The 114,498-nt window shown below is 65.5% G+C and carries 102 protein-coding genes and 2 tRNA genes (1 of these 104 only partly in view); 48 read left to right on the forward strand and 56 right to left on the reverse strand.

Annotated features, from left to right (window positions below; genetic code table 11):
- The 5 genes from fliN to fliR all read left to right on the forward strand — a co-directional run.
- Positions 1-369 (forward strand): flagellar motor switch protein FliN (gene fliN / locus H0A72_RS02745; RefSeq protein WP_180153544.1); only part of this gene is annotated, 369 nt, incomplete at its 5' end.
- Positions 370-376: 7 nt separating this feature from the next.
- Entirely contained in the window at positions 377-703 is a 327-nt protein-coding gene (gene fliO, locus H0A72_RS02750) for a flagellar biosynthetic protein FliO (protein WP_180153545.1), read from the forward strand.
- Position 704: 1 nt separating this feature from the next.
- On the forward strand, positions 705-1,496 hold the full coding sequence (gene fliP / locus H0A72_RS02755; protein ID WP_180153546.1) for a flagellar type III secretion system pore protein FliP: 792 nt from the start codon (positions 705-707) through the stop codon (positions 1,494-1,496).
- Between the two features lie 10 nt (positions 1,497-1,506).
- A complete protein-coding gene (gene fliQ, locus H0A72_RS02760) occupies positions 1,507-1,776 on the forward strand; it encodes a flagellar biosynthesis protein FliQ (RefSeq protein ID WP_180067352.1) in 270 nt (89 codons plus the stop codon).
- Between the two features lie 24 nt (positions 1,777-1,800).
- Entirely contained in the window at positions 1,801-2,589 is a 789-nt protein-coding gene (fliR, locus tag H0A72_RS02765) for a flagellar biosynthetic protein FliR (protein WP_180153547.1), read from the forward strand.
- A gap of 137 nt (positions 2,590-2,726) precedes the next feature.
- Here fliR and H0A72_RS02770 read toward each other — a convergent pair whose 3' ends face one another.
- The 14 genes from H0A72_RS02770 to flgB all read right to left on the reverse strand — a co-directional run bounded on the left by H0A72_RS02770 (position 2,727) and on the right by flgB (position 16,966).
- Entirely contained in the window at positions 2,727-4,448 is a 1,722-nt protein-coding gene (locus H0A72_RS02770; RefSeq protein WP_180153548.1) for a methyl-accepting chemotaxis protein, read from the reverse strand.
- Positions 4,449-4,466: 18 nt separating this feature from the next.
- The gene (locus H0A72_RS02775; protein WP_180153549.1) at positions 4,467-4,829 is read right to left on the reverse strand and encodes a hypothetical protein; all 363 of its coding nucleotides are present in this window, start codon (positions 4,827-4,829) and stop codon (positions 4,467-4,469) included.
- The gene (locus tag H0A72_RS02780) at positions 4,829-6,292 is read right to left on the reverse strand and encodes a methyl-accepting chemotaxis protein (RefSeq protein ID WP_180153550.1); all 1,464 of its coding nucleotides are present in this window, start codon (positions 6,290-6,292) and stop codon (positions 4,829-4,831) included. Before H0A72_RS02780 ends, H0A72_RS02775 begins: the two co-directional genes overlap by 1 nt.
- A 79-nt stretch (positions 6,293-6,371) precedes the next feature.
- Positions 6,372-7,907 carry a flagellar hook-associated protein FlgL gene (gene flgL, locus H0A72_RS02785; protein ID WP_180153551.1) on the reverse strand — a complete coding sequence of 512 codons (1,536 nt, stop codon included), beginning with the start codon at positions 7,905-7,907 and terminating at the stop codon, positions 6,372-6,374.
- A gap of 18 nt (positions 7,908-7,925) precedes the next feature.
- Positions 7,926-9,632: a flagellar hook-associated protein FlgK gene (gene flgK, locus H0A72_RS02790; RefSeq protein ID WP_180153552.1), complete on the reverse strand. Its 1,707-nt coding sequence runs from the start codon at positions 9,630-9,632 to the stop codon at positions 7,926-7,928.
- A gap of 103 nt (positions 9,633-9,735) precedes the next feature.
- Complete coding sequence (gene flgJ / locus H0A72_RS02795) at positions 9,736-10,722, reverse strand: flagellar assembly peptidoglycan hydrolase FlgJ (protein ID WP_180153553.1); 987 nt, start codon at positions 10,720-10,722, stop codon at positions 9,736-9,738.
- Positions 10,723-10,733: 11 nt separating this feature from the next.
- Positions 10,734-11,876, reverse strand: a complete 1,143-nt coding sequence (locus H0A72_RS02800) for a flagellar basal body P-ring protein FlgI (protein WP_180154013.1) — start codon at positions 11,874-11,876, stop codon at positions 10,734-10,736.
- Between the two features lie 4 nt (positions 11,877-11,880).
- Entirely contained in the window at positions 11,881-12,570 is a 690-nt protein-coding gene (locus H0A72_RS02805) for a flagellar basal body L-ring protein FlgH (protein ID WP_180153554.1), read from the reverse strand.
- 3 nt (positions 12,571-12,573) lie between these two features.
- On the reverse strand, positions 12,574-13,359 hold the full coding sequence (gene flgG / locus H0A72_RS02810; protein ID WP_180153555.1) for a flagellar basal-body rod protein FlgG: 786 nt from the start codon (positions 13,357-13,359) through the stop codon (positions 12,574-12,576).
- 1 nt (position 13,360) lies between these two features.
- Positions 13,361-14,104 carry a flagellar basal-body rod protein FlgF gene (gene flgF, locus H0A72_RS02815; protein WP_180153556.1) on the reverse strand — a complete coding sequence of 248 codons (744 nt, stop codon included), beginning with the start codon at positions 14,102-14,104 and terminating at the stop codon, positions 13,361-13,363.
- 9 nt (positions 14,105-14,113) lie between these two features.
- Positions 14,114-15,352, reverse strand: coding sequence for a flagellar hook protein FlgE (gene flgE, locus H0A72_RS02820; RefSeq protein ID WP_180153557.1), 1,239 nt, complete (start codon positions 15,350-15,352; stop codon positions 14,114-14,116).
- Positions 15,353-15,390: 38 nt separating this feature from the next.
- Positions 15,391-16,086 carry a flagellar hook capping FlgD N-terminal domain-containing protein gene (locus H0A72_RS02825; RefSeq protein ID WP_180153558.1) on the reverse strand — a complete coding sequence of 232 codons (696 nt, stop codon included), beginning with the start codon at positions 16,084-16,086 and terminating at the stop codon, positions 15,391-15,393.
- Positions 16,087-16,112: 26 nt separating this feature from the next.
- On the reverse strand, positions 16,113-16,529 hold the full coding sequence (flgC, locus tag H0A72_RS02830; RefSeq protein WP_180153559.1) for a flagellar basal body rod protein FlgC: 417 nt from the start codon (positions 16,527-16,529) through the stop codon (positions 16,113-16,115).
- A 23-nt stretch (positions 16,530-16,552) separates the two neighbouring features.
- A complete protein-coding gene (flgB, locus tag H0A72_RS02835; RefSeq protein ID WP_180153560.1) occupies positions 16,553-16,966 on the reverse strand; it encodes a flagellar basal body rod protein FlgB in 414 nt (137 codons plus the stop codon).
- Between the two features lie 201 nt (positions 16,967-17,167).
- Here flgB and flgA point away from each other — a divergent pair, with 201 nt between their 5' ends.
- From flgA to H0A72_RS02850, 3 genes are all read left to right on the forward strand, one after another.
- Positions 17,168-17,878: a flagellar basal body P-ring formation chaperone FlgA gene (gene flgA, locus H0A72_RS02840; RefSeq protein ID WP_180153561.1), complete on the forward strand. Its 711-nt coding sequence runs from the start codon at positions 17,168-17,170 to the stop codon at positions 17,876-17,878.
- Between the two features lie 106 nt (positions 17,879-17,984).
- Positions 17,985-18,278 carry a flagellar biosynthesis anti-sigma factor FlgM gene (flgM, locus tag H0A72_RS02845; protein ID WP_180153562.1) on the forward strand — a complete coding sequence of 98 codons (294 nt, stop codon included), beginning with the start codon at positions 17,985-17,987 and terminating at the stop codon, positions 18,276-18,278.
- 27 nt (positions 18,279-18,305) lie between these two features.
- Positions 18,306-18,773, forward strand: coding sequence for a flagella synthesis protein FlgN (locus H0A72_RS02850; protein WP_180153563.1), 468 nt, complete (start codon positions 18,306-18,308; stop codon positions 18,771-18,773).
- Positions 18,774-18,825: 52 nt separating this feature from the next.
- Here the strand turns inward: H0A72_RS02850 and flhF are convergent, their stop codons facing one another.
- The 14 genes from flhF to flhD form a co-directional block, all read right to left on the reverse strand.
- A complete protein-coding gene (gene flhF / locus H0A72_RS02855) occupies positions 18,826-21,186 on the reverse strand; it encodes a flagellar biosynthesis GTPase FlhF (RefSeq protein ID WP_180153564.1) in 2,361 nt (786 codons plus the stop codon).
- Complete coding sequence (gene flhA, locus H0A72_RS02860; RefSeq protein WP_180153565.1) at positions 21,183-23,297, reverse strand: flagellar biosynthesis protein FlhA; 2,115 nt, start codon at positions 23,295-23,297, stop codon at positions 21,183-21,185. The genes flhF and flhA overlap by 4 nt, the downstream gene beginning before the upstream one ends.
- On the reverse strand, positions 23,294-24,454 hold the full coding sequence (gene flhB, locus H0A72_RS02865) for a flagellar biosynthesis protein FlhB (protein ID WP_180153566.1): 1,161 nt from the start codon (positions 24,452-24,454) through the stop codon (positions 23,294-23,296). The genes flhA and flhB overlap by 4 nt, the downstream gene beginning before the upstream one ends.
- A gap of 107 nt (positions 24,455-24,561) precedes the next feature.
- Positions 24,562-25,209 (reverse strand): protein phosphatase CheZ, encoded by a 648-nt coding sequence (gene cheZ / locus H0A72_RS02870; protein ID WP_180153567.1) that lies wholly within the window; start codon positions 25,207-25,209, stop codon positions 24,562-24,564.
- Positions 25,210-25,219: 10 nt separating this feature from the next.
- Positions 25,220-25,609: a chemotaxis response regulator CheY gene (cheY, locus tag H0A72_RS02875; protein WP_180153568.1), complete on the reverse strand. Its 390-nt coding sequence runs from the start codon at positions 25,607-25,609 to the stop codon at positions 25,220-25,222.
- Between the two features lie 46 nt (positions 25,610-25,655).
- On the reverse strand, positions 25,656-26,708 hold the full coding sequence (locus H0A72_RS02880) for a protein-glutamate methylesterase/protein-glutamine glutaminase (protein WP_180153569.1): 1,053 nt from the start codon (positions 26,706-26,708) through the stop codon (positions 25,656-25,658).
- Positions 26,709-26,753: 45 nt separating this feature from the next.
- Positions 26,754-27,563: a CheR family methyltransferase gene (locus H0A72_RS02885; protein WP_246436759.1), complete on the reverse strand. Its 810-nt coding sequence runs from the start codon at positions 27,561-27,563 to the stop codon at positions 26,754-26,756.
- A gap of 33 nt (positions 27,564-27,596) precedes the next feature.
- Entirely contained in the window at positions 27,597-29,342 is a 1,746-nt protein-coding gene (locus H0A72_RS02890) for a methyl-accepting chemotaxis protein (protein WP_180153571.1), read from the reverse strand.
- A 59-nt stretch (positions 29,343-29,401) separates the two neighbouring features.
- Positions 29,402-29,902 carry a chemotaxis protein CheW gene (locus tag H0A72_RS02895; protein WP_180153572.1) on the reverse strand — a complete coding sequence of 167 codons (501 nt, stop codon included), beginning with the start codon at positions 29,900-29,902 and terminating at the stop codon, positions 29,402-29,404.
- 27 nt (positions 29,903-29,929) lie between these two features.
- Positions 29,930-32,086: a chemotaxis protein CheA gene (cheA, locus tag H0A72_RS02900; RefSeq protein WP_180153573.1), complete on the reverse strand. Its 2,157-nt coding sequence runs from the start codon at positions 32,084-32,086 to the stop codon at positions 29,930-29,932.
- A 121-nt stretch (positions 32,087-32,207) separates the two neighbouring features.
- Positions 32,208-33,146 (reverse strand): flagellar motor protein MotB, encoded by a 939-nt coding sequence (motB, locus tag H0A72_RS02905; RefSeq protein WP_180153574.1) that lies wholly within the window; start codon positions 33,144-33,146, stop codon positions 32,208-32,210.
- A gap of 9 nt (positions 33,147-33,155) precedes the next feature.
- Positions 33,156-34,028, reverse strand: coding sequence for a flagellar motor stator protein MotA (gene motA, locus H0A72_RS02910; protein WP_180153575.1), 873 nt, complete (start codon positions 34,026-34,028; stop codon positions 33,156-33,158).
- A gap of 168 nt (positions 34,029-34,196) precedes the next feature.
- On the reverse strand, positions 34,197-34,841 hold the full coding sequence (gene flhC, locus H0A72_RS02915; RefSeq protein ID WP_180153576.1) for a flagellar transcriptional regulator FlhC: 645 nt from the start codon (positions 34,839-34,841) through the stop codon (positions 34,197-34,199).
- 21 nt (positions 34,842-34,862) lie between these two features.
- Positions 34,863-35,186, reverse strand: a complete 324-nt coding sequence (flhD, locus tag H0A72_RS02920; protein WP_180153577.1) for a flagellar transcriptional regulator FlhD — start codon at positions 35,184-35,186, stop codon at positions 34,863-34,865.
- Positions 35,187-35,537: 351 nt separating this feature from the next.
- On the opposite strand from flhD, the gene H0A72_RS02925 reads away from it, so the two are divergent.
- Positions 35,538-36,071 carry a C40 family peptidase gene (locus tag H0A72_RS02925; RefSeq protein ID WP_246436760.1) on the forward strand — a complete coding sequence of 178 codons (534 nt, stop codon included), beginning with the start codon at positions 35,538-35,540 and terminating at the stop codon, positions 36,069-36,071.
- A 9-nt stretch (positions 36,072-36,080) separates the two neighbouring features.
- Here H0A72_RS02925 and H0A72_RS02930 read toward each other — a convergent pair whose 3' ends face one another.
- Positions 36,081-37,673: a glycerol-3-phosphate dehydrogenase/oxidase gene (locus tag H0A72_RS02930; protein ID WP_180153578.1), complete on the reverse strand. Its 1,593-nt coding sequence runs from the start codon at positions 37,671-37,673 to the stop codon at positions 36,081-36,083.
- Between the two features lie 149 nt (positions 37,674-37,822).
- On the opposite strand from H0A72_RS02930, the gene glpK reads away from it, so the two are divergent.
- Positions 37,823-39,316, forward strand: a complete 1,494-nt coding sequence (gene glpK / locus H0A72_RS02935; protein WP_180153579.1) for a glycerol kinase GlpK — start codon at positions 37,823-37,825, stop codon at positions 39,314-39,316.
- Positions 39,317-39,337: 21 nt separating this feature from the next.
- Here the strand turns inward: glpK and H0A72_RS02940 are convergent, their stop codons facing one another.
- Together H0A72_RS02940 and H0A72_RS02945 are read right to left on the reverse strand one after the other, a co-directional pair.
- Complete coding sequence (locus H0A72_RS02940) at positions 39,338-40,642, reverse strand: type II toxin-antitoxin system HipA family toxin (RefSeq protein WP_180153580.1); 1,305 nt, start codon at positions 40,640-40,642, stop codon at positions 39,338-39,340.
- The gene (locus tag H0A72_RS02945; protein WP_180153581.1) at positions 40,639-40,968 is read right to left on the reverse strand and encodes a helix-turn-helix transcriptional regulator; all 330 of its coding nucleotides are present in this window, start codon (positions 40,966-40,968) and stop codon (positions 40,639-40,641) included. The genes H0A72_RS02940 and H0A72_RS02945 overlap by 4 nt, the downstream gene beginning before the upstream one ends.
- A gap of 176 nt (positions 40,969-41,144) precedes the next feature.
- On the opposite strand from H0A72_RS02945, the gene H0A72_RS02950 reads away from it, so the two are divergent.
- From H0A72_RS02950 to H0A72_RS02965, 4 genes are read left to right on the forward strand one after another with little or no spacing between them, the layout of a single operon-like run.
- Entirely contained in the window at positions 41,145-42,308 is a 1,164-nt protein-coding gene (locus H0A72_RS02950; protein WP_180153582.1) for a methyltransferase, read from the forward strand.
- A gap of 59 nt (positions 42,309-42,367) precedes the next feature.
- On the forward strand, positions 42,368-42,835 hold the full coding sequence (locus H0A72_RS02955) for a TM2 domain-containing protein (protein WP_180153583.1): 468 nt from the start codon (positions 42,368-42,370) through the stop codon (positions 42,833-42,835).
- Between the two features lie 5 nt (positions 42,836-42,840).
- Entirely contained in the window at positions 42,841-43,563 is a 723-nt protein-coding gene (locus H0A72_RS02960; protein WP_180153584.1) for a lipoyl protein ligase domain-containing protein, read from the forward strand.
- A 59-nt stretch (positions 43,564-43,622) separates the two neighbouring features.
- Positions 43,623-43,817 (forward strand): ribbon-helix-helix protein, CopG family, encoded by a 195-nt coding sequence (locus tag H0A72_RS02965; protein WP_180153585.1) that lies wholly within the window; start codon positions 43,623-43,625, stop codon positions 43,815-43,817.
- Between the two features lie 35 nt (positions 43,818-43,852).
- On the opposite strand, the gene H0A72_RS02970 is transcribed toward H0A72_RS02965, so the two are convergent.
- Positions 43,853-45,508, reverse strand: coding sequence for a SulP family inorganic anion transporter (locus H0A72_RS02970; RefSeq protein ID WP_180153586.1), 1,656 nt, complete (start codon positions 45,506-45,508; stop codon positions 43,853-43,855).
- Positions 45,509-45,583: 75 nt separating this feature from the next.
- Positions 45,584-47,536 (reverse strand): heavy metal translocating P-type ATPase, encoded by a 1,953-nt coding sequence (locus H0A72_RS02975; protein ID WP_180153587.1) that lies wholly within the window; start codon positions 47,534-47,536, stop codon positions 45,584-45,586.
- Positions 47,537-47,620: 84 nt separating this feature from the next.
- On the opposite strand from H0A72_RS02975, the gene cadR reads away from it, so the two are divergent.
- Both cadR and H0A72_RS02985 read left to right on the forward strand, forming a co-directional pair.
- Entirely contained in the window at positions 47,621-48,052 is a 432-nt protein-coding gene (cadR, locus tag H0A72_RS02980; RefSeq protein WP_180153588.1) for a Cd(II)/Pb(II)-responsive transcriptional regulator, read from the forward strand.
- 30 nt (positions 48,053-48,082) lie between these two features.
- Complete coding sequence (locus H0A72_RS02985) at positions 48,083-49,345, forward strand: alpha/beta hydrolase family protein (RefSeq protein WP_180153589.1); 1,263 nt, start codon at positions 48,083-48,085, stop codon at positions 49,343-49,345.
- A 72-nt stretch (positions 49,346-49,417) separates the two neighbouring features.
- Here H0A72_RS02985 and H0A72_RS02990 read toward each other — a convergent pair whose 3' ends face one another.
- Positions 49,418-51,697: a nitric-oxide reductase large subunit gene (locus H0A72_RS02990; protein WP_180153590.1), complete on the reverse strand. Its 2,280-nt coding sequence runs from the start codon at positions 51,695-51,697 to the stop codon at positions 49,418-49,420.
- Entirely contained in the window at positions 51,690-52,211 is a 522-nt protein-coding gene (locus H0A72_RS02995) for a hemerythrin domain-containing protein (RefSeq protein WP_180153591.1), read from the reverse strand. Before H0A72_RS02995 ends, H0A72_RS02990 begins: the two co-directional genes overlap by 8 nt.
- Before the next feature lie 156 nt (positions 52,212-52,367).
- Here H0A72_RS02995 and norR point away from each other — a divergent pair, with 156 nt between their 5' ends.
- The gene (gene norR / locus H0A72_RS03000; protein WP_180153592.1) at positions 52,368-53,930 is read left to right on the forward strand and encodes a nitric oxide reductase transcriptional regulator NorR; all 1,563 of its coding nucleotides are present in this window, start codon (positions 52,368-52,370) and stop codon (positions 53,928-53,930) included.
- A gap of 31 nt (positions 53,931-53,961) precedes the next feature.
- On the opposite strand, the gene H0A72_RS03005 is transcribed toward norR, so the two are convergent.
- Complete coding sequence (locus H0A72_RS03005) at positions 53,962-54,336, reverse strand: tautomerase family protein (RefSeq protein ID WP_180153593.1); 375 nt, start codon at positions 54,334-54,336, stop codon at positions 53,962-53,964.
- Between the two features lie 698 nt (positions 54,337-55,034).
- Between H0A72_RS03005 and H0A72_RS03010 the strand changes: the two genes are divergently transcribed.
- The 10 genes from H0A72_RS03010 (at position 55,035) to H0A72_RS03055 (ending at position 65,017) form a co-directional block, all read left to right on the forward strand.
- Positions 55,035-55,325, forward strand: a complete 291-nt coding sequence (locus H0A72_RS03010; protein WP_180153594.1) for a hypothetical protein — start codon at positions 55,035-55,037, stop codon at positions 55,323-55,325.
- Positions 55,326-55,594: 269 nt separating this feature from the next.
- On the forward strand, positions 55,595-55,960 hold the full coding sequence (locus tag H0A72_RS03015) for a response regulator (RefSeq protein ID WP_180153595.1): 366 nt from the start codon (positions 55,595-55,597) through the stop codon (positions 55,958-55,960).
- 32 nt (positions 55,961-55,992) lie between these two features.
- Complete coding sequence (locus H0A72_RS03020; RefSeq protein ID WP_180153596.1) at positions 55,993-57,300, forward strand: methyl-accepting chemotaxis protein; 1,308 nt, start codon at positions 55,993-55,995, stop codon at positions 57,298-57,300.
- Positions 57,301-57,326: 26 nt separating this feature from the next.
- Positions 57,327-57,659, forward strand: coding sequence for an STAS domain-containing protein (locus tag H0A72_RS03025; RefSeq protein ID WP_180153597.1), 333 nt, complete (start codon positions 57,327-57,329; stop codon positions 57,657-57,659).
- A gap of 75 nt (positions 57,660-57,734) precedes the next feature.
- Entirely contained in the window at positions 57,735-59,957 is a 2,223-nt protein-coding gene (locus H0A72_RS03030; RefSeq protein WP_180153598.1) for a chemotaxis protein CheA, read from the forward strand.
- 9 nt (positions 59,958-59,966) lie between these two features.
- Positions 59,967-61,874, forward strand: a complete 1,908-nt coding sequence (locus tag H0A72_RS03035; protein WP_180153599.1) for a methyl-accepting chemotaxis protein — start codon at positions 59,967-59,969, stop codon at positions 61,872-61,874.
- A 30-nt stretch (positions 61,875-61,904) separates the two neighbouring features.
- Positions 61,905-62,459 carry a chemotaxis protein CheW gene (locus H0A72_RS03040; protein ID WP_180153600.1) on the forward strand — a complete coding sequence of 185 codons (555 nt, stop codon included), beginning with the start codon at positions 61,905-61,907 and terminating at the stop codon, positions 62,457-62,459.
- Positions 62,456-63,289, forward strand: a complete 834-nt coding sequence (locus H0A72_RS03045) for a CheR family methyltransferase (protein ID WP_180153601.1) — start codon at positions 62,456-62,458, stop codon at positions 63,287-63,289. The genes H0A72_RS03040 and H0A72_RS03045 overlap by 4 nt, the downstream gene beginning before the upstream one ends.
- A 5-nt stretch (positions 63,290-63,294) precedes the next feature.
- Positions 63,295-64,377, forward strand: coding sequence for a protein-glutamate methylesterase/protein-glutamine glutaminase (locus tag H0A72_RS03050; RefSeq protein ID WP_180154015.1), 1,083 nt, complete (start codon positions 63,295-63,297; stop codon positions 64,375-64,377).
- Positions 64,367-65,017 carry a chemotaxis protein CheD gene (locus H0A72_RS03055; RefSeq protein WP_180153602.1) on the forward strand — a complete coding sequence of 217 codons (651 nt, stop codon included), beginning with the start codon at positions 64,367-64,369 and terminating at the stop codon, positions 65,015-65,017. The genes H0A72_RS03050 and H0A72_RS03055 overlap by 11 nt, the downstream gene beginning before the upstream one ends.
- A gap of 65 nt (positions 65,018-65,082) precedes the next feature.
- Here H0A72_RS03055 and H0A72_RS03060 read toward each other — a convergent pair whose 3' ends face one another.
- Complete coding sequence (locus H0A72_RS03060; RefSeq protein ID WP_180153603.1) at positions 65,083-68,724, reverse strand: AAA family ATPase; 3,642 nt, start codon at positions 68,722-68,724, stop codon at positions 65,083-65,085.
- Between the two features lie 241 nt (positions 68,725-68,965).
- Here H0A72_RS03060 and H0A72_RS22405 point away from each other — a divergent pair, with 241 nt between their 5' ends.
- From H0A72_RS22405 to H0A72_RS03075, 3 genes are all read left to right on the forward strand, one after another.
- Positions 68,966-72,244 carry a hypothetical protein gene (locus tag H0A72_RS22405; protein ID WP_180153604.1) on the forward strand — a complete coding sequence of 1,093 codons (3,279 nt, stop codon included), beginning with the start codon at positions 68,966-68,968 and terminating at the stop codon, positions 72,242-72,244.
- 255 nt (positions 72,245-72,499) lie between these two features.
- On the forward strand, positions 72,500-73,213 hold the full coding sequence (locus H0A72_RS03070; protein ID WP_180153605.1) for a cupin domain-containing protein: 714 nt from the start codon (positions 72,500-72,502) through the stop codon (positions 73,211-73,213).
- Entirely contained in the window at positions 73,210-74,370 is a 1,161-nt protein-coding gene (locus tag H0A72_RS03075; RefSeq protein WP_425502462.1) for a flavin monoamine oxidase family protein, read from the forward strand. Before H0A72_RS03070 ends, H0A72_RS03075 begins: the two co-directional genes overlap by 4 nt.
- Before the next feature lie 148 nt (positions 74,371-74,518).
- Here H0A72_RS03075 and H0A72_RS03080 read toward each other — a convergent pair whose 3' ends face one another.
- Positions 74,519-75,748: an MFS transporter gene (locus H0A72_RS03080; protein ID WP_180153606.1), complete on the reverse strand. Its 1,230-nt coding sequence runs from the start codon at positions 75,746-75,748 to the stop codon at positions 74,519-74,521.
- Positions 75,749-75,906: 158 nt separating this feature from the next.
- Here H0A72_RS03080 and H0A72_RS03085 point away from each other — a divergent pair, with 158 nt between their 5' ends.
- On the forward strand, positions 75,907-76,698 hold the full coding sequence (locus H0A72_RS03085) for an AraC family transcriptional regulator (protein WP_180153607.1): 792 nt from the start codon (positions 75,907-75,909) through the stop codon (positions 76,696-76,698).
- A 147-nt stretch (positions 76,699-76,845) separates the two neighbouring features.
- On the opposite strand, the gene H0A72_RS03090 is transcribed toward H0A72_RS03085, so the two are convergent.
- From H0A72_RS03090 to H0A72_RS03105, 4 genes are all read right to left on the reverse strand, one after another.
- Positions 76,846-77,823, reverse strand: a complete 978-nt coding sequence (locus H0A72_RS03090; RefSeq protein ID WP_180153608.1) for a Bug family tripartite tricarboxylate transporter substrate binding protein — start codon at positions 77,821-77,823, stop codon at positions 76,846-76,848.
- A gap of 38 nt (positions 77,824-77,861) precedes the next feature.
- Positions 77,862-78,809: a hydroxyacid dehydrogenase gene (locus H0A72_RS03095; RefSeq protein ID WP_180153609.1), complete on the reverse strand. Its 948-nt coding sequence runs from the start codon at positions 78,807-78,809 to the stop codon at positions 77,862-77,864.
- A gap of 369 nt (positions 78,810-79,178) precedes the next feature.
- On the reverse strand, positions 79,179-80,060 hold the full coding sequence (locus H0A72_RS03100) for a LysR family transcriptional regulator (protein ID WP_281389229.1): 882 nt from the start codon (positions 80,058-80,060) through the stop codon (positions 79,179-79,181).
- A 438-nt stretch (positions 80,061-80,498) separates the two neighbouring features.
- Positions 80,499-80,574 (reverse strand) — tRNA-Asn (locus H0A72_RS03105).
- Positions 80,575-80,821: 247 nt separating this feature from the next.
- Here H0A72_RS03105 and H0A72_RS03110 point away from each other — a divergent pair.
- Positions 80,822-81,757 (forward strand): DMT family transporter, encoded by a 936-nt coding sequence (locus H0A72_RS03110; protein WP_180153611.1) that lies wholly within the window; start codon positions 80,822-80,824, stop codon positions 81,755-81,757.
- A 42-nt stretch (positions 81,758-81,799) separates the two neighbouring features.
- On the opposite strand, the gene H0A72_RS03115 is transcribed toward H0A72_RS03110, so the two are convergent.
- Together H0A72_RS03115 and H0A72_RS03120 are read right to left on the reverse strand one after the other, a co-directional pair.
- Complete coding sequence (locus H0A72_RS03115) at positions 81,800-82,996, reverse strand: DUF3734 domain-containing protein (protein ID WP_180153612.1); 1,197 nt, start codon at positions 82,994-82,996, stop codon at positions 81,800-81,802.
- A gap of 37 nt (positions 82,997-83,033) precedes the next feature.
- Positions 83,034-83,936 (reverse strand): LysR substrate-binding domain-containing protein, encoded by a 903-nt coding sequence (locus H0A72_RS03120; protein WP_180153613.1) that lies wholly within the window; start codon positions 83,934-83,936, stop codon positions 83,034-83,036.
- Between the two features lie 97 nt (positions 83,937-84,033).
- On the opposite strand from H0A72_RS03120, the gene H0A72_RS03125 reads away from it, so the two are divergent.
- Positions 84,034-85,101, forward strand: coding sequence for a YeiH family protein (locus tag H0A72_RS03125; RefSeq protein ID WP_180153614.1), 1,068 nt, complete (start codon positions 84,034-84,036; stop codon positions 85,099-85,101).
- Between the two features lie 26 nt (positions 85,102-85,127).
- On the opposite strand, the gene H0A72_RS03130 is transcribed toward H0A72_RS03125, so the two are convergent.
- From H0A72_RS03130 to H0A72_RS03140, 4 genes are all read right to left on the reverse strand, one after another.
- Entirely contained in the window at positions 85,128-85,502 is a 375-nt protein-coding gene (locus tag H0A72_RS03130) for a SirB2 family protein (protein WP_180153615.1), read from the reverse strand.
- A gap of 54 nt (positions 85,503-85,556) precedes the next feature.
- Entirely contained in the window at positions 85,557-87,365 is a 1,809-nt protein-coding gene (locus H0A72_RS03135) for an ABC transporter ATP-binding protein/permease (RefSeq protein ID WP_180153616.1), read from the reverse strand.
- Positions 87,366-87,661: 296 nt separating this feature from the next.
- Positions 87,662-87,895 carry a hypothetical protein gene (locus tag H0A72_RS21990; protein WP_184157578.1) on the reverse strand — a complete coding sequence of 78 codons (234 nt, stop codon included), beginning with the start codon at positions 87,893-87,895 and terminating at the stop codon, positions 87,662-87,664.
- A 105-nt stretch (positions 87,896-88,000) separates the two neighbouring features.
- Positions 88,001-88,417 carry a VOC family protein gene (locus tag H0A72_RS03140; protein ID WP_180153617.1) on the reverse strand — a complete coding sequence of 139 codons (417 nt, stop codon included), beginning with the start codon at positions 88,415-88,417 and terminating at the stop codon, positions 88,001-88,003.
- Positions 88,418-88,553: 136 nt separating this feature from the next.
- On the opposite strand from H0A72_RS03140, the gene H0A72_RS03145 reads away from it, so the two are divergent.
- Positions 88,554-89,198 (forward strand): carbonic anhydrase, encoded by a 645-nt coding sequence (locus H0A72_RS03145; RefSeq protein ID WP_180153618.1) that lies wholly within the window; start codon positions 88,554-88,556, stop codon positions 89,196-89,198.
- A gap of 25 nt (positions 89,199-89,223) precedes the next feature.
- Here the strand turns inward: H0A72_RS03145 and H0A72_RS03150 are convergent, their stop codons facing one another.
- On the reverse strand, positions 89,224-89,964 hold the full coding sequence (locus H0A72_RS03150; RefSeq protein ID WP_180153619.1) for a TerC family protein: 741 nt from the start codon (positions 89,962-89,964) through the stop codon (positions 89,224-89,226).
- A gap of 246 nt (positions 89,965-90,210) precedes the next feature.
- On the opposite strand from H0A72_RS03150, the gene H0A72_RS03155 reads away from it, so the two are divergent.
- From H0A72_RS03155 to H0A72_RS03165, 3 genes are all read left to right on the forward strand, one after another.
- Complete coding sequence (locus H0A72_RS03155) at positions 90,211-90,732, forward strand: DUF2569 family protein (RefSeq protein WP_180153620.1); 522 nt, start codon at positions 90,211-90,213, stop codon at positions 90,730-90,732.
- Positions 90,733-90,752: 20 nt separating this feature from the next.
- Complete coding sequence (locus tag H0A72_RS03160) at positions 90,753-91,928, forward strand: AI-2E family transporter (RefSeq protein ID WP_180153621.1); 1,176 nt, start codon at positions 90,753-90,755, stop codon at positions 91,926-91,928.
- Between the two features lie 63 nt (positions 91,929-91,991).
- Entirely contained in the window at positions 91,992-93,086 is a 1,095-nt protein-coding gene (locus tag H0A72_RS03165) for an AI-2E family transporter (RefSeq protein ID WP_180153622.1), read from the forward strand.
- A 25-nt stretch (positions 93,087-93,111) separates the two neighbouring features.
- Here H0A72_RS03165 and H0A72_RS03170 read toward each other — a convergent pair whose 3' ends face one another.
- Entirely contained in the window at positions 93,112-93,480 is a 369-nt protein-coding gene (locus H0A72_RS03170; protein ID WP_180153623.1) for an MAPEG family protein, read from the reverse strand.
- A gap of 101 nt (positions 93,481-93,581) precedes the next feature.
- Here H0A72_RS03170 and H0A72_RS03175 point away from each other — a divergent pair.
- From H0A72_RS03175 to H0A72_RS03190, 4 genes are all read left to right on the forward strand, one after another.
- A tRNA-Thr gene (locus H0A72_RS03175) sits at positions 93,582-93,657 on the forward strand.
- Positions 93,658-93,804: 147 nt separating this feature from the next.
- The gene (gene nhaA / locus H0A72_RS03180) at positions 93,805-95,178 is read left to right on the forward strand and encodes a Na+/H+ antiporter NhaA (RefSeq protein WP_180153624.1); all 1,374 of its coding nucleotides are present in this window, start codon (positions 93,805-93,807) and stop codon (positions 95,176-95,178) included.
- A 126-nt stretch (positions 95,179-95,304) separates the two neighbouring features.
- A complete protein-coding gene (locus tag H0A72_RS03185) occupies positions 95,305-96,834 on the forward strand; it encodes a sensor domain-containing diguanylate cyclase (protein ID WP_180153625.1) in 1,530 nt (509 codons plus the stop codon).
- Between the two features lie 100 nt (positions 96,835-96,934).
- Positions 96,935-98,014, forward strand: coding sequence for a diguanylate cyclase domain-containing protein (locus H0A72_RS03190; protein ID WP_180153626.1), 1,080 nt, complete (start codon positions 96,935-96,937; stop codon positions 98,012-98,014).
- Between the two features lie 36 nt (positions 98,015-98,050).
- Here the strand turns inward: H0A72_RS03190 and H0A72_RS03195 are convergent, their stop codons facing one another.
- Positions 98,051-98,890: a methyltransferase domain-containing protein gene (locus tag H0A72_RS03195; protein ID WP_180153627.1), complete on the reverse strand. Its 840-nt coding sequence runs from the start codon at positions 98,888-98,890 to the stop codon at positions 98,051-98,053.
- Between the two features lie 191 nt (positions 98,891-99,081).
- Here H0A72_RS03195 and H0A72_RS03200 point away from each other — a divergent pair, with 191 nt between their 5' ends.
- From H0A72_RS03200 to H0A72_RS03215, 4 genes are all read left to right on the forward strand, one after another.
- Positions 99,082-100,467, forward strand: a complete 1,386-nt coding sequence (locus H0A72_RS03200; protein WP_180153628.1) for an APC family permease — start codon at positions 99,082-99,084, stop codon at positions 100,465-100,467.
- Positions 100,468-100,497: 30 nt separating this feature from the next.
- On the forward strand, positions 100,498-101,064 hold the full coding sequence (locus H0A72_RS03205) for an SAM-dependent methyltransferase (protein WP_180153629.1): 567 nt from the start codon (positions 100,498-100,500) through the stop codon (positions 101,062-101,064).
- 99 nt (positions 101,065-101,163) lie between these two features.
- Positions 101,164-102,435: a carboxylesterase/lipase family protein gene (locus H0A72_RS03210; RefSeq protein ID WP_180153630.1), complete on the forward strand. Its 1,272-nt coding sequence runs from the start codon at positions 101,164-101,166 to the stop codon at positions 102,433-102,435.
- A 50-nt stretch (positions 102,436-102,485) separates the two neighbouring features.
- Positions 102,486-103,448: a Bug family tripartite tricarboxylate transporter substrate binding protein gene (locus H0A72_RS03215; protein ID WP_246436761.1), complete on the forward strand. Its 963-nt coding sequence runs from the start codon at positions 102,486-102,488 to the stop codon at positions 103,446-103,448.
- Between the two features lie 36 nt (positions 103,449-103,484).
- On the opposite strand, the gene H0A72_RS03220 is transcribed toward H0A72_RS03215, so the two are convergent.
- Positions 103,485-103,982, reverse strand: coding sequence for a DUF2165 family protein (locus tag H0A72_RS03220; protein WP_180153631.1), 498 nt, complete (start codon positions 103,980-103,982; stop codon positions 103,485-103,487).
- Positions 103,983-104,084: 102 nt separating this feature from the next.
- On the opposite strand from H0A72_RS03220, the gene H0A72_RS03225 reads away from it, so the two are divergent.
- Positions 104,085-106,004, forward strand: a complete 1,920-nt coding sequence (locus H0A72_RS03225; protein WP_180153632.1) for a sensor domain-containing diguanylate cyclase — start codon at positions 104,085-104,087, stop codon at positions 106,002-106,004.
- Here the strand turns inward: H0A72_RS03225 and H0A72_RS03230 are convergent.
- The 4 genes from H0A72_RS03230 to H0A72_RS03245 form a co-directional block, all read right to left on the reverse strand.
- Positions 105,941-108,538, reverse strand: a complete 2,598-nt coding sequence (locus H0A72_RS03230) for an EAL domain-containing protein (RefSeq protein ID WP_246436788.1) — start codon at positions 108,536-108,538, stop codon at positions 105,941-105,943. The two genes, H0A72_RS03225 and H0A72_RS03230, sit on opposite strands and share 64 nt — an antisense overlap.
- 157 nt (positions 108,539-108,695) lie before the next feature.
- Positions 108,696-109,679 carry an NADPH:quinone reductase gene (locus tag H0A72_RS03235; protein ID WP_180153634.1) on the reverse strand — a complete coding sequence of 328 codons (984 nt, stop codon included), beginning with the start codon at positions 109,677-109,679 and terminating at the stop codon, positions 108,696-108,698.
- 55 nt (positions 109,680-109,734) lie between these two features.
- A complete protein-coding gene (locus tag H0A72_RS03240) occupies positions 109,735-110,514 on the reverse strand; it encodes an enoyl-CoA hydratase/isomerase family protein (protein ID WP_180153635.1) in 780 nt (259 codons plus the stop codon).
- 37 nt (positions 110,515-110,551) lie between these two features.
- Positions 110,552-111,772, reverse strand: coding sequence for a CoA transferase (locus tag H0A72_RS03245; protein ID WP_180153636.1), 1,221 nt, complete (start codon positions 111,770-111,772; stop codon positions 110,552-110,554).
- Positions 111,773-112,009: 237 nt separating this feature from the next.
- On the opposite strand from H0A72_RS03245, the gene H0A72_RS03250 reads away from it, so the two are divergent.
- Both H0A72_RS03250 and H0A72_RS03255 read left to right on the forward strand, forming a co-directional pair.
- Positions 112,010-114,334 (forward strand): acyl-CoA dehydrogenase family protein, encoded by a 2,325-nt coding sequence (locus tag H0A72_RS03250; RefSeq protein ID WP_180153637.1) that lies wholly within the window; start codon positions 112,010-112,012, stop codon positions 114,332-114,334.
- Between the two features lie 17 nt (positions 114,335-114,351).
- Positions 114,352-114,498: the 5' end (the start) of a Bug family tripartite tricarboxylate transporter substrate binding protein gene (locus tag H0A72_RS03255; protein WP_180153638.1), read on the forward strand. It continues 831 nt past the right edge of the window; the window shows 147 of its 978 coding nt (coding positions 1-147); it begins with the start codon at positions 114,352-114,354; its stop codon lies off the right edge, out of view.

Below are 114,498 nucleotides of genomic sequence, written 5' to 3' on the forward strand. Positions count from 1 at the left end.
GCGCCGGCGCCCGCGCCCGCGCCGCAAGAGCCGCCCGCCGCGGCGGCCACCCCGGCGCCGCAGCTGTTCCGCCCGCTGGTGGACAGCGCGGTCGAGGGCAACAGCGACATCGACATGATCATGGACATCCCCGTCCAGCTGTCGGTGGAGCTGGGCCGCACCCGGCTGACCATCAAGAACATCCTGCAGCTCGGGCAGGGCTCGGTGGTGGAGCTCGACGGCCTGGCCGGCGAGCCCATGGACATCTACGTGAACGGCTACCTGATCGCCCAGGGCGAGGTCGTCGCCGTGGAAGACAAGTACGGCATCCGCGTCACCGACATCATCACCCCCTCCGACCGCATCAAACGGTTGAACGGCCGGCGCTGAGTCCGCCATGACCGAAGCCGACACCCTACGCCTGATCGTCAGCCTGGTATTCGTCATCGTGCTGATTCTCGCCGGCATGTGGGCGGTGCGGCGCGCCGGCTGGCTGCGCGGCGCCCAGCCCGGCGCGTTCAAAGTCGTCAGCACGCAAAGCCTGGGCGCCCGCGCCTATCTTGCCATGGTCGAAGTCGAAGACGCCCGGCTGGTGCTGGGCGTGACCGCCAACCACATCAGCCTATTGCACACATTGCCCCCCGCCGACCCCGCGGCCAAGCCCGCCGAGCCGGCCGCCCAGGGCTTCGCCGCCGCGCTGGGCAGGGCCGTCAAGCGCCACTGAAATGAATCGCCCTCTTGCAGCCGCAGGGCTGCCCCGCAACCTTGCCCGGACCTTGTTCTGGCCGCTCGCGACGCTGGCGCTGGCCCTGCTCCTGCCGCTGGACGCCTACGCGCAGGCGGCCCTGCCGGCCATCACGTCCACCCCCAACGCCAACGGCAGCCAGACCTGGTCCCTGAGCATACAGACGCTGGTCCTGCTGACCATGATGTCTTTCCTGCCCGCCATGCTGATGATGATGACGGGCTTCACCCGCATCATCATCGTGCTGGGGCTGTTGCGCAACGCCATGGGCACCGGCGCCTCGCCGCCCAATTCGGTGCTGATCGGCATTGCGCTGTTCCTGACCTTCTACGCCATGTCGCCGGTCTTCGACCAGATCTACCAGGACGCCTACCAGCCGCTCAGCAGCGGCGCCATCGCCATGGAGGAAGCGCTGGACCGGGGCGTCAAGCCGCTGCACGCCTTCATGCTGAACCAGACGCGCGAAGCGGACCTGGCGCTGTTCGCCAACATGGCCAACGCCGGGGAGTTCGAGACCCCCGCGCAAGTGCCCCTGAGGGTGCTCGTGCCGGCTTTCGTCACCAGCGAACTGAAGACGGCGTTCCAGATCGGATTCACCATCTTCATTCCTTTTCTCATCATCGACCTCGTCGTGGCCAGCGTGCTGATGTCGCTGGGCATGATGATGGTGCCGCCGGTCACCATCTCGCTGCCCTTCAAGCTGATGCTGTTCGTGCTCGCCGACGGCTGGCACCTGCTGCTGGGCTCGCTGGCCCGCAGCTTCTATCAATAGGGGCAGGCGCATGACTTCCGAAACCGTGATGTCCATGACTTATCTCGCCATGAAGGTCGCGCTCTTCATGGCGGGGCCGCTGCTGCTGGTGACGCTGGCCGTGGGCCTGCTGATCAGCATTTTCCAGGCGGCGACGCAGATCAACGAAATGACGCTGTCCTTCATTCCCAAGCTGCTCGCGGTGGGCGCCGCGCTGGTGCTGCTGGGGCCGTGGCTGATCACCACGATGGTGGACTACATGCAGAATCTGTTCTCGCAGATCCCGGGCCTGGTCTCGTAAGCGGCAAGGCTTGTCGCCGGCGCCATGATTTCCTTCGACATCGACCAGCTCTACACCTGGATGAACGCCTTCCTGTGGCCGTTCTTCCGCCTGCTGGGGCTGCTGGGCACCGCCCCTTTGCTGGGCGATTCGGCCATTCCGGGCAAGGTCAAAGTGGGCCTGGCGGCGCTGGTCTCGATGGCGCTCGCGCCGGCCCTGCCGCCCATGCCGGACATCCCCACCGGCTCCTTCGCCGGGCTCTGGATCTCCGCGCAGCAGGTGCTCATCGGCATCGCCCTGGGCCTGGTCATGCGCATCGTCTTCGCCGCCGTGCAGACGGCCGGGGAGTTCATCGGGCTGCAGATGGGCCTGTCCTTCGCGTCGTTCTTCGATCCGGCCACGGGCGCGAACACCGCGGTGCTGGCGCGCTTCATGAACACGATGGCGATGCTGCTGTTCCTCGCGCTGAACGGCCATCTGATGATGCTGGGCGGCCTGCTGCGCACGTTCGACGTGCTGCCGGTGCGGCAGGGGCCGCTGGACATCAATGGCTGGGGGGTGCTGCTGGACTGGAGCTCGGAAGTGATGGTGTCGGGGATGCTGCTGGCCCTGCCGCTGATCATCGTGCTGTTGTCGATCAATCTGGCGCTCGGCATCCTGAACCGCACGGCGCAGCAGCTGTCGGTCTTTGCGGTGGGCTTCCCCATCAGCCTGATGACGGGGCTGGTCCTGCTGACCGTGGTCCTGCCGCAGTCCTCGCCTTTTCTTTCGCGCCTGTTCGAGGAAGGCTACGCCACCATGGGGCGGCTGATCCACGCGCTGGCCGGGCCTTAGCGCCGCGGGCGGGATCGCGGCGGCGCGCCTCTGTCGAGGCCGGCGCCGCGCCGATCCTTCGCGCCGTGAGGCCGGCGCCGCCTCGATCCTTCCCGCCGTGACGCCCGCCGGACGCCCGGCGGGAAACCCGGCAACGGTCAGGAATAAGACCCTTCCAGCGCCCCGACGCCGCCACGCGGCCCGGCCACTTCCATGGACTTGGCGGGCATGTCGATGACCTCGTTCGCATTGATCTTGAACACCGACACCGCATCGGCCAGCCGCTTCGCCTGCTCCTGCAGCGAACCGGCGGCCGCGGCGGCCTCCTCCACCAGGGCGGCGTTCTGCTGCACCACGCCGTCCATCTCCGTCACGGCGCGGTTGACCTGATCGATGCCCTCGGACTGCTCATGCGAGGCCGAGGAAATCTCGCCCATGATGGTGGTGACGCCTTGCACGGAGCCCACGACCTCGCGCATGATTTCGCCCGCCTCGCCGGCCTGCTTCGCGCCCGCCTGGACCTTGCGCTGCGATTCCTCGATCAGCACCTTGATTTCCTTGGCGGCCTGGGCGCTGCGCTGGGCCAGCGAGCGGACCTCGCCGGCCACGACCGCGAAGCCCTTGCCCTGCTCGCCCGCCCGCGCGGCCTCGACCGCCGCGTTCAGCGCCAGGATGTTGGTCTGGAAGGCGATGCCGTCGATCACCCCGACGATTTCCGCCATCTTGCCGGAACTGGTGGAGATTTCCTGCATGGTCGACACCACTTCCGAGACCGCCTTGCCGCCCCGCAGCGCGACTTCGGATGCGCTCTTGGCCAGGCTGTCGGCCTCCGTCGCGTTGTCGGTGTTCTGGCGCACCGTGCTGGCCAGTTCTTCCATGCTGGCGGCGGTTTGCTGCAGGGCCGCGGCCTGCTGTTCCGTGCGGCTGCTCAGGTCCGTATTGCCCAGGAAGATTTCGCGCGAGCCGAGGTTGATTTCCTCGACGCCGTCGCGCACGACGCTGACGGTGCGCGTCAGGCTTTCCTGCATGCGGCGCAGTGCGTCGTAGAGCACGCCGATCTCGTTGCGGGACTGCATGTCCACGCGCTGAGTCAGGTCGCCGTTGGCGATGCGGTCGAAATGCGTGCCGGCTTCGACCAGGCGCCGCACCACGACGCGGCCGAAGACGATGCGCATCAGGATCATCAGCAGGAAGCCGGCGATGACCGCCACCCCGATGGCGATGGCGGCGGTATGGAAGCTTTTCTCTGCTTCGTCATAGAAGCCGGCCTGCACGCGATCGATATAGGCGGCGAAGGCTTCGATGCCTTCCTGGAAGGCCGCCGCCCGGGCGATGCCGAACTCGTTGTTGACGAAATAGAAGGTCGTGTAGTCGTTGGTTTCCAGCGCCTGCACCATGGGTTCGATGCCGTCGTCGATATAGGGCCGGTACGAGCTGATGATGCGGGTGGCCAGGCGGCGGGCCTCCGGCGATTGGGGCGGTTCCTTGCGGAATTCATCGTACTCGTTCTTGACCTGCTCCAGCTTGTCCTTGGCGGACGCCAGCATGGTGCGCGCGGCCTCGCTGGTGCCGCTGCCGGCCGCCGCGGCCTCCTGCTGGTAGCGCGCGGCCACGAGCAGCGAAACGCGCGCGTCCATCATGTGCATGCCCAGCTGGTAGACCTGCTGGGCGCGCTTGTTCTGGCGCGCCATGGCGTTGACCTGGTCCAGATTGCTGGACAGGAACCAGGCGCCCATGGCGCCCACCGCGACGATCAGGACCATGAACATGGCCAGCACCAGCATGAGCGTGGTGCTGACTTTGGCGTCGGCCATGCGAAAACCGCGCCTGATGCGGGTTTTCTTTTTATCGTGAGACGAGGATTTTTTAGAAGTAGACATAACAGGACCTGAAAAGCTTTAGAAACTGCGAACCGGCGCCGCATGGTCGCCGTCATACCCATACTGATTCATGCGCGGGATGTTGATTGCATTGACAACGCGTTCGTAACGGCCGTCGGGGCCGAAAGAAAGCCATAGCTCACGGTTGAAATACACGGCGTCGGTCGCCAGCGTGGACTTGTAGGCCCATCTGGCGATGACCGAGCCGTCCGACTGCCGATAGACATCCACCGGGTCAGCGTGCATCAATGCACTGGCCTGCTGCAGCGTCGTCTGGCCGGGGGTGACCAGGTACAGCGACGACGTGTCGAAATTGCGCCCCGCGGTGCTGCACGCCGCCAAGGCCGCCGCAACGCTCAGAACCGACAGAACGCGGTACATCAGAACTCAACCCATTCGTCATCGGCCGGGTTGCTTTGCTTCGAAGCCCCGGGCGTTTTCATGACGTAGGACGCTTTGCCGGCGGAAGGCTCCGGCGCGGCCGCGGACGGCCTCTGGGCGGGCGGCGGCGCCCTGCGGCTGCGTTCGGCGGCGGCCGGAGCCGCCCCGTTGTGCCCCAGCGCCGCGGCTGCGGACGGGGCGGCGGCGGGCTTGGGAGCCTCCGCCTTGTGGCCCGCGTCCAGTGCCGGCGCGCGCCTGGGGGACGATGCCACCTGTTTGGCCGGCACGTCGATGATCTGGTTGGCCAGGAGCTTGTAGCCGGCCACCACGGAACTGATGCTGTTGACTTGTTCGCTGAGCGACACCGCGGATGCGGCGGCGTCCTGGACCAGCACGGCATTCTGCTGGGTCACGTGGTCCATTTGCGTGACCGCGCGGTTGATCTGGTCTATGCCCGAGGACTGTTCGGTGGTCGCCGCGGAGATCTCGCCCATGATGTCGGTGACGCGCGCGACCGAATCCACGATTTCCTGCATGGTGGCGCCGGCGCGCTCGACCTGGACGGACCCTTCCGACACCTGGCGGACGGAGTCTTCGATGAGCTGCTTGATTTCCTTCGCGGCCTGCGCGCTGCGCTGCGCCAGCGCCCGGACTTCGGACGCCACCACGGCGAAGCCCTTGCCCTGCTCGCCGGCGCGCGCGGCTTCGACCGCGGCGTTCAAGGCCAGGATGTTGGTCTGGAAGGCGATGCTGTCGATGACGCCCACGATGTCGGAAATCTTGCGCGAGGCGGAGGAAATGCCTTCCATCGTCGTCACGACTTCGCCCACCGCCTGGCCGCCGCGCTGGGCCACCTCGGAAGCCGTGGCCGCCAGCTGGTTGGCCTGGCGCGCGTTGTCGGCGTTCTGCTTGACGGTGCTGGCAAGCTGTTCCATGCTGGCCGCCGTTTGCTGCAAGGCGGCCGCCTGCTGTTCCGTGCGGGTGCTCAGGTCGGAGTTGCCGGCCACGATGTGCTGCGAGCCGCTCTGGATTTCATTCATCCCCATGCGCACCGTGCCCACCACGCGGACCAGGCTGTCCTGCACGCGCTTGAGCGCCAGGTACAGCGCGCCGATTTCGTTGTCGGAAACGACTTCGATGCGCTGCGTGAGGTCGCCGGCCGCGATTTGCTCGAACTGCGCGCTGACGTGGTCCAGCGGGCGCAGCACCGCGCGCGACAGCGTGTAGTACAGCAGAATGACGGCCAGCACGGCCAGGGCGAGCAAGCCCGCATACACGTAGGTGACGGTGGAGAAATGCTGTTCGACCGCCTGCGCCGCCGAAGACGCCCCCGCCCCGCTCAGCAGCGTGCTGACGTGGCTTTGGCTATACCAGCCGGTGAGGACCGCGCCCACGGTCAGAAGGCACAATAAGAAAACCACTATGGATAGGCTGGTTCTAAGCCGTAATTCTGTGAAACTCATTAATTATTCTCACTTTGCTAACAAACCGTAACGGTAACGTTCAAGCGTTGTCTCCACCTGAACCAATCTGGCATGTGCTTTATTGTGTCATATTGAATAGACTCGTAGCCTGGATTTTCTTGAACGCCATCGCGGCGGCTTCCAGCGCGGAAGCGCGCAGTTGAAGCTGGGCGGTGGCGCTGTAGTAATCGACGTCTTCCAGCTTGGACAGCTGGTTCGTATAGCCCAGGTTGCGCTGCGCGCCGTTGGCGTTCAATGCATCCACTTCGTTCATGCGCGCGCCCACCGACGAGCGCACGGTCAGGACGTTGTTGTAGTTGACGTCGATACGCTGCAGGGCGGTGGCCAGCATGTTCTGGAAGCGGGCGGACTGCGCCTCGCCGCTGCCCGTGCCGTCCTCGAGCGCCTTGATGATGCCGTCGAGCGTGTCGAAGATGTTGAGGTCGGTGTTGACTCCGTCGGCGGTGGGCTCGATGGTGAACGCAAACCCGCTGTCGGGGGTTGCGCCCAGATACAGCTCCAACCCTTCATTGGGCAGAGAAAGCATATTGGTTGCCGGATCGAAAGTCGCCGTGTTCGTGACCGGATTTCCGTCGAGATCCGAGTAGCTGACGGTATAGTCCGTGCCATTGAAGCTGACCTGGTAGCTCGTATTGTGCAGAACCTTGGACGCATCGATCACCTTCGGCGTACCCATGACGGGCGCCGCCGATGGGCCGGGAACATTCGTCGGGTACGCCATATACGCCGGCGCGCTCATGGGTTCGATCGTGAACTTGTCGCCGATTGCCGGACTGCCGCCCATTTCGACCTGGACGCCGCCCGGCAATGAAACCGTGTTGGCCTGCCCGGGTGTGAACGCCGCGCCGGACGTCTGGTAAACGTCATGGCCCGCGGCATCCTTGACGCTCACGGTATAGTCGGTGGCCGAGGTGAACTCCACGACGAAGGTATTGCCGACGCCGTGGCCGTTCGGGTCGACCAGAGAGGGTTTCCCTATCGTGCCGGAGCCGCTGTTGTTCGCATCGGCCAGCGTCAGATAGCCTCGCGTGCCCGGCGCCGCGCGCCCGAAGATGTCGCTGCCCACGTCGCTGGCGGCAATCTGGCGGGTCTGGTCGGCCTGGATGTTGCGCTGGTGGGCGTCCCCCACGTAGCTGACCTTGCCGCCGACTTCCTGAAACGGCGAGACATTGCCCTGGGCGCCCGAAAACAGGTATTGCCCGTTGCCGTCGGTGGCGTTGGCCAGGCCCAGCAGGTTGCTGCGCGCTTCTTTCAGGACATTGCCCAGCGTTGCGCGGTCGACGTCGGACATCGTGCCGTTGCCGGCCTCCACCAGGCGGGTCTTCACGTCCTGCAGCAGCAGGGTGACCGAATTCAGCGTGGTTTCTTCCAGCGCCAGATTGCGGTTCAGCACGCTGCGGTTGGCTTCGAACCGCGCGTTGAGGCTTTGCGACTGGCTGATGTTGACGGCCTGCGCGGCCGCCAGGGGGTCGTCCGCCGGCGTGATCATGCGCTGGCCGCTGGCGACCTGCTGATAGATGTGCATCAGGTCGGACTGCTGGGTATGGATGGAGTTCAGACCGGTCTGGAAAAACAGGGTGGAGCTGATACGCATGGTCGGAATCCTGAAAAATTAAGTGCGCAGACTGAGCAGGGTGTCGAACAGCGAGGAACTGACGTCGATCAGCTTGGACGCGGCGCGGAACTGCTCCTGGAACTGCATCAGCTGTACGTATTCTTCGTTGAGGTTCACGCCCGACACCGCCTGCTGGGCGGCGTAGTTCTGTTGAATCAAGGAGGCCGTGGCCTTGGCTTCGGTGCCGTTCTGCTGGGTCAGCACGCCCACCTTGTTGACGATTTGCGAGAAGGCTTCGTTGAAGCTCATGGAACCGTTGCCCAAGGTTTTCTGGGTCTGCAGTTTTGCCATGGCCAGCGCGTTGTCGCCGTTGGCGTTGCCGGTGTTCGGCGCGGCGGCCGCTATGTTGGCGGGGTCGTTGATTTCCAGGCTCAAGTCGGCGCCGGCCGCGCGGGTCGGGCGGATCAGCCAGCTGTCGCCTACATTGGCAGGCGCGGGAGCTGCGGAAAACGTGATTTCCATCCCGCCGAGCGATACCGTTGCCGGATAGGTGTCCGCAAGTGCTGGGCCGGGAGTCACCGCCCCGCTGGGGATACTGGTAATTTCGTATCCTAGCGGTGCGCCAGTGGTCTCATCGCGCTTCACCGAAATACGGTAGTCTTCGGCGGTCAGTGCATCCACATCCGTCAGGTCCACCGTTATCGACGGCGCGCCGGCGCTGTTGTGGCTGCCGGGCACGGCCTTGATCGAGCCGGCCGCCGTGAAGTCCGTGAAGAAATGGCCGCCCGCGATATTGCCCAGATCCACGCCCTGCGCATGCGCCTCGTTCACGGCCACCGCCAGGCCCATCGCCAGGCGGCCCAGGTTGTTCTGCACCGCATCCAGCGCTTCCTGCCGGTAGCTGATCAGCCCGGCGAGCGTGCCGCCCTTGATGCGGCTTTCGTCGAGCTCGACGCCGATCACGTTGCCGGTGTTGTCCTTGATGGTGTAGGCCAGCACGGTGCGCTGCGGGTCGTCGGCCGACGGCTGGGCCCGCAGCGGGTAGACGGTGTCGCCGCCGAGCAGGATCTGGCCGTTGCCGATGGACAGGTTGACCTTGCCGTCCTGCTCGAAGGACTTGACGCCGACCAGCTGGTTCAGTTCGGACAGGAGCTGGTCGCGCTGGTCGAGCAGGTCGTTGGGTTCGTGCGCGCCGGTCGCGGAGGCGCGCGCGGTGGTGATGCGGGTGTTCAGGTCGCGGATCCGCTCCACGTAGCTGTTGATCTGTTCGACCACGGTCGTGATCTGGGTGTTGATGTTGCCGCGCTGGTCGTTCAGGAACTGGTTGGCGTCGTTGATCTGGCCCACCAGACTGGCGGCGCGGCCCAGCAGCTCCTGCCTTGCGGCGCTGTCGGCCGGCTCGGACGCCACGGCCTGTATGCCGTCGAAGAATTTTTGCAAGGCGGGCGTGATGCCCACGCTGCGATCGGCGAACAGATTGTTGATCTGGACGATTTCGTTGCCGTAGGAGGTGATGGACGCCCCTTTGCTCTGGGCGTCGACCAGCTGCTTGTACAGAAAGCCGTCGTAAGAGCGCTGAACCGTCACCGCCTGGACGCCCCGGCCGATATAGCCCGCGCCGGTGGCCTTGGCGCCCGCCGTCTGCACCAATACCGACTGGCGGTTGTAACCATCGGTCGTGGCATTGTTGAGGTTATGGCCGGCCGTTTGGAGGCGGTTCTGCGCCGCGTTCAATGCCGTGAGACCCAGGTTGGCTAAGTTCATGTTTGAATCCGCTTACAGTCGGGCGGTCGTGCATGCCGCCCGCGTGTTAATACCATCTGTTGAGTTAACGACCGGCGAGCCGGAAGCTTTAGCCCGCATGGGCTCAGTCCCGCGACGCCAGGCGCTTGCCCGAATCGAAATACGACATGACGGAAATCAGCTTGTCGGAATACGCCGGGTCGGTGGCGTAGCCGGCCTCTTGTATCCGCCGGGCGGCGTCTTCCGCCGTGCGCGCTTCCACCACCGCCTCGTAGCGCTTGCTGTGGCTGATCAGCCGCGCATAATCGGCAAAAGACTCCTCGTACGAATCGTAGGCGCGGAACGGCTGCTTCACTTTCTGCGCCACGCCGTTTTCATATTCCGTGGTCAGCACGTGCACGACCTTGCCCTTCCAGTTCGGGCCGGCCTTGATGCCGAACAGGTTGTGGGTCGTGCTGCCGTCCTCGCGGCGGATCTCGCGCCGGCCCCAGCCCGACTCCAGGGCGGCCTGCCCCAGTATCAGCTTCTCCGGCACGCCGCTTTCGCGGGCGGCGGCCCGGGCGGCATGCGACATGCGGCTGACGAAATTCTGGACATGCTCGGGCGCGCCCTTGATGGCGGCATAGATTCTTTCCGTGGCGGGGTTGCGCGTCAGCACGCCGATCAAGGCGTCGATGGAGTCGGCGTCTTCGCGCCGCGGCTCGCCGACGGTGGACCGCAGGCCGGGCAAGCGGGATTTGGCGAGCTCGGGCGGCGCGGCCTGGACTTCGGACTCGGCGGCGCCCTTGACGCGCCGTATCTGGTCCAGCAGCGCCTGCGCCAGCCCGATGCCCGGCTTGGCGAGGTTCAGGGCCAGCTGCTCGTCCGCCATGCCCTGGGCCAGGCGGGTCTGGTCGCTGTCCAGCAGGGTGGGCGTGGCCGCCTGGCGCGCCTGCTTGAGCATCTGCTGCAGGAACAAGGCCTCGAACTGCTGGGCGACCTGTTTTTCTTCGTCCGCGCTGGCGCCCTTGGGGCCGCTCACGCCTTTTTTCAGCGTGTCCAGGCTGCGGAAATCCAGCGCCGACGGGGTGTGCGCGCTGCCGGGCCGGGGGATGTGCTGGACGAAAGTCATGGCGGGCCGTCCTAGATGATTTCCAGATCGGCGCGCAGCGCGCCGGCGCTCTTCAGGTTCTGCAGTATGGACAGCAGGTCCTGCGGCGTCGCGCCCAGCGCGTTCAGGGCCCTGACCACGTCGGCCAGGTTGGCGCTGGTGCGCACGTGCTGCACGCTGCCGGTGTCCGACCGCATCTCGATATTGGTGTTCTCGGTGACCACCGTCCGCCCGCCGGCGAACGGCGTATCGGGCTGGCTGACCTGCTGCTCCTTGCTGATGACGACGGAAAGATTGCCGTAGGCGATGGCCGCCTCTTCTATCATCACCGTGCGGTTCATCACCACCGAACCGGTGCGCGCGTTGATCACGACTTTCGCGCGGGCCGGCGGCAGCTGGACCTGGATGTTCTCGACGCGCGACAGGAAAGCCGTCTGGGCCGCCGGATCGACGGGCCCGCGCAGCTGGATGACCCGGCCGTCCAGCGCCGTGGCGACGCCGGCGCCGAACTGCTTGTTCAGCGCCGCCACCACGTTCTGCGCGGTTCCGAAGTCGGTGTCGTTCAGTTCGAGCCGGATGACGCCGTCGCGGGAATACGCCGTGGGGACGCCGCGTTCGACGATGGCGCCGTTGGCGATGATGCCGCCGTTGAGCTGGTTGACCTGGACGCTGGACCCGCCGGACTGCGCGCCGGCGCCGCCCACCAGCAGGTTGCCCTGGGCCAGCGCATAGACCTGGCCGTTGGCGCCTTTGAGCGGCGTCATCAGCAGGGTGCCGCCGCGCAGGCTCTTGGCGTTGCCCATGGAGGACACTACGACGTCCAGCGTCTGGCCGGGCTGGGCGAACGCCGGCAGCCGGGCGGTGACCATGACGGCCGCCACGTTCTTGACCTGCATGTTGGTGCCCTGCGGCACAGTGACGCCCAGCTGCGACAGCATGTTCGTCAGGCTCTGCTGCGTGAACGGCGTTTGCCGGACCTGGTCGCCGCTGCCGTCCAGGCCCACGACCAGGCCATAGCCGATGAGCGGGTTCTCGCGCACGCCCTGGATGGACGCCAGGTCCTTGATGCGGTCGGCCTGGGCGGCCGACATGGCCAGGCCGCAAAGCGCCGCCAGGGCGGCGCGCAACAACCGGCGCCGCCACGCGGAAAAACTGAAGTATGGGGACGCGGCCATCATGTCAGAACGGGGAAATATTCAGGAAGAAGCGCTGCAGCCAGCCCATGGTCTGGACTTCGTCCATGACGCCCTTGCTGCGGAATTCGATCCGGGCGTCCGCCACCTGAGTGGAGGAGACGGTGTTCGAGCCGGTGATCGAGCGCGGGTCCACCACCCCGGAAAAACGCAGGTGCTCGCTGCCCCGGTTGATGGCGATCTGCTTGTCGCCCGCGATCTGGAGGTTGCCGTTGGGCAGCACCCCCACGACCGTGGTCGTGAGCGTGCCCGAGAAAGTGTTGTCGGCGCGCGTCGAGCCTTTGCCGTCCATGGCGTTTCCGCCTTCCACGTCGAAGTTCTGCTTGTCGCCCAGGCTGCTGGGCAGGAAGGCCGGCACGCCGTCCCAGCCCAGCGAGGAGCTGCCCGTGCGGTTGGTGGTGGTCTGCACGTTCTTGGCGGCGTTGGTCTTTTCCTGGATCACCACGGTCACGATGTCGCCCACGTTGCGCGGCCGCCTGTCTTCGAACAAAGGGTAGTTGCCGTAGGCGGTGGGCTGGTAGATGGAACCGTTGGGCTCGGCCGCCGGCATGGCCGCATGCACCGGCGGCTGCGCGGTCAGCGGGCCGGTGACGACCGGCTCGGGCGGCACCAGGGCGCAGCCCGATGCCAGGGCCGCGGCCAGGCAGGAAAGAAGACGGAAAACTCGTTTAAGCATCGATTACAGTTGGGTCAGGCGCGCCAGCATCTGGTCGGAGGTCTGCACCGCCTTGCTGTTCATTTCATAGGCGCGCTGGGTGGAGATCATGTTGACCAGCTCTTCCGCCACGTTCACGTTGGACGTTTCGGTGTACTGCTGCAGCACCAGCCCGGCGCCGTCCAGGCCGGGCTGCCCGAAGTTGGCTGGGCCGGACGCATCGGTCTCGACATACAGGTTCTCGCCCATGCTCTGCAGGCCGGTGGGGTTGATGAAGGTGCTGAGCTGCAGCTGGCCGATCTCGACATTGGTGCCGACCGCCCCGGGCTGGGTGACCGACACCGTGCCGTCGCGCGCGATCGTGATCGTCAGGGCGTTGTCGGGTATGTTGATGGGCGGCTGTATGGGATAGCCGCCCGCCGTCACCAGTTGGCCGTTCTGGTCCACCTGCAGGCTGCCGTCGCGGGTGTAGGCGAAGGTGCCGTCGGGCATTTCCACCTGCAGGAAGCCCTTGCCCTGGATGGCGATGTCCAGGGTGTTGCCGGTGTTCTTCAGGTCGCCCTGGGTGTGGATGCGTTCCGTGGCCACGGTGCGGGCGCCCGTGCCGATCTGCAGGCCGGAAGGCAGCTGGTTGGCCGCGCCCACCTGGGCGCCCGGCTGGCGTATCGTCTGGTACATCAGTTCCTCGAACACGGCGCGCGTGCGCTTGAAGCCCGTGGTGTTGACGTTGGCCAGGTTGTTGGAAATCACATCCATGTTGGTCTGCTGTGTTTCCAGGCCGGTCTTGGCGATCCAAAGTGAACGTATCATTTTAGTTGCTCGATAATATGGAATTGGCGCGCTCGGCATTGGTGCCGGCGTCCTGGATGATCTTCATCTGCATTTCGAAGCGGCGGGCGTTGGCGATCATGCCCACCATGGCTTCGGCGGGATTCACATTGCTTTTTTCCAGGAAGCCCGAAACCATGCGCACCCGCGGATCCTGTGGCGCGGCCTGGCCCTCGGCCAGGCGGAACAGGCCGTCGTCGCCGCGCTGCATGTCGGCGGCCGGCGGATTCACCAGCTTGAGCTGGCCCAGCATCTGCAGGTCGTTGGGGTTGTCGCCCGCACCCAGGGCGGAAATCTGGCCATCGACCGAAAACGTGATGATGCCGCGCTCGGGCACTTCGACCGGCGCGTTGTCGGCCGACAGCACCGGGTGGCCCTGCTGGGTGACCAGCAGGTTGTCCTGGTTCACGGCCAGCTCGCCGGCGCGGGTATAGGCTTCGCCTTGCGGCGTCATGACGCTGAACCAGCCCTCGCCGGAAATCGCGAGGTCCAGCGCATGGCCGGTTTCCGCCATCACGCCTTGCTGGAAGCTGCTGCCCGGGGTGGCCGTCACCGTGCCGATGCGCGTGGGCAGGCCCTGGTCGCCGACCACCGGCACGGAACGATAGTGCGCCATCTGCTCGCGAAAGCCGGTGGTGTTGACGTTCGCGAGGTTGTTGCTGATGACCGACTGCTGTTCCAGCAAGCGGGCGGCGCCGCCCGCCGCCGTGTAGATGATGCGATCCATTGCGCCGTCTTATCGCATGGTGATCAAGGTCTGCAGGATCTGGTCCTGCGTCTTGATGGTCTGGGCGTTGGCCTGGTAGGTGCGCTGGGCGATGATCATGTTGACCAGTTCCTGGCTCATGTCCACGTTGGATTCCTCGACCGCCTGGCCGGCGATGGTGGCCAGGCCGTTGGTGCCGGGCGTGCCCAGTATGGGCTGCCCGGACGCGGAGGTTTCGACCCAGGCATTGCCGCCCACTGGCTGCAGGCCTTGCAGGTTCGGGAAATCGGCCAGCGTCAGCATGCCCTGCACCATGGTCTTGCCGTTGGTGTAGTTGGCCACGATGGAGCCGTCGGTGGCGATGGACATGCTGGCATAGGCGCCGGCGCCGTAGCCGTCCTGGGTGAAGCTGTAGCCGAAGTCATCGCCGAATTGCGTCGTGCCGTCGTACTTGAAGTTGAGGACGAGATCCTCCGCGGGGGAATTCGTGCCGCCGATGCTCGCGAACGTGATGGCCGCAGGCGCGGTCGCGGGGTCGAGCACGCCGCCGGATGTGAACGTCAGGGTGTTTTTCGTGGGGTGCACCGCTTCGCTGTCCAGCTGATAGTGGACGTCCCATACGCTGGTATCGCCCGCAGCCGACTGCTTGACGAAATATTGAGTCAGCTGATGCGCATTGCCCAGAGAGTCATACACCGTCATCGGCAGCGAATGGTTGTAGCTCTTGGGGTCGGGCACCGTCGAGGGAGCCGTGACGTTGGGAAACGACGGCGTTCCGATGACTTCTTCGTCCGCGTCCAGATTCATCTTCGGGGCGACTTCCGTCGTCGCCTTGGGCGCGATGTTCCCCGTCGGCACCCGAACCATGGCGGGCGTCGTGCCAAGGGTTCCCGTCGCCTGGTCCACCATGTAGGCCGTCAGGGTATGCCCTTGCGCGTTGGTCAGATACCCTTCCTTGTTCGGCGAGAACTGGCCGTTGCGCGTGTACAGCACCGCGCCGCTCGGGTCCACCACGCGGAACAGGCCCTTGGCGCCGTCTATGGCCATGTCGAACTGGTTGCCCGTGGTGGCGACCGTGCCTATGGTGAAGCGCTGATTGATGCTGGCCACCTGCGCGCCCAGGCCCACGCGCGAGCTGGCGTAGACGTCGGCGAAGGACGCGGTGGCGGCCTTGAAGCCCACCGTGCCGGAGTTGGCGATGTTGTTGCCGATGATGTCCAGGTTCTGCGCCGCCGCGTTCAACCCGCTCAAGCCTTGTCCGAAACCCATGATTTAACCTCGTGTGATGATCTTCAAATATTGTTCAACTACATGATCTTGCGGATGTCCAGCAGCGAGTGGCTGCCGGCCAGTCCCAGGTCCAGCTGCAGACCGCTGGACGAATACGCCACGCTGGACACCTTGCCGTAGGTCAGCGCGCCGACCGAGACGGGTGCGCCGGCGGAGTCGTAGGCGGCCACCTGCACGTTGTAGGCGCCGTCCGGTGCGGCCACGCCGCCGTCGTCCTTGCCGTCCCAGCTCAGGGAATACACGCCCGATGACGTGGCGTCCATTTCCATCTTGCGGATGGCCTTGCCGGAGTTGTCGGTGATGGTGACGACGACTTTCGTCGCGTCGGAAATCAAGTCCATGCCGAACGGCGTGGCGACCTTGGCGCCGCCCTCGCCCGTGCTGCCCAGCGACACCTTGCTGCCCGGCACCAGGACCTCCTTGCCGATCAAGGAGGCGGCCTGCATGGACTGGGAGACGTCCATCTGCCCCGACAAGGCCAGCAAGGTGTTGTTCAGTTGGTTGATGCCGTTCACCGTGGACAGCTGGGCGATCTGCGAGGTCACCTGCGCATTGTCCATGGGATTGAGCGGGTCCTGGTTCTGCAGCTGCGTCACCAGCAGGGTCAGGAAGCGTTCCTGGGTGTCGCCCATCAGGCTTTTGGTGCTGTTGGCCGCGGCCGCCAGGGCGGCCGCCGTGCCGCCCGCGCTGTCTGTCTGGTTGATCGTGGTCACTGATCGCTCCGTAAAAGTGCGCGGCGTCATTGACCGATGGTCAAGGTGCGCTGCATGAGGCTCTTGGCCGTGTTGATGACTTCCACGTTGGCCTGGTACGAGCGGGAAGCCGAAATCATGTTGACCGTTTCGGCCACCACGTCCACGTTCGGCATGGTGACGTAGCCGTCTTCGTTGGCCAGGGGGTTCTTGGGGTCGTACTGCAGGCGCTGCGGGGCGCTGCTTTCCACCACCTGGGCGACCCGCACGCCGCCGACCGAATGCGGGGCCTGCTGGCTTTCGACGGGCGTCATCTGGAAGACGACCTGGCGCGCCCGGTACGGCTGCCCGTCCGGGCCGGCCACGCTGTCGGCGTTGGCCAGGTTGCTGGCCGTGACGTTCATGCGCTGCGACTGCGCGGTGAGCGCCGAACCGGCAATCTGGAATATGCTCATTGTGGACATGAATGCTTCCTGGCTGGCTATGCTTATTGCTGCAAGACGGACATCAAGCTCTTGATGCGCGCGGAAATGACGGAAAGGTCGGTCTGGTAACGCATGGTGTTGTCGGCGAACTGGACGCGCTCGGCGTCCATGTCGACCGTGTTGCCGTCCAGGCTGGGCTGCAGCGGCTGCCGGTACAGCAGCTCGGCCGTGGCGTCGCCCTGGGCCTTGCCCGGTATGTGGCGCGCCGACGTCAGCGCCAGCTGCGTGTCGGGCAGGCGCAGGCTGCCGCTCGCGCCCATGGCGTCCTGCAAGGCGGCGCTGAAGTCGAAGTCGCGCGCCTTGTAAAATGGCGTGTCCGCATTGGCGATGTTGGCGGCCAGGACTTCCTGGCGCTGCTGGCGCAGCCCAAGCGCGATTTGATGGAACTTTAGGTCGTCGCCGATTCTGTCGATCATTTGCCGTTCACCGGGGCCGTCGCGGCCTGTTTGATGCTGAAACCGGGGCCGCGATCGCGGCCATGCGGGCGGGCGGCCTTTCACCGCTCCTACAACGCCATAGTACCGGCACCCCGGCCGCGACAAAGTATGAAATAAGGCGCTAATTGACAGTCAATTCCAGGCTTGAGGCCGCCCTTCCCCGCCACTACAATTCCGACCATGCCCAAGCTTTTCGCACTGCCCGCCCTGATTGCGGGGTCCACCGCCCTGGCGGCCTCGGCGTTCGCCCAGGTCCAGCCGGCGCAGGCCTTGCAGGACCCGGCCCAGGTGGCGGCCGCGGCCGAAGAATTCCTGCAACTGCAGGCGGCCGGCTATCCCGGCGCCGCCACGGTGTCCGTCGAACCGCCCCGCCTCGCCCATCACGCCCGCTGCGACCGCCTGGAACCCTTCCTGAGCAGCGGCCAGCGCCTGCGCTCGCGCATGACGGTCGGCGTGCGCTGCGCCGCCCCGCAAACCTGGACCGCCTACGTGCAGGCCAACCTGAGCATCCAGGGCCATTACTACGTCGCCAACCGCGGCATCAATGTGGGCGACACGCTCAGCCTGGACGACCTGAACGCGCGCGAAGGCGACATCCTGCGGCTGTCGAACGGCGTGGTCTTCGACCCCAGCCAGGTGGTGGGGCATATCGCCCAGCAGCGCATACCGGTGGGCTCGCCGATCAAGTCCAGCGCGCTGCGCGACCCGAACTCCATCGTCCGCGGGCAGGCGGTGCGCACGGAGGCCCGGGGCGTGGGCTTCGTGGCCAACGGCGAAGGCCAGGCGCTGCAAAGCGGCGCGCCCGGCGCGCAGATCCAGGTCCGCACCAGTTCGGGGCAAATCGTTACGGGAACCGTCGTGAACGGCACCACGGTTCAGGTTACGATGTAGCCTGCGGCCGGCGAAACACCGCAACAAGCCTAAAGATTGGCGCCTGTTGGCCGTAAAGGAAGGCAGATTCACGCAGTACACTACCGCCAGCATTACGGAGATCGCTTTGAAAATCACCCCACCCTCTATCAAAAGCCCGGTAGCCGGCCCTGTGGCGGGCACGCGGACGGACAGCGGGACCAGCGCATACGCGTCGTCCGCCTCCGGTGCGGCCGGCAGGAGCGCGGTGGATCTCAGCGCGGCGGCGCGCAATCTGTCCAGCCTGGAAAACAGCCAGAACGACGTCAATGTCGCGAAGGTCCAGGAAATCCGCGACGCCCTGGCGTCGGGCCGGCTCGTCATCGATCCCAGCCGCATTGCCGACGGCCTGCTCGCCAGTGTGCGCGATCTATTGAAGTAAACATTTTCCCCGCCTCAGTTTCCCCGCATGAACGACGCCGTTGCCCAGCTTGAAGCCAGCCTGCAGGAAGAGCTCGGGCTGATCCAGGAATTCAACACGGTTCTGGAGGCCGAAGCCGAGGCCTTGACCGCCGGCAATGACGATGCGCTGGCGGCAAGCACCGCCCGTAAAAATCAGTATGCGGAACGCTTGGCCGAGGCCGGGCGGCGGCGCAATGGCTTATTGGGCCGCTTGGGGTACGAGCCCGACCAGCCCGGCCTGGATGCGGCCTGCGCGGCGCATCCGTCGCTGCGGGCCGGCAGCCGGGCGCTGCTGGACGAGGCCCGGCGTGGGCGGGACCTGAATACCGCCAACGGGATCCTGATAGACACCTTCCTGGCGCACAATCAGCAGACGCTGGATGCGCTGCGGCAGCTGGCGGGCATCGGCGACCTTTACGACGCCAAGGGGCGCAGCCGGTCGAGCACGGGCAAGACGCGCAACATCAAGGCCTGAATGCCGTCGGGCCCGCGAGCGCGGGCCGCGGCGCCAGGAATGCCGGGGCGACTCACGCGCCCGCGGCCTGCCCCCATAATTCCTTCAAGGCAAAGAGCTTGTACAAAGCCTGCGGCGCGCTCAAGCCCGGCAGCCCCGGCTTCGCGATCAGGCCGCCGCCCACGTTGCGCGCCAGCGCGGCATCGGGGGACTGCTTGAGCTGCCAGGCGGCAAGGCCGGACTGCATGGCCACCAGCGCCTTCTTCTGCTCGGCCTGGGCCCCGCCGCGGCGGGGCAGGACCTGCCAGATCCGGGCGCCGAAGCGCATGGCCTGCTTGCCTTCCGACTTCAACAGCAGGGCCCGGGCCAGGGTTTCGAACTCCCCGGCGGCGGGCGCATTGCCCAAGCCCAGCAGCGACTTGATGACCGCCCCGGTCGTCCGGTCGACGATGCGCAGGGACACCAGTTGCGCGCTCAGGTCCGGATTCTGCCGTGCCGCCAGCTGGACCGTCTCGGCGGCGGCCCAGAGCGCGACATTGCCGCCGGGTACGCCCGCGATCTCGGCCAGCCGGGGCAGCTTGGCATCGTCGACGATCAGCGTGTGCCGCAGCGTCTTGGCGACGGCGCCGACGGTGGTGCCCGTGGCGTCGACCTCGACCCGCGTGGTGGGCGCGCAGGCCGCCAGCCACGGGGCGCCCAGGGAATCGACCCGGCGCCACAAGGGCTGGTTGCCGCCGTCGAACACATGCAGGACCGGCAGGCCGGCGTGCTCCGTCGCCAGCCACTCGACCTGGTGGAGCAAGGCGTCGGCGGAGGAAGGCGCCGACTGGGCGCTGTCGCCGGTGGACGACAGCCAGCCTTGCCCGGATGCCAGCTGCTGCATGGGCGTCGCCAAAGCCTGGCCCTTGTCGCCGAAGAACAGCGTAGCCCGGAGCTGCGCGCGCTCGCCGTCGAAGGGCGGCAGGGAGATCTGGTCATGGAGGGCGAGCAGCAAGGGGATGCCGCCTTCCGACATTTCGTTCTGCGCGACCCGCGCCATGTGCCGGACATAGCTGTCCAGCGGCGCGGGGTCGGGGTGGCCGGACGTGTGGCCGCGCCACAAGTCGTAGGCTTCCGAGACGGCGGCGCAGTCGTCGATGTAGGCGCAGGCCGACTGCATGTCGTCCATCGACAATTCCGAACCCATTTCGCCCGCCATGGAAAGCAGGCGCGGCAGCAGATGCTTGCGGCGCGCTTCGGCCGTCGCGGCTTCGGCCTGGTCGGCCGAGGGCTTGCTGAGCGACATCAGGGCGGCCAGGTCGGCTTCGGTCGGCGCATAGAGCGCCTTCACGTGGCGGCTGTGCACGAGCGCCTGGTCGACCAGTTCGGCGGCGTGCAGGAAATGGAGGTCCTCGGGGACTTTCTGCCCCGTGGAGACATAATGTATGGGCAGCTTGTAGCGCAGCGCGGTGTCCAGCGCGGCGCCCAGGCGGCTGGCTTCGTCGGCCTTGGTGATGATGCAGCCTTTCAAGGGCGTGCCGCCGTCGTTGGCATAGTTGCGGGCCACTTCATCGAGCGTGTCGCCGTGGCTGGGCGCATTGAGCACCAGCAGCCGGGTGACCGGCCGCCCCGCCCCCGCCAGCATGGCCGCCTGTTCCGCGATGTAACGATCGCGCTGGCTGATGCCCACGTTGTCGATCAGCATGGTCTGGTCCGGCGCCACCGCCTGCATGACCTGCCGGAGCTCGTTCACGTTCTGCACCACGTGCACCGGCACGCGGAGCATCTGGCCGTATATCTTCAGCTGCTCGTGGGCGCCGATCCGGTAGGTGTCGGTGGTGATGAGCACGAGGCTGCCCGGCCCCGAGCGCCGCACGCAGCGCGCCGCCAGCTTGGCGATGGTCGTGGTCTTGCCGACGCCCGTCGGGCCGACCAGGGCCAGCGCCAGGCCGGGCTTCCAGAGATCGTCTTCGCTGCGCAGGACCGGCAAGTGGCGCACCAGCTCATTGCGCGCCCACTGGAAGGCCGCCTTGCCCGACAGCTGTTCGGGCAGGCGCTTGAGCATGGCGCGCAGCAGGGCCGTGCTGAAGCCGAAGCCCAGCAAGGCCTGGAACAGCGCCACGGCCTGGGGCGCCCGCCGCAGCTGGTTGCCCCACAGCAATTCGTCTATGCGGCTTTCGAGCGCGCCGCGCATGTCGCCGATGGCGCTCATGAGGTCGACCGGCGCGGATGCGTCGGCCGGGAGGGAAACGGAAGGCTCGGCGAAGCCCGCGCCCGCCTGGGCCTGGGCCTGGGTCTGCTGCGCCGCCGCGGCCGACGTGGGATCGGTGGCGAGGATCTCCACCCCGCCGTTGACCCGGCGATTCGAGACGATGAGGGCGTCGGGCCCAAGAGCCAGGCGTACTTGACGCAAAGCTTCGCGATTGGTGCTGCCGAAGAAACGACTTATGTTCACGCTGCGCTACCACCTATCACCGCGGTAATCCGCAGGACACGTTCATCGGGAATTTCAACACTGGAGAGCACGCCCAGCTGCGGGAAATGATGCCGCAGGAAGCGTGACAACGAAGGACGCAACACGGGGGGAACCACCAGCACCGCCGCATCGCCGTTGTTCTCCTGGAATTGTACCGCGCGATCCGCTTCTGTCAGCACGCTCTCGGCCAGTCCGGGCTCGAGCGCGCCGCTGGTGGTCAGCGCCTGCGTCAGCACTCTTTCCAGGCGCGGGTCCAGGCCGATGACGCGCAATTCGCCGTCGCCCGGGAACCATTGCTGGGTGATCGCGCGGCCGAGCGCGGCGCGGATCAGGGCCAGCAGCTCGCCCGGATCCGGGCCGGTGCCGTTGGGATTGAGCGCGGCCAGCCTCGGCGCGTGCTCGGCCAGCGTCTCGATGATGGTGCGCACGTCCCGTATGGGCACTTCTTCTTCCAGCAGGCCGCGCAGCAGCTTCTGCAGCAGCGTCAGGCTGACGGTCTTGGGCACCAGGTCCTCCACCAGCTTGGGCGCCTCGCGGCCGATGTGGTCGAGCAGCTGCTGGACTTCCTGGCGGCCGAGCAGCTGGGCCCCGTAGCGGTGCATCAAGTGGTTCAGATGGGTGGCGATGACGGTGCCGGCGTCGACCACGGTATAGCCCGCGATCTGCGCCTGCTCGCGCAGGCCGACGTCGATCCAGACGGCCGGCAGGCCGAAGGCGGGATCGGTGGTGGGCGTGCCCGGAAGCTTCATGGTGACGCCGCCCGGGTCGATGGCCAGCCACTGGCCGGGCGTGGCCGAGCCGCGCCCGACTTCCACGCCCGAGAGCAGGATGCGGTAGTCGTTGGGCTTGAGCTCCAGGTTGTCGCGTATGTGCACGACGGGCGGCAGGAAGCCGACGTCCTGGGCGAACTTCTTGCGCAGGCTGCGGATGCGGTGCAGCAGCTCGCCGTTCTGCGCGTGGTCGACCAGCGAGATCAGGCGATAGCCGACTTCCAGGCCCAGCGGGTCCACCAGGGAGACGTCGTCCCAGCTGGCTTCGGCCGCGGCCGCCTCGACGGCGGCCTGCGCCTTCTGCGGCTCCTCGACCAGCTTGGCGCGTTCCGCCAGCCCGCGCTTGTGCATGGCCCAGCCGCCCGCCGCCATCGCCGCCGCCAGCAGCAGGAAGGCCACGTGCGGCATGCCGGGGATCAGGCCCATGGCCGTCATGATGCCGGCCGTGATGAACAGCACGTTGGGGTTGGCGAACAGCTGGCCGACCATTTGCTGGCCCACGTCTTGGTCGGTGGCCACGCGCGACACCACGACGCCCGCGGCCGTGGAGATGACCAGCGCCGGAATCTGCGCGACCAGGCCGTCGCCGATGGTGAGCAAGGTGTAGACGCGGCCCGCCTCGCCGAAGCTCAGGCCGTGCTGCGCCACCCCGATGATCAGGCCGCCGACGATGTTGATGACCATGATGAGCAGGCCGGCGACGGCGTCGCCCCGCACGAACTTGCTGGCGCCGTCCATGGAGCCGTAGAACTCGGCCTCCTGGCCGACTTCCGTCCGGCGCCGGCGGGCTTCGTCTTCGCCGATGAGCCCCGCGTTCAGGTCGGCGTCGATGGCCATCTGCTTGCCGGGCATCGCGTCCAGCGTGAAGCGCGCGCCCACTTCGGCGATGCGCCCGGCGCCCTTGGTGATGACCACGAAGTTGATGATGACCAGGATCACGAACACCACGATCCCGACCGCGAAGTTGCCGCCCACCAGGAAGTGGCCGAAGGCCTCGATGACCTGCCCGGCGGCGTCCGGGCCTTTGTGCCCGTGCATGAGCACGACGCGGGTGGAGGCCACGTTCAGCGCCAGCCTGAGCAGGGTGGCGAACAGCAGCACGGCGGGGAAGGCGGCGAAGTCCAGCGGCTTCTTGGTGAACATCGCGACCAGCAGGATCATCACCGACAGCGAAATATTGAAGGTGAACAGCAGGTCCAGGATGAAGGGCGGCAGCGGCAGGATCATCATGGCGAGCACCATGAGGATCAGCACCGGCCCCGCCATCAGGCGGGCATGGGCCGAGCCGCTGTCTTTGAGTATGGCTAGAAAACTGTTCATGATGCGTTCGCCGCAACCTTTTCCTTACTTTCGGGGTCCAGCCCCGGGGGAATGACCAGACGCTCGGGGCGCCGGGGCTCGACGCCCATGCCCGGGTTCCAGTTGCGCAGCTGGAACACCCAGGCCAGCACTTCGGCCACGGCGGCATACAGCGCGGCGGGAATCTCCTGCCCCAGCTCCACGTTGTGATAAAGCGCCCGGGCCAGCGGCGGCGCGCTGAGTATGGGCACTTTGTGTTCTTCGCCCACGCCGCGTATGCGCGCCGCGGTCAGGCCGGAGCCCTTGGCGACGACCGTCGGCGCGGCCTGCCGCCCTTCCTTGTAGGACAGCGCCACCGAATAGTGGGTGGGGTTGGTGACGATGACGTCGGCCTTGGGCACTTCGGCCATCATGCGGCGCCGCGCCATCGCCCTTTGCTGCTGCCGGATCCGCCCCTTCACGTGGGGGTCGCCGTCGCTTTCCTTGTTCTCCTGCTTGACGTCCTGGCGCGACATGCGCAGCTTCTTGAAATGGCTGAACAGCTGCCAGGGGGCGTCGATCAGCACGATCAGGATGAGCCCGCCGACGATCAGGGCGCAGCACAGCGCGACCAGGCCGATGCCGGCGGCCAGCGCCGCGGTGGGCGAGGCGTGCATCAGCGAGATCATCTGGTCGACATAGTGGGAAATGACCATGACGGCCACGCCGCCCACCACGGCGGCCTTGACCAGGGTCTTGAGCAATTCGACCAGGGTCTGCGCCGAGAACATGCGCGCCACGCCCTTCAGGGGATTGAGCCGCTCGAACTTGGGCGCCAGGGCCTTGGTCGACAGCAGCAGGCCGCCCAGCAGCACCGACGCCAGCACGGCCGTGGCCGCCAGCAGGCCGAACATGGGCAGCAGCATGTACAGGGCCTGGGACGCCGAGCCGGCCGCGACGTCGAGCATGACCTTGGTGTCCTGCCCCACCCGCGTGTCGAACCACAGGCCCGCGCGCAGGATGTCGGTGAGGCTCTGGTACATGCCCGCCCCGCCGACCCACAGCGCGGCGACGCCGGCGGCCAGCAACAGAAAAGTGTTCAGCTCGCGCGAACGCGCGACCTGCCCCTCCTCGCGCGCCTTTTCCAGGCGCCGGGGTGAGGCCGGTTCGGTTTTTTCGAGGTCGCTGTCCTCTGCCATTCAATGCCAAAAAAGTGACTGGTCGCAATGATCCAGGCAGATTCTAGTCGACCGCGCAAGCGGTGAATGAGCGGAGCTATGCGGAGAAAAGCGCCCTATTCCGGACCCTAGAACCCCAGGCTGGCCAGCAGGTCGTCGACCTGGTCCTGGCTGGTCACCACGTCGACCTTGCCCTCGGGGTTGACCTCGGGGCCGTTCAGCAGGGATTCGGCTTCTTCGCGCCGCTCTTGCGGCACGTTGTCGATCAGCACCTGCACCAGTTCGGTCTCGATGGCCGACACCACGCCCAGCATCTTCATGATGACCTGGCCGGTGAGGTCCTGGAAGTCCTGCGCCATGATGATGTCCAGCAGGTTGTCCTGGGACGTCTGCGCCTTGGCGGGTATGTCCTTGAGCAGGGCGCGGGTGTCGTCCACCAGCTCGCGCGCTTCGGACAGTTCCACCGGGTGGTCGAACCACTGCTGCCAGCGCTGGTCCAGCGCCTTGGCGTCGCGGATCATGCTTTCCTGCAGGGGTTGCGTCTGTTCCGCGGCGTTCAGCACGCGGTTCGCGGCCTGCTCCGTCATGCGCGCGACGTAGTGCAGGCGGTCGCGCGCGTCGGGGATGGCGTGCGCGGCTTCTTTGATGGCCTGGTCGAGCCCGAGTTCGCGCATGCTCTGGCGCAGCATGCGCGTCAGCGACGCGATGCGGTGGATCAGGTCGACCGGCTGGTCCTCGGGGAAATTCGGGGGCGGGCTGCTCTTGGGCGCTTCCATCGTGATCTCCTTAGGAACCGATCTTCTCGAAGATCTTGTTCAGCTTTTCTTCGAGCGTCGCGGCGGTGAACGGCTTGACCACATAGCCGTTGGCGCCCGCCTGGGCCGCCGCGATGATGTTTTCCTTCTTGGCCTCGGCGGTGACCATCAGCACCGGAAGCTTGCTCATGTTGGGATCGGCGCGGATGTGCTTGAGCATTTCCAGGCCGTCCATGTTGGGCATGTTCCAGTCGGAGACGACGAACTCGAAGTTGCCGTTGCGCAGTTTTTCGAGGCCCATGGCGCCGTCTTCGGCCTCGTCCACGTTCTCGAAGCCCAGATCCTTCAGCAAATTCTTGATGATCCGGCGCATGGTTGGAAAATCATCAACAACCAGGATCTTCATGGTTTTCTGTACCACTTAACATTCTCCAAATAATTAATCGGCCATTGATCCGCGGGAAGCTTCAGACCCGATGGCCATAAGACCCGGCACTCGCCAGAATCCGTTCGCTGATTTCCGACAAAGGCACCGCCGCATCCGCGGCGCCTATGAGCAATGCCTCGCGCGGCATGCCGAACACGACGCAGCTGGCTTCGTCCTGCGCGAAGGTGACGGCGCCCGCTTCCTTCATGGCCAGCAGGCCTTGCGCGCCGTCCTTGCCCATGCCCGTCAGGATGACCCCGATGGCGTTCTTTCCCGCGACCTCGGCCGCCGAATGGAACAGGACGTCGACCGACGGCCGGTGGCGGTTGACGGGTTCGCTGTAGTCCAGCTTGACCACGTAGTTGGCTCCCGAGCGGGCCAGCTTCATGTGGGCCACGCCGCCCGGCGCCAGGTAGACGTGGCCGGGCAGCACGCGCTGGCCGTCCTCGGCTTCGTGGACCTGCATGGCGCACAGGTTGTCCAGCCGCTGCACGAAGGAGCGCGTGAAGCCGGCCGGCATGTGCTGAGTGATCATGATCGCGGGGCTGTTGGCGGGCAAGGGCTCGAGCACCTGGCGGATGGCCTCGGTGCCGCCCGTGGACGCGCCTATCATGACCAGCTTCTCGGTCGTGGAAAAGTGCTGGACCAGGCGGCGCGCCGGCGCCGTGGACGGCTGGACGGCCTGGCGCGGGCGCGAATTGGCCGCGGCGCGTATCTTGTCGGCGATGAGCTCGCTGTATTCGAGCAGGCCGTCGCGCAGCCCCAGCTTGGGCTTGGTGACGAAATCCACGGCCCCGAGTTCGAGGGCGCGCAGCGTGACTTCGGAATTGCGCTCGGTCAGGGACGACACCATGACCACGGGCATGGGGCGCAGCCGCATCAGCCGCTCCAGGAAGTCCAGCCCGTCCATGCGCGGCATCTCGACGTCCAGCGTGAGGACGTCGGGGTTGTGCTGCTTGATGAGTTCGCGCGCGACGAGGGGATCGGGCGCGGCGGCGACCACCTCCATATCCGGATGGCTGTTGATGATCTCCGTCATCAATCCCCGCACCAGAGCGGAATCATCGACACACAGGACACGTATTTTTTTCATTGTTGCTTGAATCTATAGTTGCCGGCCCCGAAGGGCCGTCGGCCCCTAGGTTGCCACGTACACCGTCTGGCCCAGCAAGCGGAAGGCTTTGGTCAGATAGGTGAAGTTTTCGGAATGGCCGGCGAATAGCAGGCCGCCAGGTTTCAATGTGACGGCAAAACGTTCCAGTATGCGGGTCTGGGTCGCCTTGTCGAAGTAAATCATGGTGTTGCGGCAGAAGATCGCGTCGAAGCTCTGGCTGGGCGGCCAGTTGGGCGAGAGCAGGTTCAGCACCTCGAACTCGATCATGTTGCGCAATTCCGGCTTGACCCTGACCATGCCGGCCCGCTTGCCCGCGCCGCGCTGGAAATACTTGCGCAGGTGTTCCTCGGGCACGGGCTTGACGCGTTCCATGGAATACACGCCTTCGCGCGCGCGTTCGATGGCATGGGTGTCGATGTCGGTCGCCAGGATGGAAACGCCGCTGTCCGGGGACACGCAGGCCTCGCGCAGCGTGATGGCGATGGAATAAGGCTCTTCGCCGGTGGAGCTGGCGCAGCACCACACGGAAATGGGTTTCTTCCGGGTCTTGACGAATTCGGCCAGGATGGGGAAATGGTGCTGTTCGCGGAAAAACGCCGTATGGTTGATCGTGAACGAATTGATGAAGGTTTCCCAGTGCTCGGACTGGCTGTCGCTTTCGAGGTGGTCGAGGTATTCCTTGACGCTGGCCAGGCCCTGCCTGCGGGCCCGCATGGCGAGCGTCCGTTCGGCCATGTCGCGCTTGTGCCCGCCCAGCACGATGCCGGTGCGCGCCCGCAGGATGCGTGCCGCCCTTTCAAAATCGTTATGCCCGACCTCGGGGAGATCAGGCATGGTAAAGATGGAGTCTGCTGTAATGGACATAGATCAGGAGCGCGCGAGCGCCCCAAAATTGTTGTTGTTGTAGCCGTGGCCTGCGCCGGGATCGGGCGGGTTGTCCTGCCTGAGCCTGACGGCCGCCACGTCGATGACTTCGCCGGCATTGAGCTTGAATACCGATACCGCGTCGGCGAGCCGCGCGGCCTGGTCCTGGAGCGAACCCGCGGCCGTCGCCGCCTGCTGGACCAGCGCGGCGTTGCGCCGCACCGCGCCGTCCATCTCGGCGACCGCCTGGTTGACCTGCCCGATGCCTTCCGACTGTTCGTGCGAAGCCGCATTGATTTCCGCCATGATGGTGGTCACGCCCTGCACGGAACCGACGACTTCGTCCATGATCCGGCCGGCATCGCCCACCTGGCGCGCGCCTTCCTGGATCCGGACCTGCGATTCCTCGATCAGCGATTTGATTTCCTTGGCGGCCTGCGCGCTGCGCTGGGCCAGCGAGCGGACCTCGCCGGCCACGACCGCGAAGCCCTTGCCCTGCTCGCCCGCCCGCGCGGCCTCGACTGCGGCATTGAGCGCCAGGATGTTGGTCTGGAAGGCGATCCCGTCGATCACCCCGACGATCTCGACCATCTTGCCGGAGCTGTCGGAGATCTCGCGCATGGTGTCGACCGCTTCGGTGACCGCCGCGCCGCCGCGCAAGGCGACGCCGGAAGCGCTTTGCGCCAGCTTGTCGGCCTCGGTCGCGCTGTCGGAATTCCGCCGCACCGTGCCGGCAAGCCGTTCCATGCTGTCGGCGGTCTCGCGTAGCGCGGCGGCCTGCTGTTCCGTGCGGTTGTTGAGGTCGCTGTTGCCGGCGAAGATTTCGCGCGCGCCCTGGTTGATTTCCTCGACGCCGCCGCGCACGGCGCTTACCGTGCGGATCAGGCCGTCCTGCATGCGGCGCACGGCATCGAACAGCACGCCGATCTCGTTGCGCGAATCGACCTCGATTCTTTGGGTGAGATCGCCCCCGGCGATGCGGTCGAAATAGGCGCCGGCCCGGCGCAGGGGGCGCAGCACCATGCGGCCCAGGAAGACGTAGGTCAGGAGCGCGATGGCGACGCAGGCCAGCATGGCCGCGGCGACCAGCTTGATCACCAGCGCGTACTGCGCGCCTTCGCGCTGGTAGGTCTGGTCGATGACCTCCTGCTGGTGGGTGCGCAAGACGTTGAGCGAGGAATACAGGCTTTTTTCCAGGGCTTGCGTGGTGTTGCCCAGGAAGGCGTGATATTCGCGGATGCGGCGCTCGGACAGCAGGCCGAAGAGCGGCAGCACGCCCTGCTGCATGAGGGCCTTGTAGGCGCGCAGCACGGGCTCGTAGCGCTCCGCGCCTTCGGGCGTCGCCTTCACCAGGGCCTGGAATTCGTTGAGGCCGGTGAGCGAGCGGTCGTACTGGCTGCGGGCCTCGATGATGAGCGCGCGGGTTTCTTCGCCGACGCCGGCCGCCTCCTTGGACTGTTCGCCGCCCCAGGCCTGCGCGATGGCGGCGACGTTCGGGTCGTCGTACACGACGTGCGTGGCCACCGCCCGCCCGAGCGTGGCCTGGATGCTCTTGTAGCCGTCCAGCGCGGTCATCAGGCCCACGCCCAGTCGCTGGTTGGAGACGATGGTGTTCAATGCCTGGTTGTTCTGCCGGAGCGACAGCAGGCCCAGCGCCGCGCCCGCCACCAGCATCGCCAGAAAAAAGACGAGCACCAGGATCAAGCTGGTGCGTATCTTGAGATCGGCCAGTAAAGAACTCTTGCCCATGGCAGCCATCGCCCCTCAGGTTGATTCATCCATGCCGGCGCTTGGGCGCCGGCCCGCCTTTAGACCACCGCGCTTTCGACCAGCGCCATTTCGTCGCTGGTCATCAGTTTTTCGATGTCGACCAGGATCAGCATGCGCTCGCCCAGCGTGCCGATGCCGGTGAGGTATTCGGTGGAGAAGGCCGTGCCGAACTGCGGCGCCGCGCTGATCTGGGACGGCTGGAGCATCAGGACGTCGGACACGCCGTCGACCACCACGCCGACCACCCGGGACTTGAGGTTGAGGATCACCACCACGGTCTGGTGGTTGTATTCCACGTTCTCGAGGTTGAATTTGATCCGCATGTCGACGATGGGCACGATGATGCCGCGCAGATTGGTCACCCCCTTGACGAACGAGGGCACGTTCGCGATGCGGGTGACGCTCTGGCTGTCGTAGCCGCGGATTTCCTGGACCTTGAGGATGTCGATGCCGTATTCCTGGGCCGCGAGCGTGAACACCAGGTATTCCTGCCCCGCGGTGTCGACCTGGTTGGCGTTGTATTCGAATTGTGTAGTCATGGCGTTCTCCGAAACTTTCAAATGGCGTTATACCGACTTGTCGCGCGTGACGCGCCTCAGGGCGAAAACGTCGACGATCAGCGCGACGCTGCCGTCGCCCAGGATGGTCGCGGCGGAAACGCCTGGAATTTTCCTGTAGTTTGATTCAAGATTCTTCACCACCACCTGGTGCTGCCCGATCAGGTGGTCGACCAGCAGCGCGAAGCGGACGTCCTCCGCCTGGAGGATCACCGCGATCGCCTTGGTGATCTCGGTTTCGGCGCCCTGCACGTCGAAGATGTTGTGCAGGGCCACGATGGGCAGGTATTCGCCGCGCACGTGCAGCACGCTTTCGGTTTCCGAGATGTGGCGCACCTGTTCCGGCGCGGGCTGCATGGATTCCGTGACGTGGCTGAGCGGCAGGATGAAGGTTTCCTCGCCCACGCGCACCGACATGCCGTCCAGGATGGCCAGCGTCAGGGGCAGGATGATGCGGGTGGTCGTGCCCTGGCCGGCCCGGGACGACAGCTGGATGTGGCCGCCCATGCCCTGGATGTTCCTGCGCACGACGTCCATGCCCACCCCGCGCCCGGAGATGTCGGTGACTTTCTCGGCGGTGGAAAAGCCGGGGGCGAAGATGTACTGCCAGAGCTCTTCGTCGGGCGTGCTTTCACTGACGGGCAGGCCCTGGCTCATGGCCTTCTTGAGGATGCGCTCGCGGTTCAGGCCGGCGCCGTCGTCGGACACTTCGATGACGATCTGGCCGCCATGGTGCTGGGCGGACAGCGTGAGGTTGCCTTCGGCGCTCTTGCCGGCGGCGATGCGCACGTCGGGCGCTTCGATGCCGTGGTCTATGCTGTTGCGCACGAGGTGGGTCAAGGGGTCGATGATGCGCTCGATCAGGCTCTTGTCCAGTTCGGTCGCCTGGCCGTAGGTGGTGAGCCTGATCTGCTTGTTCATCTTCGCGGCGCTTTCCCGGACCACGCGGGGGAAGCGGCTGAAGACGTAGTCCATGGGCATCATCCGGATCGACATCACGGCTTCCTGCAGGTCGCGCGCATTGCGTTCGAGCTGCTCGATGCCGTTGAGCAGGCGGTCGTGCAGCACGGGATCGAGCGTGGACGCGGTCTGGACCAGCATGGCCTGGGTGATGACCAGTTCGCCGACCAGGTTGATGATCTGGTCGACTTTCTCGACCCCCACGCGGATGGTGCTGCTGTTGCTTCCGCCGGACGAGGCGCCGGGCTTGGCGGGCGCCTTGCCCTCGGCCTTGGGGCCGGTTTTGTTGTCGGCCTCGGGGGACGGCGGCGCGGCGGGCGCCGGTTGAGGGGTTTGGGGTGCCGGCTGGGACGCAGCCTGGGCGGCTGCCTGCGGCGCGGCGGCCGCGGGCGGCGTGGCGCCGGCTTCGGCGCCGGCCTGCGCCGCGGCGGTGGCCGGCACGGCCTCGGGGCGCACCTGGACCTGGTCGCTGTTGACGATGAAGCAGCAGACTGCTTCGAGGTCGGCGATGGACGCCGTGGTGTTCAGCCAGACCGCGAGCGTGCCCTCCCCTTTTTCCTGGTGCAGGACGTCGCCCAGCAAGGCCATTTCGGCCGCGAGCGCCTCGGCGTCTTTTTCGTTGAGCTTGTTGAGCCGCACGCACAGCGGCAGCCCGGCGGTGTCCGCGGGCGCGGCGGCGGGCTGCGGCGCGGGCTCGGGGACCTGCTGCGCGGCGGGCGCCGGGGCGGAAGCCGCCACGGCGGACGGCGCCGGCGCCGCGGCCGTGTGCGACGCGGAGGCGACAGGCGCGGCGGCGGCTTCGCCCTTCTGTTCGAGCGCCAGCTGGCGCAACTGGGCGCAGATGCGCTCGTAGGCTTCGGCGTCCGGTTCTTCTGAATTGCGGTAGGCCGCCACTTGCGCCGTCAACACATCTTTGGTTTCCAAGAAGAGATCGATCATGTCCTTACGCAGCGCCATTTCCCCGCGGCGTATGCCGTCCAGGAGGTTTTCAAGTAGGTGGGTCGTGTCGGCCAGTTGCCCGAAACAACCGAAGGTGCCGGCGCCGCCCTTGATGGAATGCGCCGCCCGGAAAATGGCATTGAGCTGATCGGGTTCGGGATTGTCGAGGTCCAGGCCGAGCAGCTGCTGCTCCATGTCGGCCAGCAGCTCGTCGGCTTCATCAAAAAAGGTTTCGAAAAACTGGCTCAGATCGACGCCGGCGCTCATGTTTGCTTCCTTCCACTGTAAAGCTCTGTCATTTTGCTGTGTCCCCGCCCAGGTTGCCACCGAATGGCAATAATCATTTACATCACGTTACCCCGGGGCATTCTAACCCCGGATCCATTGTTCAGGGCCCGATGGGAGGCACGGGCGCGATCGGCATGCCGGGCACGTTCAATATCGGCGCGTGGGCCGGCTCCAGAAGCTCCATGATATCGGCGCCCGAGCCCTCGGACGCGTTGACTTCGTCGATACGCCGCTCGGCACGGCGATTCAGCACCACTATGCTGATACGTCTGTTAACGGCGGCGGCGGGGTTATCTTTAACGAGGCTGACGCTGTCGGCCAGGCCCAGTATCCGCTTGATCCGTTTTTCGGACAGGCCGCCGGCGATCAGCTCGCGCCGCGCCGCGTTGGCCCGGTCCGCGGACAGCTCCCAGTTGCTGTAATGGCGCTCCCCCGAGGCGTACGGGGCCGAATCGGTATGCCCCGCGATCGTGATGCTGTTCGGCAACTGATTGAAGGCCGGCCCGAGATGCCGCAGGATGTCGCGCATATAGGGCTGGACCTGTGCGCTGCCGGTCGCGAACATGGGCCGGTTCTGCTTGTCCACGATCTGCACGCGCAGGCCGTCCGGGGTCATGTCCAGCAACAGCTGCGGCTTGAACTGCTGCAGCACCGGGTCGGTCTCTATCATGGTGTCCAGCTCCTCGCGCAGGCGCTCGAGCCGCTGGACGTCGCGGATGTCGCCCTCGGTGTGCGTGTCGCCGCGCGAGGGAACCGGCATGGGATTGGGAATGATGCTGGGCGAACCCGAGGGAATGACGCTGGCGCTGCGGTCGTCCTTCATGCCGCCCGTGACGGCGGTCATGAGCGGCATGCGGAAGTATTCGGCGATGACTTGCAGGTCGCGCGGCGTGACCAGCGACAGCAGCCACATCACCAGGAAGAACGCCATCATGGCGGTCATGAAGTCGGCATACGCGATTTTCCAGCTGCCGCCATGGTGGGGCTCGATTTCTTTGCGCTTGCGGCGCATGACGATGCGCGGTTCCGTCTTCTTCATGGACGGTTCCTATGCTTTCTTGCCTGGGTTCCGGGCCTGGCGAACGTGTTCCTCGAGCTCCATGAACGACGGACGCACGTACGAATACAGCACTTTGCGGCCGAACTCGACGGCCAGCTGGGGCGGGTAGCCGTTCATGCTGGCCAGCAGCGTCACCTTGATGCATTCCAGCACCTTGGCCGAGGCCACCGCGCGGCGCTCGATCACGGACGCCAGGGGCGAGACGAAGCCATAAGCCATCAAGATGCCCAGGAAGGTGCCCACCATGGCCTTGGAGATCAGGTCGGCCAGAATGGCGGGAGGCTGGTCCACGGAGGCCAGCGCCTTGATCACGCCCAGCACCGCCGCCACGATCCCGAAGGCCGGCAGGCCGTCGGACACGGCGCGCAAGGCGTGGCAGGGGTCGTTGAGCTCGTGCAGATGGGTGTCGATCTCCTGGTCCATCAGGGTTTCGATTTCGTAGGGGCTCATGTTGCCGCTGACCATCAGGCGCAGGTAGTCCGTGAGGAACTCCATGAGCTTCTTGTCGCGCAGAATGAGCGGATACTCCACGAAAATGGCGCTCGACTCCGGTTCTTCGATGTCGGTTTCGATGGACATCAGGCCGTCGCGCCTGGCCTTGTTGAGCAGCACGTAGAGCAGCGCCATGAGCTCCATGTACAGTTCCTTGCTGTACGGACTCTTGCGCATGATGGCGGGCAAGGCCTCCCCCAGCAGCTTGATCGATTTGCCGCTGCTGGCCGCTACGTAGGCACCCAGGGCCGCGCCGCCGATCAGTACGAATTCGAAGGGCTGGTACAAGGCCCCCAGGTGTCCGCCCAAAGCAACGAAGCTCCCGAACACCGAGACAAATACGATTACGAAACCGACGAGAATAAACACGGATGGGCCTTCGTTAAACACATGGCTATATGATCCCTTTTTTCACGCGCGCAAAAGCGCCATTCAAAGGGGCTTTTTGAGCCTAAATCCCCGCTCTGGGCGAACGAACGCCGCCCCGGGATGCCGGGGCGGCGTTCGTTTCGTGGTGGCGCCGGCTGCCGCGGCGCATCAGCCCGACAGCGTGCCGGACGGCCGTGCCGCCCGCTGCCCGGCCGCTCGCGGCCCGACCGCCTTGCTTGCGGCCTGCGGGATGATCGCGGCGTCGTCGTCCGGCGACGACTTGCGCGCCCGGGTCTTGCCGGCGCGCGGGGGCGGCCTGCAGATGGCGCACACGAAGTCGCCCTGCGGGTCATGGGCATGGGCGACGAAGCCGCCCTTGCAACGCGTGCAGGTGGACAGCTGCAGCATGTTGCTGTCGAAGAAACGGACCAGCATCCAGGCGCGCGTGAAGCTGAGCACGGGCTCGTCGTCGGCGCCGTCGGGGCGGCCGGCGGACGCCTGCTCGAGGTACATGCGGTAGGCCTCGACCAGCGCATGGGCCTTTTTGGCCGGCGTGTAGGTGTCCATGTATTTGTACACGCTGTAGAAAAGGCTGGAATGGATGTTGGGGAGCCAGGTCATGAACCAGTCCACCGAAAAAGGCAGCATGCCCTTGGGGGGCGAGCAGCCTTTGATTTCCCGGTACAGACGGGCCAGCCGGTCGTAGCTGAGATTGGTTTCCGCTTGCAGCACCTGCAAGCGGGCTCCAAGGCGTATCATTTCGGTGGCCAGCAGAATCTCTTCCGCTTCTTTCGCCACGCTTTTTGTTGCCATCTTGTGTATACCCGCGCCGAGTCAACCGTCTTGCTGAACAGGTTGCTGGGCCATCAGAATGGTGGAATGCGCCTGCTGCAGGACACCGCCCAGGACGTCTTGCGTGAGGGAGGTCAGGAGGTCGTAGTCATTGAGCCGGAATTTGCAGATCAGGGAACCGGACGACGCCAGCTTGACCAGTTGCGCGGGCGACAGCCGCATGACGGTTTCCGCGACGTCCGCGTCCAGGCCGAGACGGAACATGCCCGCTGCGTAGTTTTCCCGCAACAAGCGCTGTGCCAGCATCAAGTATGACAAATTGACCTCTTGAATATCACTCAATGCTGAGTTATCCATGACGGGCATCTGCCCCTCCTTAGAAATCGAACTCGCGTTACAGGATTGAAAAAATATGTAACGACAAATCAGTTAGTTAAGTACGCAAAACCAATTGTAGTGAGCAAAAATGACTACTCTTTTGATAGCCGGCAGAAAGCCTTTGCCGCGTGCGCTTTTTTGCCTCTATCGTCTATGCAAATAACGCATGGAATCTAATAGGATAGTATCAAACATTCATAGTTCATTACATTGCGCGGAAGCAGGGTTACATTAAACCCCGAGTTTTCTTACATAACTTTACACTTTCGAGCGAATAAACAACACTCATCCATAACGTAATGGTATTGAACGTACGGCAAAACCCGCCATAATGTAGCCATGACGCAGATTGTTACCCAGTACCCGGAGCCGCGCCGCGCATTCCTGGTGGCAGGGCTCGCCGCGATGCTTGCGGCATGCGCCGGTCCCGGCGGGGGCCGCCGGGGCACTGTGGCCGGCGCCGAGGGTCACGGGAGCATCTCGGTCCATCCCGAGCGCCGGGGCGACGTGGTCCTGACCGCCCTCAGCCTGCTCGAATCGAAATACCGCTACGGCGGCTCCCACCCGCAGTCGGGCTTCGACTGCAGCGGGCTGGTGGCCTATGTGTTCAACCATTCCGCCCGGCAGCGCCTGCCGCACAACACCGAGCAGATCGCGCAGCTGAGCCGCAAGATATCCAGGCGCCAGCTGAGGGGCGGCGACTTCGTCTTCTTCAATACGCTGAACCGCCCGTATTCGCACATGGGCATCTACATAGGCGAAGGAAAGTTCGTCAACGCGCCGTCCAGCGGCGGGCGCGTCCGCATCGACTCGCTGGACAACCCCTATTTCGCGCGGCGCTTCGATTCCGCCCGCACCCTGTTCAGCTCATGAGCCGCCCGGTCAGCCGGGCAGGGTCCGATAGCGGCGCGCCAGCGCAAGAAAGTCCTCCAGCTCCGGATCCACGCCGGTTTCCTCGCGCAGGACCTCCGCCACGCGGGGCGCCAGGTCTTCGGCCAGGCGGGCATCCAGGAACAGCAGGCGCGAACGCCGGGCGAGCATGTCTTCGGTCTTGCGCGCATATTCGTAGCGCGCGGCGAAGCGGAGCATGGCTTCGGTGAGCCCGTCGGCAAGCACCGCGTCGCCGCCCGGCAGCGACCGGACGAACTCGGCCTCGGCGCCGTAGGCTTCGAGCCCGGGCGCGGACGCCATGGCCGAACGGGGCGCGGCCCCCCTGCCGCCCACCAGCGCGAAGCCCGCGGTCTCGGACGGCGGAAGGCGGTCGAGCAGGCCCGCTTCCACGCATTTTTGCAGCACGTCTTCGGCCATGGCGCGGTAGGTCGTCCATTTGCCGCCGGTGACGGTCACCAGCCCGCTGGGGCTGGCAAGCACGGTGTGTTCGCGGCTGAGCTTCTTGGTGCTCGCGCCTTCGTTGTCGGGCGGGCGCACCAGGGGGCGCAGCCCCACCCATATGCTGCGGACGTCCCCGCGCGCGGGCGCGCGCCGCAGATAGTTGGCCGCCTCGCCCAGGATGAAATCGACCTCTTGCGCAAAGGCCCGGGGCTCGCGGTCCAGGGTTCCGGACGGGGTGTCCGTGGTGCCCAGTATGACTTTGCCGAGCCAGGGCACGGCGAACAGCACCCGGCCGTCCCGGGTGCGGGGCACGAGCAAGGCGTGTTCGCCGGGAAAGAATTCGCTGTCCACCACCAGATGCACGCCCTGGCTGGGCGCCACCATGGCCTGCGTGCTGCGGCCGGTGGCCGCGCCGTCCATGTGGCGGATGTCGTCCACCCAGACGCCGGCCGCATTGACGACGCAGCGCGCCCTGACGGTGTAGGACTCGCCCGTTTCCGCATCGCGGCACTGGACGCCGGCCACTTTCCCCTGGTCGTGGATCAGCCCGGTGACGGGGCAATAGTTGATGACCAGGGCGCCCTGGGCGGCGGCGGTCCGGGCCAGCGCCAGCGCCAGGCGCGCGTCGTCGAACTGGCCGTCCCAGTATTTGACGCCGCCCTTCAGCCCTTGCGCGCGCACGCCCGGTATGCAGCCGAGGGTCTCGGCCTGGCTCAGGAATTCGGTGGCGCCCAGGCCCGCCTTGCCGGCCAGCGCATCGTACAGCTTCAGGCCCACGCCGTAGAAAGGGGTTTCCCAGCATTTGTAGCCCGGCATGACGAAAGCCAGCGGCCGCGCCAGGTGCGGCGCATTGCGCAGCAAGGTCGTGCGCTCGTGCAGCGCTTCGCGCACCAGCGCCATATTGCCCTGGGCCAGGTAGCGGACCCCGCCATGCACCAGCTTGGTCGCCCGGGACGAAGTCCCCTTGGCGAAATCATGCGATTCCAGCAGCACCACGGACAGGCCGCGCAGGGCGGCGTCCAGCGCCACGCCCAGGCCGGTGGCCCCTCCCCCGATGACGACCATGTCGACGGGGCCCGATGCCGCCAGCGCCGCGATGAGGCGGGAGCGCTCTGTGGCCAAAGGTGGAACGAGACGGATCATGTGCGGGACGGCTCCAAAAAAGAAGAGGCTCCCTAAGTGTAAAGCAGCCGGGCGGAAACGGCTGTGAAACCGCCGCCCGCGCCGCCGCGGCTTGTAGCGCCCGCGGACTGCCCTTACACTTCGAACGTCTGTTTTTCCAGGTGTGCCCCATGACCTACATACTCGCGCTCGACCAGGGAACCTCCAGCTCACGCAGCATCGTCTTCGATCGGGAAGGCAATATCGCGGCCCTGGCGCAGAAGGAACTCACGCAGCACTACCCCCAGCCCGGCTGGGTCGAGCACGACCCCATGGAGATATGGCGCACGCAGCTGGAGACGGCGCGCGAAGCGATCGCCAAGGCGGGTCTCGACGCGTCGGACATCGCCTGCGTGGGCATCACGAACCAGCGCGAGACCACCGTGGTCTGGAATCGCAGGACCGGCGAGCCCGTGTGCCGTGCCATCGTGTGGCAGGACCGGCGCTCGGAGCCCATGTGCGCCACGCTGCGCGAGCAGGGCCACGACGCCCTCATACTCGAAAAGACGGGCCTGCGCGTCGACGCCTATTTTTCCGGGACCAAGCTGAGGTGGATACTGGACAACGTGCCGGGCGCGCGCCGGGCGGCCGAAAGCGGCGAGCTGGCGTTCGGGACGATAGACAGCTGGCTGATCTGGCGGCTGACCAAGGGCCGGGTCCATGCGTCGGACGTCAGCAACGCGTCGCGCAGCATGCTGTTCGACGTGCACCGCAATGCTTGGGACGACACGCTGATGGGGCTGCTGGGCATCCCGCCGGCGCTGATGCCCGAGGTGCTGCCTTCGTCGGCGCACTACGGGGAGCTGGACGCCGAGTGGCTGGGCCGCGCCATGCCGATATGCGGGGTGGCGGGGGACCAGCAGAGCGCGCTGTTCGGCCAGGCCTGCTTCACCGAGGGCATGGCCAAGAATACTTACGGAACCGGCTGCTTCATGCTGATGCACACGGGGGACAAGTTCCAGATATCCCGCAACGGCTTGGTCACGACCAGCGCGGCACAGACCGGCGGCCGGCCGGAATACGCGCTGGAAGGCAGCGTCTTCGTCGCCGGCGCGGTGGTGCAGTGGCTGCGCGACGGGCTCGGCGCCTTCCGCCGGAGCAGCGAGATCGAAGCGCTGGCGCAATCGGTGCCGGATTCGGGCGGGGTGATGCTGGTGCCGGCCTTCACGGGCCTGGGCGCGCCGTATTGGAAGCCGGATGTCCGGGGGACGATCACGGGCCTTACGCGGGGCAGCACGATGGCGCACATCGCGCGCGCGGCGCTGGAAAGCATTGCGTTCCAGAGCGCGGCGCTGCTGCAGGCGATGAGCCGGGACGCGGTGGCGGCGGGGGCGGCGCCCTTGGCCGAGCTCCGGGTGGATGGCGGAGCCAGCGTGAACGACCTGCTGATGCAGTTTCAGGCCGACCTGCTGGGCATTCCGGTGCTGCGTCCCACGATGATCGAGACGACGGCGCTGGGGGCCGCATATCTGGCGGGGCTGCATCACGGGGTCTATCAGGACAAGGAGGAGCTGTCCGCGCTGTGGCGGATAGAACGCCGCTTCACGCCCGGCATGCCGGCGGGGATGGCGGGCGAGCTCATGGAAAAATGGGAGCGCGCGGTGCGCCAGGCCTGCGCGGATTGAGGGCCGGGCCCGCCGGCCCGCTCAACCCGCGGCAAGCGCCACCCCCCCATTCAGCCGCTCCAGCACGGAACGCCGCATGGCCGGCGGCGCGTCTTTCAGCAGCCGAGGCCAGTCCGCCTGGGCGCGCCGCAAGAGATCGCGCGCCAGCGCCACATAGCGCGCGGGGCGCAACAACCCCGCGGACCGGCACAGAGCGTCCAGGTCGTCCCACCCGAAAGCCCGCAGTTTCGCATCTATGGCCCGGTTGACCGCATAATCGCCGGGCGCCACGCTGTCGAACAATGCGCTCACGCAGACCGGATCGTACAGCGGCGACAGCCGGGGCGTCCGGCCGTCGGGGTAGACCAAGGCCCAGTTCTTCAAGTGAGCGTCCGTGTTGCCCATGAGGATGAACGCCACGAAGCGCCCGATGAACTCCCGGAGGTCCGGCACCGGCGTGCCGGACAGCGCGTCCAGGATGCGCAGCATGGCGCCGTAGTCATGGACGATGCCCCGTCCGTACTTGTGGCGCGGCTCGTATTGCAGCACCTGGGCGAACTCTTCCATGTGCACGCGCAGGCCTCCGGGGCCGCGGTCGAAACGCTGGACCGCCAGCATGTGCTCGAAAGGCAGATCGGGCGGGAGGTCGGCATCGCTGCGCGAAATGATTTCAGCCCGGGCGCCGGTCAGGCCCAGCGCGCCGCACAGCTGATAGCAGACGTATTCATTCTGCACGAGGTCGGGGTGGCGGCTGGTGGGCAGCTTCAGGATGAACGAACCCGCCGCGCCCTTGCGGCGCACCACGTAGCGCCTGCCTTCGCGCACGGCCGAGAACTTCCGCACGGCGCCGGGCAAGGAAGCCGCGTCCTCGACCGGCGATTCCACGAAACCGGGCTCCAGGACGTCCAGCCCCAGGGCGGTGTGCCAACGGCGCACGACGTCGGGCACGCCTTCGGACGCGGGCACGGGCTCGACCTCGAGCGCGCCCATCAGGTCGTGGCCGGCCGCCGCCAACAGCTCGAATTCGTCGTCCGGACTGCAGTGGCGCTCCTGCGCCAAGCGTTCGCGGTTGTGGCCCTCGGGCAGCAGGTTCTGGAAATACACCGGCCAGCGGCCGTCGTTCCGGACCAGGCGCGCATCGCGCGGGGAAGACAGGATTTCGCGGGTGCCGGCTTCGTCGGCCGCGCGGAACGCCAGGGACAGCAGGGGCCGCTGCGGGTCGTTGATGTAATCGGCGTCGAAGGAAGCGCGCAGGATGTCGCCGTATTGCGACAAATAGCCGATGGCCCGCCTTTCCCGGCTGGGCAGGTGCAGATACATGCGCAGGTATTTGATGAAAGTGCTCATGGCTCGTTTCCGGAACGCCGGCCGTGCGCGCCGGTGAGCAGGTCGACGACGGACGGAGGGGCGTCGGCCCCCGGCGCCTGGCCCAGCAGGCGCCCGCCCGAGCGCACGAAAGCTTCCAGTTCCTTGCGCAGGGAGGCCGGCACCAGCATGATGTCCAGCCCCAGCACGCGCGCGATTTCCTGAAGGGTGGAAAACCTGGGGTCGAGCTTGCCGCTTTCCAGCCGCTGTATGGTCATGCGGCTCAAGCCCGCCTGCGCGGCGAGTTCTTCCTGCGTGAGCGCGGCGTGTTTTCGTGCCGCCTCCAGTTCGCGGTGGATATTGCTCATTTAAATACTCTTTTATTCAAAAATGAGTATTAATGTTAGCTTAAATGGTGCTTGAAGTCCATATAAAGCATAGTTTAGTGATCTTTTTCGCCAAAATGATCGTTTAAATGATCATCAGCGCCCGCCAGCGCCCTGGCGGCTGCCTTACAATGCGGCTATCCTACGCCGGGCATGCCATGACTGATCCTACCCTTTCCCACGCGCTCACGGTCGACTGGACCGAAGCGGGCCTGCCCCGCCGCGCATACTGGCCCGCGCCGCTGGGCAAGCCGCCCGGGCGCATCGCCGTCTGCGACGACACGCTCGGCGCCGACGCCGCATACCGCCTGGCCAGCCAGGGCACCGCCATCCTGTGGCGGGGCGATTTCCATCAAGCCAGGCAGATGCTGCCGGCTCTCGCCCGGCGCATGGACCGCAAAAGCGGCAAAGGCGCCGCTGCGCCGGCGGGCGCGGATGGAGCCGCGGAGCGCTTCCACCGCCACCGCATGAAACAGGCCCAGCGCAGCGACACCCTCAACCGCTTGCTGGTCGAGATCGGACCCGGCATGAAACTGGACCTGAACCGCGCGCCCGACGTCGCCGAGGCCTGCCGGGCCGCCCTGGGCGAGGTTCCCCAACCCTTTCTGCTGCCGCTGCGCGCCTTGCAGGGCTACATCGGCGCCTACGAATGGTTCAAGAAGGGAGTGAAGGTGCCGGGCCTGGCGCACAACATACACGTTCCTCATGGCGTGTACTCGCCCGTGCGCGGGGAATACCTGGCGCTGCTCTGGGAAGCTCCCCTGCCCTCGGATCGCCTGGCCTTCGACATCGGCACCGGCAGCGGCGTGATCGCCGCCGTCCTGGCGCAGCGCGGCGTGCGGAAAATCATCGCAACCGACGTCTCCGAGCGCGCGCTCGCGTGCGCGCGGGACAACATGCGGCGCCTTGGCTTCAGCCAGGCGGTGGCGCTGCAGCACGCCGATCTGTTTCCGGAAGGCCGCAGCCCGCTGATCGTCTGCAACCCGCCCTGGATCCCCGCAAAGCCCACGACGCCCATCGAGCACGCTATATACGACCCGGGCAACCGCATGCTGCTGGGCTTTCTGCAAGGCCTGCCCCGCCACCTGGAGCCCGGCGGCGAAGCCTGGCTGATCCTGTCGGACCTGGCCGAGCGCCTGGGGCTGCGCGCCGAGACCTTCCTGCCCGACGCCATTGCGCAAGCCGGCCTGCGCGTGCTGGGCAAGCTGGAGACGCGGCCGCTGCACCCCAAGGCCCGGGATGCCGGCGACCCCCTGCACGACGCCCGGTCGGGCGAGATCACCCGTTTATGGCGCCTGGGCCTGCCGGACGCACCGCAATGACCATCACGCGGCCATTGCCTTTAAACTAGGGCTTTACGCGTATGGGGCACAAGCCGATCATGCTGCAGAAAATCATCCTCGCCATCGCCGTCTTCATCGTCATCCTGGTCGCCCTCACCTTCGGCGAGGCCCTGCTCACCGAAGCATTCGCCTGGATCTCCCATCTTACCGGCCTGGTCATCCACAATTTCTCGGACATCTACCACGCCGTCCACGATTACGTGCGCGCGCATGCCGCCAAAGTCCTGCTGGCCCTGCTGCTGACCATACCGATCAGCCTGTGGATCATCAAAAGCAAGAGCGATGAACTGAAGAAACCGAACACGCAGCGCAAGATCGCCATCGTCCTGGCCGTCTTCCTGGGCTGGCTCGGCGCGCACCGCTTCTACCTGGGCCAGATCGGCCTGGGGGTGGTCTACTTGATCATCTTCTATGTCTTCACGCCGCTGGTCATCGTGCTGGCGCTGATCGACGCCGTCCGCTACGTTTTCATGAGCGACGACGACTTCACGCCGGCCCGGATCTGAATCGCATGTTCGCCGTCGTGGAGCCCGGCTCCGCGCAGGGCCTGAGCCCGCAGTTCGACGAAACCCTGATCGAGCTCGCCGCGGCGGGCCGGCCCGCCGCCTGCATCTGGGAGGCCGGACAAGGCCTGGTGGTGCCCCGCGGCTATGCGCGTCACGAGGGCTTCGCCGCCGCATGCGAGCGCTTCGCGCAAGCGGGCTGGCCCGTCTCGGTCCGCCAGTCGGGCGGCGGCATCGTGCCGCAAGGCCCGGGCATCGTGAACTTCAGCCTGGCCCGGGGCGTATCGGGCAAGCCGCTGGATCACTCCACGCCGGCCTATGCGCTCATATGCCGCCTCATCGGCCAGGCCCTGGAAGAGTTCGGCATCGCCGCGCACGCGCAGGCGGTGGAAGGCTCTTTTTGCGACGGGCGGTACAACCTGGCCGTCGGCAGCGGCCCGCAGGCGAGAAAGATCGCCGGAACCGCCCAGCTATGGAGGCGCCGGCCCCTGCCCGGCGGCGGCTTCCAGGAAGTCGGGCTGGTGCACGCGCTGATCCTGGTGCACACCGACGTGGCCGTCGCCGGCGCCATGGCCAACGCCTTCGAAGAGGCCCTGGGCACCAGCCGGCGCTATCTGGCGGAAAGAACCGTATCGGCGCACACGCTGTGCCGGGAGGGCGACGGCGCCGCGCTGGTGCGGGGGCTGAAGGCGGCATTGGCGCGCCTGGCCGCCGGCTGCCGCATGGAATGAAGCCGCCGCGACCGTCCAATTGCATTACAATCTCGTTAACATCACGATGCTGACAAGACATGGAACGCAAGACCGCACGCCTTACCGTGCTCATCGACCCGGCCAAGAAGAAAGCCTTTGAAAAGCTTTGCGCCAGCCAGGACATCACGCCTTCCCAAGTCGTGCGGCAGCTGATCCGCGACTACCTGGCGGACCATGGCGTCAGCTACGGCAAGCCCACCACCAACCCCAAGGTGAAAAACCGGGCGGGCTAGGGCCCGTCAACGCTAAAAGGCGGGCGGCACCGGCCCTAGGCGCCCGAAGCCGGCCGCGCGATCCCGATGCGGGCCAGGGCCTGGGCGAGGGTCGGCACCACGTCGTCGCCCAGCCTGTCGGTCAGGCCCATCTTGCGCAGCTTGCCGTACACCTTGGGGTTCGCCTCGGCCACGATGACGCGCACGCCGCGCTGCTGCAGGCTCGACACCGCGGCCTCGATGGCCTGCAGGCCGGTCGCGTCGATGAAGGGCACATGGCCCAGGCGGATGATGAGGATTTCCGGATCGCCGTGGATGTTGCCCAGCGCGCGCTGGAAGGCGTCCGCCGCGGCGAAGAAGAAGGGGCCGTCCACCGAATACACCAGCACGTTCGACGGCAATTCCTCCAGGCCTTCATGCTGCAGTTCGCGCTTGAGCGACCCGGCGTCCTGGGGGCGGACCACCACGCTTTCCGCCATGCGCCGCATGAAATGCAGCATGGCCAGCACCACGCCGATGTTCACCGCGACCACCAGGTCGGCGAACACCGTCAGGCAGAAGGTGGTCAGGAGAATGAAGACGTCGGCCCGGGGCGCGCGCTTGATCATTTTGACCACATGCCGCAGTTCGCTCATGTTCCAGGCGACCACGAACAGGATGGCCGCCAGCGTGGCCAGCGGGATGCTCGCCGCCAGCGGCGCGAGAAAGAGCAGGATGAGCACCAGCGTCAGGGCGTGCACCACGCCCGCGATCGGGCTGTTGCCGCCGTTGCGTATGTTGGTGGCCGTGCGCGCAATGGCGCCCGTGGCCGCGATCCCGCCGAACAGCGGCGCCAGCACGTTGGCGATGCCCTGGCCGATGAGCTCTTGATTGGAGTTGTGGCGCGTGCCCGCCATGCCGTCGGCCACCACGGCCGACAGCATGGATTCTATGGCGCCCAGCATGGCGATGGCGAAGGCGGGGCCGATGAGCTCGACCAGGCGCGTCATGGTGACTTGCGGCCACTGGAAGGACGGAAGGCCGCGCGGGATTTCACCGAAGGTGCTTCCTATGGTGGCGACGGACTCGAAGCCGAACGCGGCTTGTATCAGCGTGGCGACCACCAGGGCGACCAGCGGCCCGGGCACGCGCGCCAGCCTGGGCACGCGCGAGGTGAACAGGACCAGCGCCAGCGACACCAGCGCCAGCGCGGTCGTGGCCCAGTCGAACTGCGGCAGCACTTGCAGCAGTTGCCAGAGCTTTTCGTGAAAATGCCTGCCCTGCACCGCCGGCAGGCCGAAGAAATCCTTCCATTGGCCCACCCAGATGATCACCCCGATGCCCGCGGTGAAGCCCACGATGACGGGGGCGGGAATGAAGCGGATGACCGCGCCCATGCGCGCGATGCCGAAGAGCAGCAGGATGATGCCCGCCATCAGCGTGGCGATCTGCAGCCCTTCGACGCCGTGGTCGGCGACGATGCCGGCCAGGATGACGATGAAGGCGCCGGTCGGCCCGGCGATCTGCACCCGGCTGCCGCCGAACAGCGACACCGCGATGCCGGCGACGATGGCCGTGTACAGGCCTTGTTCGGGCTTGACGCCGGAAGCGATGGCGAAGGCCATGGCCAGAGGCAGGGCGACGACGCCCACGATGAGGCCGGCCACGATGTTGGGCAGCCAGTGCCGGCGGCCCAGCAGGCCTGCGCGTTTTGCTTCAAGAAGGACGAACATGCTTACCCATTCAGCCAACCACATGCGATGTGGCTCTGATTATAATCCCATGTGCGCCCATGCGGCCGGCGGGTTCTATTTGCGCAACAGTCGCAGGCTGTTGCCGATCACCAGCAGGCTGGCCCCCACGTCCGCGAACACCGCCATCCACATCGTGCCCAGCCCGGCCACGGTCAGGGCCAGGAACACCGCCTTGATGCCCAGCGCCAGCACGATGTTCTGCACCAGGACGGCATGGGTCGCGCGCGACAGCGCGATGAAGCGCGGCAGCTTGCGCAAATCGTCGTCCATCAAGGCGACGTCGGCGGTTTCCATGGCGGTGTCCGTGCCCATGGCGGCCATGGCGAAGCCGATATCCGCCCGGGCCAGGGCGGGCGCGTCGTTGATGCCGTCGCCCACCATGCCCGTGACGCCCTCGGCGCCATAGCGGACGATGGCGTCCAGCTTGTCTTGCGGCAATAGGCCGGCGTGCACCGCGTCGATGCCCACCTCGCGGGCGATGCCGGCGGCGGTGGCGGCGTTGTCGCCCGTGAGCATGGCGGTGCGCACCCCCAGCCGGTGCAGTTCCGCGACCGCCTGGCGGCTGCTGTCGCGCACGGTGTCGGCCACGGCGAACGCGGCGAGCACCGCGCCCTCGTCGGCCAGCACGCTGACGCTCTTGCCTTGCGCCTGCAGGGCGTCCAGCCGCGCCGCCGCCTCGCCGGAGGGCGCCACGCCGGCCCGCGCGCCGACCCATGACGGGCTGCCCAGCAGATAGAGGCGCCCGGCGATCCGCCCTTCGATGCCGCCGCCCGGCGTGGCCTGGACGGCCTGGACCTCAGGCGCTTCGTGCTCCCAGGCCCGGCCGATGGCCTGCGCGACCGGATGGCCCGACCTGCGCGCCAGGCCGGCGGCAATCCGCAGGCTCGGCGCCCGCCCGCCGGCCTGGAGCTCGACGGCGTCCGTCAGGCGCGGCTCGCCCCGGGTCAGCGTGCCGGTCTTGTCCAGCGCGACCCAGGCCAGCTTGCGCCCTTGTTCGAGATAGACGCCGCCTTTGACCAGGACGCCGTGCCGCGCCGCGGCCGTCAGCCCGCTGACGATGGCGATGGGTGTGGAGATCACCAGCGCGCAGGGGCAGGCGATCACCAGCAGCACGAGCGCGCGGTATATCCAGTCCTGCCAGCCCCCGCCCAGGAAAACGGGAGGCAGGACGGCCACGGCCAGGGCAAGCAGGCAGACCGCCGGCGTGTAGACCCGCGCAAAACGGTCCATGAAGCGCTGCGTGTGCGCCTTGGCGCCCTGCGCCTTGCTCACCGCGTCGACGATGCGCGCCAGCGTGGTGTGGTCGAAGGCCGCCAGCGCGACATATTCCAGCTCGCCCATGCCGTTGACGGTTCCGGCGTACACCAGGTCCCCTTCCCGTTTCTCGACCGGCATGCTCTCGCCGGTGATGGGCGCCTGGTCGACCGTCGAATACCCGGCCTCGACCCGGCCGTCCAGGCCGATGCGCTCGCCCGGCGCGACCCGCAGGCGCGTTCCCACGGCCACGCCGCGCGCGGGCACGCTGTGCCAGGAGCCGTCGGCCGCCTGGGCGCGGACGGTGTCCGGCGCGAGCTTCAGCAAGTGCTCGATGGCGTGCCGCGCGCGGCCCAGGGACGCGGCCTCGATGTATTCGGCGATGGAGAACAGGACCATCACCATGGCGGCTTCCGGCCATTGGCCCAGCGCGAAGGCGCCCGTCACCGCGATGCTCATGAGGGCGTTGATGTTCAGATTGCCGCGCGCAATCGCGATCCAGCCCTTTTTATACGTTCCGGCGCCGCCGAGGATCACCGCCAGGCCGGCGGGCAGGGCCTGCATCCACGAGGGCTCGCCCAGCCAGTGCAGCGCCTCGGCCAGCAAGGCCAGGACCCCGGCCAGCGCCAGCGGCCACCAGCCGCCCCGCTTGCGCGCCGCCGCGGCGTGATCGTGCCCGCAGCACGGCGCGGCCTGCGCGGGGACGGCATCTTGGTGGGCGGGCGCATGCGAATGGAGATGGCGGATAGTCATGGGTGTCTGTAAACTCGAAGTTGCTTGCCTGCCGACAGTAGACACCTTAAAGTAACTATAAGGTCAACCCCGGGAGCAACAGCCATGAAAATCGGCGAACTGGCCAAGGCGGCCAACTGCGGTACGGAAACCATACGCTTCTACGAAAGGGAAGGCCTGCTTCCCGCGCCCGAACGCACCGAGGGCAATTACCGCAGCTATCAGGACGAACACCTGGAGCGCCTGCGCTTCGTCCGCAATTGCCGCAGCCTGGACATGACGCACGACGAGATCCGGCAGCTGCTTCGCTATGCGGACCAGCCCGGCAGCGACTGCGGCCCGGTGAACCGCCTGCTGGACGAGCACATCGAACACGTCGACATCCGGCTCAACGAGCTGCGGGCCTTGCGCGCCCTGCTGGCCGGCCTGCGGCAGCGCTGCGAGCACGCCGACTCCGTCGCCCATTGCGGCATCATCCAAGGCCTGGCCTCCATGCCGACCGAAGAAAAACAAACGCCCAGGACCCACCTGGGCTGACTGTCCCACGAACCGGCACAAGGAATCGCCATGAACCAGCCAAGCACAGAAGGCGTCAACCGCGGAGCCGCCCGGCTGAGCGGATTCGACGAACCCGAAATGGAATACCAGCTGCTGCGCGGGCTGGGCGTTTGCAGCTACGGCGGCGGGACCCTGGGGGAAATCATGGTCGCGCGGGAGAACATCGATGCGCGGATGCGCGGCCCTGAACCCGCTGCGGCCGACCCGGCCCGCGCCTGGACCGCCTCTTTCTCCGGGCTTGCGCAGCAGGTGGAGGAATACGGCCGCCGCGCGCTGGCCCAGGGGCATCGCGTCAGCGCGCGCGAGCACCTGCTGCGCGCCAGCATGTACTACCGCGCCGCGGAATATTTCTGCGATCCCTACAAGCCCGACCACCGGCGCTGGGGCATCGCCTCGCGCGAGGCCTTCATACTGGGCGCCAGCCTGCTCGACATCCCAGTCCAGGTCGTGCAGATTCCCTATGAAGGGCTGTGGATACCGGCCTACTACCTCACCCCGGAAGGAAACGCCCAGGGGCGGCGCAAGACCCTGCTGGTCAACACCGGCTTCGACGGCAGCAGCGAAGAGCTGTACTTCCAGGTGGGCCGGGCCGCGCTCGATCGCCACTACAACGTGCTGCTGATCGACGGCCCGGGGCAAACCGGCATGACGCGGCTGCATCCGCAGCTGAAGTTCCGCCCCGACTGGGAAGTTCCCATCAAGGCGGTCATGGACTGGCTTTGCGCCCGGCCCGACGTCGACACCGACCGCATCGCCGCCTACGGCATCAGCCTGGGCGGCTATTTCGCCACCCGCGCGGCCTGCCACGAACCCCGCATCAAGGCCTTGGCCGTCAACTCGCCCATCGTCGACCTGAAAGCCTATCAGCTGGGCTTTTTTCCCGCCGGCATGGCCGACGACCCGCCCGAACTGCTGCTGGAATGGTTCGACGGCGTCCCGTCCACCGAACTGCCGGACAGCCTGCGCGCCCTGCTGAAGATCGCCTTCTTCCGCTTCGGCACGAATTCGCTGCGGGATTGGGTCCGCATGCTGGATGCCTTCCAATGCCGCGACGACCTGGCGCGCCTGCGCGCGCCCTGCCTGTCCATGGTCGGGGCCGCCGAAGGCGCCGAGCCCATGAAACAGGCGGAATATTTCAAGGCCCACGCCGCCGGCCCGGTCGACGAACACGTTTTTTCCCACGCCGAAGGCGCCGACGCCCATTGCCAGACCGCCAACCTGCCTCTGTCGGCCGCGGTGCTGTTCGACTGGCTCGATGATCGTTTCAAATAGCCGGCGTAAAAAAAACCGGACCTCCTGCGAGGTCCGGCTCTACGTCTACTGCCGCTTGGCTAGCGCTTGGGCTTATTCCGCCGCTGCGGTGGCGCCGTAAGCGATGCCGGTCTTGCGGCCGCGGGACTGGGCCAGGCCCAGGACGACTTGCCAGAAGATGGCGAATGCGCCCACGATGAAGACCATGTCGCCGAAGGTGCGGACCCAGCGCAGGGTCTGCAGGATGGGCTGCTGCATGAACTCTTCACTGCGTGCATACCACATGCCTTCCGTCACGCTGGCGTGGAACTGGATGATGCCGATGGGCAGCAGGCTGGTGGCGATCATCAGCACCAGGCCCAGGTTCAGGCCCCAGAACCCCGTGCGCATGACTTTCTCGTTGAACTGGAAGCCGGGGACCACGTATCGCAGCACCAGCAGGGTGAAGCCGATGGCCAGGAAGCCGTACACACCGAACAGCGCCGCGTGGGCATGGACCGGCGTGGTGTTCAGGCCCTGGATGTAGTAGAGCGAGATCGGCGGATTGACCATGAACCCGAATACGCCCGCGCCCAGCATGTTCCAGAAGGCCACGGCCACGAAGCACATCAAGGGCCAGCGCACCGCTTCCATCCACGGAGCGCGGGCCTTCAGGCGCCAGTTTTCCCAGGCTTCATAGCCCAGCACGATCAGGGGCACGACTTCGAGCGCGCTGAAGCTTGCGCCGATGGCCATGACGGGCGTCGTGGTGCCGGCGAAATACAGGTGGTGCAGCGTGCCGGGCACGCCCCCGAGCATGAACAGCGATGCCGAGGCCAGGCTGGCGATGGTTGCGCCGCGCTTGGAGACCAGGCCCATGCTGGAGAAGATGAATGCCAGGGCCGTCGTGGCGAACACTTCGAAGAAGCCTTCCACCCACAGGTGGACCACCCACCAGCGCCAGTATTCCATGATGGTGATGTGGGTGCGCTCGCCGTAGAACAGGCCGGTGCCGTAGAACAGGCCGATGGCGATGGTGGACGCCGCGAGCAGCGCCAGCAGGTTCTTGTCGCCGTCCTTCTTGAACGCGGGCAGCATGCCGCGCAGCATCAGCAGCAGCCAGAAGGCCAGTCCGAGGAATTTGACGATCTGCCAGACGCGGCCGAGTTCCAGGTACTCATAGCCCTGGTGTCCGAGCCAGAAGTTCAGCGACTCGGGCATGATGTGCTTGATCGCCAGGAAATTGCCGATGTAGGAACCGACGACCAGCACGACCAGCGCCCAGAAGAGCACGTCGACGCCGAGTTTCTGGTATTTGGGGTCCTTGCCGCCGTTGATGACGGGCGCGAGGAACAGCCCCGCCGCGAGGAAGCCCGAGGCGATCCAGAACAGCGCCGTCTGCAGGTGCCAGGTGCGCGTCAGCGAATACGGGAACCATTGCGACACGTCTATGCCGTAGAAGGTCTGGCCTTCCACCGTATAGTGCGCCGTGAACCCCCCCAGCAGGACCTGGAAGACGAACAAGGCCACGACCAGGAACAGGTACTTGCCCAGCGCGCGCTGGGAAGGCGTCAGGGCGCCCAGGCTGAGGGGGTCGGCCTTGGGCGCGACGGGTTCCGGTTCCTCGCGGTGCAGGAACGCCCAGCCCCAGACCAGGAAGGCGATGCCGGCAAGCAGCACGACCACGCTGGCGATGGACCAGATGACGTTGGACGCCGAAGGCTTGTTGTCGATGAGCGGTTCATGCGGCCAGTTGTTCGTGTAGGTCACATGCGAATTGGGCCGCTCCGTCGCGGCCGCCCAGGCCGTCCAGAAGTAGAAGTCGGTCAGGTCCTGGCGCCGTTCCGCGCTGGGAAGCGTGCCGTCCTTCATGGCGAAGTTGGAGCGGGTCTTCTTCAGCTCCGGATCATCGCCATACAGCTTCTTGTAGTATTCGGCGGTGTTGGCCATGGCCTGCGCGCGCCGATCCGTGACCGTGACCACGCCGGTCTTCGGGTCGAGCGTGTTGCGGCGGTACTCGGTCTTGAGCTGCGCCCGCAGAATGGCCTGCCGGTCTTCGCTCAACTGGGCGAAGGGCACGCCGTATTCCTGCTGCGCGCCCAGATCCAGCCACGCCGTCAATTCGCGGTGCAGCCAGTCCGACGTCCAGTCGGGAGCCTGGTACGAACCATGGCCCCAGATGGAGCCCACTTGCATGCCGCCCGTGCTTTGCCAGGCCGTCTGGCCGTCGAGGATGTCCTCTTTGGTCATCAGCACCCTATCGGAGACGGTCACCACTTTTTCGGGAATCGGCGGCACTTGCTTGTAGACTTCGACGCCGCTCCATCCCAGTATTCCAAACGTAATGGCCAGGACGACACCCAGCAACCACCATAACTTCTTGTATTCACCCATGTTGGGCTCCTTCTCCAGCATTTGAGGCTTTTAAAAACAGCACATTGTTCTCGAGACCAATGTGCCGCGTCAGATCCTTGCGGAACGTATCCAGTTGTCCATACAAAGCCTGCCAGGTGTTGCAGGCATCGGCGGGCAGTGTCAGTTGCTGCGTGACGCGGTCGATCGCTTCGAGCGCGTTGTTGTGCTGGTCGTGCTCGAACAGCATCACGGTGATGGGGCCGCGGGCCTGGGCGCCCATGCCGTTGGCCAGCATGGGAAACAGCACCTGCTCTTCTTTCAGCATGTGGCTTTCGAGCTCCTGCTGCAGCCCTTCCAGCACGTCGGCCAGCCCGGCGGGGCACAGCTCGCGCCCCGCGTGCACGTGCTCCACGCGCCGCGCCAGGCGTATCAGTTCGGGCAGCTGCACCCTGTGACGCTCATGAAAACGCGTCACGATATAGCTGGTCAGCTCGCCCGCGGACGCCTCGCGCCAGTCGGCGTCGCTCGTCCGTTCCGGCAAAATCGTGTCCATCGTGGCATCATCCTTCAGTGGGTTTGTCGCCTTCCCTATACGCAAGATGCATGCCAGTTTTTTTTAGGGGTTTTCCATGGGATCGTCGCCCAAACAGGGTGAAATCCACCCTGCGGCAACAGGGTAGATTTCACCCTTAGGGTATAATTCACCACCATGGACCAATTGCTGCTCGCCGATCTCGTCACCGACCTTCCCAATGCCGTCCGCCTGCAACGCGCGGTACACACGTTGCGCCAGCGCTTCATGTGCGACGCCGTGGGCCTGCTTTGCCTGGACGGCGACACCCTGCGGCTGGTGGCCGCCGCCGGGCTGGCCCACGAAGCGCTGGGCAGGCGTTTCGTCGTCGCCCAGCATCCGCGCTTCGCCACCATCATGTCGCGGCGCGACCCCACGTGGTTCGAGCCGGGCAGCGTCCTGGCCGACCCCTACGACGGCCTGCTGGACGACAAGAAAGGCTCGCCGCTGCCCGTGCACGACTGCCTGGGCATCAGCCTGCACATCGAAGGCCGGCCCTGGGGCGCCCTGACCCTCGACGCGCTCAAGACCGGCACCTTCGACGCCGCCATGCAGAATGAACTCAAGCGCTACGGGCTCATGCTGGAAGCGGCCATACGCGTCAGCGCGCTCGAAAAGGAAAACCGCAACCTGCGGCAGCTGGGCAGCGGGCTGGGCGAGTCCGGCCCGCTCGGCGACCTGCATGAAATCATCGGCGAAAGCGAAGCCATCTCGCAATTGCTGCACGAGCTCGACGTCGTGGCCGATTCCGACCTGCCCGTGCTGCTGCTGGGGGAAACCGGCGTGGGCAAGGAACTCTTCGCGCGGCGCGTGCACCGCAGGTCGCGGCGCGGCCGCAAGCCCATGATCCACGTCAACTGCGCCGCCCTGCCCGAATCCCTGGCCGAAAGCGAACTCTTCGGCCACGTGAAGGGCGCGTTCTCGGGCGCCAACACCGATCGCCCGGGGCGCTTCGAAGCCGCGCAGGGCGGCACCCTGTTCCTGGACGAAGTCGGCGAACTGCCGCTGGGCGTGCAGGCCAAGCTGCTGCGCACCCTGCAGAACGGCGAAATCCAGCGCCTGGGCACCGATGAAATCATCAAGACGGACGTGCGCATCATTGCCGCCACCAATCGGCAGCTGAAAGAAAACACCCTGGCCGGCACGTTCCGGGCGGACCTCTACCATCGCCTGTCGGTCTACCCCGTGCACATTCCGCCCTTGCGCGACCGCGACCGCGACATCCTGATCCTTGCCGGCCATTTCCTGGAGTTCAACCGCGCGCGCCTGGGCCTGCGCGGCCTGCGGCTTTCCTATGCCGCCGAGCGCGCGCTGCTGGCCTACTCCTGGCCCGGAAACGTGCGCGAGCTGGAACACGTGATCAGCCGCGCCGCCCTGAAAATGCTTACCCGCGGCGCCTCGCGCGACCAGATCCTGACGCTGGGGCCCGAACTCCTGGACGTCGACGCCGGCCAGCCGGCCGCCACGCAAGACCTCTACGGGGCCGAACCCTTCTACGGCATCGAAGGGCCGGCGGCGGGGGAATGGAAAGGCGGCGGCGTGCAGCCTTTGCGCCTGACCGTGGAAAGCACCCAGAAGGCATGCATTCAGCGCGCGCTGGACGCCGCCGGCGGCAATTGGGCGCAGGCCGCCAGGCTGCTGGACATCGACGCCAGCAACCTGCACAAAATGGCCCGCAAACTGGGGCTGAAGGCCGCTTAGGGCCTGTTGACGCTAAGGCGACGGGGCCGCGTCAACGGCCCATGGCGCGCGCGCTCACGCCGCCCGCCATGCCCATGTTCGACTTCGGGAAATCCACCAGGCGCACCCGCACCTCGCTTTCCGGCATATTGACGGCTTCCGCGCCCACTTTGCTGAGCGCCGCGATCAGGGCGTCTTTCTGGGCGTCGCTGCGGCCCTCGATGAAATCCACCACGAACATCAGGCCCGGCGTATTGAACTCGCCCGCGTTCAAATAATGGCCGGCGGGTATCGTATGCAGCAGCACCCGCACGCTGGACAGCGGCGCGCCTATGCTTGCCACCACGGCGTCGCTGCTGCCCTGGAGCAGCCGCTTCTTCTGTTCTTCGGAATATCCTTCGGTGGCGGTGATGGTGACGTAGGGCATGGCTGTTCTCATGAAGGTCAATGGGAAATCGAGCCAAGATTATCGCTGCGCGCATGGATTGCGACAAGCCCGCGGCCGGAACACAGCCACCGTGCGAAAGACGGCCTTCCACAACGCCACCGGAATTTTCCATTACATGTGATTGCCGCTCATGTCGCGCCGGCCTGACCCGAGGCGAAACCGGCCATGGTGGTGGAAAGCGCTTATGTCCGCGCACCAGGCTCGCCAGGGCCCGGTGTGCCGCACGAGCGCAAAGGCAGGATTCGCTTTCAGGTAATGGCGGCGAAGGTATCCAGAGGAGAGCCGCTGCGCGATCCGGGGCACCCTCATCGGTAGCTGCTGCATAGGCGCCCACAAAGGCGAAGCGCCGCAAGAACGGCGCTTCGTTTCGCAGGTGCTCTTTAGCATCAGCACGGCTGAACCCTGTTTCCAGGAGGCGGATAGACACCTTCGCAGGCCCCGGTACATCGATCTGACGACAAGCATAGTCGCTTGTGGGTCAGGGGCCAAGGCGCTTATTCGGCTTATTCGCGCGGGCGCGGCGTTACGCCGACTCGACACGGCGTTCTGCATGTCCAGCACTTTTGGCGCATGGAGGAACCGAAGCCACGGCAGGCCAAGCCTGATGACCATATTGCCCTCCCCGCCCCGTTTACTGTATAAATCCACAGTTCAAAAAAACGGAGCCTATGCCCACCATGTACACCATCACCATCCAAGACGCCCCGAATGACCTGCCCGAGCGCACCCGGCAGGACGCCGAACAGCGATTTCGCCGCACGCTGGAACGAGCCCTCGGCGGGCCCGATGCCGTCCTCGCCGCATACCGGGCCTGGCAGACGGCCGAGGAGACGGCGGAATCGGAAATGACGGCCGACGACATTGCGCTCGCCAAAAGGTGGATCGCGGCGGCCGCGCGTGCCCGCAATGACGGGTTCCGCGACGTGGGCGAGACGGAGGCGTGGTTCGAGGTACGCCTGGACAGGTAGCGGCAGGGCCACCCGCGCCCTTGGCGCCGGCCGTTCCCGCGCAGGCCCTCCCCGGCAAAACCCGGAAAAAAAATCCGGCGACGGCGTATTGTGCAAAATGCGGAACGGCGCCCGCTGCGGAACATGAGTTTCTATTGGTAAAAATAATGTAATAAGATAGAATATATTTTCATAAATAAATATTTAGTTTCAATCGGGCATGGCTTCATAGTAATGACGGTGTAGTCGTTTCTGTCGGGGTTGCCGTTTTATAAAAAAAGAGAGTGCCTTTGAAGACCATCGTACTGGTGGACGATTCCGCCACGCTTTTATTGTCCGTGTCCAATATCCTGACCAAAGCGGGTTATCAGGTAGAAAAATTCTCCAATGCCCAGGATGCGCTGAAGGGGTTCGGCACCGGCATCAAGACCGATCTGCTGATCACCGATCTGAACATGCCGGGCATGAACGGAATCGAGTTCATCAAGGAAGTGCGCAAGCTGCCGCAATACCGTTTCATGCCCATTCTGTTCCAGACCACCGAATCGCAACAGGCCAAGCGCGCCGAGGCCAAGGCGGCCGGCGCCTCGGGCTGGCTGGTCAAGCCCGTCACGGCCACAGACCTGCTCAACACCATCAAGCTCGTGATGCGCTAGCGCGCCGTCGAAAGCACCAGGGGGACGGGGCGATGGACGACTCTGCAAAAGAGAAGCGCAGGCTGCTGCTGGTACTGGCCGTGGTCAGTGCCGGCGTGTGGATCACGATTTATCTCGGCAACGATGTTTTCGAACATGAATTCCTGCCCTGGCTCGGCCTGGGCTCCCCCGCGGGCGACGCCCTGGGCGGTATGCTGATCGCGGTGGTGTCGTTCTTTGCCCAGCGCCTCGTGGCGATCATTTTTTATCGCAACTGGCGCCTGGGGGTGGAAACCCGTGCCGCCGTTGGCCGGCAGGTGAGCCAGGAACTGCGGCAGGTGCCCCAGTTCAACGAAGTGGTGCGCAAGCAGCTGGACACCGTGGTGCAGGGAACGGAAAAAGCCTCGTTCGACATCATCACCCGGATGAACGACATCGACCGGGTGATCGACAAGCTCAACCAGCTTGTGGATTCCAACGTCCATATCTCCACCGATATGATGGCCTCGTCCGAGGAACGCGCCGCCCGGAACCAGGAGCTGATCGACCAGCTCAATCGGTACATCAGCCAGCGCATCGACCAAGCCGAAGCCGACCGCCTGCGCACCGAGCAGTTCGCCCAGCAGGCGCGCTCTCTGACCGGGCTGGTGAGCCTGATCCGCAACATCGCCTTCCAGACCAACCTGCTCGCGCTCAACGCCGCCATCGAGGCGGCGCGGGTGGGCGCCGCCGGGCGCGGCTTTGCCGTGGTGGCGGGCGAAGTGCGCAAGCTCTCGCAGGCCACCGACCATGCCGTCAACCAGATCAACGACGGCATCCAAGGCGTGGTTTCTTCCATCGAGAAGCAGTATGAGGACAATTTCTCGCACAGCAGCATCGAGCTCGAGCACAAGGCGCTGCAGCAGTTTTCGACCCAGCTCCAGCAGCTGGGGCGCGACCACCGCGACCTGATCCGCCACGGCGCCGAGGCGATAGAGCAAATCCGCCAGTCCAGCCTGGAACTGACGGCCATGTTCATGGATACGCTGGCCTGCATACAGTTCCAGGACGTGACCCGGCAGCAGATCGAGCACGTCGTCGCCGCGCTGAAACGCCTGGACGACCACGCCCTCCTGCTGAGCAAGCGCCTGCTGTCCATCGACACGCCGGACGAAGAGCTGCGCCCGCTGGCCGAGCATCTGCAGGACATCTACAGCGGCTACGTCATGCAGGCCCAGCGCAGTGACCACCATAGCGCCATGGGCACGGCCGGCACGGCGCGATCCGGCGCCGCGCCGGCACCCGCAGCCGTCGCAAGCTCTGCGCCCGCCCGCCCCGCCGCCCCTTCGGGCGGCGACGAACCCAAGATCGAGCTGTTCTGACACCTGCCACATTACAGGAGCCACGCATGACCACAGCCGCCGTGCCATCCCCTTCCCTGCGCGCTCAGCGCCTGGTGTTCGACGGGCAACTGACCATCTACGACGCCGGTGTGCTCAAGACCCGGCTGCAAGCCGCGCTGGAGCAGGCCGGCGATGGCGGGCTGGAGCTCGATCTGGACCAGGTGTCCGAGATCGACACGGCCGGGCTGCAACTGCTGCTGCTGGCACGGCGCGAAAGCCGGCGCCTGCAGCGCCCGTTGCGCATCGTCGCCGCCAGTGCGGCGCTGCGGGAAGTCGTGGGCTTCTGCCGTCTGGGCGACTTCTTCGGCGAGACCCTGCCGCCGGACGCCCGGGACTAGGGATCCGTCGGGATCCAACCGTCTCGGGCCATCCGCCTCATCGTCTCCATTGCATCGCCACACCAGGAACAGTTCATGGAAGAAATATTCAGTGTCTTCATCCAGGAAGCCCGTGAGCAGCTCACGGCCATGGAAGACGGCCTGCTGCGCATGGAGCAGGGCGACGGCGACGCCGACCTGCTCAACGCTATCTTTCGCGCCGCGCACACCATCAAGGGCGCCTCCGGCGTCGTGGAGCTGCACCACATCGAGCGCTTCACCCACGTGCTGGAGAGCCTGCTCGACCGCCTGCGCAACGGCGAGATCGGCGTGGGCAGCGAGATGATCACCGTGCTTCTGCGGGGCTGCGACCATATCCGCGTCCTGCTGGACGCAGTGGAGCAAGGCAGCACCGACGAAGACCCGGCGCTGGCCGAGGTGGGTCGAGGCCTGGCCGAGGCGCTGCGAGCCTTCGGCGGAACAGCCGAGGCCGGCACGGCGACCGCCGGCGCGGCTCACCCGGACGCCGCCGCCCCCCTTGCCGACTGCTGGCACATCTCCATCCGCTTCGGCCACGATGTGCTGAAGATGGGCATGGACCCGCTGAACTTCCTGCGCTATCTGCAGCAGCTGGGCGAGATCGTCCACCTCGAGACGCTGTGCGATGCCATGCCGCAAGCGGCCGATTTCGACGCCGAGGCCTGCTACCTGGGCTTCGAGGTCCGGCTGCACTCGCACGCCGGCAAGCAGGCGATCGAGGATGTCTTCGCCTTTTGCCGCGACGACTGCGAGCTCTACATCCTGCCCCCCGACAGCGCGGTGGCCGACTATCTGCAGCTGATCGAACGCCTGCCCGAGGAGCCGATGCGCCTGGGCGAGATCCTGGTGCGTGCCGGCGCGCTGACGCGCGAGGAACTCGAGGCCGGGCTGCGCCGGCAACAGGCGCAATCCCCGCCTCCCGCCCCGGATGCGGCGGACGCTTGCGCCGTGGCGCCGCCCCCGCCCCTGGGCAGCATCCTGGTGCAGCAGAAAACGGTGCAGCCGGAAATCGTCGAGGCCGCCGCCGCCCGGCAGCAGCAGGTGCGCGACAAGCGCAGCGCCGAGGCGCGCCTGATCCGCGTGCAGGCCGACAAGCTCGACCAGCTCATCGACCTGGTGGGCGAACTGGTGATCGCCGGCGCCTCGGCCAGCCTGCTGGCGCGCAAGAGCGGTCAGAGCCATCTGGTGGAGGCCAACTCGGTGCTCTCGCGCCTGGTCGAGGACATCCGCGATTCGGCCTTGCAACTGCGCATGGTGCAGATCGGCGAGACCTTCAACCGCTTCAACCGGGTGGTGCGCGACACCGCGCGCGAGATCGGCAAGGACATCGAGCTGGTCATCAACGGCGCCGAGACCGAACTGGACAAGTCGGTGGTGGAAAAGATCGGTGATCCGCTGATGCACCTGGTGCGCAACGCCATGGACCATGGCATCGAGCCCGCCGACGTGCGCCTGGCCGCGGGCAAGCCCGCGCGCGGACGCCTGGAACTCAATGCCTTTCACGATTCGGGCAACATCATCATCGAGGTGATCGACGACGGCGGCGGCATCGACATCGGGCGCGTGCAGTCCAAGGCCATCGAGCGCGGGCTGATCCAGTCCGGCCACAACCTGACGGACCAGGAGATCGTCAACCTGATCTTCGAAGCCGGCTTCTCCACCGCCGAATCGGTCAGCAACCTGTCGGGCCGCGGCGTGGGCATGGACGTGGTCAAGCGCAACATCCAGGCGCTGCGCGGCAGTGTCGAAGTCCATACCCGGCCCGGCCAGGGCTCGCGCTTCACCATCCGGCTGCCGCTGACGCTGGCCATCATCGAGGGCTTTCTCACGACGGTGGGCCAGGCCTCCCACGTCATCCCGCTGGACTCCGTGGTCGAATGCCTGGAGCTCAAGACCGACGCCACGCGCGGCCACATGCTGAACCTGCGCGGCGAGGTGCTGCCCTTCATCCGGCTGCGCGACTTCTTTGAAATCAGCGGCGAGCCGCCGGCGCGCGAGAATGTCGTGGTGGTCACGGCGGGCGGCACCAAGGCCGGCATCGTCGTCGATCAGCTGCACGGCGAGTTCCAGACCGTCATCAAGCCTCTGGGCCAGCTCTTCCGCCATTTGCGCGGCATCGGCGGCTCCACCATTCTCGGTTCGGGCGAAGTGGCCCTGATCCTCGATGTGCAGGCCCTGATCCAACTGGCAGTCCAGCGCGAGGAGAGCGACTTCTCCTCCGCTTACCTTTCATCCCCCCCCACAACCGACCCGACTCAACCCTTTCATGCCTCGGAGTAGGAAATTCCCATGAACAATATCAAGATCGGCATCCGCCTGGGTATAGGTTTCGCCGTGACCCTGGTGCTGATGGTGGCCATCGCCGGCATCGGCTATACCCGCCTGGCGGCCCTTGGCGCCGAAGTAAACGACATGGCGCACGACAAGTTCCCCAAGGTGGGCCAGGCCAACAATGTCGTCGACGCCGTCAACGCCATCGCCCGGCAGCTGCGCAATGCCTACATCTATCCAGACGAGGCGAGGAGACAAGAAGCATACGAAGAGATCGAGGCCCAGCGCAAGATCATCGACAGCACACTGGCGGAGCTCGAAGCCTCGATCCATACCGAAGCCGGCAAGAAACGGCTCCAGGCCATTCAGGCCGCGCGCACGGCCTACCGGGCGCAGCAGGACCGGGCGCTGGAGCTGATCCGGCAGCACGCGCCGGCCGAGCAGTTCAGCGCCCTGATCGCCGGCGACCTGCGCACGGCCCAGACGGCTTACTTCCAGGCGGTCGACGGCCTGGTGCACTTCCAGACCGAACTGATGAATGAGGCGGGCCTGACCTCTGAAGCCACCGTGGCCAGCTCGCAGACCCTGCTGCTGACCCTGACCGGCGTGGCGGCGATGCTGGCGCTGTTGATGGGCTGGCTCATCACCCGCAGCATCACCCGCCCGGTGGGCGAGGCCGTGAAGATCGCCGACGGGATCGCCGCCGGCGACTTCAGCATCAAGATCGACACCTCGCGGCGCGACGAAGTCGGCCAGGTGCTGGCGGCGCTGGACCAGGCCGTGACCTCCGTCAAGAACATGAGCGCCGAAGCCGCCCACCTGGCCAAGGCCGCCATCGACGGTAACTTGACCACCCGTGCCGATGCCTCCAGGTACCAGGGGGAATACCGGAAGATCGTCGAAGGCGTCAACGAGATGCTGGACAACGTCGTCGGCCCGATCAACGATGTGCGCCGCGTGATGGCGGCCATGGAACAGGGCGACATGACCCAGACCATCACCGCCCATTACACCGGCGACTTCGATGCGCTCAAGCAGGCCATCAACAACACCATCGCCAAGCTGGCCGACACCATCGGCCAGATCAACATCGCCGCCGATGCGCTCAACAACGCCGCCGGCCAGGTCTCGGCCACTGCGCAGTCATTGAGCCAGTCCTCGTCGCAGCAAGCCGCCTCGGTGGAAGAAACCACGGCTTCCATCGAACAGATGACGGCCAGCATCGATCAGAACTCCGAAAATGCCAAGGTGACCGACGGCATGGCCACCTCGACGGCGCGCCAGGCCGAAGAAGGCGGCAATGCGGTGAAGGAAACCGTCGAAGCCATGAAACAGATCGCCGACAAGATCGGCATCATCGACGACATCGCCTACCAGACCAATCTGCTGGCGCTCAATGCCGCCATCGAGGCCGCGCGCGCCGGCGAGCACGGCAAGGGCTTTGCCGTGGTGGCGGCCGAGGTGCGCAAGCTCGCCGAACGCAGCCAGGTGGCGGCGCAGGAAATCGGCCAGGTGGCTTCCGGGTCCGTCAAGCTGGCCGAGCAGGCGGGACAGCTGCTCAATGAAATCGTGCCGGCCATACGCAAGACGTCCGACCTGGTGCAGGAGATCGCCGCCTCCAGCCAGGAACAGAGCCAGGGCGTGGGCCAGATCAATGGCGCCATGGGCCAGCTCAACAAGGCCACGCAGCAGAACGCATCGGCTTCGGAAGAGCTGGCGGCGACCGCCGAGGAAATGGGCGGACAGGCCGAACAGCTGCAGGACCTGATGAGCTTCTTCAAGGTCGATGCCGCCGGCCGGGCCGGCGATGCCGCCATGGCGCACAAACCCGTGCACGCCGTGCCGGCCGCCCCCGCGCGCGCGGCGGCCCATGGCAAGGCGCAACCGCTGCCGGCCGTGGACGAACAGGACTTCGAGCGTTACTGACCAACTGGAAACCAGCCCGAGGAAGCCTGCATGCCCCAGCCCAACCCGTCGCCCCGCGGCACGGGTGCCGCCGTCCAGCCCGGTCAGGGCGGCGACACCCGCCAGTACCTCACCTTCAGCGTCGGCAGCGAGATGTTTGCCGTCGGCATCCTGAACGTGAAGGAAATCATAGAGTATGGCAATTTGACCGAGATCCCCATGATGCCCAATTTCATCCGGGGCGTCATCAACCTGCGCGGCGCCGTGGTGCCGGTCATCGACCTGGGAGCGCGCTTCAGCGGCAGGATTTCCGCCGTGCAGCGGCGCACCTGCATCGTCATCGTGGAGGTGCAGCAGGACGATGAAAAACTCGACATCGGCATCATGGTCGATGCGGTCTCCGAGGTACTGGAGATCCCCGGCGCCGACATCGAGCCCGCCCCCTCCTTCGGCGCGCACATCCGCGCCGACTTCATCGCCGGCATGGGCAAGGTGGCGGGCAAGTTCGTCATCATCCTGAACATCCAGCGCGTGCTGTCGGTCGACGAGATGACGGTGCTGACGCAGATCGGCCAGGGCAAGCACGAGGCCCCGCACGGCGCATGAAGGAACTCGGCATCACCGACGCGGAATTCGCGCGCTTTCAACGCCTGATCCACGAGATCGCCGGCATCAGCCTGGCGGATTCCAAGAAGGTGCTGCTGGTGGGCCGCCTGGGCAAGCGCCTGCGCGCGCTGCAGCTCGACAGCTTCAGCCGGTACCTCGATCTGGTGACCGGCGCCGGCGCGGGCAATGCGCAAGAGCGCCAGGCCATGGTGGACTTGCTGACCACCAACGAGACTTATTTTTTCCGCGAGCAGGCGCATTTCGATTATCTGCGCAATACCATCGTGCCCCAGCATCCGCCGCAGCAGCCCCTGGAAATCTGGAGCGCCGCCGCCTCGACGGGCGAGGAAATCTATACCCTGGCCATGGTGCTGGCCGACTGCCTGGGCGTGCAAGGCGCCTGGAACATCCTGGGCTCGGACATCAGCACCCAGGTGCTGGCCACCGCCGCGCGGGGCCACTACTGGCTGGAACGCACGCGGGGCCTGCCCGCCGAATACCTGCACAAGTACTGCCTCAAGGGCGTTCGCAGCCAGGAAGGCAGCTTCCTGATCGCCCCGGAGCTGCGCCGCCACACGCGCTTCATGCAGATCAATCTCAACGCTCCGCTGCCCGACATCGGGCGCTTCCATGTCGTGTTCCTGCGCAACGTGATGATCTACTTCGACAACCACACCAAGCGCGAAGTCGTGGCGCGCATCGTGCAAAAACTGCATCCCGGCGGCTACCTGATCGTGGGCCATTCCGAGAGCCTCAACGGCATCAATGATTCCGTGAAACTCGTGCGCCCCACCATCTATCGCCTGCCGCCGGCCCAGGCGAGGACATGAGCGCGATGGCCAGGATCAAAGTCATCGTGGTGGACGATTCCGCCGTCGTGCGCCAGGTGAATCGCGAAACGCTGGCGCGCGAGAGCGACATCGAGGTCATCGCCGTCTGCCCCGACCCGGTGGCGGCGCTGGAGAAAATGCGCCTGCAGTGGCCCGACGTGATCGTCACCGACATCGAGATGCCGCGCATGGACGGCATCGCCTTCCTGAAGAAAATCATGGCCGAACGGCCCACGCCCACCGTGGTCTGCTCCTCGCTCACCGAGGAAGGCGCGGCCACCACGATGGAGGCGCTGGCGGCGGGAGCGCTGGCCATCATCACCAAGCCCAAGCTGGGGGTCAAACAGTTCCTGCAGGACGCGGGCGACGACCTCGTCAGCGCCGTGCGCGCCGCCGCACGCGCCAACATGGCCCGCGTACGCACCGCGCCCCGTCCGCGCACCGAGCCGGCGGCCGATACGGCGCCGGCCGCGCGCCCGAACCGCGCCATCGCCGGCAACGTCGGCGCCCTGCACGACACCACCGAAAAAGTCGTGGCCATCGGCACCTCCACCGGCGGCACGCAGGCGCTGGAAGCGGTGCTGACGCAATTGCCGCGCACCAGCACCGGCATCGTCGTGGTGCAGCACATGCCGGAAAAGTTCACCTCGCTGTTCGCCCAGCGCCTCGATGGCTTGTGCGCCATGGAAGTGCGCGAGGCGCAGGACGGCGACCGCGTGCTGCCGGGCCGGGTGCTGATCGCCCAGGGCGGGCGCCACATGCTGCTGCAACGCAGCGGCGCGCAATACTTCGTGCAGGTCCGGGACGGCCCGATGGTGAACCGGCACAAGCCGTCGGTGGACGTGCTGTTCCGTTCCGTGGCCCAAGTGGCGGGGCGCAATGCCTTGGGGATCATCATGACCGGCATGGGCGACGATGGCGCGCGCGGCATGAAGGAAATGCACGACGCCCATGCGCAGACCATCGCCGAAGACGAGTCCACCTGCGTGGTATTCGGCATGCCGAAAGCGGCCATCGACATGGGCGGCGTCGGCAAGGTGCTGCCGCTGGACCGCATCGCCCAGGAGATCATCGCCTATGGCCGCTGACCCGCAACTGCTCGGCCGCGCCGGTGCGCACGCCTCCAGGGGCGTGTCCGCCGACGGCGCAGCGGGGCGCAACCTGGAGCGCGTGGCGCGCATGATCAACCCGGGGGGCTGGGCGGTGGAGGACGAGCGCCCGATCGCCACTCTGCTGGGCTCGTGCGTGGCGGTCTGCCTGTACGATCCGAAATTGCGGCTGGCGGGCATGAACCACTTTCTGTTGCCCGGCGGCAGCCGGCGCCATGTCAACGATGACGACACCGTGCTGCACGGCGACTATGCGATGGAGGTGTTGCGCAACGCCATGTTCGCGCGCGGCGCGTCCGAAGATCGCCTGGTGGCCAAGGCCTTTGGCGGCGGCAATGTGGTGAATGCGATCCACATGGCCATCGGCACGCGCAATGCGGAATTCGCACGCCAGTGGCTGCAGCGCGAGGGCATCCCGCTGCTGGCCGACGACATGGGCGGCTCCTGGTCGCGCAAAGTGGTGCTGGACCCGCTCACGGGCGATGCCTTCTGCCGCCGCGGCGCCGTTCACCAGCCCGAGGCGATTTCGATGGCGAACGCGGAAAACGCCTACGAAAAAGAATTGCTGAAGCGCGGGGCGGCGCCGACGGCGCGGGAAAAGAAGATCGAACTGTTCTGATGCCGGCTATGCGCAGGGCGTGCGACAGATTCTCCTGCTCATGGAACAGGCGGGTTTTTTCTCCATCACTCCATGAGCCGCCTCGCTTCACGAACAGCCGGGCAGACGCGTCGCATGCGTTCCAGCAACGACCCGAAGAAACGTTCATCCACTTTTGCGGCGGCTTGCAGGCCGTCGGCGATGGCCTGCGATTGTTCGTCGTAGCGGTGAAGAAACCCATAGGCTTCCGCCAAGGCGTGCAGGAAGATGGCGGCAACGCTGGGCATGATCTGCTGTATGCCTTGCGCACAGGCTTGCAGAACGGCAATGCCGCCTTCGTCGCCCTGCCTGACCCGCATCCAGGCCTGGAGCATGCGGCCAAGGCCCTGCCACGTTGCCAGCTGATAGAGGTCGGCAACGGACTGGAGTTCGCGTGTGTGGTCGGCCACGGCCTGGATATTGCCCAGAAAGCGTTCGAGCATCGCGGCAAAGCCGAGCGCGGCGCACAGGCTGTCGGGGTCGTCCAGCGACCGGGCCCGCGCCAGCGAACGGCGGCTGGCGGCAAGCGCGTCAGAAGTCCGATGCTGTTTCCAATGCGCCCATGACTGATAGGCCAGGCAGGCGACGGCGGGGTCCAGTCCTCCCATCGTGTTTTGCAGGCGGTCGCCCGCCTCCGCGCCCGCCCGCGCATGGCGGCATGCCTCATCGGGCCGGTCGAGCCACAGCGCGACGTTGGCGTTGGCGGTATGCGCCTTGGCCAGCAGTTCCCTGTCGGCGCCGTGCGTCGCCAATTCCAGTAGCTCCCGCGCCAGCTCGCGCGCCCGCGGAAAACCGTAGCCGGGCCGCGAACTGGATACCGTCCACAAGCCCCACAGGATCTCGAAGCGCTGCTTCAGGGGCAGCCGCTCATGGCTGAGCTCGAAGGCGCGGTCATAGATGCGGGCCGCGTCCTGCGAACCATAGCCTCGGCCGAGCTGAACGGCTTGGCCCAGTGAAAGAAGCAGCGCCGCCTCTTGCGAGTCCCGTTCCTCGCCGCGCGGCAACTGATCGAGCAGGTTCAGGCCTTCCCGCAGATGCTTGTCCGCTTCCGCGGTGGCGGAAACGCGCAGCGCCTGCCGCCCCGCGCTCAGCCACCACCGAATCGCCGCGGCGGGATCGCCGGCGCGGGTGTAATGATGGGCGATTTCCGCCGGCTGCTGGGCAGCCCGTTGCGGATGGCGCCGGCTCAATGCGTCGGCGACGCGGCGATGGGCTTCGCGGCGATCGGCCTGGATCTGCGAGTCATACGCCGCTTCCTGGATGAGGGCATGACGGAACTGGAAGGCGGCATCCGGCGCGGCGACGGCGGAAATCAGGTGGGCATCGACCAGGCGGCGCAAAACAGGCTCAAGGGCGGGAGCCTGCAAAGCGCTGATGCGCTCCAGCAGGCTTTGCTCGAACCTTCGGCCTATCGTGGCGGCCAATTGAAGAATGCGCCGGGCTTGCGGCACGGAATCGAGGCGGGTCAGCAACAGGTCGCGCAAGATGGCGGGAATGCCGCCGCCCTCGTCGGGCGCGCCGGACGATATGCGCGCCATCTGTTCCGCATAGAAGGGGATGCCGTCGGCGCGCCGGACGATGGAATCAATGGCCCGGGAAGACAGGGAGCCGACGGTGGCTCGCGCCAGCCGGGCGATCTCGGCATCCCGCAAGGGCTGCAGCTCCAGCACGGCTTCGGCCTTCAGCCAGGCCGGATCGAAATCGGGCCGTGCCGTGATCAGGGTCAGCAGCGCGGCGGGGCGCTTGCGATGCAGCAGCCGTTCCAGCAGGTCCCGGGTGGTGACATCCAGCCACTGGCCGTCTTCGATGATCAGCAGCAGAGGCCGGGTGGACGCAATGCTGTCAAGCAGCAACAGCATCATGTCCAGGGTCTGCTGCTTGCGTTGCTGGGGCGAAGGCACGGGCGCGTCGGCCGGCGCGATGGACAGCAGCAGCATGAGAACGGGTTCGGCGGCGTCGGCCACGGCGGGATGCTGACGGCGCAGGTAATCCTGGAGCTTGCGGCGCTGCGCGGCGGGCGTGTCGTCCGCCGACAGCCCCAGTATGGATTCGAACAGGGCAATCACCGGATAAAGCGGCGTATGGCGATGTTCGGGGTAACAGTGCAGATGCCGGACTCCGGCGGGACGGCGGGCGGCCTCGTCGCGCAAGGCGCCGGCCAGCCGGGTCTTGCCGATGCCCGCTTCGCCGCGCAGCACCAGGAATTGCGGCTCCCCGCGGGACGCCAGGCGCCAGAGTTTTTTCAGTCGCTGCAGTTCGGCCCGCCTGCCGATCAGCACGGGGGCGGCAGGCGCGGCGGCACGGGGGCTGGCATCGCCGTCTTCTCGCGCAAGCAACAGATGGGCGGGAGGTTCGGCGGACGCGGTTCCCGCCTTCCTCCCGGCATCCAAGCGTTCCAGCGCACGCAGCGGGAACCGGCCATGCAACAAATGAGCCGTGGCATCGCTGACGACGATGCCGCTTTTGCGCAGGCGCCGGCAAAGCCGCCAGGCCGTGCCCGAGGCGCTGCCGATGATGTCGGGGATGAAAGGATCGAAGCCGGTGACGATGACGCCGGTATGGATGCCCGCGCGAAAGCGGTACGGCGGGCCGAAGAGCGATGACAATTCGAGGGCCGCCAGCACCGCCTGCCTGCCCGCCTGTTCCTGCGCGGTGGGATACCCCAGGTAGGCGTAAAGATAGCCGTCATGGCCTTGGGCGATATGGCCGGCATGACGGCGCAGCACCACGGTGCAGACCGAACGGGCCTCGGCCAATTGTTCCGTGCAGTCGCCTTGTACGCCGGGTGGCAGATCGAGGTGGCAGCACAGAATGGTCACTTGGCGGCGCTCGGCTTTTGCGGGCGGCGGGCTTTCTTGCGCAGCGGACGCGCCCGGGCGCCCGGCCGCCAGGCCGCTTTTGTGGATGGCCTCGAACAGGGCGTGCGTGCTGGCGGCGGGATCGGAACTGAAGTCCTGCGCAAGGCCGGCGCGATAGGCGTCGTAATGGACCTGCGCCGTGGCGTACTGCCTCTGGTCCGCCAGCAGGCGCATGTGCCGGCGATGCGCGGCCTCGTTCCAAGGTTCCAATTCCATGCAGCGTTGGGCGTAGGCCAGCGCCAGATCAGGCTTCCCGGCTGCTTCGCAAGCACTGCACAGCCTCTCAGCCAGCAGGAAGGCACGCCCTCGCAGGCTCTGGCGGCGCGCGTCCAGCCACAGCTCGAACTCGGGCGCGTCGCTCAAGGCGAGCCCGGACAGGAACTCCCCCCGATAGACGGCAAGCCGTGATTCGAGCCCGCCCAGGCATTGCGCACAAACAGCGGACGAATCGGGGCCCGGGCCATGGCCGCAACCCGGGAAGGGCTCGGTCAGGACAGCCACGTCGACACGGCAATCGGGATGCGCAGCATGGAAACGCAGCGTGTCGCGGGTAACCGCCAGAAACTCCGACGCCGACGGGCCCAAAGCATCACGCAAGCGGCGCAGCGCCTGCCGGAGATTGCCGCGTGCCGATTCGGCGGTCAGGTTGGGCCATAACAGGGATGCCAGGTGTTCCCGCGCATGGCTGCGATCCTGTTCGATGGATAAATAGGCCGCCAGCGCCACGGCTTTGCCGTAGAGCCTTCCCTTCAGGGGCGCGCCGTCCAGCATGAATTCCCATTCCCCCAGCAGGCGGATGGACAGGCGGGGCGGCGCGGGAGACGCGTTCACACGAGGATTGCAGTTCACGGCCAGTTCACGGTGGATTGCTCAAATCATCCTGTCTGTAAAACTTTGTATTGGTTTGAGAGCTTATTACGCAAGCCCCGACAACGCAAACAAGCAAACGGCGAGTTGCCGGCATGTGCGCAACATCGACGAAAGCCCCCATCCCTGATCCGAGAAAACCATGGCTCATTCCACTTACTTCAGCCTGTTCAACGCCGACTGGTATCTGGCGCGGAATCCCGACGTGGCCGCCAGCCTCATCCCCGCCGAGCAGCACTTCCTGTCATATGGCAAGGCCGAAGGCCGGGCGCCCGGCCCGCTGTTCAATCCGCAGGACTACCTGGCCGGCAACCCGGACGTGGCCGCGGCCGTCGCGGCCGGGCTGACCACGGCCTACGATCACTTCACGCAATACGGCGCCGGCGAAGACCGTTCGCCGCTGGCCCTGTTCGATACGGGCTTCTATCTGGCGCAAAATCCGGACGTGGCCGAAGCCGTCGCCGCCGGGCACATCGGCGCGGTGGAGCACTTTCTGTTGTTCGGCCAGGGCGAACCGCGGCGGATCAACCCCTTCATCGACCTGGGGGCATACGCGAACGCGAACCCGGACGTGGCCGAAGCCGCGCAGGCCGGCATGTCCGTGCTGGGCCACCTGCTGCAATACGGCGCCGCCGAAGGCCGCGACCTGGGCAACGGCCTGAACCTGGGCGTCTTCGCCAACGATCCCCGGTTCCAGGCCGCCATCGACTCCGGCAATTTCCAGGATGCACTGGAACGCGTGCAGGAAGTGGCGCCGTTCCTGCCCGGCTTCCAGCCGCCGGCAGGCTGGGCGCCCCCCGCGAACACTCCGATCCCGACCGACTTCACACCGCCGGCGGGCACCAAGCTGGTGATACCGCCGTCGGTGGCGGTGCCGCCCGATACCGAGCTGCCGGATACCTTCGAGCCGGTGGCGCCGGCACCGCCCTTCCCCACGCCGGGCGGAGGTGGCGGCGGCGCCCCTTCTGAACCGTTCAAAGTGACGGTCGAGAGCGGCGTCGTTACCTTCGCCGATGGCAGCGGCGACATTTCCTTCATCACCAGCGGCACGGTCGCCACCTTTTCCCGGGGCGGCGTTCCGGCAGCGACGACGGTCGATCTGGGCACAGCCACCAAGATCACCGTCGCCAGTGGCCAGACCCTCGCCGCCACCGCCGCGCAAGTCACCGGCATGAGCGTCGATGGCGATGGAACCGTGGCGATCAGCGGACTGGAGTCGACGCTGAATGCCGATCTGTCGAAAATCGTAGCGGCCACCGCCACGGCGAGCTTCATCCTCACCGGCGACGGTCAGGGCGCTCCCAGCGCTTTTTCCGGCAACGTCGGCAACGCCAAGGTCATCGTCACTGCGGAGCGCCCCGACTATATGGGCAATGCCGCTGATTTCGTGACTGCCGCCATGGGCAACGGCGCATCGTTTGAAGTGATATCACCCGCCAGCCTCTCCATCCGGGCGTCTGAGCTCAGTGGAAAAACCGTCACCGGAACCGGCACTGCGATCGTGCATCTCACCACTGCGGATGCCTCGAATATCGACACACAGGGCATCGCGGACAGCGTCTTTTTAGGCATCAATGTCGTTGAATCCGCCGATATTTCCACCAACGTCAATCTGGTGAATGTCGACGGGTATCAGCTACTTCCCGACGACCCGACCAACCTACCGACGTTGACGATGACAGCCGCGCAGGCCGACGGCAAACAGATATTGAATGGCGGCCACGTCATCATTATCGGTTTAATAGGCACCACCAGCCTGACTGGCATCGTGAACATGGCCGCCGACCCGAACGCCCAGCCGCCCGCTCCTGTTCCCACGGTCAAGGCCATCGTCACGGCAAGCGCCGACCTTGGCAACGTCGACCTCTCCAGGCTCACGGCGCTGGAAATCAGCGGCAGCGGCATCACCGTGACCGCCAGCCCGGCGCAGTATGCCGCCTGGAAGGATACCGTCGCCAGGAACGGCAACGACTTCCTTTCCAGCGACGCCACGGCGCCCACCGCCACCATCACGGCAGCCGGTTATGACATGACTGCCGACGCCCTGACGCTCACCGGGACGGATTTCGACACGCTGCTCGAAGCCGGCGAAAACGCCGATACCGACATCAAGGGCCGCCTGGACTGGACCAGGCTGGTATGGAACATCGATGGCGATAATGCACAGGCACAGGCGTTTGCAGTAAGCGATATCGCCTCCGCCAAGGTCACGGCGGACGGCACCCTGACCATCGCGCTTACGCCCGTCAAAGCCACGGCACTGAAAACAACGGCCGGCTTCGGGGGCACCAACGACACCCTGGTCATTGCGCAGGGGTTCGCGCGCGACCTTTCGGGCAACGCGGCCACCACGGACGGCTTCAACACAAACAATGTCGTCACCATTACGAATGCCACGTTCACCGTGGAACTTGACAACGGCGTCATCACCTTCGGCGGCAATCTCGCAACCGGCGACATCACCGTCACGGAAAGCGCCGACGACACACTGATCTTCACCCGTGAAGGCATCGTGGCGGAAAACAAGCCGACCATTGCCAGTTTGACCGACCACACCGGCATTCCCGCGCTCACAGGCGGCAACAAACTGCTGATGACGGCCGCGGTCTTCGCCGTCGTCAATGGCAAGCTCGCCGACGGAGCGGCAACCGTCGATGCCGATGGCGAGACTGATCCAGGGGTGATCAGCGCACTCGTATCGGCCCGGGCGAAGAAAATCGCCGAAGGAGGACTGAAAAAGCTGACGCTCGACGACGCCATCTTTGCAGGCATTCCAAACGGGTACCAGGTGAACATGGCTCTTGCCGATCAAGGTGACGGCGCCCTGACCGTCAACGGCGCGGACACGGGCGTCACCATCGATGCCGCCTTCTACACCAAGGGCATGAAGCTCAACGGGGGCGGCGGCGACGACACCATCACCGGGAGCCAGGGCGATGACATCATCAGCGGGGGCGCGGGCGACGACACCATCGGCCTGTCCTCATACTTTGCACCAGCCGGCTCCGATACCGTCGTCTATGCATCCACGGCCGCCGACAACGGTCAGGATGCCATCACGGGCTTCATTGTCGGGGCCACAGCCGGTAGCGATGTGCTGGATTTCAGCCGGTTCGTTTCCTTGACGGGCGGTCTCGAAGGAACGGGCGATTCCGTCGATGGAACATTCGACTACCTGACCGCCGGCGCCGCCAGCGGCGGAACCGACATCGCCGGAAAAATCTTTCTATGGCAGGGCAGCGATACCACCGCCCTGGCCGCCTTGATCGACTCCACAGCCGGCGATGGCGGGCTGGGCCTGGCGGATGGAGAAAAGGCCGTCGTCCTTTATAAATCCAGCCCGCTGGAAGGTATTATCTCGACCTTCTATATCGCCTACATCACCGGTGCCGGCAACGATAATGAAACCATCGAAACCGTCGGCACCGTGTACGTCAATTCCGACAGTGGACTGGTCGGCGCAAACCTTCGGTTTGTAAGCTAACATCCGCACCGCGGCCAAAGGGTCCGCCAATGCGGAGATCGTCGACTATCACTGAAGCACCGAGGCTTGCATCATGACCCGAACCGTTCCACTGCCCACAGGGCGCGTAAGCTGCCCGCAGTCCGCTGCTGCGACCATGCGGACAGTGGACTGGTCGGCGCAAACTTCGGTTTGTAAGCTAACATCCGCACCGCGGCCAAAGGGTCCGCCAATGCGGAGATCGTCGACTATCACTGAAGCACCGAGGCTTGCATCATGACCCGAACCGTTCCACTGCCCACAGGGCGCGTAGCTGCCCGCAGTCCGCTGCTGCGCCCATGCGCACTGCCACAGCATCATGGCCTACTGGCATCCGGCCTGCCGGCAGGTTACATGCCCGGTCGTCAGGTTGCGGCATTGCGAATAATTAGGGGTGCAGCAAGCACCGCCGGCGGTTGGCATGAACACCTCTCCCTGCATGCACCGCATGGGGACCGCCACGGGCGCCATGTGTCGCATTTTTTGGATCTTGTCCCAAACAATATTGGTGAGCCTTGCGGCTTTGGCTTCGGCGGCACGTTCCATGTCGATCACTCAGGCCATGAGCCTTCCAGCAAAGAGGGCGCGGTCATTTTCGTCAAGCTCCGGCAGATGCGGCCGCAGGAACAGCAATCCGTGCGTATCGATACGCGCGCCGCCGCCTCCTGGCACAGCGAGGAAGGCCGCGAAGTGTGTCCCCTGTTCTCGGATGACATCGAGCAGACCAGCCTGCAGCGGCTGGCGCTTGGCGAGGCCGTGTTCACCGCAGCGGTGGATGGCGCCGAGCTGCTGGTATTGACCGGCAATGTGGTGATGGACGGCGAGTCCTATGAACGAGGCGGCTGGATACGTCTGCCGGCCGGCCAGTATCCCGGAATAGTCGCCGGCGCGCAGGGGACGACCGTTTATCTCAAGATCGGCCGCCTTGGCGAAACGCCGGTTGGGGCATGACCATGCAGACGGCACGCATCGCCATCGTCGGCGGAGGTTTGGCCGGACTGTACGCGGCGCGCTTGCTGGAGCATCATGGTATCGACGACTATGTGCTCCTGGAGTCTCGTGATGACTGGGGCGGCCGGATCCTGTCCACGCCCCCAATCGCAAGCGGGGTGCCGCAAGACCGCTTCGACCTTGGCCCGACATGGTTCTGGCCCGCCTACCAGCCACAACTGGACCGCCTCATCGACAGCCTCGGCCTTGAACGCTTCATGCAGCATGAGGATGGCGATATGCTCGTCGAGTATGCGCAGGATGCGGCTCCCAAACGTGTGCGGGGCTATGGCTCTGCGCCGCCCTCGATGCGTCTGGTGGGCGGCATGGGCGTACTGATCGATGCCATACGTTCGGGCCTGGCATCGGACAACCTTATTCTCGGCCAGCCTGTGCGGCGCCTGCGCTGCGATGGCCTTCACATAGAGTTGGACGCCGACGATGCCCAGGGACAAGTCATCACCTATCGCGCGGAGCATGTGCTGCTGGCCCTCCCGCCGCGCCTTGCCGCGGCCTCCATCAGCTTCTCGCCTGAATTGCCTGGCACCGTGGCGCATGAATGGCTCGAAACGGCGACATGGATGGCGCCGCATGCCAAGTATGTCGCCCTATATGACGAGCCGTTCTGGCGCACGCAAGGACTTTCCGGCGAAGCCCGCAGCGCCTGGGGGCCGTTGGGAGAAATCCATGACGCGTCAATGCCTGGCGGCAGCGCGGCACTGTTCGGATTCTTCAGCGTGGCGGCGCGCGTGCGCCACGGGGTTTACATTGATGTGCTGCGTACGCACTGCCGTGCCCAACTGCGGCGCCTATTTGGCGCCGAAGCGTCAGGATTCAAGGCGGATTTCATTAAAGACTGGGCCGCTGACCCCTGCACGGCAACGCCGCATGACATGGACGGGCTGGCCGATCACGGCCACGCGCCTGCAGCCGGGGTGCCATCGGGCTTGTGGCGTAACCGGATCATCGGCATTGCCAGCGAATGGTCGATTCGGTATCCAGGCTATGTCGCAGGCGCCATCGAGGCGGCCGACCTCGGCGTGCGGGCGCTCTTGCGCAGTGAGTGCGGTAGCGGCGCGCACCGAGAGGCTGATTCATCCAGAAGATCCAAAGGATGATGCCGGAGATCACGCGCATGGCATCCGCGTGCGAAAAGGTGCGCGCGGCATCGGCCGGCTTATCGCAGGTTCTCTGGATGGATTCTGATGACGAGGCTCATCTCCGGTATAGCGAGTTGGATCGACGGTTCCTCATCGGCATCTCGCTTCACTCGGCGAGAATGCGAGCTTTTCGCCGCATCGCCAGCGCAAGCGCTGCGACCGACAAGGCGAGCGGAGCAAAGGACACCCAGAGCACGGTATTCCAGCCATAGGCGGACAGCAGCCCTCCCGACGAGAATGATCCGATTGCCATCAGGCCGAAGACGATGAAATCGTTGAGTGACTGGACGCGCGTTTTCTCCTCGGGCCGGTGGCATTCCAGTACCAGCGCCGATGCACCCAGGAAGCCGAAGTTCCACCCCGCTCCGAGCAAGATCAGCGACCACCAGAAATGCATGACCTCAATGCCGCCCAACCCAACGGCGGCGGACAGGCCAATCAGAATCAGGCCCATCGCTGCCATCCTTGCGGCGCCGAAGCGCGAGATCAGCTTGCCGGTAAAGAAGCTCGGCGCATACATGGCGATGACATGCCACTGCAGCCCCAAATTGGCGGATTCCTGGGAGTGCCCGCACATGTGCATCGCCAACGGCGCGGCCGTCATCAGGAAGTTCATGAGCATGTAGGAAACGGCGCCGCAGATCACCGCGGCGACGAAACGCGGCTGCAGGGCGATCTCCTTCAGCGTCCGTCCACCGGCCAGCTCCTGCACCGTTGGCACCGGCAGCCGCACGCCAAGCAGGATGACTGCCGAGATCGCCGCGACCGCTGCTTGTGCCAGGAATGTGGCTGCGAACATGTGCGGTGGCCATAGATCCATCGTCCAGGTCACCAGCTGCGGCCCGACGATCCCCGCGGCAACGCCGCCGGCCATCACGAGCGACAGCGCCCGCGCACGCCGTTCCGCCTCTACGCCATCGGCGGCGGCGAAGCGGAAGGACAGCACAACGGCGGCATAAACGCCACCAAAGAAGGTCGCCAGGCAGAACAACCAGAACCAGCCCGCCATGACCGCAGCCAAGGCCAATAAACCTGCGAGTACACCAGCCCCAGTGCCCAATAGAAAGGCTGCACGCCGCCCGTGGCGCCTGGCGATCGCACCGACCGGTAGCGTGCATGCGGCCATGCCTACCACGAAGATGGAAATCGGCAGGGTCGCCAGCATCGGCGTCGGGGCGAGCATGTTGCCGACGATGGAACCCGTCGCGTAGACCACCACCGAATTCGCGCCGGCCAGTGCCTGGGCGACGGAAAGCCGCCATATGTTTCCCCGTTGAATCTCTGCGGGCAGAACCGCAGCTGGGCCATTGATCGAGGAGGGCGGGCTATGTGTCATTTTCTATAGAGGCGATGTAGTGGGGTTCTCGCGCGGGTCCGGCGAGGGAGCCTTAATCCTGATGAGAGTCGTGCCGCACCATTACAACGTACAGATGCGATGTCGGTCTATCGATAACATGACAATTTATGTAGAATTAACGACAAATGGACTTTGCCATGAACTGGAAGACTATTACTGCTCCGCCGGACGTCTTGCCCCCATCTCCCATGACGATGCGGGTGCAGTCAATTCCCGTGCGACATTATTTTGCCGAGCATACCCATGAATGGAATCAGCTTGTCTATGCGATTTCGGGCGTACTGATGGTTGCGGCGGATGGACAGTCGTTTGCCATTTCACCAGATCAGGCCGCATGGATACCTCCCGGGTCCGTGCACAGCGTGGGCTCGTTTCTTGGCGCCGAGTATCACAGCCTATGGCTCGCCGACAGCCCAGGCGGAGTGCTCTCAAGGCGGGGGGTGACGATTTTTGGCGTATCCCCCTTGCTCAGGGCGCTTATCGTGGAAGCCGCCGCCGTTCACGAAGCTCCGGACACAGACGGCTATTTCGGGCGCGTGTATCAACTCATACTGGATCAGTTGCGTCGTATCCGTCCCATTTCGTCGGTACTCGCCTGGCCGACAAGCGCGCCGCTGCTTCGGCTGTGCGAAACGCTATACAGCAATCCGGCGGACTCCCGCGGCCCTGATGAATGGGGTATGGAACTTGGCATGTCCGGGCGGACACTGGCTAGAAGATTCTTTGCCGAAACGGGCCTGACCCTGCGCACATGGCGTCGCCGGCTTAAGTCATTCCGGGCAATCGAGCTGCTTGAGAATGGTTTTGATGTAACAAGCGCCGCACTGGAGCTTGGCTACAGCTCAACCTCTGCATTCGTATACGCTTTTCGATCAGAAATGCAATGCAGCCCGCTGGCATACATGCGAACACGAGGATCGTTCGTGTAGCGGCCTTTGTCTTAGGTCGGTGACATTCCACTCAAGACCGGCCGGCGCATTGGCGCGACCCGGAGTCAAATGTGAATGTCGTCGTGAGCACAAACGAGCCCACGACGACAGCGATCATCATGCCAAAAAGGCAAGGCGGCACATGGGTCATTCCGCCGAGATGCCCGCCGCTTGAATCACCGCGCGCCAGCGTTCCACCTCGCTTTTCCAGAACTCCGTGAACTCATTCGGTCCACGTGCATCCACTCGGAATCCCAATGAGCGGGTTTTCTCGGCGACGTCCGGTTGGGCCATGATATCCACGAGTTCCTTACCCAGCCGTTGAACAACGGCATCAGGCGTCGCGCCAGGCAGCATCACCGCGGTCCATTGTTCAACGTTCAAACCCGGCATGCCGGCCTCAGCCGAGGTCGGTACGTCGGGTACCTGTGGGTTGCGCTTTGCGCTTGCGATCGCGATGGCGCGTAACTTGCCTGATTGCACATGAGGCAGAGACTCGGCATAGTTGCTGAAGATCACATCGATCTGTCCTCCTATCAGGTCAGTAAGCGATGGCGAACCTCCGCTGTAGGGTATATGCATGATATTCGTGCCGTTGAGCTGATTGAACAAGGCCAGCGACAAGTGCGATGGCGTGCCGACGCCGCTCGACCCCGCATTCAACTCTTTGGATTTCGCCGCTGCGACCAAGTCGTCCAGCGAGTGAATACTGCTATTGGCGGGTACGACGACGAGTATGGGCGTGGAGGCCAGTAGGGCGACCGGCTTCAGATCCTTGGTTATGTCGAATCTCGTTTTCTGACGCAGCAGCGTTGCATTCACCGAATGTGTCATCGTGATCGCCAGTAAAGTGTTGCCATCGGGAGTGGCGCGTGATACCTGTTCCGCTCCGATCATCGCGCCACCGCCTGGCTTGTTCTCCACGACTACGGTGACTTTCAAGCGTTCGCCTAGTTGCTGGCCGACAAGGCGTGCCATGACATCGGTCAAGCCGCCGGGCGGGAAGGGAACAACGTAGCGCAAAACGCTGCCTGCTTTTAGGTAGTCGGCAGCTTGTGCGCTTGCTGCAGGTGCAATGGCGGTCAGTGCAAGGGCCGACGCAAGCAACATTCTTCTCGTAATCATCTTTATCTCCTTGTGGTTTGCGTAGTGATGACTCGGGATCACTCCAGAGCTTCGAGAATTTTCTCCGCGATGAGGTTGCCCACGCGTTGGTTGGACTCGATCGTCAAGCCGGCGGTATGCGGGGTCAGGATGAGGTTGGGACAATCTTGAAAGTGCGGCGCTACGGTAAGCGGCTCTTGGGCGAAGACGTCAAGCGCAACGCCTCCAAGCCGGCCGTTGCGTAGAGCAGCCGCAATGGCCGGCTCATCGACAATGCCGCCACGCGCCGTATTGATCAGCACCGCTCCCGGCTTCATGGCCTTAATGCGGTCTTCATTGAATAGATTGCGAGTAGAGTCGACCAGAGGCATATGCAGACTGACTACATCCGACTCGGCGAGCAAGCCTTCCAAATCCGAAGGGATGACGCCCAGTTCTGTAAATATCGTGTCATCGTCCGTCAATGCCGGGTCAAACGCCGATACAGACATGCCCATTGCTGTAGCGAGCCGCGCGGTCAACTGTCCAATCGAGCCAAAGCCGAGCAGGCCAAGTCTTTTGCCAGCAAGCTCCCGGCCGTGCGACAGTGCATCACGTGGCCAGCATCCCGCGGCAACCTTCGCCGTGGACGTGTAGGATCCTCGCAACAACAGCATCGCTGTTGCGATAACGTATTCGGCGACGCTGTTTGCATTTGCGCCAATGGCGGGAATGACCCGGATACCTTGCTTCTTGCAGCCATCGACGTCAACGTTATCCAGGCCGACACCAAGCCGCCCTACCACTTTGCAGCGCTTGAGCGACGCCAGAAGTTCACCACGCACCTGTGTGCGATTTCGTACGATGATGGCGTCGCACTTGGCGGCTTCTCCAAGCATGCGAGGCAGGTCGTTGACCAGTTGCGGATCGTAGGTAATGTCGGCTTTCGCCCGCAGCCGCTCGATTGCAGCGGCTTCCATGAATTCGGTCACGACGATTTTCAAGAATATCTCCTTCTGAAGACGCATTTAACGATGTGCCATGGCTTGATTCATTGCCACGCCATCTGCCGCTTGGCTGGACCGGAGGGAAACTGCGGTGGCATGCAGGGCAGTAAGCCGTCCCTGTCTCTCAACCCTTTGTTTATGGCGCCGATATATTGTTGTTGGGTACACCCAACCGATGGCTGCTGCTATGGTAGAGAACCATGAGCCATAGAAAAAGCTAAATTTTCTTCCGCCCAGCATCGGTTATTTCGATGCTAAAACCATCAAGGCCACTGAACTGACAGCTGCTTCATCGCCATTGGAGAGGCAGGAAAGTCTCCGGCCGCTAGAAAGCTTTACGCTCGCAATGCGCGGAGAAACTGCGTTTCCAATCTGAGGATGCGTATAGGTTTACTTCGTGAGCGGCGCGGAATTGCCAAACTCTCTGAAATAATTCACCAGAACTTGCGTCGCCCTGCTGTCTTTATTTGCGTGCCTGACGGCAAGGCATACTTCCCGGTGTATGCTGGGCAAATCCATGAATCTCAGCGAGGGGTCTTTCCGTGGGTGCCCTTTCAGCACGGGAAGGATAGTCACTCCTATATCGTGCCGAACTATCGATAAGACAGCGTCATGGGAGTCGAGCTCCATGACGGGGCGGACGGATAGCCCGCTGGTCTCGATAAAAGACTCGATCTGTTTGCCTATCCATGTTGTTTTATCAAAGGCAATATATGGTTGCTCTTCCAATGCATCTTTGATATTGGTGAAGTTTCGCTGCGCGCTCATGACTAAGGCCAACGGTTCCCTGTACAACGCTTGGAAGCAGAGTGATGTTGGAATATTTGGCGGAGGCCTCGATATGATCGCTGCGTCTAATAAACCTGCTTCGACCAACGTTGCCAGATCGGGGGATCTCTTCGCCGTAATCCGCAGTTCCAGCTGAGGATGTTCCGCTCCAAGACGTTTCAATACTCCAGGCAAGCCTCCAGTCAATGTGCTTGTAATTATTCCCAGAGCCATCTTGCCTTTCAAACTCCTGGAGTTTCCCAGCGACGCCATTTCAGACTGTAGGTCCAGCATCCGTCTTGCCAAGGGCACGAGCTGGTGCGCTCGATCATTCAAAGATATTGAGCGCCCGGTGCGGATGAATAATTCGACGTCAAGTTCGTCTTCAAGATTACGCAGCTGAACGCTTACAGCAGCTGGCGATAAGTGGACCGCCCGGGCCGCGGCCGCCACCGTGCCGAACTGGTGAAGCGCCAAGAAAGCGCGCAATGAGCGACTTTGCATATGCGATGAAGAAGGCGAGTTTGATTATTGTTCCTAACTTAGCATTTCCAGGCTGGTGAAGGCCAGTAGAACACCGCCCACATGCCGTTAATGCTTAGAACCTTCAGAAGCGTGCGTATCATGACGCGAAGACACATGTTATGTATTTCGCGACGGAAGTCATGGCTCCTGTGTTGGCACATCATGTGGGAATACAAATTCCGCTACCAAGCCTCCTCCCTGCCTAGGCCTTAGAATCAGAATCCCTTTTGAACCGTTCAGCGACGGGCTGCATGATCGATATGCCAAGACCCAACCCGCCATTGCCGTGTCTGCCGTGATCGCCACTTTGGTTCTCGCACCGGAAATTTCGGACACGGATCGGGCACGAGCCGCAGATAAGAAAAAGCCCTTACGGTGAAAAATCACGGTAAGGGCTTGATTTCTTTCGGTATTTGTTGGCTCCCCGAACAGGGCTCGAACCTGTGACCTGCGGATTAACAGTCCGTCGCTCTACCGACTGAGCTATCGGGGAACATCAAAGAAGCAAGACTATAGCATAAAAAATTCATGCTGCGCAAGCAAGGCTGAAAGAACTCCGCGCCGCCTGCGCCGCCCTGCACTGCCGTCTTGCCAGGGCGGCAGGCATTATAGCGTACCGGCGCGCGCAAAGCGGGCCTGGCGCCGCCGTTTTGCCAGCCTGGTCGCATATCGGGCAAAATAGCGCCTTGCCGTCCCGGGCCGGCCCATCGTCCGCCCTTTTCCTTCAACCATCCTCATCTATGTCAACCTCATCCAGCGGCGGCGCCAAGGCGCGACGCAAAGAGTTCTGGCTGGGCTTCGTATTCGCCGGGCTGGGCGCCGTGCTGTTTTCGGCCAAGGCCATCGTGGCCAAGCTGACGTACCGATACGGCGTGGACGCCCTGACCGTCATCGGTTTTCGCATGCTGCTGTCCCTGCCCTTCTTCGCCCTGGTGGGCTATATGCAGGCCCGCATGGCCAGGCGCGGCAGGCTTGCCCGCCTGAACTGGCGGGAAAGCCTGCAAATCGTGTTTCTGGGCTTCCTGGGATACTACCTTTCCAGCTACCTGGACTTCCTGGGGCTGGAATACATCTCGGCGGGCCTGGAGCGCCTGATCCTGTTTCTTTCCCCCACCTTCGTGCTGCTGCTGTCCGCGCTGTACCTGAAACAGGCCATCTCGCGCGGGCAGTGGGTGGCGCTGGCGCTGTCGTACCTGGGCGTCGTCTTCGTCTTCTTCCAGGACCTGTCGCTGAGCGGCGACCGCGTCATGCTGGGGTCGGCCTTCGTCATGGGCTCGGCCTTGAGCTATGCCGTCTATCTGATTTCCTCGGGCGTGATCATCCAGCGCGTGGGGGCGACCCGCCTGGTCGCCTATGCCATGTCGGTATCGGCCGGCTTCAGCATTGCGCATTTCCTGGCGTTCAAGGGGCTGCAGGGACTGGCGCAGCCGGCCCCGGTCTACTGGCTGTCCGCGCTCCATGCCGTCGTCCATACGGTGGTGCCCACTTTCATCACCATGTGGGCGGTGGCAAGGATAGGCGCGCCCACGACGGCCCAGCTGGGCCTGCTGGGGCCGGTGTCGGTGCTGTTTCTTGCCGGCTGGCTGCTGGACGAGCCCATCACCGCGCTGCAGCTGGTGGGCACCGCCTTCACCCTGGCCGGTGCCGTGGTGCTGGCACGCATGCGGCGGGCCTGACGGCGGCGCCGGCCAGGCTCCCGGGCGAGCCCGCCCGGCTCGCTATCTTGCCTCTTTTCCCATGAGGCGCTCTATTTCTTCCCGATGGACGTCGTGCGTGACGAAGCCGGACGCGTCGTCGGGCATGGCCAGGCGCGACGGATCGGCCAGCGTCCGGCGGATGTCCTGCAGCCCGCTGGACCAGTGCTCGCGCATGGTGCTCAGGCCGAACTGGAAATCCTTGTAGTGTTTCTCGTAGGGACGGTTGCGGTAGATCAGATGGATGACGTTGTACCGCTTGGCGCAAGCCAGTTCCTGGGCCATGAGGCAATAAGGATCGCCGGCGCGGACGTCTTCGGGGACTTTGTCCAGCACGTGCTGGATGACGTGCCGGACGTACTGGTCCCAGCGCAAGCGCTCGGTGATCATGCGGGTGCGGCTGGAATACCGGATGTCCTTCATGCGGTCGGAGACCTCGCTCATGTTGGTGGGCGGGGCGCCGCGGGCGCTCCAGAGGTCGACCTGGAAAACCAGGGTGTCTTTCTGCGGCCGGGTGTCCAAGACCTGGGCGAGCGGCGTGTTGGACACCAGCCCGCCGTCCCAGTAGCGCTCGCCGTCGATTTCCACCGCGGCGAAGGCCGGAGGCAAGGCGCCCGAGGCCATGAAGTGTTCCGCGCGCAGCCGTATCTCGCTGTTGTCGAAATAGACGAAGTTGCCGCTGCGCACGTTGACCGCGCCCACGGACACCCGCATGGCGCCTGAATTGATCAGGTCGAAGTCGCATAATTCTTCGAGCGTTCTTTTCAGGGCGGCGGTGTCGTAGTAGCTGGCGGTGGCCGGGTCGCCGGGCAGGATGGACGGCGGCGGCGGAAAACGCGGGCGGAAGAAGCCGTTCTGGCCGTAGACCAGCGCGCGGCCGGCCTGCGCGGCGCTCATGGCCTGGCGCACGGTATCGTTGATGTTGAACAGCGTCTGCTCGATGAAGGGCGGCAAAGGCGGGCCCACGGTGGGCTGGCAAATCGTTTCCCAGAATTCCAGCAGGCGCTCCACGCGCCGGTGGGGCGGGTTGCCGGCGATGATGGCCGTGTTCAGCGCACCGATGGATATGCCGGACAGGCAATGCAGTTCGATGCCCGCTTCGTGCAGGCCCTGGAATACGCCGGCCTGGTAGGCGCCCAGCGCCCCGCCGCCCTGCAGCACGAGCGCGATGGTCTCGTAAGGCGGCAGTACGATTTGCGGCAGGCGGTCTACGCTGTTCATTGCGGGCGTTCCTTGAAGTGGGGGGATGCGAATGCGTTCATGCGGGACTCATTCTATCGCCGGAAGGCGCCAGGCTTGCCACGAAAGCCTCGATGAGCACGCCGCGGTACCGGGACTTGTGCAGCACCAGCGACAGCCGCCGATGCAGGTTCAGGAAAGGCGTGTGCAGAACGACCAGCCTGCCGGTGGAGACCGATTCCGTCACGGCGGCGCGGGGCAGGCAGGCGATGCCCATGCCGGCGATCACCGCCTGCTTGATGGCTTCCACCTGGCCCAGCTCCAAAAGTATCTTGCCCGGCGGCAGGGAGCCGAGCGCCAGTTCCGCCTGGGCGCGCATGGCCGAGCCGTGCTCGCGCAATATCCACTTGGCGTCCTTGAAATGCCTGGGCTTCAGCGTCGCCTGCCGGGCGAGCGGGTCGGCCGGGGCGGCGCAGACGACCAGCGCGTCGTCGCGCCAGTGCAGGGTTTCCAATTGATGATGATTGACCGGCCCCTCGACGCAGCCTACGTCGAGGCTGTGGCCGAGCAGGCCGGCGATGATGGATTCGGTGTTGTCGACGCTGACCTGCAGCGAGACTTCCGGATGCCGGTTGACGAAGGGGCCGAGCAGGTCGCCGACCAGGTAATTGCCCACGGTATTGCTCGCGCCCACCCTCAATTCGCCGGTCAGGGTGACGGGGTGGTCGGCCTGGTGCTGCATTTCCTGTATGCGTTCGAGCACTTCCTGGGCGGCCGGCAGCAGCTCCCGTCCGCGCGGGCTGAGGTGCAGGCGGCCGCGATCGCGGTCGAACAGCTGCGCATTCAGCTGCCGTTCGAGCTCGGCCAGGGCCATGCTGACGGCGGGCTGGGTCAGGAAAAGGCGCTGCGCGGCCGCGCTGACCGTCCCCGCGGAGGCCACGGCCACGAAGATCTCCAGTTGTCGGACGGTGATGCCCAGCATAAATCGGCTTTATAGACCAAATAAAAATTAGTGAATTTATTTATTGTAGGCCGATTCCTAAAATAACCCACGGTTATTTTCAAATAGGCTCCCACACATGACGGCCCAGTCCTCTTCCGCCATTTCCGCAACGGCTTCTTCCGCGTCGGCGGCGCAGCGCAAGCACAGCCTGCCCCGCAACCCCTCCCCCTTGTACGGCCTGGCGCTGGCGGTGGTGGTGGGTATTTTTGCGATGATGCTGGGCCGGTGGATGCCCATCATCGGGGGGCCGGTATTCGGCATTGTGCTGGGAATCGCCATACGCAACACCGTGGGCGTCGGCCCGCTTTTCCGGCCCGGCCTGCAATTCGCCTCCAAGCAGATACTGCAATGGTCCATCATCGCGCTGGGCTTCGGCCTGAGCCTGCAGCAAGTCGCCAAGACCGGGCTGGAGTCGCTATGGGTCACCCTGGTCACGCTGGCGGTGGCGTTTCTGTCGGCCTGGCTGCTGGGCAAATGGCTGGGCATTCCTTCGAAGCTGAAGACGCTGATCGGCGTGGGCACGGCCATCTGCGGCGGTTCGGCCATCGCGGCCGTGACTCCCATCATCAAGCCGGAAGAGCACGAGACCGCGTTCGCGATCTCCACCATCTTCATCTTCAACATCGTCGCCGTGCTGGCCTTCCCGGTGCTGGGCCATTGGCTGGGCATGTCGGACGAAGGCTTCGGCATGTGGGCCGGCACCGCCATCAACGACACCTCGTCGGTCGTGGCGGCGGGCTATAGCTACAGCGTGGCGGCGGGCGACTACGCCACGATCGTCAAGCTCACGCGCGCCACCCTCATCATCCCGATCTGCCTGGTGCTGGCGCTGCTGGTCGCCTGGCGCGAGAAAAAGCAAAGCGGCAGCAACTTCAGCCTCGCCCGCATTTTCCCGTGGTTCATCCTGTGGTTCCTGGTCGCCGCGGCATTGCGTTCGACGGGGCTCATCCCCGCGCCGATCACGTCCGGCCTGCATTTGCTGGCCCAGTTCCTGATCGTCGTCGCCCTGACCGCCGTCGGCCTGTCGTCCGACCTGCGGCGCATGGTGACGGCCGGCATGCGCCCCATCCTGCTGGGCCTGGGAGTATGGGTGGCCGTCGCGGGCAGCAGCCTTGCGGTGCAAGGGGCGATGGGCGCCTGGTAAGGCTCAACAGGCCGCGCTGTCGGCCTTCACGCCCACCAGGACAGCGCGCTCTTGGTCATTGCAACGCCCACGATATAAGCAAAGATCGCCACGGCGACCAGCGCCGCGGTGGCGCGCGCCGTGCGCGTCTTGCCGCGCTTGATGGCAATGGTGCCCACGCCGATGTAGGCGAGCAGCGCAATGATTTTGACCAGGATCCAGGGCTGTTCCGGGCCGATCATGGCCGCCAGCGTGACGCCCGCGAGCAGCAGCACGGTGTCGATGACATGGGGCAGCGTCTTGACCAGCCTGTTCTGCAACAAGGCGGAGCCCTGGATGGACCAGAAGGCGCGGACCAGGAAGAACACGATGCTCAGGCCCGCGGCCGTCATGTGCACATGCTTGATGAGTAGGTAATCCATATACGGGAAAGGCTGGTTGGTGAATCGCAGGCGCTATCGTAGCAGCTCGAGCCCTCAGACAGCGGCGGTGACCTCCCAGGCGCCGGTGTTATTCCCCTTCAGGACCAGCTGCCGTGCATGATGCGCCAGGAGCGTGCCGCGGTGGCCGACGCTGACCAGTATGGTGTCCGGCAACCGTTCGCGCACCAGCCGGTACATGGCGTCCTCCAGGCCTTCGTCCATGGCCGAGGTGGCTTCGTCCAGGAAAGCGGCCAGCGGCCGCGCAAGCAGCAGGCGGCCGAAGGCCAGGCGCTGCTGTTCGCCCAGCGACAGGATGCGGGCCCAGTCGGCCGTTTCATCCAGCTTGTCCGCCAGGTGCCCGAGCTGGACCAGCTTCAGCACGGCGACGGCCGGCGCGTCCGCCCCGCCCGCGGCGGATTCTTGCGGTACGGTCTGCGGGTAGTGCAAGGCCTCGCGCAGGCTGCCCAGCGGCAGGTAGGGCTTCTGCGCCAGGAACAGCACATCGCGCTCGGGCCGGACCACCACTCCGTCGCAATACGGCCACAGGCCGGCGATGGCCCGCAGCAAGGTCGTCTTGCCGGAGCCCGACGGGCCGCGTATGAGCAGCGGCTTGCCCGGCTCGATCTCCATTTTCAGCTTGTCCAGCAGCAGGCGGCCGTTGGGCGTCTTCACCGTCAGCCCTTCCAGCGCGAGCCGGCCGCCGTCGGACCGCAGCTCGGGCTCGGGCAATGCCTGCGCTTCCCGGATGGCGCGCGTGAAGCCGCTCAGCCGGTTCAGCGTGGCGCGGTAGGTGGCGAAGTCGTCGTAGGCATTGCGAAAGAAAGACAGGTTGTCCTGCAGGCGCCCGAAGGCCTGCGCGGTCTGCATCAGGTCGCCCAGGCTGATCTGCTTGGAAAAGAATCGCTGCGCTTGAATGATGAGGGGGAAGACGACCGCGGCCTGGGTGATCGAAAAATTGAAGCCCAGGAATTTCAATGAGCGATACACGATCGCCCAGGCGTTGCCGATGACTTGGGCGAAGCGGCTGCGCAGGAGCGCGCCTTCCACTTTCTCGCCGGCATAGAAGGCGATGCTTTCGGAGTATTCGCGCAGGCGGACCAGGGCGTAGCGGTAGTCCGCGTTGAAGCGTTCGTTCAGGAAGTTGAGCATGATGAGCGGCCGGCCGATCCTGACGGCGAAGATGGTGGCCACCAGGACGTAAAGAAACACCAGGAACACCATGCCGCGCGGAATCTCGGCGCCGAAGACGGAGAGCGGGCCGGACAGATTCCAGAGGATGATGGTGAAGGCGACCGTGGACACCAGGGCGTTCACCACGCCCATGGACAGGCTCAGCGTCATCTGCACGAAGACGGTGATGTCTTGCTGTATGCGCTGGTCGGGGTTGTCTATGACGGTGTCGAGATACTGGCTGCGGTAGTAGCTTTGCTTGTCGAGCCATTGGCTCAGCAGCTTTTCGTTGAGCCATTCGCGCCAGCGTATGGTGAAGGCCTGCTGCACGTAGTAGTCGAGCAGGGAGCGCAGGATGTGGACGGTGGCGAGCACGGCGAACAGGAGCATGGCCATCCAGAAGCCGGCTTGGTCCAGTTCCTGCAGTGAGGTATACATGGTGTTGTTCCAGTCCGAGAACAGGACGTCGAGCCGGACGGCGCACAATGTCAGGAAGAGAATGAGCGCGAGGGTGGCCAGGGGCCGCCAGTCGCGGCGCGGCGAGAAGTAGCCGGCCGCCAGTGCGCTGAATTGCCTGCCCCAGTTGGTGCGCCGGGACAGCAGCCACACCAGGGCGGTTGCTGTCGCGATGGTCACCACGTAGGCTTTCGCCAGCCAGATGCCGCTGTCCAGCAATGCGTTGTTCCAGTCCATCGATGCTCCGTGTATCGCGTGAAAATCGGAAAGATCGCATTCTGCTGGAAATGTTGCCGGCGCGCTAGGTGAGAGAGTGGGGGTGGTTGTTGCGCCGTTATTGTTGAGTTCTTGACGCGGCCTGCAAGACGCCGAGAATTGAGGCTGGGCTTGGCTCAGTGGCGGGCTGGTTCTTGGGGGGGCGCCTGCGCATAATCGCCCGCCGCCCCGATACGCCAAGCAGGCCCTGTTCCATGACCTGATGGATCACACACCAAGCAAGCCATGCTCCACGACCCGAAGACAAAGCAGCAACATCACCTAGCACCGCGACGCAGCTTCTCGACCGCGGCCTGATTCAACCGCGCCGCCTCATGCTCGGCGTAGTCCCGCTCGCCCGGCTCATACGCCCCTTCATAAAGGCAAGCGCTGCGATTCCACCTGCACTCATCGCCGCGGGCCGGCGTCTCCGCCCCCATCATGGAACACCCCGCGGCAATCGCCACGACAAAAATCGCAATGCCGCACCGGCTTAAAATTCGAATAGACATTTTGCCCCTACCGAAACCACAGCAACGCATCATAGTTCGGCACCGGACTTCCGAGTGCTTCATATCGTTGCAAAGCGCAAGCCCTCGGCGCAAGACGCCGCGGCCTCAGGGTTTCCATGCCGGATTCCAGACGGCCTCCCACACGTGGCCGTCCGGGTCCTGGAAGTAGCCGGCATAGCCGCCCCAGAAGGTTTCGTGGGCGGGCCTCAGAATGTTCGCCCCCGCGCCCTCGGCCTGGCGCATCACGTCGTCCACCTCGGCCCTGGATGAGACATTGTGCGCAAGCATCATCTCCGTCGCGGACGGCTTTCCCGGCGGCAGGCCGGTTTCATGCGCGATGCTGGCGCGCGGCCAGAGCGCCAGGCGCAGGCCGGGCTGCAGGTCCATGAAGACCACCGCCCCATGCTCGAACTCGCCGCCGACGACGCCCTTGGTCTCGAACCCGAGGCCGTCGCGGTAAAAGCGCAGCGACCTGTCCAGGTCGTCCACCCCGAGCGTAATGAAATTGACCCTTGGCTGCATGGCATTTTCCCTTGAACGATCGAGCGAAAAATATACCATCGGTACGAGGCCGGCCGCCCGCCGGGACCCGGGTCGTTGTCAGCATGCCGTTGACAGGCGTAAAATTTCCTGGTTTACCCATTCAAAAGGAATCAGAGTGTTTCCAGCAAGGCTGTATGACGGATACCAAGCTTTTCTAGACGGCCGGCTATGCCGGGAACGGCAACGCTATCAGGACCTGGCCGAATCCGGGCAGCACCCGGAAATCATGGTCATCGGCTGCGGCGATTCGCGGGTCGCGCCCGAGATCATCTTCGATGCCGGTCCAGGCGAGATCTTCGTCATACGCAATATCGCCAATCTCGTCCCCCCGTGTGAGCCGGACACCCAGACCTCCTTCCACGGCACCAGCGCAGCGATCGAGTTCGCGGTAAATGCCCTGAAGGTCAAGCACATCGTGGTGCTGGGGCATGCCAGCTGCGGCGGCGTGGCGGCTTTCGCCAATAAAAGCGCGCCGCTGACCAAGCGCGATTTCATCGGCAAGTGGATGTCGCAGATCGCCCCCGTGGCCGACCGCGTGGGCCCCCCGGGCGCCGACCGCCAGAGCTGGATACGCCAACTCGAGTGGGCGGTGGTGGAATACAGCCTGGAAAACCTGATGACTTTTCCGGCGGTGCGCGAAGAAGTCGAGAAAGGAACGCTGACGCTGCATGGCGCCTATTTCGGCATCAGCACCGGGGTGCTCTTCATACGCGACCCGGAAACCAAGGAATTTCTGCCCTATCGCGACGACGTGGCATAAGCCACGCCCGATTCAAGCCCCGCCCCTATTCAGAGACCCCGCTGGTGGATGCGGACTCTTCGCCGGCTTGCGGGCTGCGGCTGCGGCGCAGGGCCAGCCATTTCCCGATGGCGACCACGGCCAGGGCGCCCGCCACTTCGGCGGCCAGCTTGAGCATGGGGCCGGGCGCGCCGAAGCGCTCGATGACGAAGACGTCGGTGATCAGCATGCCGCCGGCGATCCAGCCCAGCAGGCCGGCGCCGAAGGTGACCACCACGGGGAAGCGGTCGATGAGCTTGAGGACCAGGGTGCTGCCCCAGACGATGATGGGCACGCTGACGCACAGCCCGAAGATCACGTAGTAAAGCTGATGGTCGACGTGCGCGTTCTGGGCCGCGCCGGCGATCGCTATGACGTTGTCCAGGCTCATCGCGAAGTCGGCGATGATGATGGTCTTGACGGCGGACCACACCGAGGTGCCGCCGGTAATATTGCCGTGCCCGTCTTCCTCCGGCGCCAGCAGCTTGATGCCTATCCACACCAGCAGGCCGCAGCCCACCACCTTCAGGAAGGGGATGTCCAGCAAGGCGAGCGCAAACGCGATCAGCAGGACGCGCAGCACGATGGCCCCCGCGGTGCCCCACAGTATGCCTTTCATTCTTTGGCTGGCCGGCAGGTTGCGGCAGGCGAGCGCAATGACCACGGCATTGTCCCCGCCCAGCAAGATGTCGATCAGAATTATTTGAAATACGGCGCCCCAATGGAGCGTCTCGATCACTTCAAGCATAAGATCAGCCAGTCCGAAAAAAGAAACGCAGGCGCCGCCGACAGGAAAAGCCCGGCCGGGCAAAGCCGCCATCCTGGTCTGATTCTAAATAAAACTTTCCACAAGCATTTAATACCGGCACTCCCGTCGTGGTCATTCGACTATATAGTACCGGGGACGATGGGCGGTTCCAGGCTATACATGGACGTGGCAAAGATTTACCATTTGCTTTTTGTAACGCGGCCTACCCCATAAGAAGGAGCAACAGTGGGTTTCTGGAGTCTTTGGCATTTCGCGATATTCATCGCGCTGACCCTGGCCGCCATCCTGGCGGGCAGGCGCCGCAAAAATTCGCACATGGCGGGTTATGGGGGCTGGCTCATCGTGCTGAGCGTCTTCCTGATCTTCTGGGCCATGCAGGAACTGGCGGAGTTCTACCGGGTGCGCCGTGAAATCGCCGTGCTCGTGCCCTCGGCGCTCCAAAGCCCCGACTATCTGGAATACACGCGCTATGCGCTGGGGCTGGCGTGGCTGGAGGCCTTTCTGCTGATCGGGGCGGCCGCCATGCTGACCCTCAATCGCCATCGGCGGGCGGTGCACTGGACGATCGCCGCCGTCTGGATCGCGGGGCCGGTCGCCGCGCTTACCGAATTCGCGCTGGCCGAATCCTATTTCGGCGACTATCTGCTGGAAGACGATTATTCCGCCATGGCGGCGACCATGCTGTTCGCCACGGTATGGACCTGCTACCTGCTCGCCTCCGCCAGGGTGAAAAACACCTATACCTAGCGCATCGGGGCGAAGCCGCCATGGATACCGCCAAGAACTCCAACCCCATAGAACAGGCCGGTTCGGCGGCCCCGGCGCAGGCGGAAGCCGCCGCGGTTCCGGCGCGGCGCCCGGGCGACACCGCCCTGACGATACTCGCCGTGCTGGCGTTCGTCTTCGCCCTGCAATGGGCGCGCGACTTCTTCATACCGCTGGTCTTCGGCATCCTCATCGCCTATACCCTCAACCCCGTCGTCATCTGGCTGGAACGGCTGCGCCTGCCGCGCGCGCTGGCCAGCGCCGTGGTCATGCTCGCCTTGCTGGGCAGCAGCACGCTGGTGGCGAGCTCGGTCTACAACGAAGCGCAGGCCATCATGGACGAGCTGCCCATCGCCACGTACAAGCTCACCAGCGCGCTGCGCCGCCTCGACGACGGCGAGCAGGGGCCGCTGGACAAGCTGCGCAGCGCGGCCGACGCACTGAAAAAAGCGGCGAACGCCGACGGCGGTTCGGCCGACCCGGCGCCCTCGGTGCAGCCGCCGCCCGCGGTGCTCATCAAACAGCCGGATTTCGATCTGAACGACTGGCTGCTGGCCGGCTCCAAGAGCGCGGCGGCCTTCATCGGCCAGCTGACCATGGTGCTCTTCCTGGTGTTCTTCGCCTTGGTATCGGGCAATACGTTCAAGCGCAAGCTGGTCAAGCTGACCGGCCCGTCGCTGTCGAACAAGAAGATCACGGTGCAGATACTGGACGACATCAACAGCTCCATCCAGAAGTACATGCTCATGCTGCTGGTCACCAACACCATGCTGGGGCTGCTCACCTGGCTGGCCCTGCACTGGATCGGGCTCGACAACGCGGGCGCCTGGGCGCTGGTCGCCGCGCTCACGCACATCATCCCCTACTTCGGCTCCATGATCGCGATGACGGCGATCGCCTTCGCCGCCTTCCTGCAGTTCGAGTCCTTCTCCATGATGCTGCTGGCCGCGTTCGCGACGCTGGCGATCTCCACGCTGGTCGGCATGCTGGTGAGCACGTGGATGACGGGCCGCATCGCCAAGATGAACGCCATGGCCGTTTTCGTGGCGCTTCTGTTCGGCGCCTGGCTCTGGGGAGTATGGGGCATGCTGCTGTGCGTACCCGTCATCGTGGTCATCAAAGTGATTTCGCAGCATGTCGAGGATTTGCACGCGCTTGCGGAACTCCTCAGCGAATAGTTGATCTATCGCATAGAATTTGAATCCCCGGCGGCATACGGCGCTTTCCTCTACGGACACTCAATGAACAACTCCAGACTCTATTTCCGGTCCTTTCTGTTCCTGCTGATTGCCGTCACGGCCGCCTTCATCTGGGTGCTGCTGCCCTTCTACGGGGCGATTTTCTGGGGCGCCATACTGGCCATCATTTTCCAGCCGCTGCAGCGCCGCCTGGAAATCCGCCTCAGGGGCCGCCCCAACCTCTCGGCCCTGATCAGCCTGCTGGTCATCATCCTGATCGTCATCCTGCCGGTCATCTTCATCAGCGCTTCCCTTCTTCAGGAAGGCGCCGTCATCTACAAGCGGATCAGTTCCGGCGACCTGAACCTGGGCGCCTATTTCGAGCAGGTGATGAGCGCGCTGCCGGCCGGGGTGCACGACACGCTGACCCGTTTCGGCGTGGGCGACATATTCAGCCTGCGCGAAAAGCTCAGCGCCAGCGCGCTGCAAGGCAGCAAGTTCCTGGCCACGCAGGCGGTCAACGTGGGGCAGAACACCGCGCAGTTCCTGATCGGCCTGGGCATCATGCTGTACATGCTTTTTTTCCTGCTGCGCGACGGCGTGCAGCTGGCGCGCCAGGCCAAGCAGCTGATCCCGCTCAGTGAAGAACACAAGCAGCATCTGTTCCGCAAGTTCACCACGGTGGTCAAGGCCACCGTCAAGGGCAACGTGATGGTGGCCGCCACCCAGGGCGCATTGGGCGGCGTGATGTTCGCCTTTCTCGGCATACAGGGCGCGCTGCTGTGGGGCGTGGTGATGGCGTTTCTTTCATTGCTGCCGGCCGTGGGCGCGTCGCTGATCTGGCTGCCCGTCGCCATTTATTTCCTGGTGACCGGCGCGGTGCTGCAAGGCGTGGTCCTGATACTGTTCGGCGTCCTGGTCATCGGCCTGGTCGACAACCTGCTGCGGCCCCTGCTGGTCGGCAAGGACACCAAGATACCGGATTACGTCATACTGATTTCCACACTGGGCGGGCTGGCGGTGTTCGGCCTGAACGGCTTCGTGATCGGCCCCCTGTTCGCCGCGCTGTTCATCGCGTGCTGGGATCTTTTCCCTTCGGCCATACGCATGAATCAGCAGCAGTCGCTGCCGCGCCGCGAGGACGCGGACGCGCCCTGAAACCCGAAAGCCCGGCACCCCGGCTTCAGGCGAACAGGATGGCCACGTTCAAGGCCAGGGCCAGCGCCCAGACGACCGTGCGCAGCATGCCGTAGCCCGCGATATACAGGCCGATGTAGACCAGCCGGACCAGCACCCAGGCCAGCATCAGGCCGGCCACCCATGCGGGATCGGCCTGCTTGAACAGCGCCAGCAGCACGGCCGCATAGAAGAACGGCAGCCCCTCGAAAAGATTGGCCTGCGCGGCATTGGCGCGGGCCCGCCACCCCTCCTGGCTGGACAGCCAGGCGCGCGGGGCGTCGTTGTCGAACCCCTTGCCGCCCGCCTTGGCCACCACCGCGGCAACCATGGGCAAAAAGGCGGCGCACAACATGAGCCAAGTGATCGTTGACATCGCTGCTCCTGAAAAGAATCGGGCCGTTTCCCATTTTCGACATGAATATGTATAATAGCTGGCTTAGCGGATCAAGGACACATTTCTTGTACACCGCTTTGGCCGATGTAGCTCAGTCGGTAGAGCAGCTCATTCGTAATGAGAAGGTCGAGGGTTCGATTCCTTTCATCGGCACCAGAGTTTTCATGAAAAAGCCTGTCAGCACCTTGTGTTGCCAGGTTTTTTTTATGCGCCTTCCTGTAGAATACGCGCTGGGTGTTAGCTGCATGCCGCAGCGGGACAGGTTCATGCGTCGGTCGGGCCGCCACGCGGGGCTTTACCATCATGCACCGCCACGACACCCTGCGGCAAGACCTGCCGCGCGCCCGGCTCCTGGCCGAACGCGCTTTCGCCACGCTCGAACATTTCCTGCATATTGAAGCCGCCGCCGGCATCGTGCTGCTGATCGCGGCCGCGGTGGCGCTGATCTGGGCCAACTCGCCGCTGGCCGACAGCTACCATGCGCTCTGGCACCTGCCGGTATCCATCGGCATGGGCGGCCGCGTATTTTCCCAGTCCCTGCATTTCATCATCAACGACGCGCTGATGACCGTCTTCTTCCTGGCCGTCGGCATGGAGATCCGCCGCGAGATCCACGAGGGCGCCCTGAGCGACCCGCGCCAGGCCATGCTGCCCATCATGGCGGCGCTCGGCGGGGTGGCCGCGCCCGCGCTCATGTATGCGGCGCTGAACGGCGACCCGCAGCGGCTTGCGGGCTGGGCCGTGCCCACGGCGACGGACATCGCCTTCGCCCTGGGCGTGCTGGCGCTGCTGGGCCGCGGCATTCCCGGAAACGTGCGCGTGTTTCTGCTGGCCCTGGCCATCATCGACGACATCATCGCCGTGCTGATCATCGCGCTGTTCTATTCCGGCGGGCTGGCGCCGCATGGGTTTCTCGTCGCGGGGCTGGGCATCCTGGCCGTGCTGGGCCTGCAGCGCATCGGCGTCGGCTCGGCCCTGGGCTACGTACTGCCCGGCGCCGTCGTCTGGATCGGCCTGCTGATGACCGGCGCGCACCCCACGCTCGCCGGCGTCGTGCTGGGCATGCTGACCCCGGTCGTGCCCCTGCGCATGCGCGAGCGCCCGCTGGACATGCTGGCCCAGGCGGCGCAAAGGCTGCTCGCCGACGGCGACGGACTGAAGGACGCGCCGCCGGGGGACGCACCGCTCAGGCGGCTGCGCCTGGCCCAGCGCGAGCTGCTGCCGCCCGTGGTCCGCGTGCAAAAGGCGCTGCACCCCTGGGTCGCCTTCGGCATCATGCCTTTGTTCGCGCTGGCCAATGCGGGCGTGAGCATGGGCGGCATCGACCTGTCCTCCGCCGGGCCGCAATGGGTGATGGCGGGCACGGCGCTGGCGCTGGTGCTCGGCAAGCCGCTGGGCGTGGTCGGCGTCAGCTGGCTGATGGTGAGGCTGGGCGCGTGCCGCCTGCCGCCGGGCGTGTCCTGGGGCGCCATGGCCCTGATCGGCCTGCTGGCCGGCGTGGGCTTCACCATGTCCATTTTCATCGCCATGCTGGCATTTGAAAGCGCAGCGCTGCTGGGCGCGGCCAAGCTGGGGGTGCTGGCCGGCTCGCTGGCGGCCGCGCTGCTGGGCCTGGCCTGGGGCGCGCTGTACCGCCGCAGGCTCGCGCCGCCGCTTTCGTGCACGCTTCCGCCTTGATACATCTATCAACTTTCGTCAATTTTCACGAAACCGCGGCCACGGCCGCAACGGCCTCGATTATCATTTCGAGGCTTCACGCGCCAGGATGGAGGTTTTCCACAAGAAGAAAAAAGGAGAAAAGGAATGGCGAATGGTTTCCGGCTCGTCGCGCTCAATGGCTTGCTGATTTTCCTGTATGTGGCGCTGGGCCGCGTCACATTCGCCGCGTCGGTCGAATACGGCAACGTTACCAGCGTGATCTTCGCGCCCGAAGGGGTGGCGCTGGCCTTCTCCATCCTGTTCGGCCCGAAGATCGCGCCGGGCATCATGCTCGGGCAGGCGCTGCTGTCGTACTGGTCCGGCCCGTCCTTGCTGGGCGGGCTGGGCATCGGTCTCTTCAATGCTTTCGAAGGCGTGCTCGGCGGCTATCTGTTCCGCCGCTGGGGCTTGTCGCGCCGCTTCGATCGCCTGCGCGACGTGGGCCTGCTGACCTGCATGATCTTCCTGATTCTGCAGCCCATCAGCGCAACCGGCGGCGTGCTGATGCTGCTGCTGAACGGCATGATCCCCACCCATGTCACGAATCTGTTCGTGGACGCCTGGTCGACGCAAGGCATACAGAAGCCGCTGCCGTCGCTGCACCTGGTGCTGCCGGCCTGGCTGCACTGGTGGATAGGCAATTCCCTGGGGCAGTTGCTGGTGGCGCCGCTGGTGCTGGCCTGGCTGACCCCGGCAAAGCATAAGGCCGCGCCGCTCACCCCCTTGGAACTTGCAGTGTTCGCCGCCGGCGTGGCGGCCGTGCTGCTCACCGCGAACTCCAAGCTGGTGGCCGGACCCCTGCTCCTGCTGGCCTCGAGCTATGCGCTGCTGGTCTGGGTAGGCCTGCGCTGCGACGTCCGGGCGGTGACCGGCGCCAATCTGCTGGTCACCATCGTCATCGTAGGGGTGGGCATGCTGGGCGACGGCTATATGTCCTACTTGCCCGTGGCCGACCGGCTGTTCTATGTCAGTTTCTTCCTGGCGAGCGGCCTGCTGTTTTCCCTGCTGCTGTTCGCCATGCTGGAAGAGCGGCGCGACATGATTCTGCGCCTGACGGAGCTGGCATCCCGGGACGCCCTCACCCAGGTGAGCAACCGGCGCCACTTCATGGAGCAGGCCGAACGCGAAGTCGCCTCCGCGCGGCGCCACGGCACGCCCATCAGCCTGGCGCTGCTGGACGTGGACCATTTCAAGTCGATCAACGATACGCACGGGCATGTCGTCGGCGACCAGGCCCTGCAAATGCTTGCCCGCTGCTGCGAGACGGTGCTGCGCACGGGCGATCTGGTGGGCCGGGTCGGCGGGGAGGAATTCGCGCTGCTGTTCCGCTGCTCGAATTCGCGGGAGGCCCGGCAGGCGGTCCAGCGGCTGCTCGATCTGGTCACGGAGCAATCGATTCTCGCGCCGGACGGCAGGGAGGTCCGCATCACTTTCAGCGCGGGCGTGGCCGAGGCCGGCCCGCAGGCATCGCTGGACGCCATGTACGCCGCGGCGGATCAGACACTGTATGAGGCGAAGAATGCGGGCCGCAGCCGCGTACGGATATCCGGGGCGGCGCCGGAACGGGAGCGGGAGTTCCCCGGCGGTGATGTCGGCCTTGGTTCCGGCGGCTGTTCCGTGGCCGAGACTGCTTGAATCAGAGCCACTCCCATCACAATAGTGATATTATGTAACAAAAATACCACCTACAACAACCAACTCGCTGCCGTCCTGTCGACGAACATGGGAGATCACGGTGCCGCACTCACTGCCGCTACGGGAAACCGACAGCATTGCCGTCCCATCCCGGGCGCTGGACATCGGCGACCGCCATGCGGCCGGCACCGCCTACGAAGCCGCCTTCGACGGCATCGTGCGCCTGGCGTCGGGCATCTGCCATACTCCCAGGGCCGGCATCATGCTGGTCGAGCAAGAAAGACAGCGCCTGAAAACCGAATTGGGCCTGGACGTCCGGGCCCTGCCGCCCGACGCCGCTTCGCTGGCGGACGCCCAGCTTGCAGCGGGGCGGGACTTCCTGATCATCCACGACACGCACAAAACCCCGTCGGCCGCCGCCCCAGGCATACATCCGCCCGGCGGCAAGCAGCCGCGCTTCTATGCCGGCGCGCTGGTCAGGTCGGGCCCGCGCGCCATCGGCGCGCTGTGCGTCCTGGGCTATGAACCCCGCGGGCTCGGCCCATGGCAGATCGAGGCCCTGGTCCTCTTGCGGGACCAGACGGAACGGCTGCTCGACTTCCATCGCCATCATGCCGCCCAGCGCCGCCTCGTGAAAGAACTGAACGATGCGCGCGACGAGCTGCAGCGGCAGGTGTGCCTCGACCCGCTCACCGGCCTGCTGAACCGCCGCGCGCTCGAAGCGCGCCTGCTGCTCGAGCTCGAATCCATCCGGGCCGACGGCGCGCCCGGCGCCATACTGATGCTCGACCTCGACGACTTCAAGCTCGCCAACGACACCCGCGGCCATCTTTACGGCGACGGCATCCTGATCAGGGTGGCGGGGCTGCTGCGCCGGGCGACGCGCGCGACGGACGTGGCGGGCCGCTGGGGCGGAGACGAATTCATGCTGCTGCTGCCCTCCATGAGCCTGCAGCAGGCCCGGGAAGTCGCCCTGCGGATCTCGCGCGCCATTTCCAGGGGCGTGCCGGGCGAGTGCAAGCGCGGCATCTCGGCCAGCATCGGCATCGCGCCCCTTGCCGGCCACCATAGCGTTTCCGACGTCATCAGCGCGGTCGACGCCGCCATGTACGAGGCCAAGCGCTCCGGGGCGCAGGGCCCCAGAATCCGGTTCGCCGCCCCCCGAGAGCAGCGCCCGTGACGCTGACGGGCCCCGAGGCAAGCCGGCCGCTTGCCGTCACTGCCGCCGCGCGCGCCAGCCTTCTTCGCCGCCCCATCCGGCCAGAGGCAGGATGGCGTCGCCCTCCACCCGGCCGGCATAGTGATGCACGCCCGATTCCTTGTAGAGCTGGAAGTGGATTTCATTGCCGCGTATCCAGCCGTCCCGTATCTGGTACCGGGCGGCGCCGCCGGATGCCGCGCCTTCGAAGCGCTGATAGCGCTGGTCGAACTCCAGCGTCAGGTCGTCGCCCTGCCCTTGCTGCAGCGTCCATTTGCCGTGCAGCCTGGCGGGCACCACCCAGAGGTACAGATTGCGGCGCCCCTGGCGTTCGTGCAGGTCGGGGGCCCAGTCGCCCATGTCGAACTGGTGGGACACCACCCGGGTGCCGGCCGGCATGCCGAGCAGCGTGGGCCGCAGCTTCAGGTTGACGTCGGGCAGCAGATACATGGTGACCACGGAGGCGCGGGAAAAGTCCGTGGTGAACAAGTCCTGGACTTCGAAGCTCACCCGGCCCGAGACGCCCGCCCGTTCGGCATTGGCCCGAGCCTCGTCCACCAGCCTGGGATCGATCTCGACGCCGAAGGCGCCCTTGGCGCCGCGGTCGCGCACGGCGGCGATGGCGATGCGGCCGTCGCCGGAACCCAGGTCATAGACGAAATCGGACGCCTGCACATCGGCCAGTTCGAGCATGCGGGCCACGACCGCGCCGGGCGTCTGGACGTAGGGGACGTCGAGTTCGGTATAGGCCGGCGGCGCTTCGGCGCCCGCCCGCGCCTGGCGTTCGGCCCCTTGCGCCGCCGCCCCCATGAAAAACGCCGCGATGGCGACGCCGCCCAATGCCCTTGAAACCCACATATGACGCGCTCCTGTCTGCTTTGATGTTCGATGCCGCGCAAACAAAAAGTTGCCGGCGTAATCAATGGAAATAAAATTCGTGAATCGATCGACGTGGGCTTGGCAAAGCCCATGTATCATTCTACGCGTTGAGCCGTGATTACTGCGGCATGGCGGCGCGCCACCGACCTTGCCACTCCAGGAGACAGCACATGCCTCGCGACGATCATCGGGCCGTAGACGCGACGCCGATCCCCGCCATGGCCGGGGCCGCCGAGGCGGCTGCGCCGAAACCGCTGCTGGGAACGGTGGACGTCATCGCCATCATCACGGGCATCGTCATTGGCGCCGGCATATTCAGCGCGCCGGCCCTGGTCGCCGCCAATTCTTCCAGCGCCGCGCAAATGATGGCCGCGTGGGTGCTGGGCGGGCTGATCTCCCTGGGCGGGGCCTTGTGCTATGCCGAGTTGTCCACTACCCACCCCAGCGCCGGCGGCGAATACCATTTCCTGCGGCTGGCTTTCGGCCACCGGATCAGCTTCCTGTTCGCCTGGGCCCGCCTCACCATCATCCCGACGGGGTCCATCGCCTTGCTGGGCTTCGTGTTCGGCGACTACGCCACCAAGCTGTACGCGCTCGGGCCCTATTCATCGGCCGTCTACGCCGCCGCCATGGTGCTGGCGCTGACCACGCTGAACGTGGTCGGCCTGAAGTCGGGCAAGACCACGCAGAACATCCTGACCCTGCTGGAGGTGCTGGGCGTCCTGCTGATCATCGGCGTCGGGTTCTGGCATGCGCCGCCCACCTCCGGCCTGCCCGATTGGGGCGATGCCGGCAACGTCTCGAACTGGGGCCTGGTGCTGATCTTCGTCATGCTCACCTATGGCGGCTGGAACGAGGCCGCCTATGTGTCGGCCGAAGTGCTGGGGCCCGGCAAGAACCTGCCCCGCGCGCTCGCGATCAGCCTGGCGCTGATCACCACGCTGTACTTCCTGGTGAACTGGGCGTATCTGGCCGTGCTCGGCCTGCCCGCCCTGGGCGCGTCGAGCGCCATTGCGGCCGACATGATGCAGATCGCCCTGGGCCCGGTCGGGGCGGGCATCGTGGCCACGCTGATCGCGGTATCGGCGCTGACTTCCGCGAACGCGACGATACTCACCGGCGCGCGCACCAGCTATGCCTTCGGGCGCAACTCCAGCCTGTTCTCCGCCCTGGGCCATTGGCATGCCGGGCGCAACGCCCCCGTCCGCGCGCTCTGGGTGCAAGCCGCCATCGTGCTGGGCCTGATCCTGGTGGGCGCCCTGACGCGCAGCGGCTTCGCCACCATGGTGGAATACACCGCGCCGGTCTTCTGGCTGTTCTTCGTGCTGACCGGCGTGGCGCTCTTCGTGCTGCGCCGCAAATTTCCCGACCGGGTCCGGCCATACAGCGTGCCGCTGTATCCGCTGCTGCCGCTCGTCTTCTGCGCCACCAGCGCCTATCTCCTGTATGCCAGCGTCCGCCATACCGGCATCGGCGCCCTGGTCGGCCTGTCGGTGCTGGCCGTGGGCGCGCTGCTGTTGCTGACCCGCTCCTCTTCCCCTCCGGTAACGTCGTAGCCTTGTGTCCTTCCTTTCCAAGGAGCCATCATGAAACATGCGCTAAGTGCAGTCGCCGTATCCCTGGGGCTGGGCCTCGTCGCCCTGCCTCCGCCCAGCCAAGCCCAGGCGCAGCCGGGCGGCGCCGCCCAGGCGTCGCGCGAGCCCGACGTCATCTACGTGCCCACTCCGCAGGAAGTCGTCGACGCCATGCTGGAGATCGCCAAGGTCGGCCCCGACGACGTGCTCTACGACCTGGGCTCGGGCGACGGCCGCATCCCGATCACCGCGGCGAAGCGGCACGGCACGCGCGGCGTCGGCATAGACATCGACCCGACCCGCATCCGCGAAGCCCGCGCCAACGCCGAGCAGCAGGGCGTCAGCGACAAGGTCACGTTCATAGAAGGCGATCTGTTCGAGCAGGATTTGTCCAAGGCCACGGTCATCAGCCTGTATCTGCTGCCGACGCTGAACTTGCGGCTGCGCCCCACGCTGCTCAAGCTCAAGCCCGGCACCCGCATCGTTTCCCACGCCTTCGACATGGGCGATTGGGCGCCGGACCAGACCTTGATCGTGAACCAGAAGCGCATCTATTTCTGGACCGTGCCCAAGCGCTGAGCCGGCCGCCGTTCTTTTTCCTTCAACCCTCCGGCGAGCCGCGCAAACCGTTATGATGCACGCTGATCGCGGCTCCTCCATCTTCATTCGAACCAGCGCATGACGACCCATACCGTAAGCACCACCACCCGCCAGGGAAAGGTCATCGGCCTTTACACCGGCCAGGCCAATGTTTTCCGGGCCATTCCTTATGCCGCGGCGCCCGTGGGGCCCCTGCGCTTCGCCCCGCCGGCCCCGCCGGTCCCCTACACCGAACTCGACTGCACCCGGCCCGGGCCGCTGGCGCCGCAGCTGCCCTCGCGCCTCGAAGACGTCATGGGCCCGTTGAACGACCCGCAAGCCGAAGACTGCCTGCACCTGACCATCTGGACGCCGGCGCCGGACAAGCGCAAGCGCCCGGTCGTCGTCTGGCTGCACGGCGGCGCCTGGCAAAGCGGGGGCGGCGCCCCCGACTGGTACTCGGGCGAAAAGCTCGCGGCGCTGGGCGATATCGTGGTGGTCGCGCCCAACTATCGGCTCGCCGCGCTGGGCTGGCTCTACGTGCCCGGCATGCCCGCCAACCTGGGCCTGCTCGACCAGGAAGCCGCCGTTCGATGGGTGGCGGAAAACATCGAGAATTTCGGCGGCGATCCGTCGGCCATCACGCTCATGGGCCAGTCGGCCGGCGGGTCGTGCATCGCCGCCATGCTGGGCCGCAACCCCCTGTTCAGCCGCGCCATTCTTCAAAGCGCCTCGCTGGGCCGCGGCTTCCGGTCCGCCGACGAGGCGGCCGTGCTCGGCCGGAAAGTGCTGGAGGCGGCCGGCGCGCGCAACCTGGAAGAGGCCCGCGCCCTGCCCTGCCAGGACCTGCTGCGCGCCCAGCGCGCGCCCGCCGTCCTGGAGGCCCTCAAGAGCGATGAGATCGGCCGCGCCCTGTTCTGCCCGGTCGTGGACGGGGACGTGATCACCGGCCACATGGACGACATCCGCCGCAGCAGCGCCGGCAAGGCCGACGTCCTCATCGGCTATACGCGCAACGAAATGGCGGCCTTTCCGAACGTGCACATCGACGACGCCAGCCAGGCGGCGGGCGACCGGGTGTTCGGCGCGCCGTCCCGCGCCTGGGCCGAGGCGGCGCGCGCGCAGGGGCGGTCGGCATGGGCCTACCGGTTCGACCATGCGCCCACCGAGCGCTATGGCGCATGCCATTGCATCGAGCTGCCCTTCGTCTTCGGCACGCTCGACGCCTTCGGCGCCGCGCCCATGCTCGCCGGCACCACGGCGGACGACGCCGCGCGCCTCACGCGGAAAATCCAGTCCAACTGGATAAAATTCATACGCGAAGGGGCGGCCGACTGGCCGCCCTTCCCGCATCTCGAAATCCTGGCCTGACCCCATTCCAATTTGCATTCCAGTTCCATTCCAATTTCCGGAGACCCGCCTTGCTCAAGAACGTCCTACGCTGTCTGCTCCTGGCCACCACGGCCTGCTTCGGCACCGCCGCCCTTGCGGCCTACCCTGAACGGCCGGTGACCATCATCGTGTCGAACCCGCCGGGCGGCCCGGTGGACGTCATGCTGCGCATCGTCGCGAACCGGCTCAGCTCGAAATGGGGCCAGCCGGTCATCGTCGAAAACAAGCCGGGCGCCTCGGGCATCATCAGCACCCGCAGCATCGTCGAAGCGCCGGCCGACGGCTACACGCTGGGCATGGTGGTGGCCTCCGCCGTCACCATCATGCCGTTCACGGTGAAGTCGCTGCCATTCGATCCGGTCAAGGACCTGACCCCGATATCCCTGGTCGCCCGCACGCCCTTCATATTCATCGTGTCCAAAGACAGCCCCCTGAAGACCTGGCGGGATTTCGTCGACGCGACCAAGGCGCGCGACGTCTCCATCGGCTCGTTCACCGTCGGCACGGCTTTCCACCTGGTCTGGGAACAGACTTCCAGGCGCGCCGGCATCACGGCGCTGTACGTGCCGTCTTCCTCGTCCGGCAAGACCCAGAACGATCTGCTCGGCGGCCAGCTCGATATCGCGCTGGACGCCCCGTCCAGCGCCAAGGGCCTGATCGACGGCGGCCGGGTCCGCGCGCTGGCCATCACCAGCCCCAGCCGCTTCTCCGGCCTGCCCGACGTGCCCACGCTGAACGAATCGGGGCTCGAAGGCTATTCGTCCCAGCCCTGGATCAGCCTCATGGGGCCGGCCGGGCTGCCGCGCGAGCGGGTGCTGGAAATCCAGCAGACCGTCGCCGGCATCCTGAAGGAGCCCGCGCTTCAAGAGCAATTGGCCAACCTGGGCATGATTCCCATCGGCAGCAGCCCGGAGGAACTGGCGAAGACCATCGCCGAGGACCGCGCCGCCATGGAGCCCTTGATCAAAGAGCTGGACATCAAGCTGCAGTAACGGTCCGGGCGCCCCGTCCGCCCGGGGCGCGCCGAGTCAAGCGCCGGTGTCGGCGTCGCCCCGGGTCAGGAAGATCAGCACGAGGATGAGCGTGGTGGCGAAGCGGAACGCGGATTCCTGCCCGTTCCACTGCGGCGACATCCACATGCCGAACCATTCGCCGCCGATCGCCATGAAGCCCACTTGCCACAGCACGAAGCCCAGGACCAGCCCCACGACGGCGGTGTTCTTGGATTTGTCGAACTCCGCGGCGGACGCCCGCAAGCGGCGCCCCATGCGCCAGGCGCCCAGCCAGCAGATGGCGGCGGTCAGTATCTCCGCCAGGATGATGAGCCCATAAAGGGCGTGCTGGGCGGTCGGCGATTCGATGGCGCGGTAGCGGATGGCCGAATCCGGAAAAATGGTGTCCATGGCCAGCACGTGCCGCACGAAGGCGAGATTGCTGCCGTAGTCGGTGAGGTTGCCGAAGGCCACCAGCGTTACATAGAACGCCATCGAGGCAACCAGCAACAGCTTGGCATATCGGATCGTCATCGCGCCCCTCTCCGTGAAAAAATCATTTTTCGTTACAATACCACGCCATACCCGTCCCCACACTCTTGCCCACACAGCCTCGGCCCCGCCGGCACCTATCCCATGTCCGTCTCCAATATGACCTCCAGGCGTGCCAGGGCGCAACAGCTCACCCTCGGGGTCGCCCTGCTGGTACTGGCCGCCATCGTCGTCGCGCATTTGTGGACGGAATACCACCGCGCCCGGAAAAGCGAAGAAGAAAGGCTGGCGACCCAATCCACCATCATCGCCCAGAACATCGAACTGCATCTGGCCAGCACCAACCAGGCCCTGGAATCGATACTGGCCTATGCGCAGAGCCAGGACGTGATGGCGCAGATCGCCTATCTCAAGTCCATGGTGAGCGCCATGCCGGGCGTGGGCACCGCGGGGGTGCTCGACCACACCGGGCGCCAGACGGCGTCCAGCCGGCCCGAGCACATCGGATCCGACTTCAGCCGTCGCGAATACTTCAAGACGGTGCAGCGGGCGCCCGCCGCCAAGACGCTGTACGTGTCGGAACCCTATGTCAGCGCGGCCAACGTCTATTCGGTGAACTTGAGCCGCGCCATCATCAAGCCCGACGGCAACTTCAAAGGCATGGCCTATGCCACGCTGAACACCGAGTATTTCGATACGCTCCTGAAGTCCGTCCTGTACGCGCCCGACATGTGGGCCGCCATCGTGCATTCCGACGGCCTCCCCTTCCTGCGGCGTCCGCGCAGCGCCGGAGGCGACCACCAGCACAGCCTGGACAACGCCGTGTTCATGCGCCACCTGCGCAGCGGCAAGCACAGCTCGGTCATGTACGACCGTCCGGCGTCCCATCCCCAGACCCAGGTGGTGGCGCTGCGCACCGCCTACGCCGGCGAGCTGCACATGGACGACGCCCTGATCATCGCGACCGGGCGCGACACCGGCGTGGTCCTGGCTCCCTGGAAGCGCCTGGCGCTGCTGGAAGCGGGGCTGTTCATACTGATTTCCATCGCGGCCGTGATCTGTCTGCTGGTGTACCAGGTGCGGCAGCATCTTTTCGATGAAAAAGAGGCCATGGCGCAGAAGGCGCTGCGCGCCAAGGACGAGGACTACCGCCTGATCGTGGAAGGCACCACCGACCTGGTGGTGAAAATGGACATCCAGGGCCGCTACACCTATGTGAACCCCGCGTTCTGCGAGCTCTACGGCGCCGAGCCCGCGGCGCTGCTGGGCAGGCATTTCCTGAGCATGGGCGGCGGGAACGACGCGGACGCCGCCGCCATCCACCTGGACGACGTGCTGAATCCTCCGTACTTCATCCGCTATCGGCAGCGCAGCGACACCGCGAAAGGCTTGCGCGACATCGAATGGCTGGCCCGCCCCCTATGGGGCGACGGCGACGCCCCGCAAGGCATCGTCAACATCGGGCGCGACATCAGCCAGCATGTGGAGACCATGAACCGGCTGCAGCTGCTGGCGCACCGGGACGGGCTGACCAACCTGCCCAACCGCAACCACTTCATGGCGACGGGCGACGCGGAAGTGCTGGCCGCCCGGCGGCACGGGCACCCGCTGTCGGTCATGATGCTGGACGTGGACCACTTCAAATCCATCAACGACACCTACGGCCATCATGCCGGCGACCAGGTCTTGAAGGCCCTGAGCGACATTCTGCACGCGGGCAACCGCATACAGGACGTCGCGGGCAGGCTGGGCGGCGAAGAATTCGCCGTGCTGCTGCCGCATGCCAATCTTGCCAATGCCTTGTCGATCGCCGAGCGCGTGCGCGCCGCCATCGCCGAAAACGGCACGGTCACGGCCAAGGGGGAAGTCATCCGGTTCACGGCATCGATCGGGGTGGCGTCGCTGCGCGACGGCATCGAGAGCTTCGAACAGTTGCTGCAGATGGCCGACGAGGGGCTGTACGAGGCCAAGCGGGCCGGCCGCGACAGCGTGCGGACCGTTCAGGACACGGTGCCGGACCATGCCCGGCCGATGGCGCCGGAATCGAGCAGCTGCCCCAGTTGATGGGCCGGCAGCGGCTTGCTGAACAGGTAGCCCTGCAATTCGTCGCAACGCTCGCGTTCCAGGAAGGCTTTTTGTTCGGCCGTCTCCACCCCCTCGGCGACCACGATCAGCTCCATGCTGTGCGCCAGATCGATGATGGCCTTCACGATGGACGCGTGCCCGGCTTCGCCCGGGATGTCGCGTATGAAAGTCTGGTCGATCTTGAGCTCGTGGATGGGGAAGCTCTTCAAGTAGTTGAGGCTGGAATAGCCGGTTCCGAAGTCGTCGATGGACAGGCGCACGCCCAGGTCGCACAGGCCTTGCAGCGTGCGCGACACTTTTTCGGGGTTTTCCATCAGCATGCTTTCAGTGATTTCGAGATCCAGGGCGTCCGCGGGGCAGTCGGCGTCGCGCAGCGCCTGCGCCACCACTTGCACGACGTCCCGGTTCTTGAGCTGCGCCGCCGACAAGTTGACGGCCACGCGGAAGCCGTCCCGCCCCTCGCGGCGCCAGCCGGCGGCCTGCTTGCAGGCGGTGGCCAGCACCCAGTCGCCGATGGGGATGATGAGGCCCGATTCTTCGGCGATGGGGATGAATTCGGCGGGCGAGATCATGCCGCCCCCGGCCGGGAACCACCTGATCAGGGCTTCGACCCCGACCACGCGCCCGCTGCGGGCCTCCAGCTTGGGCTGGTAGTGCAGCTGGAATTCGTTCCGGTCCAGCGCCTGGCGCAGGCCGTTGGTGAGATACATGCGCTGCGCGTTCCGCGCGCTGAGTTCTTCGGTGTAGAACTGGAAGTTGTTGCGCCCGCATTCCTTGGCCCGATACATGGCCGCATCGGCGTGCTTCAGCATGGCCTCGCCGTTGTCTCCGTCGGCGGGAAACAGGGCGATGCCGATGCTCGCGCCCGTGTAGAACTCGCCGTCGTCAAAGCGGATGACCCGCGACAGGCTGGCCAGGATCGCCTGCGCGCGCCGGGCGACGCCGTCTTCCGTGGCCACGTCGGGCATCACCATGACGAACTCGTCGCCGCCCGGCCGGGCGACGGTGTCGGCCGCGCCGGCCAGCGCCTGCAGCCTGCGCGCGACCTCCACCAGCACGGCGTCGCCGGCCTTGTGCCCGAGGCTGTCGTTCGCGTTCTTGAAGCGGTCCAGGTCGATATACATGACGGCCACGGCGCTGCCGTTCTGTTCGGCGCGCCGCAGTTCGTGGGCCAGCCGGTCCTGCAGCAGCACGCGGTTGGGCAGCTGCGTCAGCGGGTCCTGGCAGGCCAGCATGGCGAGCTCCTGCTCCATGAGCTTGCGCTGCGAGATGTCTTCCAGCACCAGGACGAGGCCCATGCGCAGCCCGCCGTCCATCAGGCACGAGACCGTGACGCCGGCCCAGACGATATGGCCGTCTTTGTGCAGATAGCGCCGTTCCCGGCGATAGCCTTCGAGCTTCCCGGCCAGCACGCTGGCCACCATGGCATGCGCGCTCGCCTTTTCCTCGGGATGGGCAAATTCGGCCATGCGGCGGCCGAGCAGTTCTTCGGGCCGATAGCCCAGGATCTCGCAGAACTTGGCATTGACGCGCGACAGCCTGCCGTCCGGCATGGTCTGGGCCAGCCCCACGGCGGCATAGTCGAAGGTCATGCGGTAGCGGTCTTCGATTTCAGCCAGCTGCGCCCGGGCTTCCAGTTTTTCGCTGACGTCCTCCGCCATGGCGAGCAGCAGCTTCTTGCCCCGGTAGCGGATGCAGGTCAATGAAAAATTCAGGTGCACCACCGCCGCGCCCCGCTGCATGGCGACGAATATGCCGCTGTTGCCGGATTCGGTCGCCAGGGCCTCGACCGCCGCATTCTGCAGCAGGCTGCTCTTGACCAGGGTGAACAACGGCATGCCCACGCCCGAGACGTCGTCGTCCATCAGGAACATGGCGCGCATTGCGGGATTCATGGACAGGATCAGCAGGTTCTCGCTGATCATCATCAGGCCGCTGGGCATGGTGGCGACGATCTGCTCCGCGTACTCCTTGTGCTCCAGGATTTCCTCGGTGTCGGCCTGGAAGTAGGTGTCCAGCGCCAGGGAGATGTCGAAGCACACCACCTTGATGAGCGCATTGCAGGTGGCCAGGAATTCGTCGGGATCGTCGCCCAGCAGTTCCCACAGCAGCCTCTGCATTTCGGCGACGTACTTGCGGTACGCGCCCAGATACCACTTGGGTTCGATGCCGATGCGCTGATGCACCAGCCCCACGCGCAGGCGGTCGCGAACGTAATCCGCGCCGTAATCGCCCGCCATCAGGCTATGGAAGTAGGCGCTCTGGACGTGCTTGAGCCGCGCCAGCTGTTCGTCCGCCCCCAGCAGCTTCCTTAGCTGGTCGAAGCTGGTCAGGTGGTCGTAGAAGGCGTCGGCCAGGCGATGGTAATGCCCCCGCAGCCTTTCGTTGACCAGGCGCAGACGGCGCGCGTCGTCGTCCGTGAGCTCCAGGAATTGCTTGCGTTCGGCGAGCTCACGGTGGTCGAGACCGATTTCGATTGCAAGCCGCTCTACTTTTTGATCCAGGTCGCGCATCGTATCCACCCAATGTTGCTTGCCGCACGGTCGTATGGCCGGCGCAACGCTTCGTCGTAGAACGCTTGGCCATTGAGGCCATATCCCCGCTGCACTCTAATTTATATATCAGGACGCGACGAATAAGGGTTACCACCAGCGCATTGGATCGGGGCGCTCAGGGCAAATTGACGACGACGTTGCCGACGGTCTGGCCGGCCTCGACGGCCTGGTGGGCGCGCACGATGTCCTCCAGCGAGAACGATGCGCCCACGACGTGCTGCAGGCGGCCGTTCTGCAAGAGCGCGTTGATGCCCTGGATGGCGGCCGCGCGCTCGGCCGGACGCAGTTCGTAGACCAGGAAGAAATGCAGGCTGATGGACCGGGGCAGCCAAGCGCCGAAATCGAAGGCGATGCCTTCGCGCACGTTGGAGCCGTAGGACACCACCACGGCGTGGTGGGCGACCGCGCCCGCCGACACCAGCTTGGTCGTGGATGAAAAATCGAGGTCGACCACGCCGTCGACGCCCTGGCCGCCGGTGCAGGCCAGGATTTGCTCGGCCACCTTGCCGTTCTTGTACAGGATGACGTCGGAAACCCCGATGCGCGCCAGCAAGGCGGCTTTGTCGGCCGAGCCGACGGTGGCGATGACCCGGGCGCCCTTGATCATGGCGAATTGCGCGGCGTAGAAGCCCACGCCCGAGGCGGCGCCGGTGACCAGGATATTCTTGCCCTGGAGCTCGCCCAGCAGTTCGACCGCATGGAAGGCCGTCATGGCCGGAATGCCCAGGCAGGCGGCTTCGTCGAATTCGATCCAGTCGGGCAGGGGGACGGCCTGTTCGGAGGGCAGTGCGATGTATTGCGCCGCCGTGCCCATGGACCGCCGCCATTGCCCGTTCCATATCCATACGCGTTTGCCGATGCGGTCCGGCGCGACGCCTTCCCCGACCTGGTCGATCACGCCCGCGCCGTCGCTGTGCGGCACGATGAACCCCGACTGGACGGGACGGCTTCCGGCCCGGGACTTGACGTCGGAGGGATTCACCCCCGACGTGTGGAGCCTGACCCTGACCTCGCCGGGGCCCGGCGTGGGATCGGGCAGGTCCCCGACTTCGAGGACGTCTTCCGCTTTTCCGTTCTTGGAATACCAGGCTGCGCGCATGTGTTTTCTCCGCAAGGTTTGCCGTGCCTGCGATTTTAGCCGCATGCGGCCCGCGTCAGGAACCTCGGAACACGGGCGCGCGCTTTTCCAGGAAGGCCAGCCTCGCTTCCTTCGCATCGTCCGTCTTGGCGATGGCGGCGGTCATGTCCTGTTCGTAGCGATAGCCGTCGCGCAGGCTCATGTCTTCGATGGCGTTCAGCGTCTGTTTGGCGAGCACGGTGGACAGCGGGCTCTTGGAGGCGATTTCCCGCGCCAGTTCGAGCGCGCGGTCCAGGACTTCTTCCACCGGCACGCTGGCCTCGACCACGCCCAGGCGATAGAGTTCGTCGCCATCGACCCGCAAGCCCGTCAGCATCATGCGGCGCAGGCGGGAATGGCTGAACAGCCGCATGCCGTGGCGCCCGCCGCCCAGCAGGCCCACGTTGATTTCAGGCAGACCGACCACCGCGGTCCGGGCGGCGACCAGGATGTCGCAGGAGGCGACGATGGCCAGCCCCGCGCCGAGCGCGGCGCCGTTGATCGCGCCGACGACCGGCTTGGAGCATTCCCGTATGGCGTGGAAGCATTCCCGCGTGCGGCGGGAATGCTGGGGCAGATCGCCCGGCCCCTTGATGGTTTCCCCGCGCGACTTCAGGTCCGCCCCGGCGCAGAACACCTTGCCTTCGCCCGTGAGCACCACGGCGCGCACGTCGTCGGATTCGGAGATGCGGTCCAGCGCCAGCGTGAGCTCGTTCATCAGGGTGGTGCTCAGGGCGTTGACCGGCGGGTTGGCAAGGCGCAGCACGGCCACGTGGCCGATGCGTTCGATCTTGAGTTCGGTGTAATCGTCATGCATGTCGTCTATCCTTGTTGCGTGGGATTGGGCGCGCCGCTCAGACCACCTTGCGGCGGCGCAGGCTTTCGATTTCTTCGCTGGAAAAACCCAGGCCGCCCAGGACTTCGTCGGTGTGCTGGCCCAGCAGCGGCGGCGGGGTGTCGGTCTTCAGGGGCGCGCGCGCAAAGCGCAGCGGGCTCATCACCTGCGGCACGGTGCCGGCCAGGGGATGCGGCAGATGGCGCAGCATTTCCCGATGCACGACTTGCGGCTCGTTGAACACTTCGGGGATGCTGTTGATCGGGCCCGCCGGAATGCCGGCCTCTTCCAGCCTGGCAAGCCAGTGCTCCCGGTCCTGCGACAGGAAGGCGGCGTCGAGTATCGGGTCAAGCGCCGACTGGTTCATCACGCGCTTGCCGTTGGTGATGAAACGCTCGTCGTCCTTCAGTTCGGGGTGGCCCAGCACGTCGCACAGCGCCTGGAACTGCCCGTCGTTGCCCACCACCAGCACGATCTGCCCGTTGCGGCAATCGAAGATTCTTTGCGGCTGGATGTTGGGATGCGCCGTGCCGGTGCGCTTGGGCGTGTTGCCCGACAGCAGGTAGTTCATGGCCTGGTTGGCCAGCAGGCCGACCTGCACGTCCAGCATCGCCAGGTCGATGTGGTCGCCCTGGCCGGTCTGGCTGCGGCCCACCAGGGCCGCCATGATGGCCACCGCGCCGTATACGCCGGTAACCAGGTCCACGATGGGCACGCCGACCTTCTGCGGCCCGCCGCCCGGCTTGTCGTCGCGTTCGCCGGTCACGCTCATCAGCCCGCCCATGGCCTGGATCAGGAAGTCGTAGGCGGGAAGCTTGCTGCGCGGGCCGGTCTGGCCGAAGCCGGTGACCGAGCAATAGATGATGCCGGGGTTGATGGCAGCGAGGTCTTTGTAGCCCAGCCCCAGGCGGTCCAGCGTGCCGACCTTGTAGTTCTCCAGGACCACGTCGCATTGCGCCGCCAGCTTCTTGACGATTTCCTGGCCTTCGGGGGTCTGGAGGTCGAGCGTGATGGAACGCTTGCCGCGATTGGCCGCGATGAAGTAGCCGCCCTCTTCCGTATTGCCGCCGTCGGCGCGCTTCAGGAAGGGGGGCCCCCAGGCGCGGGTGTCGTCGCCGCGCCCGGGGCGTTCGACCTTGATGACATCGGCGCCCAGATCCGCCAGGATCTGGCTGCTCCACGGACCCGCCAGCACACGGCTCAGATCGAGCACGCGAATATGCGATAACAAAGGCAGCACTGCAATTCTCCTGTTTTCCATGCGGCCAGCGGCCGCCATGCACACGAACGGAGTCTAGGGCAAGCATGGCCTTCGCGCCAGCGAAGCGCAGGCAATCCAGATATGCCCTTATCGTTATATCCGCGCCCGATTAACAGAATGCGCAACTCTGGTTTACGTGTTTGCCCCCTGACCCTTGCGGGCATTTGCCCCTACACTGGCCCGGTCAATCGGAATCACGCGGACAATCGGGGAATCATGCAAGCAAGCAGTCAAAACGAACGACGGCAGATGGAACAGGCTTTCGCGGACAGCGCCCGCGACTTCCTGCGCGCCGTTTCACCGCCGGCGCGCCTACGGGCGCTGCGCGACACCGTTCCGGGCTACGAGCGGGAAGTCTGGCAAAAAATGGCGGAAGCCGGCTGGACCGGCCTGCTGGCGCCGGAAGAGCTGGGAGGCCTGGAACTGGGCCTGGGCGCCGCGGCCGCCATCGCGACCGAAATCGGCAGGAATCTCCTGCCCGAACCCTATCTGCCCACGGCCATCCACGCGGCCGCCGCGCTGGCGGCGCTGCCCGCCTCGGCCTTGCGCGATGAATTGCTGGCCGGGCTGGCGGCGGGCACGCGGGTCGTGGGACTGGCCTGGCAGGAATCCCACGGCGGCGCGCCGACGGCCGGCCAGATCGCCGGCACGCGCGCCGATGCGCACGGCGGCTCGACCGCCATATCGGGCGCCAAGCAATGGGTGTACCCCGCCGTCGCCGACGGCTGGCTGGTGTTCTGCGGCGGCAGCGCCGCGGGCGTCCATTGGGTGCCGGCCGCTACCGCCGGGCTGCGCGTCGACACGCATGCGCGGGTCGACGGCTCGCTGGCCGCCACCCTGAACCTGGACCAGGCCATGGTGCCGTCGGGCAACCGGCTGGCCGACGCCGAAGCGGCGGAACGGGCGCTGCAGCATGCCCACGGCTGCGCGCGCGCCGTCCAGGCCGCCGAACTGCTGGGCATCGCCGAACAGGCGTTCCAGGCCACGCTCGACTATCTCAAGACGCGCGTGCAGTTCGGCAAGCCGATAGGCAGCAATCAAGCCTTGCAGCACCGCATGGTGGACGCCCGCCTGCAGGTGGAGCTCGCCGGCGCGGTGCTGCGGGAATTCCTCGACCAACCGCCCGAGGACGCCGGGCGGTTCGCCGCGGGCAGCGGGCGGGTCAAGGCGCGCTGCGCGCATGCTGCCCTGCTCATGACGCGGCTGGCGATCCAGTTCCACGGAGCGATCGGCTATACGGACGAACTGGACGTGGGCCTTTATCTGAAACGCGCCCTGCATCTCGCGGGCTGGCTGGGCGGCGTGCAGGAATGCCGCCGGCTGGCCTATTCGGGCGCCGGCGCCGGCGAGGGGGAAGCGGAAACCCGCGCCGAGCCCATGGACGCCGGCCAGGACACGGACTGGAACCGCGTGCCCGAGCCGGTCTTTCGCGCCACCATACGGCGCTTCCTCAAAGAGAACTACCCCGACGCCCTGCGCAACCCGCCCAAGCGCCTGCACTGGGCCGACCTCAAGGACTGGTACCTGGCGCTGTCGCGCCAGGGATGGATCGCGCCCGCCTGGCCGCGCGAACACGGCGGCATGGGGCTGGACCCCGACAAGCTGATCGCCTTCATCGAAGAAATGGAGGCCTACGGCGTGGCCCGCACGCCCGACCAGGGCATCATCAACATCGGTCCCGTGCTGATCAAGTACGGCACCGAGGCGCAGCGCAGCAAATACCTGCCCAAGATCATCTCGGGCGAGAACATATGGTGCCAGGGGTATTCCGAGCCCAACGCCGGTTCCGACCTTGCCTCGCTGCGCACCGAAGCCGTCCTGGAAGGCGATCACTTCATCGTGAACGGCCAGAAGATCTGGACGACGCTCGCCCAGGACGCCACCCATATCTTCATGCTGGTCCGCACGGACAAGACCGTGAAGAAGCAGGCCGGCATCAGCTTCCTGCTGGCCGACATGAAGTCGCCCGGCATCACCGTCCGGCCGATCCGCAACATCGGCGGCGAGGAAGAGTTCTGCGAAGTCTTCTTCGACCACGTCAAGGTGCCGAAGGAGAACCTGGTCGGCGCATTGAACCAGGGCTGGACCATCGCGAAAGCGCTGCTGGACTTCGAGCGCATCTTCGTCGGCAGTCCCAACCAGGCCCGCTACGCATTGAACCAGCTGCGCCTGCTGGGCGAGGCGCGGGACCTGTTCGCGGACCAGGCCTTCGCCGACCGGTACGTGGCGTCCATGCTCGACGTCGAGGACCTGCAGTCGCTGTACGCCGGCTATGCCGACATCGTGAAGCGCGGCGAGCCGTTGCCGCCCAGTGTTTCGCTGTTGAAGATCTGGGCCACGGAAACCTATTCGCGCATCGCCATGGAAGTCGTCGAGGCCGCGCAGGAAAACGGCGGCGACGCCGCCACGCTATGGGTGGGCGATACGCAGATCACGCCTTGCGCCCGGCTCTACAACTCCGCCATCACGACGATCTACGGCGGCACGAACGAAATTCAACGCAACATCCTTGCAAAACAGGTTCTGGGACTACCCACCTGAACCATCGGAGACTCACCATGAAAACCCTGAAGCAAACCCTCTTGGCCTTTACGCTCGCCGCCGTCGGCGCCGGCGCCGCCCTGGCGCAGGACGCCGGCGGCTATCCCAACCAGCCCATACGCATGGTCGTGCCTTTCGCGCCCGGCGGCGGCGCCGACCTGACG

The sequence above is a fragment of the Parapusillimonas granuli genome, assembly GCF_013416525.1.
Classification (GTDB): domain Bacteria; phylum Pseudomonadota; class Gammaproteobacteria; order Burkholderiales; family Burkholderiaceae_B; genus Parapusillimonas; species Parapusillimonas granuli.

Bases quoted from the DNA above. Each gene is read 5' to 3' on its own strand.
- flgK (WP_180153552.1), bottom strand. From the start codon at position 9,632: ATGAACTTAGCCAACCTGGGTCTCACGGCATTGAACGCGGCGCAGAAC.
- H0A72_RS02895 (WP_180153572.1), bottom strand. From the start codon at position 29,902: ATGACTACACAATTCGAATACAACGCCAACCAGGTCGACACCGCGGGG.
- H0A72_RS02970 (WP_180153586.1), bottom strand. From the start codon at position 45,508: ATGTTCGTCCTTCTTGAAGCAAAACGCGCAGGCCTGCTGGGCCGCCGG.
- nhaA (WP_180153624.1), top strand. From the start codon at position 93,805: ATGCACCGCCACGACACCCTGCGGCAAGACCTGCCGCGCGCCCGGCTC.
- H0A72_RS03195 (WP_180153627.1), bottom strand. From the start codon at position 98,890: ATGTGGGTTTCAAGGGCATTGGGCGGCGTCGCCATCGCGGCGTTTTTC.
- cheZ (WP_180153567.1), bottom strand. From the start codon at position 25,209: ATGGAAGCGCCCAAGAGCAGCCCGCCCCCGAATTTCCCCGAGGACCAG.
- H0A72_RS03040 (WP_180153600.1), top strand. From the start codon at position 61,905: ATGCCCCAGCCCAACCCGTCGCCCCGCGGCACGGGTGCCGCCGTCCAG.
- H0A72_RS03200 (WP_180153628.1), top strand. From the start codon at position 99,082: ATGCCTCGCGACGATCATCGGGCCGTAGACGCGACGCCGATCCCCGCC.
- H0A72_RS03115 (WP_180153612.1), bottom strand. From the start codon at position 82,996: ATGAACAGCGTAGACCGCCTGCCGCAAATCGTACTGCCGCCTTACGAG.
- H0A72_RS03235 (WP_180153634.1), bottom strand. From the start codon at position 109,679: ATGCGCGCAGCCTGGTATTCCAAGAACGGAAAAGCGGAAGACGTCCTC.
- norR (WP_180153592.1), top strand. From the start codon at position 52,368: ATGGACCAATTGCTGCTCGCCGATCTCGTCACCGACCTTCCCAATGCC.
- fliO (WP_180153545.1), top strand. From the start codon at position 377: ATGACCGAAGCCGACACCCTACGCCTGATCGTCAGCCTGGTATTCGTC.
- H0A72_RS03120 (WP_180153613.1), bottom strand. From the start codon at position 83,936: ATGCTGGGCATCACCGTCCGACAACTGGAGATCTTCGTGGCCGTGGCC.
- flhC (WP_180153576.1), bottom strand. From the start codon at position 34,841: ATGGCAACAAAAAGCGTGGCGAAAGAAGCGGAAGAGATTCTGCTGGCC.
- H0A72_RS03030 (WP_180153598.1), top strand. From the start codon at position 57,735: ATGGAAGAAATATTCAGTGTCTTCATCCAGGAAGCCCGTGAGCAGCTC.
- fliR (WP_180153547.1), top strand. From the start codon at position 1,801: ATGATTTCCTTCGACATCGACCAGCTCTACACCTGGATGAACGCCTTC.
- H0A72_RS02995 (WP_180153591.1), bottom strand. From the start codon at position 52,211: ATGGACACGATTTTGCCGGAACGGACGAGCGACGCCGACTGGCGCGAG.
- H0A72_RS03085 (WP_180153607.1), top strand. From the start codon at position 75,907: ATGAACTGGAAGACTATTACTGCTCCGCCGGACGTCTTGCCCCCATCT.
- cadR (WP_180153588.1), top strand. From the start codon at position 47,621: ATGAAAATCGGCGAACTGGCCAAGGCGGCCAACTGCGGTACGGAAACC.
- H0A72_RS02945 (WP_180153581.1), bottom strand. From the start codon at position 40,968: ATGAGCAATATCCACCGCGAACTGGAGGCGGCACGAAAACACGCCGCG.
- flhA (WP_180153565.1), bottom strand. From the start codon at position 23,297: ATGAACAGTTTTCTAGCCATACTCAAAGACAGCGGCTCGGCCCATGCC.
- H0A72_RS03095 (WP_180153609.1), bottom strand. From the start codon at position 78,809: ATGCGTCTTCAGAAGGAGATATTCTTGAAAATCGTCGTGACCGAATTC.
- H0A72_RS03080 (WP_180153606.1), bottom strand. From the start codon at position 75,748: ATGACACATAGCCCGCCCTCCTCGATCAATGGCCCAGCTGCGGTTCTG.
- H0A72_RS02850 (WP_180153563.1), top strand. From the start codon at position 18,306: ATGAACGACGCCGTTGCCCAGCTTGAAGCCAGCCTGCAGGAAGAGCTC.
- H0A72_RS03130 (WP_180153615.1), bottom strand. From the start codon at position 85,502: ATGGATTACCTACTCATCAAGCATGTGCACATGACGGCCGCGGGCCTG.
- flgJ (WP_180153553.1), bottom strand. From the start codon at position 10,722: ATGACTTTCGTCCAGCACATCCCCCGGCCCGGCAGCGCGCACACCCCG.
- flgB (WP_180153560.1), bottom strand. From the start codon at position 16,966: ATGATCGACAGAATCGGCGACGACCTAAAGTTCCATCAAATCGCGCTT.
- H0A72_RS02880 (WP_180153569.1), bottom strand. From the start codon at position 26,708: ATGAAAAAAATACGTGTCCTGTGTGTCGATGATTCCGCTCTGGTGCGG.
- H0A72_RS21990 (WP_184157578.1), bottom strand. From the start codon at position 87,895: ATGTCTATTCGAATTTTAAGCCGGTGCGGCATTGCGATTTTTGTCGTG.
- H0A72_RS02975 (WP_180153587.1), bottom strand. From the start codon at position 47,536: ATGACTATCCGCCATCTCCATTCGCATGCGCCCGCCCACCAAGATGCC.
- H0A72_RS02965 (WP_180153585.1), top strand. From the start codon at position 43,623: ATGGAACGCAAGACCGCACGCCTTACCGTGCTCATCGACCCGGCCAAG.
- H0A72_RS03205 (WP_180153629.1), top strand. From the start codon at position 100,498: ATGAAACATGCGCTAAGTGCAGTCGCCGTATCCCTGGGGCTGGGCCTC.
- H0A72_RS03005 (WP_180153593.1), bottom strand. From the start codon at position 54,336: ATGCCCTACGTCACCATCACCGCCACCGAAGGATATTCCGAAGAACAG.
- H0A72_RS03045 (WP_180153601.1), top strand. From the start codon at position 62,456: ATGAAGGAACTCGGCATCACCGACGCGGAATTCGCGCGCTTTCAACGC.
- H0A72_RS02800 (WP_180154013.1), bottom strand. From the start codon at position 11,876: ATGGCCGCGTCCCCATACTTCAGTTTTTCCGCGTGGCGGCGCCGGTTG.
- H0A72_RS03165 (WP_180153622.1), top strand. From the start codon at position 91,992: ATGAACAACTCCAGACTCTATTTCCGGTCCTTTCTGTTCCTGCTGATT.
- H0A72_RS03025 (WP_180153597.1), top strand. From the start codon at position 57,327: ATGACCACAGCCGCCGTGCCATCCCCTTCCCTGCGCGCTCAGCGCCTG.
- H0A72_RS03135 (WP_180153616.1), bottom strand. From the start codon at position 87,365: ATGGACTGGAACAACGCATTGCTGGACAGCGGCATCTGGCTGGCGAAA.
- H0A72_RS03035 (WP_180153599.1), top strand. From the start codon at position 59,967: ATGAACAATATCAAGATCGGCATCCGCCTGGGTATAGGTTTCGCCGTG.
- fliQ (WP_180067352.1), top strand. From the start codon at position 1,507: ATGACTTCCGAAACCGTGATGTCCATGACTTATCTCGCCATGAAGGTC.
- H0A72_RS03110 (WP_180153611.1), top strand. From the start codon at position 80,822: ATGTCAACCTCATCCAGCGGCGGCGCCAAGGCGCGACGCAAAGAGTTC.
- H0A72_RS03150 (WP_180153619.1), bottom strand. From the start codon at position 89,964: ATGCTTGAAGTGATCGAGACGCTCCATTGGGGCGCCGTATTTCAAATA.
- H0A72_RS02940 (WP_180153580.1), bottom strand. From the start codon at position 40,642: ATGAGCACTTTCATCAAATACCTGCGCATGTATCTGCACCTGCCCAGC.
- flgG (WP_180153555.1), bottom strand. From the start codon at position 13,359: ATGATACGTTCACTTTGGATCGCCAAGACCGGCCTGGAAACACAGCAG.
- H0A72_RS03050 (WP_180154015.1), top strand. From the start codon at position 63,295: ATGGCCAGGATCAAAGTCATCGTGGTGGACGATTCCGCCGTCGTGCGC.
- H0A72_RS03070 (WP_180153605.1), top strand. From the start codon at position 72,500: ATGACCCGAACCGTTCCACTGCCCACAGGGCGCGTAGCTGCCCGCAGT.
- H0A72_RS02780 (WP_180153550.1), bottom strand. From the start codon at position 6,292: ATGAGTTTCACAGAATTACGGCTTAGAACCAGCCTATCCATAGTGGTT.
- H0A72_RS03210 (WP_180153630.1), top strand. From the start codon at position 101,164: ATGACGACCCATACCGTAAGCACCACCACCCGCCAGGGAAAGGTCATC.
- H0A72_RS02775 (WP_180153549.1), bottom strand. From the start codon at position 4,829: ATGTACCGCGTTCTGTCGGTTCTGAGCGTTGCGGCGGCCTTGGCGGCG.
- H0A72_RS03125 (WP_180153614.1), top strand. From the start codon at position 84,034: ATGACGGCCCAGTCCTCTTCCGCCATTTCCGCAACGGCTTCTTCCGCG.
- fliP (WP_180153546.1), top strand. From the start codon at position 705: ATGAATCGCCCTCTTGCAGCCGCAGGGCTGCCCCGCAACCTTGCCCGG.
- flgL (WP_180153551.1), bottom strand. From the start codon at position 7,907: ATGCGTATCAGCTCCACCCTGTTTTTCCAGACCGGTCTGAACTCCATC.
- H0A72_RS02805 (WP_180153554.1), bottom strand. From the start codon at position 12,570: ATGCTTAAACGAGTTTTCCGTCTTCTTTCCTGCCTGGCCGCGGCCCTG.
- flgA (WP_180153561.1), top strand. From the start codon at position 17,168: ATGCCCAAGCTTTTCGCACTGCCCGCCCTGATTGCGGGGTCCACCGCC.
- H0A72_RS03140 (WP_180153617.1), bottom strand. From the start codon at position 88,417: ATGCAGCCAAGGGTCAATTTCATTACGCTCGGGGTGGACGACCTGGAC.
- H0A72_RS03220 (WP_180153631.1), bottom strand. From the start codon at position 103,982: ATGACGATCCGATATGCCAAGCTGTTGCTGGTTGCCTCGATGGCGTTC.
- H0A72_RS03250 (WP_180153637.1), top strand. From the start codon at position 112,010: ATGCAAGCAAGCAGTCAAAACGAACGACGGCAGATGGAACAGGCTTTC.
- flgE (WP_180153557.1), bottom strand. From the start codon at position 15,352: ATGGGTTTCGGACAAGGCTTGAGCGGGTTGAACGCGGCGGCGCAGAAC.
- H0A72_RS02885 (WP_246436759.1), bottom strand. From the start codon at position 27,563: ATGCCTGATCTCCCCGAGGTCGGGCATAACGATTTTGAAAGGGCGGCA.
- H0A72_RS03075 (WP_425502462.1), top strand. From the start codon at position 73,210: ATGACCATGCAGACGGCACGCATCGCCATCGTCGGCGGAGGTTTGGCC.
- H0A72_RS03010 (WP_180153594.1), top strand. From the start codon at position 55,035: ATGTACACCATCACCATCCAAGACGCCCCGAATGACCTGCCCGAGCGC.
- glpK (WP_180153579.1), top strand. From the start codon at position 37,823: ATGACCTACATACTCGCGCTCGACCAGGGAACCTCCAGCTCACGCAGC.
- H0A72_RS03185 (WP_180153625.1), top strand. From the start codon at position 95,305: ATGGCGAATGGTTTCCGGCTCGTCGCGCTCAATGGCTTGCTGATTTTC.
- flhD (WP_180153577.1), bottom strand. From the start codon at position 35,186: ATGCCCGTCATGGATAACTCAGCATTGAGTGATATTCAAGAGGTCAAT.
- H0A72_RS02770 (WP_180153548.1), bottom strand. From the start codon at position 4,448: ATGTCTACTTCTAAAAAATCCTCGTCTCACGATAAAAAGAAAACCCGC.
- H0A72_RS03240 (WP_180153635.1), bottom strand. From the start codon at position 110,514: ATGCATGACGATTACACCGAACTCAAGATCGAACGCATCGGCCACGTG.
- H0A72_RS03100 (WP_281389229.1), bottom strand. From the start codon at position 80,060: ATGCAAAGTCGCTCATTGCGCGCTTTCTTGGCGCTTCACCAGTTCGGC.
- H0A72_RS02950 (WP_180153582.1), top strand. From the start codon at position 41,145: ATGACTGATCCTACCCTTTCCCACGCGCTCACGGTCGACTGGACCGAA.
- H0A72_RS03020 (WP_180153596.1), top strand. From the start codon at position 55,993: ATGGACGACTCTGCAAAAGAGAAGCGCAGGCTGCTGCTGGTACTGGCC.
- H0A72_RS02960 (WP_180153584.1), top strand. From the start codon at position 42,841: ATGTTCGCCGTCGTGGAGCCCGGCTCCGCGCAGGGCCTGAGCCCGCAG.
- H0A72_RS02955 (WP_180153583.1), top strand. From the start codon at position 42,368: ATGCTGCAGAAAATCATCCTCGCCATCGCCGTCTTCATCGTCATCCTG.
- H0A72_RS03225 (WP_180153632.1), top strand. From the start codon at position 104,085: ATGTCCGTCTCCAATATGACCTCCAGGCGTGCCAGGGCGCAACAGCTC.
- H0A72_RS02925 (WP_246436760.1), top strand. From the start codon at position 35,538: ATGACGCAGATTGTTACCCAGTACCCGGAGCCGCGCCGCGCATTCCTG.
- flgF (WP_180153556.1), bottom strand. From the start codon at position 14,104: ATGGATCGCATCATCTACACGGCGGCGGGCGGCGCCGCCCGCTTGCTG.
- H0A72_RS03170 (WP_180153623.1), bottom strand. From the start codon at position 93,480: ATGTCAACGATCACTTGGCTCATGTTGTGCGCCGCCTTTTTGCCCATG.
- H0A72_RS03230 (WP_246436788.1), bottom strand. From the start codon at position 108,538: ATGCGCGACCTGGATCAAAAAGTAGAGCGGCTTGCAATCGAAATCGGT.
- H0A72_RS03055 (WP_180153602.1), top strand. From the start codon at position 64,367: ATGGCCGCTGACCCGCAACTGCTCGGCCGCGCCGGTGCGCACGCCTCC.
- H0A72_RS03160 (WP_180153621.1), top strand. From the start codon at position 90,753: ATGGATACCGCCAAGAACTCCAACCCCATAGAACAGGCCGGTTCGGCG.
- H0A72_RS03090 (WP_180153608.1), bottom strand. From the start codon at position 77,823: ATGATTACGAGAAGAATGTTGCTTGCGTCGGCCCTTGCACTGACCGCC.
- flgC (WP_180153559.1), bottom strand. From the start codon at position 16,529: ATGTCCACAATGAGCATATTCCAGATTGCCGGTTCGGCGCTCACCGCG.
- H0A72_RS02930 (WP_180153578.1), bottom strand. From the start codon at position 37,673: ATGATCCGTCTCGTTCCACCTTTGGCCACAGAGCGCTCCCGCCTCATC.
- H0A72_RS02990 (WP_180153590.1), bottom strand. From the start codon at position 51,697: ATGGGTGAATACAAGAAGTTATGGTGGTTGCTGGGTGTCGTCCTGGCC.
- H0A72_RS02890 (WP_180153571.1), bottom strand. From the start codon at position 29,342: ATGGGCAAGAGTTCTTTACTGGCCGATCTCAAGATACGCACCAGCTTG.
- flhB (WP_180153566.1), bottom strand. From the start codon at position 24,454: ATGGCAGAGGACAGCGACCTCGAAAAAACCGAACCGGCCTCACCCCGG.
- motB (WP_180153574.1), bottom strand. From the start codon at position 33,146: ATGAAGAAGACGGAACCGCGCATCGTCATGCGCCGCAAGCGCAAAGAA.
- H0A72_RS02985 (WP_180153589.1), top strand. From the start codon at position 48,083: ATGAACCAGCCAAGCACAGAAGGCGTCAACCGCGGAGCCGCCCGGCTG.
- cheA (WP_180153573.1), bottom strand. From the start codon at position 32,086: ATGAGCGCCGGCGTCGATCTGAGCCAGTTTTTCGAAACCTTTTTTGAT.